The sequence below is a fragment of the Clostridium sp. genome, from assembly GCF_018372875.1.
Lineage (GTDB): Bacteria > Bacillota > Clostridia > Clostridiales > Clostridiaceae > Clostridium.
Genome location: NZ_JAHAIF010000008.1, coordinates 1 through 89,670 on the forward strand (window position 1 = coordinate 1; position 89,670 = coordinate 89,670).

Sequence of the window (89,670 nt, forward strand, 5' to 3'; positions counted from 1 at the left end):
TAGAAATTAAGCATAGGATTTTGAGAATCCTATGCTTTTGGGGTTTTACTTACAATTAAGTTTCCCGAAGGGAGCGTGGCGCAGCCACTTTTTTTATTTAGGAAATTATATTTATGATGAAGATAGAAGGAGACGGTTATGGAAAAGTTAAAAACTAATGGGGAAAATCAGTATAGTTCATTAATTTTTAATGTACTAAAATGGATTGCACTAAGCATAGCAATGGCTGTGCCCATAGGAGTTATAGTTGGTTTATTTAATATCCTATTAAACTGGGGAAATAACTTCAGAAAAGATCATGAATTTATGATTTACCTATTACCCTTCGCTGGATTGATTATAACATTTTTATATTTACATACAAGAAGAAATGCATACTCCGGGGAAAACTTGCTAAAATCTGAAGTTCAGTCAGCTGCAAAAGATATTCCTTTTTTTATGTCTATTGTAGTATTTATAGGTTCATTTTTAACAACTTTATGTGGAGGCTCTGCTGGAAAAGAAGGATCAGCTGTTGCAATGGGTGGAACATTAGGAGATTTTATGGCAAGAATCTTTAATTTATCTGATGGCGAGCAAAGAACCTTAGTAATTTGTGGGGTAGGAAGTGCCTTTGGAGTTATATATGATGTACCTTTTGCAGGAGCAATTTTGGGGATGGAATTAGTATTGAAAGGAAAGTTTCATTATCAAGCCTTAATACCTACATTTTTAACAACTGTATTTTCAAATGAGATAGCTAATCTTATAGGTAATAAGGAAGTAGTATATCCTCAGTTAAACTTGGGAGAAATAAGTATTTTACTGCTTTTAAAGCTGGTTTTACTTGGGATAATATGTGGTATTGCTGGGTTTGTATTTAATTTAGTATTAGATAATAGCAGTAAGTTATATGATCTAGTTACTAAAAATCCATATATAAAGGCAATTTTGGGAGGGGTAATAACAATAGTGTTATTCTTAATCATTGGAGATAATTATAATGGATTAGGTCAATCTTTCATAAATGATTCCTTTAATAATAGGGTAAGTATAATGGATAGCACATGGAAGATCTTATTTACAGCAGTTGCTTTAGGGTCAGTTTTCCAAGGAGGAAGAGGAAATCCAACATTCTTTGTAGGAGCAACACTTGGTAGTTCAGTTTCAGGGTTAATAAATCTTCCGTTAGAGTCTTCTACAGCATTAGGGATGATTGGAGTTTTTTGTAGTGCAACATCACTTCCAATTACATCAATGGCCATGTCTCTTGAATATTTTGGTGGAGGAGAAATGGTAGCCATTATTATAGTTATGACTATAAGCTATATAATATCAGGATTTTATGATATTTTAGTTGAAAATAAGCTTCCTAAAGAGAAAGAAAAACTATTTGAAGGAAGTGTTCATAAGAATTAGTAAATAAAAGGTGTGTGATATTTATTCTTAGCCTTCCAGCGCAAGCTCCAAGTCACAGAAAATAAATATATATTTTCTTCATACTAAAAGTAAGGAAATTATAAAATTATTATCCTTGATTTTATATTTTCATATACATTCAAAAAGAGAATCTTTAAAATAGATTCTCTTTTTAAAATAGAATATTTAGGCTAAAAGGTGATTCTTTAAAAATTATATCCATAAAGGAAGATATTTAAACTTTCATTTACATTTTAGAGATAAAAAAGAAGGAAGCAGAAGAAAAAATTGAATTTAATACAAATAACTATAGCTGTCAAATTCATATATTATAGATAAGAATCATACATAGTTTGATTATTTTTAGAGGATATTAAGAAATAGTTAAGGTTCTCTTAAGATAATTTCTTTAACATATAAACCATACTTTATAAACGAAGGGGATAAATATGAAGAAAAAACTAAATAAGAAAATAGTGCAAATGATTCAAATTCCAATTATAGTAGTAATATTATTTTTTGCATTAAGGGAATTATATAATATTTTTCTTGATATAGATGTTAATCTATTCAATATGTATTCTGACAGGTTAACAGTTAAGAATATAATGATAATTATAGTATTAGGGATAATATCATATTTACCATTATCATTTTACGATTTAATAATAAAAAATAAGGTACAAATAAACCTAAGTACAAGAAAAGTGTACAAGTATTCTTGGATTGCAAGTTCAATATCTAACTTAGTTGGATTTGGTGGAAGTTCAGCTATATTCCTAAAAAATCATTTTTATAAAAAATACGTGGATGATTCATCAAAACTCATAAAAGAAACATCTAAGGTTGTTGGATTAAACCTATCAGGATTTTCTTTGGTATGCTTAATATATTCTTTATGGAGCTTAGTAAATGGAAGAAGTATTGATTATATATTCTTCATATCAGCTTTAATAGGCTTATATATTCCAATTATTTTTATAGGGGCTACCTACAAGGTATTTAAAAATAGAAATAAAGAAAATTACTATATTACATTAAAAATAATGTTTACTTCAATTTTAGAATGGGCAACAACTATACTCTTAATATATGGATTGATTGTAATTTTAGGAATAAGGGTGACTTTATCACAATTCTTCCCTATATATGTTATGGCTATAATAGTAGCTATGATAAGTATGGTACCTAGTGGTGTTGGTACTTTTGATTTAACACTACTAGTAGGACTTAAAGATTTTAATGTACCTTCAGAGCAAGTTCTATTACTTATAATCTTATATAGACTAAGTTACTATATAATTCCTGTGTTAATAGGATTAGTTTTATATTTATCAGATTTGTATATGAAGATAAATGAAGAAGCAAGAGAAGTTATATCAAGGTTAAATTCGAAATTAGCTCATTGTGTTTTGAAAATCATGTTATTTATTACGGGAATATATTTAATATTTGGTAATAATATATACTTAAAACGTTATTTTCCTCATAAAAGTGAAATCTTAAATATGGATATAGTAGAGTTATCTATATCTTTAAGTATAATAATAGGATTTATTCTTATAGTATTATCAACTATACTTCATACAAAAACTAAAGAAGTTTATTATTTTATGGTTTTTGTATTTGCTTTTATAACTATGGGAGGATTTTTTAGCAAGTATAATATTCATGAATGTATATTTATAGGACTTGTTTGGATATTAATATTATTTAGTAGAAAAATATTCTATAGAATAGGTTTTATTTATACATGGAAAAATGCAATTAAAGATATAGCAATTATTTTATTAACCTTATCAGTATATTTGATATCAAGTTATTCAAAGGTAGTACATTATATACATAGAAAGATACCTATTTTAAATTTAGAGGAAATAGTAAAAAGCTTTTATAAAGATAATTTAGTAAGTTCCGTTTTTATTGGAGCAACAATAGCTTTATTATTAGTTATGCTTTTAATATTACTCAATAGATTAAATAAATTTCCAAAGAAAGAATTAGATAAAGAAAAGGTTAAAAAAATTATTGAAAATTATGGTGGCTCTAGACTTATTCACTATGTATTTTTAGGAGATAAGTATATATACATAAATAAAAATGAAGATGTGCTTTTTCAGTATGATATATCTGGAGATAAAGTTATAGTTTTAGGTAATCCAGTAGGTAATAAGGAGAACTTTTTTGAGGGGATACAGGAATTCTTAGAGTTTGCTGATTTATATGGATATACTTTAGTTTTTAGTGGAATTGATGTTGAAGTAATGGGGGAACTTCACGATCTAGGTTATGAGTTTATGAAGCTTGGTCAGGATGCATGGATCGAATTGGATAAGTTTTCTTTAGTAGGTAATAAGAATAAAAGTAATAGACAAGCTATAGGAAGAATAACCAAGGCTGGCTATGAATTCTCAATTGTTAGTCCACCTTATAATGATGAGCTATTTAATGAAATGAAAGAGGTTTCAGAAGAATGGCTTAATGGACAAAAAGAAAAAGGATTTTGTGTAGGGTTTTTAGATAGAGATTATATAGAAATGGATAAAATTGCTGTTGTAAGGAATTCTGAAGGCGAACTTAAGGGGTTTGCTACAATAATGCCAATGTATGATGGTGAGACCTTATCTGTTGATCTTATGAGGTTTAAGAAAATTGAGCTTAATGGAATTATGGACTATATGTTTGCAAATATTTTTGAGTATGCAAAGGAAAATGGGTTTAAATATTTTAATTTAGGACTTGCACCATTAGCAGATGTAGGAAGAACTAAGCATGCTTTTTTAAGAGAAAAGATAGCCTACCAAATATTTGTATATGGTAATTTTGTATATTCATTTAAAGGTCTTAAAAAATTTAAGGAGAAATATGCTACAAGATGGGAAGATAGATATATAGCATACAAGAAAGGAAGTTCTGTTATAATAACTGTTATTCAATTAATGCTTGTACTTACAAAAGAAAAAGATGAGTTTTGTAAGTAGGGTTAAATTGTAGTTTGGTATAGTTTTTAGATGGTCTCATTTGGCTTTGAGAAATAGTAGTGAACCTTTATCATTAGAAAAGTATAAAATATATATATACCAATATTTTTAGAGGTAATATGAAAAATAAGTATTCGGATTTTAATAATATATTTGGAAATGAATCAGAATATAGTTCTTTTAGTGAACGTGATATTGAAGAATTAAACTTGTTAAGTTATCAGCATATAGCAGATATTATTTCAATTATAGGAGATTTACTTTCATATATATCTACTATTGAAAGTATTAATCTAATTCATAGTAGGTATACTAATGAAACTGAAAATCTTCCGAATCCTGATATACCTGCTGTTCAATCTCTTGAATTATTGGTGATTTCAAGATTTATATATACTCAACTTGGATTTATTCGTTTTGACCACTTTAAAGAGAGAAAGGCGAAAGGAGAAGTGGACTTTTCTCTTGAACCAGATATATATGTTAATATTTCAAATATACTTAGAACATCAGGCACCTTATATGCGTTGTTAGCTGCATATGGTATTTACGAAAGGGATTTATCTCAACCTATCATAGGAATATAATTTGTTAATTAATAAAGAAGCTGAATTTTTAGCTTCTTTATTTTTTTGTAACTTGGAGCTTGCGATGGAACGAGAAAAATAAATATCTGCTCCAAATTTTTTACAATTAAAAGATTATGTAACTCTTTTAGTATTTTTGAATAGTATATATTAAGTGCAATAAGTAAATAAATTTAGGGGTGTTAATAATGAAATGTATTAGAGAAAGATCATATATGGGTCACAATTATTATAGAGGATGGAGTAAATCATCTTCTAAATCAGAAAGAGAATGTAAAAGATCAAGAAAGTCATTTAGTAAATCAAGAAGCAGATCATTTAGTAGGTCTAAGAGTAGATCCTTCAGTAGATTTTTTAGTTGGTCAGCAAGTAGATCATTTAGTAGATCATTTAGCAGATCATTTAGAAAATCAAATTGTAGATCTAGATGGTCATGTAGAAAATCATGCAGAAGAAGCTATTAGTAGTAAATAGTTTTAAATAAGTATATTGCTATGGATAAGTTATATGAATTTGGAGAAAAAGTAAATGGGTATTCTGTAATTAAACTATTAGGCGAAGGTAGATATGGAATTGTATATCTAGGAGAAAATGAGAATCATGAAAAGGTCATAGTAAAACAATTAAAGTTGGATATGATTAAAAAAACAAAAAGAAAACTCATCTATGAAAAGAAAACATTAAAAATGTTAGATGATCCTAGATTTCCAAAGTTTATATCTAATTTTAAAGATGAATATAGAGAAGGATATATCCTTGAATATATTGAAGGAAAGGTAATTGAAGATCTATTACTTGAGGATAACCATAGGTTTTCAAAGGAAGAAATATATGAATATTGCAGTAAAATTATAGATATGATGGAAACTTTGCATAAGAATCATATAGTTCACCGAGATATTAGACCTCCTAATTTAATATTAAAGGATAACAATGAATTAGCTCTAATAGATTTTGGTCTTGCTAGGCTAATAGACAATAGAAACTATGAAAAAGAATTAGACTATTGGTATTTAGGTGATTTTCTACTTCATCTTTACTATTCATCATATGAGCCTGAAAGTGAAAAAGAACTCCCATGGTATAAAGAGCTTGATTTAAATAAGGAAGAGCTTATATTCTTAAAAAGGCTTATGGGTATTAAAAAGTGCTATAGTAATATTAGAGAAATTAGAGAGCAACTTGATAAAATTAAAAGCTTAAGTATGTAATAAAAAAAGGCCATGTGATTCATATATCACATGGCTGTTTTTAATTTATAATGAAGGTGAGGCTATGAATAATTCTATAGAAATTTTAGGTGTATATGAAGATAGTTTTAGAATTAATATCTATTCAATTAACTATTTTAGAATGATTGGACTTATAGATATAGATATAAGATATGATTATGGAATTGAGAGAGTAACATTGGCATTTTATAGGTCATCAGGTACAAATAGTGGAAAGATTAATGGACTATGGTACCCAATAGTAGGTATAAAAATAGAGTCGGGAAGATTTACAGAGTTTACAGAGTTGATTAATTATGTTTTAACTAAAACTACCAATGGGGATGAAGTTAAGAAAGGATGGTTAGCAAAGTCACCATTCTTTTACTATCACCAGAAAGAAGATAAAATAATAAAAGGCTTCTCTAGTGGAAAGCATTATGAAAGTCTTTTAAGGATTGGAGAAACATTAAGAGATCTTTATGAAGAGTGGGAGTTTGAGGATATGGAGTCTTTAACACCAAAGTCCTTGAATGATGCAATAACTTCTTTAGAAATTTATCCTAATAATAAATATAGTCAAAGGGATAATTTCGAAAGATTTATATGGGATATATGTAATGGGAGATAATTAAGAAATAATAAAAAAGGTGTAGAGGATATTTATTTTGCTTGTTCCGTCGCAAGCTCCAAGTCATATCAAAACAAATATCCACCCCACCCGTACTAATGGTAAGGAAATTATAAAATTACTATCCTTTATTTTATATTTTTTAATATGAAAATGTAATAATACCTTTGATTTATAGCTAATTGAAATTTTATAACTGGTCTATGCATTAAAAATGAAGAAACACTACTAGAGCTGGTGTTTCTTTGTTTTTGTTTACCAAAGTACGTGAAATTAATTTTAATCTTGTCTTTACATTTTATTACATTTACTTAATATACATATAATAAAAGTTTTATATTCTTAAATTGTCCAATTAAATTATAAGAGGAGAGTTTAAGATGAAAAGTAAGAAGTTGAAAAAGATAATATCAATGTCATTGGTTTCTGCACTAGTTGTTGGAGTAGGAATAACTGCAAGAGCTGAAAATGGACAAGCCGTTGATAATTCTATTGCACATGTTAAGACAATTGAGAGTGATAAGACAGTAATAAATAATGATACAAGCTGGAGATATTTAGATGATGGAACAGATCCAGCAGTAGGAACGTATTTATTCGATAATTTTAAAATTAAATCCGCCTGGACCCTTCCTAAAGATATTGAATATGAAGGACAAAACATTGGATTTGATGATACTTCATGGAAGATATCAAAAGGACCTTACGGAGCAAAAAATGGTGAAATAATAGACGGAGCAAATACAGTGTTACAGCACTATAATGGAAAAACTTCTTCTGGTAAGGACAGAGCAATTGAAACATATTTCTTTAGAACTGAATTTAATGTAGACAACTTAGAAGATGTAAATAAAATAAAAGCTAGTTTTACTTTTGATGATTCAATAGTTGTATACATTAATGGTAGTGAAGTTAAAAGATATTTAGTGCCAGAAGAAAAGCAAGAAAATAATATGTTTTATGCTGGAAATGGGAATGGAAGTCCAATAACAGAAGAATTTGAGTTGACAGATTTATCAATGCTTAAGGAAGGTAACAATGTTATAGCTGTTGAGGTTCATCAAGATAGAGAGACAAGCTCTGATATATATTTTGGATGTAATTCACTTATTTTAAGCTCAGAAGAGATTGAAAAGGAAGAACCAAAAGTAAGTGATATTTCGCTAACTGTAGGAGCAGATGAGTCAGAAGTAAATTTTACTTGGTATACAAACTTTGATGGAGAAACTGAGCTTCAAGTTGCTAAAAAATCAGATATGAATGGCGATATTTTCCCAGTAGAAAAAGCTAAAAGCTATAAGGGAGAAATTACTAAGATAGATGATATAAATAGAAGTAATAAGGCATCTGCAATAAACTTAGAAGAAAATACAGATTATGTTTATAGAATAGGAAAAGAAGGGGTATGGTCTGAAGTTAATAATTTATCGACTAAAGATACAAATAAGTTTAATTTCTTATTAGCAGGTGACCCACAAATAGGCTCTGGTAGCATAGAATCTGATATTAATGGATGGACAGATACCTTAAACAAGGCTATCTCAAAGTTCCCTGATGCAAGTTTTCTTATTAGTGCTGGAGATCAAGTTAACAAAGCAGGAAATGAAGCTGAATATGATGGATATTTAAGTCCTGAAGTATTAGAGTCATTACCAGTTGCAACTAATGTAGGTAATCATGATGTTGGAATTAACTATACACAACATTTTAATGTACCGAATTTAAGTACTTTAGGAAGTAATGCAGCTGGAGGAGATTATTACTTTAGATATGGAAATGCATTATTTATCTCATTAAACTCAAATAATACAAGTTCTGCTGAACATGAACAATTTATTCAAGAGACAATTGAAAAAAATAAGGATGCAAAGTGGAGGATAGTAACCTTCCATCACTCTATTTATAGTGTTGCTAGTCATTCTTTAGAGGACTCAATTTTAAGTAGAAGAGAAACTTTAGTGCCAATCTTTGATAAGAATGATATAGATGTTGTTTTAATGGGGCATGATCATGTATATACAAGATCTTATCAAATGGAAGGTTTTAAAGAATTAAAGAATCAAACTTTAGACAATGAAGGTAATGTAGTAGACCCAGAAGGAACACTTTATTTAACAGCTAACTCTGCAAGTGGTAGTAAATACTATAATATTTTAGAAAATGAAGATTTTACTTATGCAGCGGTAAAAGACCAAAGTAAGGTTCCTACAATTTCAAATATTGAAATTACAGACAACTCATTTAAAGTTGTAACCTATAGAACTGATAATATGGAAGTTATTGATGAATATTCAATAGTAAAAGATGTCGAGGAAGATAAAGAAGATAATGGATCAACAGGAGAAGAAAATGGAGAAGTACAAAATCCAGGAGATAGTGGATCTATTAAACCAGAGGTAGATAAAAATGATGGGGATAAAAATGAAAGTTCTAATCCAGTGAAAACTGGTGATACAGTAGGAAATCCATTTGTATATATACCGTTAATGGTGCTGGCTTCAGGTTCAATTCTATATTTAGTACTAAAGAAAAAGAAGTTACAAGAAAGTAAGAATTAGAATATAAATTATTAGTTTAGCTTTGCTTAAATGCAAAGCTAAACTTTCTATTTAGGAGAAAGAGATGTTAAAAAGGTTAAGCAGAACTGATATTGTAATAACATGGTTAATAGGTGTATTTATACTTTGTACAACATTATTAAATAATACCTTTAAAGATGATTTTAAGAAGTATGATAATAGTACTTTAAGTTATGAAAAGGCAAGGGTAATAAGTGTTATAAAAGAAAATTTAGAGAAAGAACAAATATCCAATAGGAGATATTCTGGTATTCAAGAATTAGAAGTAGAACTTTTAACTGGGGAACTTAAAGGAGAAAAAGTAGAGGTAACAAATTATATAACTCAAAAGCATAATGTAGTTGCTAAAGAAGGAAAAGAAATTATGGTATGTGTAGATAGACCAAGTGAAGATTTTTATAAGGTAAATATATATAATTACAGTAGAAATAATTATATATATATTATAGTTATTATTTTCTTTGTAATTATGGTTTTAATAGGTAGGGGGAAGGGATTTAGGTCTATGATAGGTCTATTATTTACTTTCTATTCAATTATATTCTTTATGATTCCTTTTATATACAGAGGATATTCACCAATTGCTTTATCAATAATAGTATCAATAATTTCTACAATTGTAACATTGTTTTTATTAAATGGATGGAGTAAAAAGACTATAGTAGCTACACTGGCCACCTGTGTAGGGGTAATAATTTCAGGTGTGATATTCTATTTTATATCAAATTTTTTGAACATATCTGGCTTTAATTTAGATGAGGCTGAATCTTTAATTCTTATAGCTCAAAATACAGGACTAAAGATTAGGGATATACTATTTTCTGGAATATTAATTTCATCATTAGGAGCTGTAATGGATGTAGCAATGTCTATAGCATCTTCAATTTATGAAATAAATGAATTAAATAGGGAGTTAGATATGAAAACTATTTTTAAGTCTGGAATTAATATAGGAAGAGATATGATTGGGACAATGTCTAATACTCTAATTCTTGCATTTGCAGGCACTTCATTAAGTACTATGCTTGCTCTGTATTCATATAATACTCAATTTAATCAATTAATGAGTTCTGATTTTATTGCAATAGAGTTTGCACAGAGTATATCAGGAAGTATTGGAATAATATTAGCGGTGCCAATTACATCATTTATTTCAGCTTATGTTTACAAGAGGAAAATAAGATAATAAAGATAAAATTGATGGAAATGAAAATGTATTAAATTTTTATAGAAGTAAAATAATTTAGAAGAGAAATAATAAGTTAGAGATACTGCATTGTTCATATATAGACATGCAGTATTTTTGTTAAGAAATTATTTGGAATAATATGTTATAATTTATATATATCAGTACTCTGGTAATATTTAAGTAGTTTAGATATTCTTTAAAAAGGGGGAAAATGAATGTTAGAGAAACTAAAAAAGAATTTGTCTAAGATTTTGTTATTATAGACACTGATATATCTAGTATTTTAGTAGATATATCTAATAGCTTGGATGATAAGGAAGCTATAAAGAAAGCAATTAATTTAGTTAAATAGTTCTTAAAGTATTGCATAGTCTAATTGGGGATATGCAGTATTTTTGAGTTAAGATGTAATATGTTATAGTATTCCATATAAAAAATTGTTTTATATTGATGTTGATTTAAATAAGATTTAGAAGATAGTGAGAGGAAAAATGGCAAAAATACAAACCTTAAAGGAAATCTATAAAATAATTATAATTTATTTTATTACAACCGTCCTTAGTATGATATCAGCAAAATTAATAGAGAAATATGAATATGTACAGGAAAATTTGAAAAGGTATATATGGGTTTTATATTTTTGTAATAATTAATTTAGAGGGATTTTTTAGTCCTTGGAGTACTTCGTCAAAAGTAATATTACCTTTTATAAGTTATATTGCTCTTTACACAACAATTCCATTTCAAATTATAATTAATATTTTATTAGGGATTAGAGTGGAGAGGTTTTCCTATATAGCTGTACCTGTATATATGCTTATTGTGGCTTTACTTAGCAACTTTATTTTAAAAGATAAATAGTTTTAATGAGGAGAAGTTATATGGAGATTATTACTGTTAATAAAGAAAATTTAGAGGAAGAGCATATTTGTTGTGCAATTTCTAGCAATAAGGATTGTCAAGTAGCTTCAAAGAAAGCTTGGCTTTTAGAAAGGTTTGATGATGGACTTGTTTTTAAGAAAGGTAATGTTAGAGGAAAGTGTTTTATAGAATATATTCCTGCTGAAAAGGCATGGTGTCCAATTGAAGCTGTGGAATATATGTTTATTAATTGTTTTTGGGTGTCTGGAAGATACAAAGGGGAAGGAAATTCAAATCTACTATTAGAAGAGTGTATTAAAGATAGTAAGGAAAAAGGTAAAAAAGGACTTGTAGTTTTATCTTCAAAGAAAAAGAAACCATACCTTTCTGATCCAGAATTTTTAAGGTATAAAGGTTTTAAATTGGCAGATAGTTTAGAATCATATTTTGAACTTTTGTATCTACCTTTTTATGAAGATTCAATTAAACCTTCTTTTAAAGATAGTGTAAAGAAACCTACTATTGAAAATGAAGGATTTGTACTTTATTATACTCACCAATGCCCATTTACTGCAAAGTATGTACCTATAATTGAAGAGGTAGCTTATAGTAAAGGAATTCAGTTTAAAAGTGTATTGCTTGAAACATATGAAGAGGCACAGAATTCTCCATGTCCTTTTACAACATATGCTTTATTTTATAATGGAGAATTTATAACACATGAAATTTTAAATAAAAATAGATTTGAGAAGATAATTACTAATAGGTGAGGTAGAGAATGAGAAAAAAGTTTTTTAGTATAGTTTTGATAATATTATCTTTTTGTTTTATAGGTTGCACCAAATCAAACTCAGATATAAACCAATACCTAAATAGTGGTGAAGTTATTGATAATTTTGCAAAAAGTTTTATGCCAAAGATAGAAGAGTTACCTGAAAGTGAAACTATTGAATACAGATATACTAATAATTCCATTATAATTTTTCAGTCAGATTCAATAGCTTTGGTTGTAAGCTATGATGATTCAACCTATGAAAAAGAAAAAGAAAAATTAAAGGAACAGTATACTTATTTAGATAAGCCTGTCTATGATTATAATATAGATAGTTTTCTTATTCCTGAAAATGAGTTTAAGGTAAATAGTTATACATTTAAAGTAGCTTCAGGAAATGAGAGTTACACAGCTGAATTTCCAAAGTCTTTTGGTATGATTGGTACATCGGATGATAAAAAAAGTATAGCTTATTTATATTTCTATGATTCTGATTTAGATTATATAAGTAAAAAAGATAGAGGAACTTCTATGGAAGGGTTTGTAAAAGAATATTTTGATTATGACTTTTAGTTATATTTAATTTAGAAAAAACATATCCTACGCTTTAAACATGAGTGGATAAAATAACAATGAATTTATAATATATGATATAATTACATATAATGGCAAACTGAGTGTAAAAATGATGAAAAAAGTAACTTTAATAATAAATATAAACTTAATTATATAATTTACAATGAAAGAAAAGTAAAAAAGGGGATAGGGGATAATGAGTGGCAATGATTTTAAATTAGATAATCTGAATGAGGGAAGTATTATCAATACACCTACAGATTCATATAGTAAATATGATAATGATATATGGCGTAATGCAATAAAAAATATAGCATTGGGATTTGCGCTTACTTTAGTTACATTTAGTATATTTAAATTACAGTATATATTACCAACAATAGGAGTAGGACTTTTATATATCGGTTTACGTGATATACATAAGGAAAATAAAGCTCTTAATATAGCCTGGATTTTTTCTATAATAAATATTATAGTTGATATTTTTAATTTAATATGTACCAATACACCCTTAGGTGAAAGATTCAATAATATTTCAATTGAAGTATTATTTCAAACTATATTTCAAATAAGCTTTCTTTTTATATTTCGTAAAGGTTTAAAGCAAGTTTTTGAGAGAGCAGATATTAAACCAAGAAAAGATCCTATTTTAGGAATAATTATTTGGAGGGTTATTATTGTAATTTGCATAGTATCTGGTTTAGGTAGCCTTTGGTGGATATTTATTATTTTAAATTTAAGTTATCTGTATTATTTCTGTTCTTTTTATAAATTAAGTAATTATTTTAATACAATAAACTATAAGCCATCAAAAGTGCATAAAAAGATAAGTAATAGGAAATTTCTTTGTATATATTATATTGGATGTGTAGTAGCAGTTTTTATTTGTTGTTTATTATCTAATCATATTAAATTAAATTCTATAGAGTTTGTTACTCCTCAAAATTCAGAAACTAGAGAAATACTTATAGATAAGGGATTTCCCAGGGATATCATTAATGATATATCAGATGAGGAAATAGCTTTGTTAAAGAATGCAATAGTTATAGAATCATCTAATGAAGTGTTAATGTTTGATTATGAAGAGGAAACTATTGAAAATGATTTAGGCGTTCGTACATATAACAAGATACCAGGTAAATATAATTTGGAGGCAACTACTATTTATGCTGAATTAAAGAATAATGAAATGTATGTCATTGAATATTTTAAGTGGAAAGACGGAAGAGCATACTGGCATGACGGATTTTCAATTAGTAATACTCAGAAATTTGAGTTAATTAGTGGCAGATTATTATTTGAAAAAAAGGGTTTAAACTATTCTGCTGAAATACCAAGACTAAAGAACAAAAATGTTATAGAGAATGATTGGTTTGGTGATGAAATTGCCTATGATAAAATTAGTGGAGCTGTAAACTATCCTTTCGGCTCTGATAAACAAAGAGGATATGTATTTTATAGACTAGATATTGATGAAGGTATGTTTTCTGGGGCAAATATATTTAATTATATACACTACCAAAGTCCATTTAGAATCCCTTATGTTGAAACAGAGCAACAAAATTTAATGTTCAGTGATAAACTAAGACAACATTGTACAGACTTTAAAACTCACTTTTTTAGATAATTGTTTAATCTTGATTATAGTTTATAGTTATAAATTTTAAGAATTATTTGTTAAACTTATAGGAGAGTAATATTGAATACATGGGAAACGAAAGTTATTGGGATGAAAAGGTTGAAAATAGGGGAGGGAATCCTTTAAAACCAGAAGAGGCTTTAGTTAAGAGCATAAGGTATCTTAAAAGTGGAACTGTTCTTGACTTAGCTTGTGGAGATGGTAGGAATAGTTTGTTTTTATTAAAGGAAGGATTAAATGTTACTGGAGTAGATTTTAGTATTAAAGCACTTGAAAGACTACATACCTTTGCAGCAATGAATAATTATAGAGTTAATACTAAGAAAGTAGATTTAAGTAAAGCTGATGCTTTAGATAACATAGAGAAATTTGATAATATAATTATAAATCATTATAGATTAAGTAAGGAGCAATTAAGTAGTATACATAAACATCTTAGAATAGAAGGTATTTTATTCATTAATGGTTTTGGACAGAAACATGTACCAGATTCAAAGATAAGAGAAGAAGACTTAATACGTCCATCAGATTTTGATGGGTTAAATGAAAACTTAGAATTGGTTAAGTATAATGAGACGATAGATGAGAGAGGATCCTTTGTTACCTATATTTATAGAAAGCAAGGAGACTTAAATAATTAGAAATTGAATAGGTGATAGAAGTGAAAAAGAAGTTAATTATTATAAATGGAGTTATGGGAGTTGGAAAAACTTCAGTTTGTAGAATGCTTTATAAAGAATTAGATAATTCATTTTGGCTAGATGGAGATGATTGCTGGATGATGAACCCATTTACAGTAAATGAAGAAAATAAGACTATGGTTTTAGATAATATAATTCATATTCTAAATAATTATATAAGAAATTCTAGTAGCAAATATATAATATTTAACTGGGTCATTCATACAGATGAAATAATGGAGGAAATATTAAAAGGCCTTAATACTTCAAATGTAGAAATTTATAAAATCACTTTAATGTGTTCTGCGGAATCATTAGTATCAAGAATTAGAGGAGATATTAGTGAAGGTTTAAGAGATGAAGATAATATAAGAAGAAGTCTTGAAAGGCTAGCATTATATGAGAAAATGAATACAATTAAGATTGATACAACATATAAAGAATTAAAGGAAGTTGTTAGCGAAATAAATAAAGTTATAAAAAAGGTGTAGCGGATATTTATTTTGCTTGTTCAGTCCCAAGCTCCAAGTCACATCAAAACAAATATCCACCCCACGCGTACTAAAGGTAAGGAAATTATATAATAAATTAATAAAAGAAGGGCAGAAAGTAAAGGCAGTTAAGCTATATAGAATGACAACAGGCGCTGGTCTTAAGGGGTCGAAGGAATATATTGATGCTTTAGCAGATAAGTTATTTAATGAACAGTAAAATGGTTCTAAATGCAGAGGAAGAAGTTTATGCTATTGAATATAAAAATAAAACTAAGAATAGAATACGATATTATTTAAAATAATTATATTATCAAAAAAAGAATAGTGTTTAGCTATTCTTTTTCCATTTAAATTCTAATTTTGTAATTGGCTTTTGAACTTCATCCTTAAAAACCCTATGAACTGTAATTAATTCATCTTCACCATTTCTTAAAATGTCTGTGCTAAAGTGTAGAGTTGAATCCTCACTAGCTTCTTTCTTAAATAGAACTTTTATACCTGATAGTTCATATTGCTCTAAAAGCTCCTTAGGTAAAGTATCAATTGCCATTTCAACATACTTAACATTATTAACGTGATTGTTTGAATCAATGTAACTATGTCTAACAGTATAATCTCTTGTAATGCTAGGAACTTCAAGTTTTATAAAATCATCTAATGGTGTGATTTCATCCAATTCTTTTTGAATTCCGTAAATCTCTAATTGTTCAGGAGAAATCTTTGCTGGGCGTCTCTTTTCAATGTCAATTAGCATTGCAGTAGAAATCCCAGATAAAATTATATTGCCTTCTGAGTTTTTTATTGTGCAACGTCTATAACCATATAACTTTTTAATACCTATGGCTTCAGTTTCAACAGTTATTCTATCTCTAAACTTAGGGTATTCTAGGATTTTCAAATCATATTTTAATAGAACCCACACACAATTATGTACAAGTCCATGGTCAGTTTCGCCTAAAGAATCAGTTTGAGATATTACAACATCCCATAAGTAATTCATTAAAGATGAATATTTACAATTCATATTAGAATCTACATCATATATGTTTATATCATAATCTTTGGTAAATGTATTGCTCACGTTTAATACTCCTTTTCTAATAATTAGCATAAGTTAATTATATGTAAAGTTATTCCATAAAGCAAATGGCATTGAAGTGCTAATTTTAAATGCTATTTTAATAAAATTAATGTTTTTGTTATCCAATAGTATTTTTAATAGTATATAATCACTGCTTTAGGATAAGTATAATTCTTACTATATTTCTTATAAAATGTAAAAGATAAATATGGTATAATCGAATAAGAAATTAGGTTAAATAGGAGAGAGTAATGTTTAAAGTAGCAATTTTTGATTTGGATGGTACATTATTAAATACAATTGACGATTTAGCAAATGCATGTAACTATGCTCTTAGTAAATTCTCATTTCCAATTCATGAGTCAGAGAAGTATAAAACTTTTATTGGTAATGGATTGTACAAGCTGGTGGAAAGAGCTGTTCCAGTTGGATGTAGGGATAGTGAAACAGTTAATAAGGTATTAGAAGTGTTTAATAAATACTATAATGAACATATGATGGATATGACTAGGCCTTATAATGGAATAATGGATCTTTTAGAGCAACTAATAGATGAAGAAATTGGACTAGCTGTTGTATCTAATAAGAAACATGATTTTACATTAGAGATAATACATAAATATTTTTGTGATAGGTTTAAAATAGTTTTAGGATTAAGAGAAAACTATAAAGCTAAGCCTGATCCAACATCAGTTTTAGAAGTAATTGATGAATTTGGCATAAGTAAAGAGGAATGTATATATATTGGTGATTCAAATGTCGATATAATAACTGCAAGAAATGCTGGAGTTAAATCTATAGGTGTTTCATGGGGATTTAGAGGAGGGGAAGAGTTACTTAAAGAAGGTGCAGATTATATAGTAAATAATGTAGAGGAACTAAAAGAAATAATAATTAGTTAAAAGAAAGTAGGAATAAATATGGCAAAACTAAGGAAGATGTTAGGTAGCTTGGAGGATCCCCACATAGTATCATTAATGAGTTTAATAGAAACACAAAGCAAAACTACATTAGCAAATTGGGCAATTACATATGCAGAGGATAATTTTCTTAACATATATGAAAAAAACTATAGTGATTATTTAAGACTTCGCAATATATTATCAGCTTCTAAGGAATATTTAAATGGAACTAAAAAATTAAATGAGGTTAAACCACTTATAAAGGAAGGAAATGTAATTGCAAGAAGTATAGAAGAAAACCCTATTGCTCAGGCAGCTTGTCGTGCTATAGTAACAGCTTGTGGCACAATTAATACACCAACAAATGCTCTTGGTTTCACTTTTTATGGAGCAGCAGCAATTGTTTATGATAAGTGTGGTTTATCAGAAAGTTCAAAAATATATGATGAATTAGCTAGTAAAGAATTAGAAAAAATGTTAGTGTCACTTGAAAAGGTTGCTATACCTAACGAAGAAAACCCTGCGAAAATTAAGTGGAATTGCTAAATTCAATGATAATCTATAAAAATATTAAAATAGTATTTATATATAGCTAATTTCATAATTCTTTTTAAAACTCATTATAATATAATTTATATTTTTTCAAATCATAAGTTAAATTATTAATACTTTATAATTAGAAGTTAAAGGTAATACAAATTATGGTTTGTATTGTTAAAAAAAACATGATAATATTTATCATGTTTTTTTATTTTATCAGACTAAAGCGATAAAAGATAAAATATGAGATAATTATTATATTAGGAAAAATGGATATACTATATATAAATTTATAAATAAACAAAAGAAAAGGGGACAAAAGATGAAAAAGAAATTACCTAAAGAGGCCTATGGTGGTGTTCATGGTAAGGATTATGTTCCATACATAACTGATAAGTCTAAAAGTGGAACAAATCTTGCAGTAATCATAATAGGTTCAATTTTAGCTGCTGTGTTTGCAGCATCTACAGCTTATTCTGGAATGAAATCTGGATTAACTGTTGCAGCAGGGATTCCTGGTGCTATTATAGGATCAATGCTTATTGGAGTTTTTGCCAAAAGTAAAGGTATCCTTGGGAAAAATATAACTCAAGGTATGTCAAGTGGTGGAGAATCTATAGCAAGCGGTATGATTTATGTTTTACCTGCAATTATTCTTATAGGAAGTGATATTACTCTTATAGAAGGAATTACTGTTGGAGTAGGAGGAACACTATTTGGTATTGGATGTCTTTCATTAGTTTATAAGTTCTTAATAGTAGAGGAACATGGAACTCTTATGTATCCAGAATCAATGGCTATATCTGAAACTTTAGTTGCATCTGAAGCAGGTGGAGATGCTATAAAATACATGGGTATAGGATTTGGAATAAGTGGTATTATTAATGTATTAACAGGATCGTTTTTAAATCTAATTAACAATACTATTACTTTTGTAGGAAGTAAGTTTTATAAATGGAAGTTCTCAACTGAAGTAAATCCACTTTTATTAGGTATTGGATTTATAGTTGGTCTTGAAGTATCTTTAATGATGTTTGCAGGTTCAGTTTTAGCTAACTTTGGTATTACTCCATTAATAGGTTACTTTACTGATTTTGCAGAACATGGTGCTCAATCATGGAATGATGCTTCTGTGTTACTGCATCAAATGGATGTAAATACAATAGCAGGAAGCTATGTTAAGTATATTGGTGCTGGAATGATGCTTTGTGGTGGTATTATTGGTGCAGTTAAGCTTATACCAACAATTATTGTTTCTCTTAAAGAAACATTTAAAGCAAAATCAAGCAATGATGGAAGCAATGAAAAGAATTCAGGTGGAATTCTTATGCTATTTGGCGGAATTATAGTAGCCTTTGTTGCAGCCTTTATAATTTCTCAAAATATAAAGATGGCAATAATAGGTGCAATAGTTTCTATGATATTATCATTATTATTTGTTATAGTAGCAGGACGTTTAACCGGTACAATTGGTACATCAAACCTACCAGTATCAGGTATGACAATTGCATCTTTAGTAATATTAACTTTAGTTTTCGTTATAATGGGATGGACTTCTCCAGCTGATAATAAATCATTACTTTTATTTGCAGCCTTTATGGTAGTTGCAATAGCAGTAGCTGGTGGATATAGCCAATCTCAAAAGGTAAGTTACATAATAGGTGGAAGCAGAAGTGAAATGAGAAATTCATTTGCTATATCAAGTGTTATTGGTGTTATAGTAGTAACAGGAACAATCTTAGTTCTATCAAGCCAGTTAAGAATTACTGGAGCAGAAGCACCATTTGCTCTTCCACAAGCTAACTTAATGTCAACTTTAACATCAGGTATAATGTCTGGTGATTTACCATGGCCAATGATTATAGTTGGTATTGTAATGGCATTGTTCTTATTCTTATTAGATTTACCTATAATGACTATTGCTATAGGATTTTATTTACCTATATCAACAACTTCTATAATATTAGTAGGTGCTTTAATAAGAGTATTTGTAGAAAAAATAAGTAAAGATGAAGAGGAAAAGGAAGTAAAAGTTTCAAATGGAATAAGCCTTTCTTCAGGGCTTGTTGCTGGTGGCTCTATAATTGGCTTATTAGGAATAATACTTCAGGTTACAGGAGTAATAACCCCAAAAACTCCTATTGGATTTGCAGCAAGTAATGGTATGGGGATAATACTTTTAATAGCCTTAGTAGTAGCAACAACCATTCCTATAATGATGTCTAAAATTAAACTAAAAAATGAATAGCTTATGAAGAGAAATCATAAATTATGGTTTCTCTTCTTTTTATATATATTTTGTCTTACAAGATATGTATAAAAGTGTAATTATAGATTTCTAAGAAGAGTTAATCGTTTATGGATAGGCAAAGGGGATGAAAAAAATGAAAGAAATAATTACATGTTTTAAAGGAAGAAAATAAGGTGATTGGTGAGATAGGATTACATAAAAGTATTCCAGATACTTCAAAGGTCTTAGATGATAAAGAGGTTACAACTTTGTACTATAATATTTCAAAAAAGGAGTATGATGTGCAAGCATTATTAGATTATGAGTAAGCTTGAGTGGTTATGAAAAAGTTGAGAGTATAAACTCTCAACTTTTTTACATAATGCTATCATAGTAAAAACAGATAGCATTATCGATTATAGTGCTAATATAAATATTAAAGTCTGGACTATTAGCTTTAAGTTTATTTAGCTTGATTAAAGTAGATTTTCTAAAACAATAAGTTCTAACAAATTCGAAATTTTCTCCATCTACAGGTGGAGTTATACCATTAGGATGTACTTTACCTTTTTTATTTTTATGAGATTGGGGAGTAAACTTTGTTTCAGTAAAAGGTTTAGCTTCAGCTTTTCTTTTATCAAAAGATAATTTTTCTTCTGTAGCTTCATGGGTAAAACAAAAACTAGCAACAGCATCCTTAGATGGTGGTACATAATCTGTAAAACAAATTTCATCCATTGGTTCTTCGTAACATAAATCATCTTTAGACATTACAAATTCTTTTTTTCTTCTAGCCATATCAAACCTCCAATTATATTTTCAACAGTAATATATGCAAAAGTAAAAAAATAAATATTGTTTTGAATATATAAATACATAAATATATAAATATGCATAATTGTGGATACGTGTAAATGTGTTACAATAAATTTAGGACTATAATTAAGACTAGGTATTAAAGAGAATGGAGCATTATATGATTTATAAGCTAAGAGATACAGAAAAGGCTAAGGATTTATTTGGAAATTGGGAAGAAACAATTATATGGTCATGTCTTCAAAACATAATGGGAAGTATTTATGTAGATGATAAAGAAGATCCAAAATCTGCAATGGCTGTACTTGGAGACTTTTGTTTTTTTGGGGGCGTAGCTAATAAAGAGCTTGTACAATATAAACCAGATTACTATAAAGAGAATTTTATAATAATGGTACCTCAAAGTAATGAGTGGTCAGTACTAATTAAAGAGTGTTACGGAAATAATGCAAAAAAAATTACTAGATATGCTATTAAAAAAGAAGAGCATATTTTTCATAGGGATAAATTGATTGCTATTGTAAATTCTTTACCAAGTGAGTATGAACTAAGAATGATAGATGAAGAGATTTTTAATTTCTGCAGGTTAAATGATTGGAGTAAGAGTTTTGTAGCTCAATATTCTGATTATGAAATGTTTAAGAATCTAGGGTTAGGAGTTGTTGTTATGAAAGATAATGAACCTATTTCAGGTGCAGCTGCTTATTCAAGGTATAGAGGTGGAATTGAAGTGGAAATTGATACTAAAGAGGAGTACAGAAGAAAAGGGTTTGCACTATGTTGTGGAGCAAAATTAATTTTAGAATGCCTTAATAGAGGGTTATATCCAAGTTGGGATGCTCATAATAAAGCCTCTGTTTCATTAGCTGAAAAATTAGGTTATAACTATCATTATGATTATTTGGCTTTTGAAGTATGGGATTACTAATATTATTCTTGAACCAGAAGGCTTACAGGCAGAGATAAGTAATAGCAAAACTACAAATGAAACAATTAAAAATTTAAAATACGATATTGATAAAAGGAACGTAGACCTTCAAAGTATAGATAAGTTCAGTAAATGTTAATGCACTTCAGTTAAAGTTAGGAGGTTCCCTTGGATTAGGCGCTGATATTGACGTGTCTATACCTATATTAACATTTGATATGCCATGGGAAGATTAAAAGATGAGGAGTGATTTATTGGTTTCATTAATGTAACTGAATTATTTATATTATTTTGTTTCTGGATTAATATTTTAGTAAGAGAAAGAGTAGTAAGAAAGCATCCAGAAAATAAACCTACAAAGATAGCACTTAAATCATTAGGAATTGCTATATATATGATTGCAGTTATGTTTTTTATATCAAAAACATTTGCAGCTGTGGTGTTATTTAAATTATCATATGGTAGCAATAGGATAATGGCTCCTTATGAAATTTGGAGCAATCCAAATGAAATGAGTATAGTTTTTTTTATAATAGAAATGTTATTTAATATATTACTATTTGCATCACTTATATGTAAGGGGACTGATATAAGGAGAGGTTGTGACGAATAGATGAAAAAATCAACTTAAATAAATATTAGAAGTAGTAAGGGGGATTTTTGGGGGGATTTTTATAGTAAAAGATTTTAATATTATCATAAAAGCTATTTTAGTTGGCTATGCTGCAATAAATTCACTAAATAACATGGATAAGCCATGGGTAAATGTTTCTATCATTTTATCTATAATTATATTATCAATGTTAAGCTATTTACTTCCAAAAAGATTAAGAAGGAATATATACTTTATAAATATAATCTTTTCAGCAGTAGTAACAATATATATAAATAAAATTATTATAATTCTATTTGCTTTTACATTAGCAGAGTATTTATCTATAGAAAAAAAGGTTTATTATAATTGCCTATTTATTATTCCAACAAGTATTCTGTTTACATATAAAAATAATCTATGTGTAGAGTTAACCTCAATCATTGCACTTTCAGTATATGCATTAATTTATGGAAAAAAACAAGAAGAAAGATTAGAATTCTTAGAAAAAGAGTGGGATCAAAATAGAAGAATTAATTCAGAATTAAGTTTAAAAATGAAATCTAGGGAGAAGTTTATAGAGCAAGAAAAAATATCTGCAAAGTTACAAGAAAGAAATGAAATTTCTGGTGCTATGCATGATAAGATAGGACATACTTTAGCAGGAGCGTTACTTCAACTTGAAGCTTTAGGTATTATTTTGAAAAAAGATGGAAATGAAAAAGCAGTAGGTATTATAAATAATTTAACCAATTTACTTAGAAATGGAATGGATGATATAAGAGCAACATTAAGAAGTATAAAACCTCCAATAGAAGAGCTTGGAATTAATAAAATTAAGCAGTTACTTCAAAATAAGTTAAAGGACACTTCATTTAAATACATACTAACAAGTGAAGGAAATCTAGATTTAATATCCAGGAGACAGTGGGAAATAATTATTGAAGGAATAAGAGAATTATCAACTAATTCTCTAAAATATTCTAAAGGTAATAAAATTAAGGTTAATATAGAGGTGTTAAATAAATATATAAAAGTAGAAGTTATCGATGATGGTATTGGTTCAAACAAAATTATAAAAGGAATGGGATTACAAGCGTTAGAAGAAAGACTGCTAAATTTACAAGGAAATTTAATTCTAGATGGAAGTAGAGGGTTTAGGGCAATTATGATATTTAAAGAAGAGGGAGAATTATAATGTGCATTAAAATTGCTATAGTAGATGATGATGATTTAATTAGGGAGAGTTTGAAAATAATTATTGGATCTAATGAGGAGATTGATGTTAAGGGAACATTTAAAAATGGACAAGAACTATTAAAATATTTAGAAGGAAGCTACTTGGATGTAGTTCTTATGGATATAAGAATGCCAATTTTAAATGGTGTAGAAACATTGGCAGAAATGGGAAGAAGAGATTTGAAGACAAAAGTTATTGTGTTAACAACCTTTGATGAGGATGAATATATAGAAAAATCATTAAATCAAGGAGCGATTGGGTATTTATTAAAGAATACTACGCCAGATAAAATTATAGATACTATAAAAATGGCTTACAATGGTATATCAGTAATTCAGGAAGATATATTAAAGAGATATAAGGAGATTGGACAAGATACTCCTAAGGGAAAAATAGATAAATCACTTTTTACGGATAGAGAATATGAGGTGATTGTAGGGATTTCTCAAGGGTTAAGTAATAAGGAAATAAGCAAAAAACTATTTATCTCAGAAGGAACAGTGAAAAACTATATTACATCCATACTAAATAAAACAGGTTTAAAGCATAGAACACAAATAGCTGTTTATTATTATACAGGAGAGAGGATATGACTTTTGTCATATAGAGAATATGACCTTTTCTACAGTTTGTAGAAGGTCTTTTTTTATATACTAAAGTTAGAAAGTGAAGGAGGAAATAATAATGAAGGTAATAGAAATTGATAAGTTGGTTAAAAAATTTGATGACTTTGTTGCCATTGATAATATTTCATTATCCATAGATGAAGGAGAGATATATGGACTTCTTGGCCCAAATGGAGCAGGTAAAAGTACAACTATTAGTACTATATGTGGCTTAGTAAGACCTTCTTCAGGTGATATAAAAATAATGGGAACTAGCATTGAGAAAAATGATGTTAATATAAAAAGAAAAATTGGACTAGTTCCGCAAAAAATAGCTATATATGAGGAATTTACTGCTAAAGAAAATATTAGCTTTTTTGGTGAACTATATGGACTTAGGGGAAAAGAATTGAAAGAGGCAGTAGAGAGAGCGTTAGAGTTTGTAGGTCTTAAAGATGTTAAGAATAAAAAGGCTAAAGAATATTCTGGTGGAATGCTTAGAAGGTTAAATATAGCTTGTGCTATTGTTCATAATCCTAAGATAATTATTATGGATGAACCAACTGTTGGAATAGATGCTCAATCTAGAAATCATATTTTAGATTCCATTAAGAAATTAAACGAAGAAGGTACAACAATAATTTATACTTCTCATTATATGGAGGAGGTAGAGTCCATATGTACTCAAATAGCTATTATAGACCATGGTAAAGTTATAGTAGAGGGAACAAAGGATGAACTAAAAAGTATAGTAGATGATAAGAAAACCCTATCTCTTACACTTAATTCTTATGAAGAAATTAATATTGAAGAAATTAAATCTATTAAGGGAGTTTTATCAGTATATCAAGATGATAATTTAGTAACTATAAACACTTCTAAGAATGTAAATAACCTAGATAAAATAATTAATTATTTTACAAGAAATGAAATTGGTATTGGTGATATTGGATATAGAGAAGTTACCTTAGAAACAGTTTTTCTGACATTAACCGGCAGAAGCTTGAGGGAGTAGGTGAGATTTTATGTTTCATGTTATTGTTGATGGACTTAAATTTAATCTTAGGCAAAGAAAATGGGTGATATTTAATACATTATTTCCAATTTTTCTTATGGTACTTCTTGGCGTAATGTTATCTAATACTAACTCTATAAATAGTGAAAATGAAGTTATTAATATATGTTATTACAATGAATCAGGAAAAGATGAAATTATAAATGAAATAAAAGATAATGTATTCAATTATGAGGATTTTAGTATAAAAGAAGTATCATCTGTTGAAGAAGGAAAGGCTAATGTTGAAAATGAAAGAGCAATATTTATTTTGCTTAAGGAAGGCTCTATAGAAACTTATTATTCGGAGAAAAGAGTCTCAGAAGGTGCAACTGTCCTATCTTATTTAAAGTCCTTTAGTGATACCTATGCAAGTATAAATGAATTATATATGGTAGATGTAGATAGGGCATCTGAAATTATTAGTAGTGAAGAATTTCTCAATGATAGTATAGACGTAAGGTTTATTAAAGAGGAGGATGCTCCTAATTCTTATCAGTACTATGGAATAGTTGAAGTAACTATGATGATGCTTTATGTAACATTATTTCCCATAGGATTACTTGGATTAGAAAAATCATCTGGAATAAAGGATAGAATAATTTTAACAGGATTATCTGATTTTAAATATTTTGTTGGAAGAATTATTTCAAGTTTAATTCTAAGCATAATTATAATTACACCAGGATTTTTATTTTCTCTCTTTAAATTAAAGTCAAATTGGGGAGACAATCCACTCATAACTTTTATGTATGTAATAGCTGCTGCTTTAATGATGGTTACCTTAGGAACTTTTGTTGGTTACGCAATAAAGCAAAGAGATAGGGCAGCATTGTTCTTACAAGGACTTATTATTCCAGTCTTTTCTTTCCTAGGGGGATCTTATATATCACTACCTCTTGAAATGAATGGAATATTCAATTTAGTAACAAATATTTCTCCTTTAAGATGGTTAAATAAGGGCATATTTAAAGCTGCCTATGAAGGAAATTTTTATTGCCTAAATGTAAGCTTAGTAATAAGTATTACAGTAACTATAATTTTATTTTGTTGTCTTTATATATGTATTAGAAGGGAGAAGAGAGAAGTATGAGAAGTGTATATGCCTTAGTAAAGAATAATTTAAAGATAATGATATTAAAGAAACCTGCGTATACAATACTAACAGTAGTTTTTCCTTTAATTATATTTCTATTTGCCCCAAAGATTATAGATGGATCTATCACTGAAATAAATGTAGGAATATATGATGAAAGTAAATCTTTTTCTTCTAATAAATTAGATGAGTATTTGTCTGATATTGATATGATTAATCTAGTTAAAGTTAATAGTGAAGATGATCTAAAACAAAAATTTAATACTAGAGATATTTATTTAGGTATAATGATTGAGAAAAATATGGAGGAAAAAATATTAAAGGGCGATAATTCAGGTGTGATTTTATATGGGATAGAAGGGGAAAATATTCATGAAATTTTAGATAAAGGACTATCTATTGAATTATCCAATATGATAAATTTAGCAAAAGTAAATGAGGGTGACTTTGAAAAATATAAATTGTCAGTTGAAAGAAAAGAAAAAGAAAAAATTCAAGTTTCATATAAAGGTTTAAATGATGTAAAAAAGAATCATAGTATAAGTCAAAGCTTAATAGGGTTTATAATTATGTTTGCTTTTTATAGAGCAATGAGTGGTTCTGGATTAATTAGCGAAGATAAGGAACAAAATATGTATACACGAATTCTTACAACTAGTGTAAAACCATGGCAATATTATTTAAGTAATATTATAAGTACAACTATTTTACTATCAATTTTATTTTCAATAAGTGTTATAGAAATAAACTTTGTTTCAACCATAGAAATTGGAGTTAGTAACCTTATGCTTATAGTGATATTATTAATATTAGGAATAGTTGCAGTATCTGTAGGAACATTTTGTATGACCATAACTAATGATAGAGATTTTTCAAGCATAATAAGTAACTTTGTTACAATATCATTTCTAGCATTAGGTGGGTGTTTTGTGCCTTTATCCTATTTAAGTAATACAATAAATAAAATTTCATATTTTACGCCTATAAGATGGGCAATGGAAGCTATTAATAATGCACAGCAAGGAGCAGATATAAGTGTAATTGTAATGAACTTATTAGTGTTAAGTTTATTTGGAATGGTATTTTTTATTATTTCAGTTTATTGTATAAATAAGCGTGATAAGGTTGACAATGTAAGATAGATATTTAGTTGTAGTTTTAGAAAACAATATGGTTAATCAGATACTAGTCTATATGTCTTATTTTAATCCACACTATGCCAGTAAACAATCAGGAAAAATTTCATAATTAAATATATTTATGATGTATATAAAAAATTATAATTGTAAACAGTCGTTAGGTTTTATACCTAGCGGCTTTCTTCTTAACTTAATAAGAACCGTAATTATAGCATTTCATATATTAATAGTAGTAAGTTTTTTTACGAAAGATAAAAAATATGTTTAAATTATAGGAGGAAATATGAATATTACAGGAAGTGTAATTTTTAATATAAATAGTCAACCTAATGAAGCTTCTGGAAATCAACCAATAAAAGGTGTGCCAGTAGCAATACAAGTTAGAGGAGATACAAATATAGAAGGAACATTTGTAGGTAAGGGTATTGTAGTTTTAACAAATAGTGATGGTAATTTTGCTTTTAGAGACGTTCCAAAAGGAAGTTATCGTATAGTAGAGGCAGCTGGATACACAGGTGAAATTTCAAATAGTGGAAACTGGAATTCTAGTAAAAGTATATCAGTAACCCCAAGTGATCCAGATATAGGCTTAATAACATCTCCACCAAGGGAAACAAATCGTGTAAATTCTTTATCACCGAATACAGTATACGTTAATGTTTCTAATTCTAATATTTCCAATGTAAGATTTGTAGATGCACCAGTTGAAGATATATATCTTGAATTAAACAATTATGTAACTATAGGTAATAATCTAATTACAGCTGGAAATGATGGAGATTTTGGGATATTACCAAATGGAACTCCTGTTGATACAAGCCCTACAACAGTTCCATACTCAGATTTTATAACAACTTTTAAATATGTACGTTACGTCTATTTTAAGCCTAATGATGGTGAGTATTCTATTAGTAACACTATAACTAATACTAATTTTGGAACATGGTTTAATGTTTCAGATCATACAACAGGTGATGAAAGCGGACGTATGATGATAGTAAATGGAAGCAATCCAAACCAATCTATTTTTACTACAACAGTTACTGTAGAACCAAATACAAATTATGTATTTTCAACATGGGTTATGAATATAGACTCAGAACTAAATTCAGTACTTCCAGAATTACGTGTAATTGTAAGAAGTAATACAGAGTTTCTTTTTAATCAACCATTAAGTAGTACTCTTAGGGTAACTAGGATTCCAACTTGGAGACAAGTAGGAGCAACTTTTAATAGTGGAAACAATACAAGATTAACAGTTAGTTTTATAAGTGAAGGCGGTCCAGCAGGAGGAAATGATTATTTAATTGATGATATTAGGTTATTGCAACTTCAAGGTGCTCCAGTTACAAATATTCAAAAGAGTGTAGATAGGATTATAGCAAGCACTGGTGATACTATAAGATATACAATAACATTTATAAATTCAAGTAATCAACAATTAACAAATGTAATTTTTAGAGATATAGTACCTGAAGGAGTAACTATAGTTCCAAACACTTTAATGATTAACAATGTACAATTAGATGAAAGTAATATAAATTCAGGTATATCCTTAAGAGATATTAATGCTAGAGAAACCATAACTATATCATTTGAGGTAAGAGTTAATAGCAATGTTAGGAATGGTTATACAGTAATCAATAATGCTGGAATAACCTATACTTTTAGAGATTCAACTGGAAGTAACAGAACAATAACTACTACTAGTAATACAGTTCATACAATAATAATAAATACAAATTGTCCAGTTTGCCCAGCAGGACCACAAGGTGAAAGAGGACCTCAAGGGCCCCAAGGACCAATGGGTCCACAGGGAGAAATTGGACCAAGAGGCCCACAAGGAATTCCAGGAGAAAAATGTATTCATGACTATTTATTTGTAAACACGCCTTATTGTAAGTGCATAGAAGGTAAGGAGCTAATTCCTTTAATGAATAATATACAAGTAAAAGGTACAGCTATTATTCATAGAGAAGGACGCTCAATTATAATTTTATCTCCAGGAAAATCATATTTAATTAGTTGTAATCTTACTGCTTCTATATGTGATTTAAGTTGTACAAATGAAATAAATGTAATTTTCTTACTAAATGGAAGACCCTATCCTGGAATGAGTTCACAAAGTATATATAGGAAAAATCAATGGGTAACTATCACTGGTAATTCTATTATTAAAGCCAATAAAGATGTCATTGGAATTGCTTTAGTTAATGCATCAAGCTGTTGCATAAAATTAAGAGATGTTAATATAACAATCATAGAAATATAAAATTAGAGCTGTTGAAAAAATTTTTCGACAGCTTTTAATATATGTGGATAGTTGCTGGATTATGAAACGATATACTAAATGTACTAATAAATACTTGCAGTTAGAAGGAGTAAACAGAATAGAGATAAATGAGGGAAATTAAATTTTCTCTTTACTTATTTACTTTAATAGACATATTAAAGTTAAACATGCAAAAACTAATAATGTATAATTTTAATAAAACAATTTATTTAGTATTCTACTATAAATAAAATAAACAAAGGAGAAAAGATGGATAGAATTTTAAAAGATAAGACTATAAAACTAGAAAATACCTATGCTAAATTACCAAGTAGACTTTTCACAGCTAAATATCCTGAAAAGGTAAAAGAACCAAAGATTGTTGCGCTAAACAAAACCTTAGCTAAAAATCTAGGAATAGATGTAAGCTTCTTAGAAAGTGAGGAAGGAGCAAATTTTTTAAGCGGTAATAAAATTTTAGATGGTACAACACCAATTGCACAAGCTTATGCTGGACATCAGTTTGGATACTTTACTATTTTAGGTGATGGAAGAGCAGTACTTCTTGGGGAATACTTAACAAAGGATGGAGAAAGAGTAGATATCCAGCTTAAAGGGTCAGGTAGAACTCCTTATTCTAGAGGTGGGGATGGTAAGGCATCATTAGGCCCGATGCTTAGAGAATACATTATAAGTGAAGGAATGTATGCTTTAGGTATACCAACTACCAGAAGTTTGGCCGTATTAAAAACAGGAGAAGATATTTTTAGAGAGGATTTCTTACCTGGTGCAATACTAACAAGAATTGCAAAAAGTCATATACGTGTAGGAACATTTGAGTATGCTGCAAGACTTGGAGATAAAAAATATTTAAAGGAATTGGCAGATTATACTTTAGAGAGACATTTTGATGGAAATTATAATGGGAATCCTTATGAATACTTACTAAATCAAGTTGTAAAAAGGCAAGCTGAATTAATTTCAAAGTGGCAACTTGTAGGGTTTATTCATGGAGTTATGAATACAGACAATATGTCTATAGCAGGAGAAACTATTGACTATGGTCCTTGTGCTTTTATGGATATATATGATCCAAGTACTGTATTTAGTTCAATAGATCTAAATGGTAGATATGCCTATGAAAAACAGCCTAGAATTGGTGGGTGGAATCTAGCAAGATTTGCTGAAGCTATATTATCATTATTAGATGATGATAAGGATAAAGCAATTGAGATAGCAAATGGAGCTTTAGATAGATATAACCAATTATATTTAAATAATTGGTATTCAGGAATGAGAAAAAAGCTTGGTTTATTTAATGAAGAGGAAGGAGATAAAGATTTAATAGAAGGGCTTCTAAGTATAATGCTAAAATATAAAGCAGACTATACAAATACTTTCTATAACTTAACTATTGGAAAGTTTACAAGCATGGATATTTTCTATATGGATGAGTTTAAAACATGGTATACTTTATGGAATGAAAGATTGAGTAGACAAGAAGAAGGCAAGGATGAAGTAAAAAAACTTATGGAAGAAAATAATCCAACTGTAATACCAAGAAATCATAGAGTAGAGGAAGCACTAGAAGCAGCAGTAAATAGAAATGATTATAGTGTAATGGAAAATCTTATAGCAGTTTTAAAAAATCCATATGATTACTTAAGTGTTAATGAAGAATATACAAAGTTACCTAAAAATATAGAGAAAGGATATAAAACCTACTGTGGTACATAAGATAGTATAGAATATTGATAAATAAAGTATAGAAATAGTTAAAGAGATACCTGTTAAATTACAGGTGTCTTATTATTTTGCTCAAAAAATACTTATTTTTCATTATTGATAAATTTTATCAGTAACATTATTGAATAGAATTTTTTTTTTCAGTATATACCAATTAATAAAAAGACACTGAGAATTATATTCAACTGAAATAGGGGGATTATTTTAGTTAAAGGGGTAAAAATTGCTTTGAATCGTGGACTTGATTCACTTATAGTGGTTAATTAAGTTTTGAAAGGAGTTTTTGATTATGACTTTAAAAGAATTAAAACCAGGTGAATCAGGTACAGTTAAGTCAATTGGGGAAAAGGGAGTTATGATTACAAGGTATGTAAAATGATATTATCATCACTGTTCCACTAATTACAGTAGATAATTAGTGGAACAAAAATAATATTGTTAGATTATAAACTTTGACCTAAACAGTTTGTATCATCAGCTATATCTCTAACATCGTCTTGTAAGTCACAAATATCGCTTTGAATAGATCTTAAGATATTCTTTATTCTGTTACTTACGCAGCAACGACTTTCAAATAAAGTATCATCTAGATTATTAAAGCATTGATTTAGGCAGTTAATAGCATTATTAGTATTTCTTAATTGATTTTCAAAAGCTCTTAATGCTCTTTCTGTTCTCTCATCCATTGGACTATTATCAAATCTTCTTCCACAGCAAAGACGTCTGTCATCACGATCCCTATCTCTATCTCTATTACAATCTCTGTCTCTATCTCTATTGCAATCTCTATCCCTATCACGATCTCTATTACATTCACATTCGCTACTTAAGAAAGAAGTATTGTTATAAAAATTATCTCTATAGTTACGGTAAGCTTCTGCTATTTCAGAATAATTATTATTATTTTCACACATAGTAAATCCACCTTTTCATCTTTTTGTTATTTATTTTTTATCCATTCGTATAATTTATCTTATGTAGATAATAGGTAAATGGTGATAAAAAAATAAAAAGTGTATAATATTATTTTTTTGTAGATATCCTTTTACTTTAAAGACAGTCTTTATTATGTATTTAAAGTATATTTATAGACAAATATTATAAAAATTAGGTATACTAAGGAAGAAGCAATAAAGATGAATAGGGGGAGCACTAATGAGTATAGGAAAGGTGCAAGAAAAAATAAGAAGTTTAAATAATGTAAGAAATAATCCGAAGGAATATCTTGATAAATGTGATGAAATAATTAAACTATTAATAGGTTCTAATGAAATATATACTTTAGTTAGTAAGGATTCCAGTGAAGAGTTCATAAAAAGCGGTAGGGGTGATATAAGATATGGTATACATGAAAATATACCTACAATGTGGCTCTTTTCTGAAGAGAAGATAGCTAAGGAATATGCTGATTATTATAATTTAAAGCTTAAAGGAGAATATTTAATAAAAAAAATACCATTTGAAGAACTATCATTAGAGTCTTATAGAGCTATGTTTTCAGGGGTTGGGAAGCTTATTGTAGACGAAGGAAGAGAATATTTAGCATGTAGTTTGTATGATTTGGTAAATCAATGTTTAATAAAAAATGGACAAGATCCTATACTAGAAAGAAAAGAGTATCTTGTTATGAACATACTAAATAGCATTAAGTATGGTAATGCAAAGTTATGGGTAGTTCCAAAGGCAGGGACAACATTTAATGATATAATATTTAATAATTTTGATCCTGCAATAGAAGGGGGCTATGTAAGATTTTTTATAAACAAGAACGAAAGTAGTACTTATTCAAAGAGATTAGGACATACTAATGGTATTTCTATAGATTTAGATATGAGCAGTTTTAATACTACCATAGAGAGCTTATTAAAAAGTGAAGCTAAGGGAGTAAAATTTATTATAAATAATATAGAATCAGATATAACAGTAGAAAAGTTAAATTCTTTATTAAGTAAGATGAATTAGAAAGTATTGACAAAGCATTGTCAATGGAATATAATTCAAGAAAAACAAAATAGTATAAGCTACGATAGGGAAAAGTATTATAGAATACAGTTTTAAGAGAGAAAATGTCACCGGCTGCAAGCATTTTTAAACATGACTATAAGAAAAACTACCCAGGAGCTATGATTTAGTAACTTATTTAAAGCGAAATGTCATCGGTGAAAATCGATAAAATTTAAGAGAAGAATTGAATTTTTTAATTCAATTTGGGTGGAACCACGGATAATTAGCATTCGTCCCAAGTAGGGATGAGTGCTTTTTTTATATATTATTAAGAGGAGGTAGAAAAATGAGTATTAAAGTAAAGTTGAATGATGGGTCAATAAGAGAAGTAGAAGAAAACTTAACTCTTTTAGACCTAGCAAAAAGCATTAACAGAAATCTTGCTAAAAAGGCAATTGTAGGTGAAGTAAATAACACCTTAGTAGATTTAAATTATATGCTAAAAGACAATGATGAGGTAAACATTCTAACAGCTGATAATGATAAAGCAATTGAGGTTATTAGACATTCTACCTCCCATATAATGGCACAAGCAGTAAAAAGGTTGTATAAGGATGCAAAACTAGCAATAGGGCCATCAATAGAAAATGGGTTTTACTATGATTTTGATATTGAGAAGCATTTAACTATTGAAGACTTACAAAAGATAGAAAAGGAAATGAATAATATAATTAATGAAAATTTACAATTTGAAAGGTTTGAGGTTTCAAGAGAAGAAGCTCTTAAAATTATGGAGGAAAACAATGAATCCTATAAAATAGAACTTATTAATGACTTACCTCAAGGAGAAAAAATATCTCTTTATAGACAAGGAGAATATGTAGACCTTTGCAGGGGACCACATATACCTTCAACTAAATATGTAAAAGCTTATAAATTAACAAGTGTTAATGGTGCATATTGGAAGGGGGATGAAAAGAATAAAATGCTTCAAAGAATTTATGGTGTAGCATTCAAAAATAAGGAATTATTAGAGAAGCATTTAGCCAATATTGAAGAAGCTAAGAAAAGAGATCATAGAAAACTAGGTAAGGAACTGAAGTTGTTTACTTTTGTTCAAGAAGGCCCAGGATTCCCATTTTTTCTTCCAAAGGGTGTATTTTTAAAAAATAATCTTATAGAATTTTGGAGAGAGCTTCACAAATTGGCAGGATATGTGGAAGTTGAAACACCTATTATGTTAAATAAGCAGTTATGGGAAACTTCAGGACATTGGTATCATTATAAAGAAAATATGTATACTTCAATGATAGATGAAGAAGAGTTTGCACTTAAGCCAATGAATTGTCCAGGTGGGATGTTAATTTATAAATCTGAAGCACATTCTTATAGAGATTTTCCAGTTAGGGTGGGTGAACTTGGAAGAGTTCACAGACATGAACTTTCAGGAGCATTACATGGTCTTATGAGAGTAAGAGCCTTTACACAGGATGATGCTCATATATTTATGTTACCTAATCAAATAAAGTCTGAAATCATGGGGGTAGTAAAGCTTATAGATGAAGTATACTCTAAATTTGGTTTTAGCTATAAGGTTGAGTTATCTACAAGACCAGAGGATTCCATGGGTAGTGATGAAGATTGGAATTTAGCAGAAGGTTCATTAAAGGGGGCATTAGAAGAGTTAAACCTAGACTATATAATAAACGAAGGTGATGGTGCTTTTTATGGGCCTAAGATTGACTTTCATTTAGAAGATAGCCTAGGAAGAACATGGCAATGTGGAACAATTCAATTAGATTTCCAACTTCCTCAAAGATTTAATTTAGATTATATAGGTCAAGATGGTGAAAAGCATAGACCTATTGTAATCCATAGAGTTATTTTTGGAAGTATTGAAAGATTTATAGGAATTTTAATTGAACATTTTGCAGGAAAATTCCCAACTTGGCTTGCTCCAGTTCAAGTTAAAGTACTACCTATATCAAATAAGTTTGAAGACTATTCAAATAAAGTAAGGGATATATTAAATGAAGCTGGAATAAGAGTTGAGTTAGATGATAGAGATGAAAAGATAGGTTATAAAATAAGGGAAGCAAGAAATGAAAGAGTACCATACATGGTTGTTATAGGTGAAAAGGAAGAATGCTTAAATAAGATATCACTTCGTAGTAGAAAAAATGGTGATGAGGGAGTTGTTAATTTATATGAATTAATTTCAAGGATAAATGAGGAAGTAGAAAATAAATCTTTATAGGTTGAAAATTAAGAAATATTTTTTGTGAAATTGCAAATGCTATTCTTGAGGTGATATATATGGCAAATAGAATAGTTGAAACAATTAAAAAAAGTGGCGAAATTTCAGATTATGTTTTAAGCAATGGTGAAACTATTTCAAAAGAAGTAGGGGTAGAAAGAGCTAAAAATGGAGAAATTGAAGGAGTTATTATAGCTCATTCAAGAAAAGGTGAAGAATATTTAAGAACTAAGCCTGATGGAGAAGAAGGCAACAATCTTTCTTCAATGAATAAATAATAAAAGAAATGCTCTGCAAATAATTGCAGAGTATTTTTTAATTATCTATTTAAGTTATTAATTAAATTTACTACTGAACCTGTTAAACCGTAAACTAAAGTTCTCATAAATTTACCTTCTACATATAGTTATATTTTACCACAAAGCAATTAGTGGTCAAACATTCAATTGTTATAATATGGCTTATAGTGTAAAATTAAATTATAATTTAATTTTAGGTGAAGATTATGATTAATAGAAAGTATTTTTCAATAAATAGCAAGAGAGATATAGAAATATTAATGGAGGAATACAATTATTTTCATGATAGTTGTATAAGTGAAATTAATTATGAAAGTGGGGCATATGTTAATGAGGATTTAAGTATGCAACCCATTAATGATAAAAGAATACTAAAGGTAGTTTTTCAAAGGCAAGGAAATCCAAGAAATTTAGAGATTAAGTTTAATAAATTAATTAGATTAAACCTTGTTCCAGAATCAGAAGATTATGATTGTACAATATTTGGAGTAACATTAGAAATTAAAGATGGAAATATATATTGGATAAATGGGGAAGATATTTCTTTTGATAGAATAGATAGCTATAGGCATTATACTTGGGTTATAGCTAAAGAGGGTGAGTATAGCTTTTATTAATATAAAAGAAAAGGTTTAGAGGTGTGGAAATGGTTAAGAAACCATGGAGTATAAATGAAAGAATTTTGAAGAATATGATAAAAGGAGATAAGAATTATGACAGAAAGAGAAAAAATGATTGCAGGAGAAGCTTATAATCCTGCTGATAAGGAACTAGAATATTTAAGATATAATGCAAGAATACTAACAGAGGAGTATAACAAAACCTCTATTAGAGACAAGGAAAAAAGAAGTGAACTATTAAAAAAGTTGTTTGGATCAACAGGTGAAAATATTTATATTGAACCTAATTTTAATTGCGATTATGGATGTAATATACATGTAGGAGAGAATTTTTATGCAAATTATAACTGCGTATTTTTAGATGTTTGTGAAATAAGAATTGGGGATAATTGCTTTGTAGCTCCACAGGTTGGAATATATACAGCAACCCATCCTCTAGATCATCAGGAAAGAATTAGTGGAACAGAGTTTGGGAAACCTATAACAATAGGAGACAATTGTTGGATAGGAGGTAGCGCTACAATAGTTCCTGGAGTTACTTTAGGAAATAATGTTGTAGTTGCTGCTGGTGCTGTAGTCACTAAGAGCTTTGGAGACAATGTTGTAATTGGTGGGAATCCTGCTAAAATCATAAAGGAATTATAAAAGCTATGGAAAGTTTAATCTTTCCATAGCTTTTTAATATTTGAAAGATAATTTTAGAAGATAGAATCTATTAAGGATTATAAAAGTAAAATATTTAGAATTTAAATCAACAAAATTACTTTTAATCATGTATATGGAAAAATATATGGTATAATTATACATATGAATATTTATATATTTTTATATTTATATGTTTATTTCTTTATTTGTTTATTGGTAGGTGAATAATTATGGTTGGAGTATATTTTAGTGGAACAGGTAATACAAGATACTGTCTTGAGAAATTTTTAAGTGAATACCAGGGGGATGGGAAGAGTTTCTCCGTTGAAGATCCAAATATAATAAATGTCATTAGAGAAAATAAAGATATTGTATTTGCGTATCCAATATATTTTAGCAATTTGCCTAAAATAGTTAGAGATTTTATAGAAATAAACCAGAAAGAGTTTAATGGAAAAAATATTTTTATTATATCAACCATGGGATTATTTAGTGGTGATGGAGCAGGATGTTCAGCTCGTTTATTAAAAAAATATGGAGCCAATATATTAGGTGGGTTACATTTAAAGATGCCTGATTGTATTGGTGATAAAAAGGTATTGAAAAAATCCTTAGAAGAAAATAAAGCTATAGTAAAAGAGGCTGAAGAAAAGATAAAAGAATGTGCTAATAAATTTAAAGCTGGAGTGCCTTTAAAGGAAGGATTAGGTTTTAGATATCATATAGTTGGTTTATTTGGTCAGAGATTATGGTTTTATAATAAGACTAAGAGTTATACTGACAAGTTTAAAATTATAAGTGAAAAATGTGTTGGATGTGGTAAATGTGTTGCAGTATGTCCAATGAATAATATTGAATTAGATAATGATAAGGCTAAAGGGAAAGGCAAGTGTACAATGTGTTACCGTTGCTTTAGTAATTGTCCAAAGCAAGCAATTACAATTTTAGGAAAAGAAGTTCAAGAGCAATGTAAGATTGAGAAGTATATATAATAAGAAATCATGTTATTATATACAATAACTATTATGCTTGGTATAAGATATGTAGTTGTGATTTTTTCACTAATGAAAGAAGGGATTTAGCTTATTTTTGTGCTAAATCCCCTCTTTTATTACTTTTAGTAAAGTCCTGTTAGAATTATAAAGCATAGAATACTAAGAATTACTGTTATAGTAATAAAACAATTCTTTATGATATTTATATTATAGGCATTCTTAGCTTTTAAATATAAATTAATATCTTCTATATCTAAATTAGTGTCATCTATTTTAATATATGAATTAAATAATTCATCATATAAAACATCATCAGCCTTTAAAGTTTCAGAGTCAGCATCCTTTGGTAGCTTTTCCCCCTTAAGATACTCTAATTTCCATAGGTAAAAAGTAGCTTTTCTCATAAATATCCCCCATATGTTTTTCTTTCATTATAGAATTAATAATATTACTTGTAAATAGCTTTCACTAAGCCTATTCTAATTCAAAAGCTCCAGTATAGAGTTGATAATATTTTCCTTTTTCCTTGATTAAAGATTCATGACTACCACGTTCAATAATTCTTCCTTTTTCAAGAACCATAATAACATCTGAATTCTTAACAGTTGAAAGTCTGTGAGCAATAACAAAAACAGTTCTACCTTCCATAAGTGAATCCATTCCCCTTTGAACTATAGCCTCTGTATGAGTATCAATAGAAGAAGTAGCTTCATCTAGAATCATAACAGGTGGATCAGCAACAGCAGCACGTGCAATTGAAATAAGTTGTCTTTGACCTTGAGATAGATCACTTCCATCTCCAGAGATGATAGTATTATAGCCATTAGGTAACATTCTTATAAATCCATCTGCATTAGCTAATTTAGCAGCTTGTATACATTCTTCATCAGAAGCATCAAGTCTACCATAACGAATATTTTCCATAACTGTTCCTGTAAATAGGTTAACATCTTGAAGAACAATACCTAAGGATCTTCTTAAGTCATCCTTCTTAATCTTATTTATATTAATTCCATCATATCTAATCTTACCATCAGCAATATCATAAAATCTATTAATTAAATTAGTTATTGTTGTCTTACCAGCACCTGTTGCACCAACAAAGGCTATTTTTTGTCCAGGTTCTGCATATAGGGATATATTGTGAAGAACTATCTTTTCTTCATTATACCCAAAGTCTACATCAAAGAATCTAACTTCACCTTTAAGTTCTGTATAAGTAACAGTTCCATCACTATGAGGATGTTTCCAAGCCCAATGATGACTATGATCCTTAGTTTCTATAAGCTCACCATTTACCTTGTTTACATTTACTAAAGTAACGTATCCTTCATCTTCTTCCCACTTTTCATCTATTAGTTCAAATATTCTTCCGGCACCTGCAATGGCCATTACAATTGAACTTAATTGCTGAGAAACTTGGCTAAGAGGCATAATAAAGCTTCTTGAAAGTTGTAAGAAGGAAGCAATCATACCTAAGGTTAAAGTTCCAACTCCACTTAGACTTACATTAGTAACACCTAGAATGGCAAGTCCACCTCCTACAATAGCCATGGAAACATAAAGAATATATCCCATATTATTCATTAAAGGTCCAAGCATATTTGCAAATCTGTTAGCTTCAGTAGCATTTTTACATAGCTCTTCATTCTTTTGGTTAAACACTTCTTTTGCTTTATCTTCATGGCAAAATACCTTAACAACCTTTTGACCATTTATCATTTCTTCAATATAACCATTAACATCCCCAAGAGATTTTTGTTGGCTTACAAAGTATTTACTAGATTTACTTGTAATATTTCCAACAACCTTAAGAATAATAAAGGTAAATAGAACAACAAAAATAGTTAACCAAAGGCTTAATGTAAGCATTGAGACAAATACAGCTATAATAGTTACCACAGAGGAGAATAGCTGAGGAATAGATTGTGTAAGCATTTGTCTTAAGGTATCAGTATCATTTGTGTAGTGACTCATAATATCACCATGAGAGTGAGTATCAAAATATCTTATAGGAAGTTTCTGCATTTTCTCAAACATTTCATCCCTTATTTCTTTAAGTACTCCCTGTGCAATAACAACCATAACTCTGTTATAAAATAGGGTAGCAATAACACCTATTAAATAAATTCCAGCCATTATAAGAATTAATCTAGCTAGTCCTGAAAAGTCAGGCACAGCCTCAAGTAAAAGGGGAGTGATATAGTCATCTATAAGTGTCTTTAGGAATAAAGTAGATACAACACTTGCTACAGCGCTTAGTAATATACTAACTAAAACAAAAATAAATTGTATTCTATACTTACTTATATATGAAAGAAGCCTTTTCAGTGTTTTTGAGTCTGCTTTTTTACTCATTGTCACTTCCTCCCTTCATTTGTGATTCATAAACTTCTTTGTAAATTTCGCTTGTTTTTAATAGTTCTTCATGGGTACCAATTGCAGCAACATTACCATCATCCATTACAATAATCTTATCTGAATCTTGTATAGAAGAAACTCTTTGAGCAATTATAACCTTAGTTGTATTTGGTATTTCTTCTTTAAAGGCTTTCCTAATTAAAGCATCTGTCTTAGTATCAACAGCAGAAGTAGAGTCATCTAAAATTAATATTTTAGGCTTCTTTAACAGAGCACGTGCAATACATAGACGTTGTTTTTGACCACCTGACACATTAGTACCACCTTGTTCAATATAAGTATCATATCCCTTAGGGAATGTTTCAATAAAGGAATGAGCTTCTGCTAATTTACAAGCACGAATAAGCTCTTCATCTGTAGCATTTTCATTACCCCAACGTAGATTTTCTTTAATGGTTCCAGAGAATAACACATTTTTTTGAAGTACAACTGCAACTTCATTTCTAAGTGTTTCAATATCATAATCTCTAACATCAATTCCGCCAACCTTAACTGAACCACCAGTTACATCATAAAGTCTTGGTATAAGTTGAATTAGAGAAGATTTAGAGGAACCTGTTCCCCCTAAAATACCAACTGTATCACCAGAATTTATCTTAATGTTGATATTATTTAAGCAAAGCTTGTCTGCATTTTTTGAATAAGAGAAATTAACGTTTTTAAATTCTATATCACCATTATTTACTGTCATAACAGGTGAAGTTGGGTTCTTTAAATCTATCTCTTCATCTAATACTTCTACAATTCTTTCTGCAGATGCCCTTGATATTGTAATCATAACTATAACCATTGAAAGCATCATAAGGCTTGAAAGAATTTGGGTAGCATAGCTTAATAAGCTCATAAGTTCACCAGTACTTAAACCTAAATTAGCATCACCACCAGAAGCTACAATAGCTCTTGCTCCAAACCATGAAATAAATATGGTAGTAGCATACATACAAAGCTGCATAAGTGGAGCATTATAAGATACAGTTTTTTCTGCCTTAGAGAAATCTTTGTAAATTTCATTAGATACATCTTCAAACTTATCTATTTCAAAATCTTCACGTACAAAGGATTTAACAACTCTTATTCCATGTAGATTTTCTTGTACAATACTGTTTAACTTATCATAAGTTTTAAAAACTCTTTTAAAAATAGGATGAACCCTTGTCATAACAAACCATAATCCTACACCTAAAACTGGTACAGTTACTAAGAATATTAGTGATAACTTTATATCGATAGTAAATGCAGCAAAAAGTGAAAATATGAGCATTATTGGTGCTCTAACTGCCATACGTATTATCATTTGATATGAATTTTGGACATTAGTTACATCTGTTGTAAGTCTTGTTACAATGCTTGCAGTAGAGAATTTATCAATATTTGAGAAGGAATAATCCTGTACCTTGTAGTACATATCCTTTCTAAGGTTCTTTGCAAATCCAGCTGAAGCAATGGCAGCCTTTTGACCAGACATTATCCCAAAAAATAATGAAATAGCTGCAGAAATAAGTAATGCTATGCCCATCTTTAGAATAAAAGGCATATTTCCTTGATCTATTCCATAATCAATTAGATTAGCCATAAGGATAGGAATAACAACTTCCATAGTTACTTCAAAGCACATAAAAATTGCAGATAAAATAGAATCTTTTTTAAATTCTCTAATGCTTTGTGCTAACTTTTTTATCATATGATTACCTCCTGTGTTAATTAGTTGTTGCATATAGTTTATAATGGAAACAATGTTTGATATCCAACATTATCTACAAATAAAAAAGTCGATAATTACGACTTTTATTGAAGGTTGTTTTTCATTCTTTCAATATAAGATTGTAGAGTTTCTAGTTCTTCATCTGAAAATCCCTTAGTTAAAAGTTTTTCTATTGTTTCCTTATCTTCATTGATAAGCTCTGATATTTTACTAGCCTTAGGAGTTAATACCAACTTTTTTAATCTACCATCATAAGGAACAGAATGTCTTTCTACAAGTCCTTTTTGAACCATTAAGTTTACAACCTTAGAAGCAGTAGAACGAGTAACACCAAATTCTTCTTCTAGGTCTTTTTGAAACACATCTCTATCTAAATTGTGAGATAAATAAGTTATAATCCAGCCATTAGTACCAGTTATTTGATCCACAATTTTTTTATTTAAATGTTTATCTATATACCTTTTAATCATGTTGTTTAAGCCCCTAAGTTCAATTCCAATCTTACTATATTTCACTAAAAAACCTTCTTTCTAAACTGTAGCATATACAACTGTTTGATATACAACAATTATAGTGAAAAAACTTTTAATAATCAATAAAAATTATATATTATTATATAGAATATTGTTAACACCTTTATGTTATAATTTACCTAAATAGTTAATTAAAGTGGGGTAAAATATTTTGGCTTTCAGTAGTAATAACTGCAGTGGGGATGGTTGCTGCTTTTCTTCTTAGTTCTTCATTAAAAAGGATTTTTCCTAATGTTAATGATGGAATGATTGGGCTTACAAGAAACAATCTGTTTCGGTTAATACTCTTTGCTATGTCAACAATTATATTTCCTCCTATAGCAGAGGAAGTCTTTTATAGAAAAGCAATGATAAAATTTGATACAAAAGGAATTTTGATTTTGACATCATTTGTGGGAATGATTTTGTATGCCTTAGAGCATTCACTATCATGGCTAGGAATTTTAGAAACATGAAATTATGCTACTAAAGAATCCGATATATGTTGATTTTTCAAGTGAAATATTAAATTTTGGTTATAATTTAGAAGCTACTAGTATCTATATTGAATTAGAGGATAGTAGCATGTATTCAGTTCAATATTTTAATTGGAAAGATGGTAAAGCTTATTGGAGAGATAATTTTTCTGTAAGCTGTAGCGAAGTATTAAAATTAATAAGTGGAAGGTTGTTATATGAGGAAAAAGGGATAGAAAAAATAGCTTTAATACCTAAACTAAAAAATGAATTATTTACATCAAATGATTGGTTTGGTAACCTACTTGAAAGTTGGACAATTACTGGAAGTGTAAATTATCCTTTTGGTTCAACTAAACAACGTGGATATGTTTTTTATAAATTGGATTTAAAAGAAGATGTTTGTTTTGGTGGAAATATATTTAATTATGAACATTATATTCTACCATTTAGAGTTCCCTATTCTGAGACAGAGGCAACTAACAATTTATTTAATGAAAACTTAAGACAACACTATACAAATTTTAAAACTAAAGTCTATAGAGAAACTAATGAGTAAAGGCTAAGTGATAATATATGAAAATATGCTATTAGCCTATGAAGATAAATTAATTTGGATTAAAAATGTTAAGGAGTTGAAGGTGATATTATAATGACAGAGGAAATCTTTAATAGAATACAATCAAAACTTAGTAAATTTAAATTTTCTTCTATGAATTATATAGATTATGAGGATATATGTAATTATGAAGTTAAGGTGGAAAATGACAATATAATTTTAATATATGGATTTAATTATGAAGGTAAAGTAAATGAATATCACTGGGCAACAAATTCAGTAGAGTATCTAATAGATCGTTTAAAACATAAGAAAGAGTTTTTAGTAACTTTTATACCTCATGAATGGGTTTCAAAGCTAGAGGAGGGAGGGCTAATAATTAGAAATGCTTGGCATGACTACTTTAAGTATAGTCTTAATGAAATAGAGCCTTCAGATGATTTTGAATTTTTAACCATAGAAGAGTGTGAAGAAGCTTCAAAAGTAACTATGATGTGCAAAAATCAAAGTAGGGGTTTTACTGGTCAAACATCTAAATGGATGAAGGAATGGATTAGTAATACTGAGGACTCTGGGAGTAATTCAGGAACAAGAAATAATGGAATAATAATTGAGAGAGATATTAATAATGAAATAATAGGTCTTATATGTGTTGCTACATATGGACATGAAAGCAAAAAAGGATCAATACTTTGGATTAGAGAGGTTGCAGTTATTCCTAAGTTTCAAAATATGGGAATAGGTAGAAAGCTTATACTTAAAGCTCTTGCATATGGTAAGAAGTATAATGCTGCTAGAGCCTTCCTTGCTGCTGATGAATGTAATTATCCTGGAATTCATTTGTATACAGACATTGGTTTTGTACCTAGTGAAGAAAAAAGTCAAATAGATATGATTAAGAGGGAAAATTAATAAAAAAGATTGGAAAGAGCATAAATAGGATTTATATAGCAAAAAAATAAAATTTATGAGATAGTACAATTATAAAAAGAGGATCCAATTATTATATTGAATCCTCTTTTATAATACTATTTATTAAATATATTTACTTAGGAATTTAGATATACCATTCCAATACATATCAGGGTTCACTTTACTAGATTTAGCATGTCCTGCCCCTTCAACTACTAGCTTCTCTTTTGGTGCTGAACAAGCATTATACACTTGCTCTAGCATTGAAAACGGCACAAAATCATCCTTATCTCCATGAATAAAAAGTGTAGGAGTTTTAGATTTTTTTACTTGTTCTAATGGAGAAGCATCCTTTAACCAATAGCCGGCTCTAAACTTTCCAATTAAACTAGCTGTATGCATCATTGGAAAAGGTGGTAATCCAAAAAGTTCATCTAATTGATAAGAGAATTGATCCCAAGCTGATGTATATCCACAATCTTCAATTATAGCTTTAACATTAGAAGGTAAATTCTCACCAGAAACATTCATTACAGTTGCAGCCCCCATAGATACTCCAAATAAAACTATTTCCGAATCTTTGTCAACATCTATTATATAGTTAATTAGGTCAATTATATCTAACCTTTCATCCCAACCCATTCCAATGTAGTCACCTTCGCTCATTCCATGTCCTCTTAAATCTGGTATAAGAACATTATATCCTATGTCATAAAACTTTTTTCCATAGTTAGACATAAGCTTTCCTTCAGAAGTATAACCATGCACTGTGATAACCCATTTGTTTGAGTTATTCTTTAATAAATAATTATGTAGTTTAAGCCCATCCTTAGATGTTCTATAAAGAGATTCATAACCACTGTCATTAAGTAACCAAGTTTCAGCGTCAATATTAACTTCACCACTTGTTTCATTTTGAGATATGGCTTCTGTACTTTCTTCGTCTGATCCAAAAACTATTGATTTATCTGTTGTAGGATCTAAGGCTAAATTATATAAGTAGGTTCCTCCCAAACCTAGGGCTAGTCCAATTATTACTGTAATTATTATTGCAATACTAATTATTATCTTTTTTATTTTACTCATTACATTTCTCCTTATTTAAATTTATTAAATTATAGCATATTTATTTTGATAGTCAAAGTAAATATTTGCATATATAGGAGGTGAATTGCAGAACAATAAAAATAATAATTAAGAATAAATTAAGTTATGTACTGTAAATTTAATGGTAAAATATATATGTAATATGCAATTTGTGGGGTGTTAAAATTGAAAGATGCTTTAACGATTATAGCAATATTAATAGCTATAGTTGTAATAGTGGAATTTATAAAATTATATTTAATTCATATGAAAATTAATAAGACTACAATGGGGGAAAGTGGACTTTATAGAAGGTTTATAAAAAATTTTAAACTATTAGTTTTATTTACAATAGTAGGAGCTTTAGTGTTTGTCATCAATTTAATCTCAGAGGGAATCCTCTGAGATTTTAATCTTTTATAGGAAAATTTTATAAGAGGTGTTGACATATATCCAAATATATTATATATTATAATCACAGAATGAAAATCATTCTCAACAAGGTGTAAATTATTAATTAGCTTCATAGTTAAATTATTTCACACATGAATCAAGAATATTTATGATTACACCAATAGCATAAATAGAAGCTATAATAAATTTATACATACAAACAAAATTTTTCATCGCGAATCTTTTCTCTACAAAAAGAGTACCTTTAAAAGAGGGTACTCTTTTTAACTGTCTAGTAAAGTATAAAATTTCAATTAGCTATAAATCAAAGGTATTATTAAAGTTTAATATTAAAAAATATAAAATAAAGGATAGTAATTTTATATTTTCCTTACCTTAAGTAAGAAGGGAATAGATATTTATTTTTCTGTGACTTGGAGCTTGCGACGGAACAAGCAAAATAAATATCCTCTACACCTTTTTAACATTCCTATATTTAGTATAGCCAATTGTATGACTTCTATGGTAGCATATGGTTATCATAGATAAAAGGGAGAATGTTATGAATATAAAACTTAGACTTATAGAAAAAAATGATAAAGAAGAGTATTGGAAGGCAGGTTTTGAAAATCCAGATGAAGAAATGCTTCATTATACAGCTACTACAGAAAAAGTTGACTTTAAAATAATTGATAAATTTGTAGATAAGCTTGTTGATGATGAGGAAAGGAGACATTTCTTAATTATAGGAGATGGTAAAATTATTGGAGAAACTTCATTAATGGACATAGATTTTGAGAGTAGAATCTGTGGCTTTAGAATAGCTCTATTTAATAAAAAGTATTTTGGTATGGGGATAGGGTATAGGGCAGTATATGAAACTATAAAATATGCTTTTGAAGAATTAAAGCTTCATAGAGTTGAATTAGAGGTATTTGATTATAATAAAAGAGCTAAGAGGACTTATGAGAAGGTTGGTTTTAAAGAGGAAGGACGTCAAAGAGATGGATTATTCTTTAAAAATGAATACCACGATGTTATTTTAATGTCTATTTTAGAGGGAGAATTCATAGCTTAAGGAATAAGTAAGAAATAAAATATTAAAAAGTAATTTTTTCATCCTAAAATAGTAATAAATAAATTGATATAAGGGGCAATAAGGGTGAAAATTAAGTTTATTTTACCTGCACTTGAAGAAGCTAAAAGTCCATACTGGAGGCCAATAAAGTATTCTTTATTTCCTCCACTTGGATTAGCTACGCTTGCTTCTTTTTGCGGTGAAGAAGATGAAATAGAAATAGTAGATGAACATATTGAAATTCTAAAGTTAGATGATTTTCCAGATTTAGTTTGCATTGAAACATATATTACTAACTCATATAGGGCATATGAAATAGCAGACCATTATAGAAATAAAGGGGTAACTGTGGCATTAGGAGGACTACATGCAACTTCATTGCCATATGAAGCTAAAAAGCATTGTGATGTGGTTTTAATAGGACTTATGAAATAGGAATAATGATAAATGGAAGCTTTATATTTGGACTTGATGATGATAAAAATGACGTTTTTGCTAGAACAACAGAATGGGCAATAGATAATGGAATAACAACAGTAACAAATCATATTCTAACTCCATATCCAGGAACTCCAATTTTTGAAGAAATGAAAAAATCTAATAGGATAATTACAGAAGATTGGAGAAAGTATGATACAAGACATTTAACGTTTAATCATCCCAATATAACAAAAGAGGAAATGGAAAAAGGATATAAGGAAGCTTATAAAGAATTCTATAAATGGAGTAACATATTTAAGGACTCAAAAAATCATGAAGAATTAAAAATGAAACTAAAGCATTTTACATATGCAGGAGCATGGAAGAAGTTTGAGCCAGTATGGAACTTTTTGATAAAAACAGATATGTTACCAAAGGCTAGAAGAGTACTTGTTAACACTTTAAAATAAATTTAAATATGAAGGATGAAGTTTATGAAGAGATACAAATGTGTAATATTTGATTTAGATGGTACAGTGTTAAATACAGAACGAATGAATATGATACCTTTACAAAGGTTAGTAAAAGAAGAGTTAAATATTTTTATTCCTTATAATGACCTACTTAAATATATGGCTTATCCAGGAATAAAGACAATAGAAGAATTAGGATTTAAGGATATTGAAAAATCCTATGCTAAATGGGTAGAATATGTAAATAGCTTTGAAGAAGGAGCAACACTTTATGAAGGTTTTAATAAACTTATTCCTAGATTAAACGAATTAGGAATTAAATGTGCAATTGCAAGTTCAAAAATGAAAAAACAGTATGAAATAGATTTTTCTCCAACAGGTCTTGAAGAATATATTTCGTGTACAGTACTTGCGGAAGATACAGAACGACATAAACCTTATCCAGATCCACTGCTTAAGGTTTGTGATACATTAGATCTAAATGGTGAAGAATGCATATATATGGGGGATACATTATCAGATTATAAAGCAACTAAAGCAGCAAATATGGATTTTGCCCTAGCTAAATGGGGAGCAGCATCAATTGATGGAATTCAAGGAGATTATCTTTTAGATACCCCATTAGATTTATTAAAATACATATTAATATAAAAAGATTGAATAATATAGTTGACTATGCCCTTAGGGAGTACTCTATTATGTATCTTAAGAGGTGAGTATATGTTAATTAATGAGGTATGTAAAAGCACTGGTTTAACTAAAAAAGCTATTTTATATTATGAAAAGGAAAAGTTTATAACCCCAAGTAAGCTTAGCAATGGATATAGGGATTATAGCAATGAAGATATAAAGATATTACAAGAGATATCATTATATAGAAAGCTAGATATTTCAGTAAAGGACATTATGACTATATTAAAGTCTAATGACAAAAAAGATATACTAAATAAAATAGTACTAGAGAAAGAGCAAAAAGAGATCAGGCTAAAAATAGATAAGATTTATCTGGAAAGATTAATAGAGGGAGATATGTCAATTAATGAAATATCCAAGTTAAATGATGAAATAATTCAAGAGGAAAAAAAGAGTGGGGAATTTATAAAGCGTGAGCTAAAAAGAGCTTTCCCAAAGGAATTTGGAGAATATATGGCATATCATTTTTCACCATACTTAAACGAACCATTAGATACTATAGAAAAAATTAAAGCATGGCATAATATAGTTGATTTTCTAGATAATATACCACAATTTAAAATACCTAAGTTCATACAAATGGGGCTAGAAAATTCCAGTGATGAAATTAGAAAGAAAACATACGAAGCTACAAAAAGTAAGATGGAGGCATTATTAGAAGCCCAAGGAGAAGAACTAGAAGAGTATAAGAAAGAGCTATTAGGATACGTAGATAAACAAAAAGAATGGTCACTTTTACCATCTTTGAATCCATTTTTTAATTTCAAGAAAAAACTTATGAACTTCTACAAAGAAAGTGGATATTATGAAGTATTTATTCCTAATATGAAGGTGTTAAGTAAGGAATATAGAGAATATAGCGAAAAGCTTAACCTTATAAATGATAAGTTATCTAAAGAACTAGGAATAAAATATGATGAAAACTATAAAATAATTAGAGTTGATGAATAAAAGGAGTAAACACTGATGATAACAGTGTTTACTCCTTCTAAAATTCTCTTTCAAATAATTGAATTTTATCTTTATCTTCAAAGTCCTTTAAAGACTCTATTCCTAATCTACCTAACACATCATCCAAGGTATCAGAGTGAACAGGCACTTGAATTGCAGATTCCTTAGCAAAATTATCTACAGATTCCTTTCCTCTAGCAATAGGAACATTAGCTTTAGGGCCACCAACACATCCACCAACACAACCCATTCCTTCAAGGAAGCTAGCATTTATTTCTCCATTTAAGGCAGAATTTAAAATCTTCTTACATTCAACTACACCATTTGCTTGAATAGCTTTAAAATTCTTTATTTGGTCAGGATATAGTTCCTTTAGTACATCATGTACAGCTATTGATACCCCACCAGTCCTTGCATATAATCTACCACCCTTAGATGCATATTCCTTAGTTGGTACTCCTTCTAAATCTCTTGGCCTTATGTCCATAGCATTAAAAATCTCATCAACCTCTTGGAAAGTAAGTACAAAATCTATAGCACCAGCCACATCCTTTTCTTTAGCTTCAGCTTTTTTAGCAATACAAGGACCAACAAAAACAACCTTGGCCTCAGGATTTAATTTCTTAATAATTCTACCTGCTGCAACCATTGGGGAAACAGAAGGAGAAAGATCATCAATTAATTCATTATATACTTTTTTAAGCATTCCAACCCACATAGGGCAACAACAGGATGTAATCATTAAATCATTAGGACTCTTTACATGTTTATTAAATTCAACAGCTTCTTTGATACTTAGAATATCTGCTGCAAAAGCTACCTCTACCATATCCGTAAAGCCCATTTGAATAAAGGCAGCTCTTAGTTGATCCATTGTTACATCGTCACCAAATTGACCACTTATAGCAGGGGCAACAGCTGCAATAACAGTTTTATTATTTTTTATTAAGTCTATTATTGGGATATACTGAACCTTATCTAATATTCTTCCAGATTTACATGAATCTACACATATGCCACAACCTAAACACTTATCCCCATCTATTTCTGTACTTCCTTTTTCATTATCAAAATATATTGCATCAAAAGGACAGGCTCTTTGACAGTTATATTTATTATCATCACCCTTGCAAGAATCGTCACTACAACATTGAAGTTTTTCTACAACCTTTTTTTGAACTGTATAATGGGTAATAGCTTTCTTTAAGTTATATAAATAGTTGTTGTCAAATTCTATTTTTACTCCACAAAGAGAAGTTATAATTTCAAATGTTTCCTGTGGAGATGATTCATGACAAGTAATAATTCTGTTTAAAGTTTTGTCAAAATCACCTTCATAATAAGATTTAACTAATGTATCAAATAAATCATTATATTTATTATGCATAATACCCTCCTACTGGAAATTTATAAATTAGTATATGTAAAAATACAATATTTATTCAAAAAAAGAAAACCCCTATTGGAGTTTCTTTTATAGAATGATTTAATTATTCAATTACTTCTTCAAAACTTTCTTTTGTAGCATTACAAATTGGGCATGTCCATTCATAAGGTAAATCTTCAAATGGTGTTCCAGCTTCAATTCCATTATCTTCATCACCTATTTCAGGGTCATAAATATAGCCACAAATGGAACAAACATATTGTTTCATTTCATTTTCTCCTTTTTCGTTATAAACTTAATAAAAGTATATGCATTTATATTGATTATGTACTATTACTTTCATAAATATATATAAATTATTGAAATATTACTGGACTTGAGAAAAATGGTATATTATGATAAAGTTGTTTTAGATAATAGAAACACAGGGGGGCTTAAATTGGTAAGCTGAGAGTGAAAGCCGTATACTTTCTAACCCTAGGAACCTGTTTGGTTAATACCAGCGTAGGAAGTTGTTAATGTAATTTGATTTTAATGTACAAGCATCTTTCTGCTTGTACATTTTTTACTTTAAGGAGGAATTTATGATGAAACATTGTTTAACAATTGCAGGGTCTGATAGCTGTGGTGGAGCAGGGATTCAAGCAGATTTAAAAGCTTTTAGTGCAAATTATGTTTATGGGATGAGTGTGATTACTGCAGTAACTGCTCAAAATACTCAAGGAGTATTTAGTGTACAAGATATTGATGATGAAATAATAAAGAATCAAATTGACGCAATATTTACTGATATTAGGGTAGATGGAGTAAAGATTGGGATGGTTTCCAAGATAGAAACTATAAATGCTATTGCAGAAAAACTTAGACAATATAAACCAACTAATTTGGTAATAGATCCAGTTATGATTTCTAAAAGTGGGTTTTCTTTACTAAAACCTGAGTCTAAGAAGACTCTAATTCAAAATCTACTGCCACTAGCAGATTTAATAACACCCAATATTCCTGAAGCTGAAGAAATTCTTAAAGAAATAGGATCATCAATTATAAATATAAAAACAAAAGAAGATATGTGTGAAGCTTGTAAGGAACTAATTAAATTGGGATGTAAGAATGTTCTACTAAAAGGTGGACACCTAGATGGTGAAGCTATAGATGTGCTTTTTAATGGAGAAGAATTTCATTATTATACTTCTGAAAGAATTCACACAAAGAATACCCATGGAACAGGTTGTACTTTATCCTCAACAATAACTGCAAATCTTGCAGGAGGATTATCTATGGAAGAAGCAATAAGTGAAGCAAAGAGATATATTACAGTTGCAATTAAGCATTCTTTAGATATAGGTAAGGGTGTTGGACCTACAAACCATTTTTATGAACTATATAATAAAAGTGGTGTGATAGAATAATGGATATAAAAGTTTCTATAGGTGATTTATTAGAAAAGGTGAGAGATGGGGCACCTTTAGTACATCATATTACTAACTATGTAACTGTGAATGACTGTGCTAATATAACCTTAAGCATTGGTGGGTCACCTGTTATGGCAGATGATATAAATGAGGTTGAGGCTATGACTTCTATAGCATCTTCTCTTGTAATAAATATAGGTACCTTAAATTCTAGAAAGGTAGAATGTATGCTTAAGGCTGGAAAGAAGGCTAATGAAGTTGGAATTCCTGTTATTTTGGACCCAGTTGGGGCAGGGGCTACACCATATAGGACAAAAGTAGCAAAAACTATAATTGATAATATTAAATTAGCAGTAATAAGGGGAAATTTATCTGAGATAAAGACTTTATATGGAATTAATACAAAAACTAAAGGAGTAGATTCCTTAGATGATACTTCTATAAAGGATGAATTAGAGAAAGGTAAACTTTTAGCAAAGGATTTCTCTAAAAGTGTAGGTTCAATAATAGTTATAACAGGAGCAATTGATATTGTTACGGATGGAAAGATGATTTATACAGTGGAAAATGGACATAAAATAATGTCTAAGATTACAGGAACAGGGTGTATGTGTTCCTCTCTTATTGGGTCGTATTTAGGAACTCATGAGGACAACCTTATAGCAGCTTTAAGTGGAGTTGTTTCTATGGGTATCTCTGGAGAATTAGCTTATGAAAGTCTAAAAGAAGGTGATGGAACAGGTACTTTTAAGGTTAAACTTATGGATAATATTTACAATTTATCAAAGGAAGTAATTGAGAAAAGAGGTAAAATAAATGAAGAGTGTTGATTATACACTTTATCTTGTAACAGATAGAGATGTTTTAAGCGGAAGAGATTTAATAAAATGCATAGAGGATAGTATTTTGGGTGGAGTAACTTTAGTTCAATTAAGAGAAAAGAATGTTACATCTAGAGAATTCTATGAAATAGCTATTAAGGTTAAAGAAGTAACTTCAAGGTATAATGTACCTCTAATAATTAATGATAGATTAGATATTGCACTAGCCATTGATGCTGATGGCCTTCATATAGGTCAAAAGGATTTACCTGCTTTGGTGGCTAGAAAGATCCTAGGTAAAGACAAAATACTAGGGGTATCTGCTGCTACTTTACAAGAAGCTTTAAAAGCTGAGAAGGATGGTGCAGATTACTTAGGTGTTGGAGCTGTTTTTAGCACATCAACTAAAAAAGATACAAGAGATGTATCTTATGAAACTTTATCTAGCATTACTGCATCAGTTAATATCCCTGTTGTAGCCATAGGAGGTATAAATGAAAATAATGTTACTAAACTTAAGGGAAGTAATATTCATGGAATTGCAGTTGTATCTTGTATACTAGGTAAGGAAGATGTTAAAGGAGCTGCAGAAAAAATGTTATATAGGTTCAAAGAATAAATAAGCTTTTAGTTACATATTTTAAGCACTGCATAGCAGTGTTTTTTCTTTATATATTTAAGAAACCATTATATAATATTTTTGTAAAGGTTATCGATAAAAAAGAGTGTTTTATAGATGTTAAAGTGTGTTGTTAAATTTGAAAAATGATACACTATGGTTATTTAACAAATGAAAGAACTATTAAATGTATTGAAAAATTGATACAGATTGTTTTGTGAGTTGAAAAAATACCTTAAAAATTGAATATTAGATGTTGGCATAATTCTTGCTTTATTAAAGAGCATAAGAATTACATTTAAATGTAAAAAGAAAGAGAGGTTATACAAATGAAAAAAATATTTTTATTCTGCGAAGCAGGAATGTCAACTAGTTTAATGGTTTCAAAAATGCAAGAAGTTGCAAATAAGCACAATCTTGATATTCATATTGAAGCTTTTCCAGCTGGAAAGTCACATGTGTTAATCAATGAAAAGAGACCAGATTGTGTTTTGCTTGGACCGCAAGTTAGATTCTTATTCAATAAGATTGAAGAGGATTGTATACCATTAAATATTCCAATAGCTCCAATTGAACCGGCATCTTATGGTGCAATGGACGGAGAAAAGGTGCTAAAGCAAGCAATAAGATTAATCAAAGGTAATTCAAAGTAAAATTTAATAGTATCTAAAGAACTGGAGGGTAAATCAATGAATACTATAATGAAAAAGATGGAAAAAGTATTAATGCCACTTGCAGAAGTTATCGGTAAGAATAAATACCTAATAGCAATTAGAGATGGTTTCTTAATTTCTACACCTTTATTAATAGTAGGTTCGCTATTCCTACTTATTGCTAACTTCCCAATACCAGGATGGGATGAAATGATTGCAAGATTTTTAGGTGAAGGTTGGGCAGCGAAGCTTTCAGTTCCTGTTTCAGCAACTTTTGATTTAATGACTATACTTGCAGTTGTTGGTATTGGTTATAGTTTAGGTAGAGAGTTAGATATTGATGCTATACAAGCTTCAGTAACAGGTCTTGTAGCATTCTTTATAGTTACTCCATTTTCAAGAACCTTTACGCCAAAGGGAAGCGATATAACATATGATGTTTCTTGTGTGCCACTAGATTGGGTAGGCTCAAAAGGATTATTCCTTGGTATGATAGTAGCACTTGTTGCGGTAACTATATTTGCTAAGATACTTAAAAAAGGTTGGGTTATAAAACTTCCAGCAGGAGTTCCACCAACAGTTGCTAAGTCTTTTGAAGCTTTAATTCCAGCTGCTATAGTTATGACAGTATTCTTCTTAATTAACTGGGTGTTTACATTAACAAGTTATAGCAATTTACACAATTTCATATTTAAGATTTTACAAGTTCCATTATTAAAATTAGGTAATACTTTACCTGCAATGGTAATAGCATATCTATTCTTACATGGATTCTGGTTCTTTGGTATAAATGGTTCAAGTGTGGTTGGTGCAGTATTTAATCCAATTTTAAAGGCATTATCTGTAGAAAATCTTGATGCATTCAAAGCTGGCCAAGAAATACCAAATATAATTACAGGACAATTCCAAGATATGTTTGCAACATTTGGTGGTGCAGGGTCAACTTTATCTTTAATAATAGCTATTTTCATAGTTTGTAGAAGCCAAAGAATTAAACAAATGGGTAAATTATCATTTTTACCAGGTGTCTTTGGTATAAATGAACCTATTATATTTGGTCTTCCAATTATGTTAAATCCGTTAATGTTAATTCCATTTGCTTTAATACCAACAATCAATATAATTATTACTTATTTCTGTATGACAGCTGGTTTAGTTCCACTTACAAATGGTGTACAAATTCCATGGACAACTCCACCAGTAATTTCAGGTTTCTTAGTATCAGGATGGCAAGGTTCAGTGTTACAATTAATATTAATAATTTTAGGTGTTGTACTTTATATTCCATTTATTAAGATGCTTGATAAGCAATACTTAAAAGAAGAAGCAGTAAATGCAGCAAATGACGAAGATGATGATATAGATTTTGATGATCTAACTTTATAAACTTAGGAGATGTTATAGATGAAGAAAGTATTATTAATTTTAAATCATGTACAAGCAGGTATGGGAAGCGATGAAAATGCTCATATACCACCAGCAGGAAAGAAGACAGCTATTGGACCTGGTAAAATGATGGAACCATTCCTAACTGATTTAGGTGGGGAAATAATTTCAACATTGTACTGTGGTGATTTATATTATAGAGATAATGAAGAAGAAGTTAAAAAGAAATTTGTAGCAATGGTTAAAAAGCTTAGTCCTGATGTAGTTGTATGTGGACCAGCTCTACATTATCCAAACTTTGGAGAAATGGCAGGAGGATTAGCTGAGGAAATTAATAATAATAGTGGGATTCCTGCATTTGCAGCTATGTCTGTAGAAAATCCAGGAACTGAAAAGTATAAAGATAGAGTAATAGTTGTTAAAACTCCTAAAAAGGGTGGAATCGGCTTAAATGAATCTATTGAAAATATATGTAAAATGGCTATTAAGTTAGCTAACAATGAAAATGTAGATGAATTAAAAAATAAGGTTTGCTTCTAGTAGACCTAGTATAGAGGGGATATTTATGAACAAGATTGATGAAAAAATCCTTCAATATAAGGAGGATATGATAAAATCCATTGAGAGACTTGTAAATATTCCTAGCATTGAAGGAGCATCTTGTATAGATGCTCCTTTTGGAGAATTTAGCAAAAAAGCCTTATTTGAAGCCTTAGATATATCAAAGGAGATGGGCTTTAAGACTAAAAATATCCAAAATGCTATAGGGTATGCAGAGTATGGAGATGGAGAAGATTACGTAGGTATAATTGGACATGTAGATGTTGTACCTGCTAATGAAGAAGGTTGGATAACACCACCTTTTAAAATGGATATAAGAGATGGAAAGCTTTATGGTAGAGGCGTATTAGATAATAAAGGTCCTATAATATCTTGTCTATATGCATTAAAAATAGTAAAAGATCTTAATATTCCACTTTCTAAAAGAGTAAGAATTATATTTGGTTCAAATGAAGAGACAGGTTTTAAAGATATTCCATATTATCTTATTAATGAAAAACCACCAATTTCAGGTTTTACTCCTGATTGTAAGTTTCCTGCTGTTTATGGCGAAAGGGGAATTTTAGATATAACTATATGCAGTAAAAAACTAAGTGATTCTGGTATTAAATCAATTAATGGTGGATTTAGAAGTAATGTGGTTCCAGATTTTATTCAAGTTGATTTTAAAGATGGTAAATCTATTACTAATAGGGGGAAAACAGCTCCAGGAAATGCACCTGAAAGTGGTATTAATGCTATTACAAGTTTATGTGAAAGCTTAAGATATGAAACCTCTTTATGCAAAGAAGAAAGAGAGTTTTTTAATTTTATATATAAAGTATTTCACAAGAATTATGATTTAAGCAACATAGGTATAGAATGTAGGGATGAAATATCAGGCAGTCTAGTAACTAACCCTTACTCTTTAAAGCTTGAGGATGGCATGCTTAAGTTATCTGTTGTGTTTAGATATCCAATGTCATATAGCTACAAAAGCATAATGGAAATAATAGGTGTATTATCAGAGTATTCTATTATAGAAAATAGAAGAATGGATTCTGTATTCTTTGATAAGAATGCTCAAATGCTAAATGTTATGAAGGATGCTTATGAAGAGGTAACAGGAGAAGATGGTACCCCTGTTACTACTACAGGTGGAACTTATGCTAAGGTAATGCCTAATATAGTAGCTTTTGGTCCTTCTTTTCCTGGTCAAAAAGGAATTGCTCATAATTCTAATGAATATATGATAATTGAAGATCTTATAAATATTACAAAGATATATGTTAGAGCTATAATAGGACTAGCAAACTAAGAATTAAAGCGCCATCACAGAACACAAAAAACAAGTTTTAGGACCTATGGTATGGATGAAAAAAGTGTATTATTTTAATGACTAGTGTGTTTTTATAAAGGCTGAAGTAGAAGTTTTTGACACACTTCTTTATATTACTACAGAAAGTACTTAGAAAATAGGATAAATAGGTATATACAGTGTTTTGGCACAGGTTTTGCTATTTAAATCTTCAGAAAGAAAAATCTTTATTTTCTTAGGAGGAATAGTTATGGAATTTAGAAAAGAGAGAGATTCTATTGGAGAAAAACAAGTACCTAGTAAGGCTTATTATGGAGTACAAAGCTTAAGAGGGCATGAAAACTTTAGAATTAGTGGTCAAACAATCAATAAGCAACTTATAAAAAATCTTTCTGTTGTTAAGAAAGCTTGTGCTATTACAAATTGTAATGTGGGAGAACTTAAAGAAGAATATAAAGAGGCTATAGTTAAGGCCTGTGAAGAAGTATATAGTGGTAAGTTTGATAATGAATTTATTATAGATCCAATTCAAGGTGGGGCTGGAACATCTTTAAATATGAATATAAATGAGGTTATTGCAAATAGGGCCAATGAGATTCTTGGATTTAGCAAAGGGGAGTATTATCCAATACATCCAAATGACCATGTAAATATGGGACAGTCTACAAATGATGTAATTCCTACTGCTGCAAGCCTTACAGCTTATGAACTTTTAAATGGCTGTATTGAAAAACTAATAAAGCTATCCTATGAATTTAATATAAAAGCAGAAGAATTTACAGATGTTATAAAAATGGGTAGAACTGAAATGCAAGATGCAGTACCTATAAGTTTAGGTTCAGAATTTAAGGCTTTTTCAATGGCAATAGGAAGAGATGTAAAAAGATTAGAAAGTGTTAAGGATTCATTATTAGAAGTGAATTTAGGTGGTACAGCTGTTGGTACTGGAATTACAGCAAATGAAAAGTATATAGATTCTGTAGTTTTAGAATTAAGCAATATATTTGATGAACATATAATACAATCATCAAACCTTGTTGATGGAACACAAAATTTAGATAAATATGCTGAGGTATCATCACAATTAAAGGTTTGTGCAGTTAATATAAGTAAGATTGCTGGAGATTTAATTTTAATGTCATCAGGACCAAGAGCAGGCTTTGGAGAAATAAGATTACCTGCAAGGCAAAATGGTTCCTCAATAATGCCAGGTAAGGTTAATCCAGTAATGCCAGAAGTAATGAAAGAAATATCATTCCAGATCATGGGCAATGATTTAACAATTACTATGGCTACACAAAGTGGTCAATTAGAATTAAATGCGTTCTATCCAATAGTAATTCATAATCTATATGAATCTCTTGTTATTTTAACTAATGGTGTAGAAACATTTATAGAGAACTGTGTTAAAGGCATTGAAGCTAATGAAAAGAGATGCAACAACTTAGTTGATGGAAGTATAGGAATAGTTACAGCTTTAGCACCAATATTAGGTTATGAAAAGTCAGCTGCTATAGCAAAGAAAGCTTTGAAAACAGGAAAGTATGTTAAAGAAGTTGTTCTTGAAGAGTGTGATATAAATGAAACTGAGGTTTCTAAGATACTAAATACAAGAGAAATGGCTAAAATATCTATAAATCATTAATTAAAAAAAGGAGTTATCGCTAGCAAATTTTTATCTGCTAATGCCACAGCTCCTTTTGTTTTTAGCAACACATTATAAATATGATTAAGAAAAGTAGTTCTGTTTCTGATAAATTAACATTATAGTATTTTTCAATTAGTCCCTTTATATTATTTGCAATTGAATAATATTCAGGATAATTCATCTTTAGCTTACTTATAGAACTAGTAGGGGAGTATTGAATGAAATCAATTCTGTCATAAATCATATCTACATGAATACTAAAGAAATTCTTTATAATATCATCTGTAAAGGAAAACTTTAGTTCAGGATTTTCTTTAAAAATACCATTAGTTAAATCTTCATATGCAGATGGATGAAAGTAGAAGTTATAGCTTGTACCATTATCTATAACTGCTTTGAAGTATTTAGTGAAATCTTCACGTATTTGATGAATATCAAGCTCCTTATTATTAGCTATTTTTATGGATATAGCTGTCATAAATTCTTTGTAGCTAAGTAAAATGGTTTGTTTTTGTTTTAAGAATGAATGACTTGTAATTTGTGAGTTCTTATCATATATAAAATAACCATCTGTATCTGCCATTAAATCCACAAGTCTTAGTGCATCTTCTTTTGGTGAAAGAAGGGAGGATTTAATATCATTTTGAAAGTCTGGACTATTTATTTTTATTTGCTTTTTGTGATGTATAAAATAGTCTGAATAAGCATTAGCTACAGCAAGTTTAATATCGCTTTTTAATTGACCTACATTATAGGGACAATTATATGATAATAAGGCTATCATGGAGTTTTTTGATACTAATACGGGCTTGTCTAATCTCAAACTTTCATCTTTAATAAACCTTTCAATTAAGGTTAGTCTTTCCTCAATAAATCTATCTTCTAGACTTGGCAGATAAATTTTAACTGGAATTCTTCTAATAAAAGTATCTAAAAGTGAGGCGTTTATATCCTTATTAGTAGCACATATAATTCTTGCAGAAGACTTTATTTTCTTAGAAACCTCTCCAAATCTTCTGAAATACCCTGTATCCATGTATACAAAAAGCATTTCTTGACCTTCTTTTGGCAAGTTATGTATTTCATCCAGAAATAGTATTCCACCGTCAGCTTCTTCAATTACGCCTTTTCTATCCTCAGTTGCTCCAGTATATGTACCTTTTTTAACACCAAATAATTGTGAACTTAAAAGCTGAGGGTTATTAGAATAGTCTGAACAGTTAAAATGCACAAATGGAATATCCTTTGTATTATCTAAGGAGTTAAAATACTCATGCATAAGTTTAGCTAACATTGACTTACCTACACCAGTATCACCAATTATAAGGGAATCCATTCCGTTAGGTGGATAAAGTATAGCAGTTTTAGCCAGCTTTACAGCCTCTGAAAGGGAAGGGGATAAATAGCATAAATTGTCCAAAGAGGATTTGTGAGTAATATCATTAGTATTTGGATTATTAAAAAAGTATCTTACAGGTCTTGAATTATTTTTAAATACCATTCCATTTTTAACTAGGTTATTTAAGTCTTTAGATACATTAGAACGTTCTAAATTAAGGTATTCACTTAGTTCTATAGTAGAAACACCTTCACCTTTATCTAAATCTTTTAAAGAATTGTAGACTAAATCTATTCTCTTCATAAATTCTTCCCCCTTTAATTCTTGTGTTTGTATAATTTATAATAGATATGTATTATAAATTATATGAAAACCAATACAAACTGTATTAAAAAAATAACACACTATAATTTGTAACATAATTATACAATACACTAATTTATGTTATCAATGAAAATATGAATTTAACTAGTATTTATATGCTTTATAATAGTTGGCATGTTAATTGCTATAAAAATAGACATCAAAATAATATTTGGGAGGATGAGGTTTATGAAATATGCAATGATAGCTACATGGAGAATGGCAGTAGAAGGAATAACAAGCTCTAAGGAAATATTAGAAAAGGGCGGTACAGCAGGTGATGCTATTGAAAATGCAATAAAGATGGTTGAAGATTATCCTTTTTATAAATCAGTAGGTTATGGTGGATTACCTAACGAAGATTGTGAAGTTGAATTAGATGCAGCATATATGGATGGAGATACTTTAGATATTGGTGCAGTTGCTGGTATAAAGGATTATAAAAATCCTATTTCAATTGCAAGAAAGTTAAGCAAAGAGAGATTTAATTGCTTCTTAGTTGGTGCAGGTGCAGAAGCTTATGCTCATAAAGAAGGGTTTGAAAGAGTTAACATGTTGACAGATAGAGCTAAGATGCACTATCAAAAAAGAAGAAAAGAAACAATAGAAAAAGGTTTAAGCCCTTATGATGGACATGACACTGTAGGTATGATAGCCTTAGATAGTGAAAAGAAAATGGTGGCTGGAACATCTACAAGTGGTTTATTTATGAAGAAAAGAGGAAGAGTTGGAGATTCTCCACTTTCAGGTTCTGGTTTCTATGTTGACAGTGAAGTTGGAGGAGCATCAGCTACAGGCCTTGGAGAGGATTTAATGAAGGGATGCATATCTTATGAAATAGTAAGATTAATGAAGGAAGGATATCATCCACAAGAAGCAGCAGATAAGGCAGTGGAAGACTTAAATGCAGAATTAAAGAGAAGAAGAGGTAAAGCTGGAGATTTATCTGTTGTTTGTTTAAATAACAAAGGGGAATTTGGTGTTGCAACTAATATTGATGGCTTCTCATTTTCAGTGATGACAGATGATATGGAACCAACAGTTTACGTATGTAAAAATGTTAATGGAAAAACTACTTATGAGGTGGCAAGTGAGGAGTGGTTAGATGCATATCTAAAGAGAATAAAGTCACCAATAACATTTGATTAAAAGAGGTAGAAAAGTATGTATGAAGCTTGTGTAGGAAATTATAATGAGGCAATTAGTGCTTTTAAAAGAGGTGCTAATAGAATTGAACTTTGTGACAATTTAATGGAGGATGGAACAACTCCAAGTGTTGGAACTATTAAAAAGACAATAAAGGATGTAAATATACCTGTTATGGTAATTATAAGACCTAGAGGAGGAAGCTTTGAGTATTCAGAAGATGAGGAAGAAATAATGCTTGAAGATATTCAGGTATGTAAAGAAAATGGTGCTTATGGAGTTGTAATAGGAGCGTTAAATGGAAAAGAAATTAATATGAATGTTACTAAAAAGTTAGTGGAAAGAGCTAAGCCTTTAAGCATAACCTTCCATATGGCTTTTGATGAAATAGAAGATAAGTTTAAGGCCATAGACCAATTAGTAGAATTGGGTGTAGATAGAATTCTAACTAAAGGTGGATGTGAAAATGCATTAGCAGGTAAGGATTCACTTAAAAAGCTAGTAGAATATGCAGATGATAGAATTACTATAATGCCAGGTAAAGGTGTTAATAAAGAAAATAGAGACTATATCTTAGAGTATACAGGCGCAAAAGAAATACATGGCACAAAAGTAGTATAAGTTTTGAGGTGGTATTTTGAATATATATGAAGAAGCTTTAAAGTTTCATGAAGAAAAGAGAGGTAAGCTAGAAGTAACTTCAAGGGTAAAGATTCAAAACGAAAAGGATCTTAGCTTAGCGTATACTCCAGGGGTAGCTGAGCCTTGTAGAGAAATACATAAGGATGTAACTAAGGCCAATATCTATACAAGAAAATGGAATACAGTTGCAGTTATATCAGATGGTACAGCAGTATTAGGGCTAGGAGATATTGGTCCTTTAGCAAGCTTACCAGTTATGGAAGGTAAGTGCGTACTATTTAAAGAGTTTGGAGATGTAGATGCAGTACCAATAGTACTGGATACAAAGGATCCTAATGAAATAGTAGAAACAGTTAAAAGAATAGCACCTTCCTTTGGTGGAATTAATCTAGAAGATATATCTGCACCAAGATGTTTTGAAGTTGAAAAAAGATTAATTGATGAGTTAGATATTCCAGTATTTCATGATGATCAACATGGTACAGCTATAGTTGTTTTAGCAGGACTTATAAATGCTCTAAAAATAGTTAACAAGAATCTAGAAGATTTAAAGATTGTAATTAATGGCTCTGGCTCAGCTGGAATTGCTATAGGAAAGCTTTTATTACATTCTGGTGTGAAAAATATTGTTATGTGTAATATAAATGGAGCAATTTATAGATGGATGGATTATGAAAACTCTTCTATAGAAGAAATAGCTAACATAACTAACCCTAACAATGAAAAGGGAAACCTTTCTAATGTTATTAAAGGAGCAGATGTATTTATTGGTGTTTCTGTAGGAAATATTGTTTCAAAGGATATGATAAAATCTATGAACAATGATGCTATAGTTTTTGCTATGGCAAATCCTGAACCTGAAATAAATCCAAATGATGCAAAAGAAGCTGGAGCAAGAATAGTAGGTACAGGAAGAAGTGATTATCCTAATCAAATTAATAACGTCCTTGCTTTCCCTGGAATTTTTAGAGGAGCTTTGGACGCAGGAGCTAAGAAGATTACTACTGAAATGAAGCTTGCAGCAGCTTATGCAATTGCAAATGAGATTTCTGATGATGAGTTAAATGAAGAAAATATTATTCCAAAGCCATTTAAAGAAGGCGTAGCTATGAAGGTAGCTGAAGCTGTGTTAAAAGAAGTAAAATAGATACTAGGGATTATGAGGAGAAATTGCTTGCAATTTCTCTTTTTTAATTATAAAAATACTGACTTATCATCAAAAAAATTATATACTTAATACATTAGTAATATGTAAATGATGTACCTAAAAAAGATCTAATATCTAAATCTAATGATTCTTTGTTTATGAAGATTAATAAGGAGTATTTAAAAGATACTTTTAATCATGAGCAGAATTTAATTATAAATGATGATGGTAAAAATATATTAGTAGCAGGATGTGCCCATAAGGGTATAACTAATATTCTTAGTGTTGGAGAAAATATCTGCAATGAATTTTTTGATTATGTTATTGGAGGGTTCCACCTTTTTAATCCAGTATCTAAAAAGTATGAAGATAATGAATTAATAACCTCAATAGGTTTTGAACTTAATAAGAGAAAAACTAAGTATTATACATGCCATTGTACTGGAACAAATGCTTTTAAAATCTTAAAAGAAACACTAAAAGATAAGATTAATTATCTATCTGCAGGAACAACTATAGAGCTGTAGATTATAGAGTGTTGAAAGGAGGTATTTAAGTATGACTAATGACTTTATTTTCCCAGAGTATAATGGGAAAAACTTCATAAATATAATTAATTCAATTAAACATAATTTTGGTATTAATGATGGGATAACTTTAGAAAATAAGAAGATAAAAAAAATACTTTTAAATAAGGAAAAGGTTGTTTTTATTTTAGTTGATGCCTTTGGATGGAAGTTTTATAAGAGTGTAAGAGAGGACTCTAAGTTCTTTAAGGAAATAAGGAAGAGAGGAATAGAAGAAAAGATAACATCCCAGTTTCCTTCAACTACTACTGCTCATGTAACATCAGTAATTACAGGTAAGGATGTTTCTACGCATGGATTTTTTGAATGGTTTACATATGATTCTAAGATAAATGAGGTTTTTACACCATTTCTATTTGACTATGAGGGTAAAGAAGAAATTTTGCCAAAGGATAACCTTTTTAAAGAGCTTAAAGAAAATGGGGTATGTAGCACAATTATTACACCAAATTATATTAATAATAGCTATTATTCTAGGGAGCTTTTTAAGGATGGAAAGGTAAAAGGCTATGATTCAGTAGAAGAGATGTTTGATATACTTCTTCAAGGGATTAAAAAGGATAAGGGTAAAAACTTTTATTATATTTATTATCCCCAAATAGATTCAATTGGTCATGAGTATGGCATGAGTTCTTATAAGGCTTATTTTGAGATAAATAATTTTATTAAAGCTTTAGATAATTTTTATAATAATGTCTTAGATAAAGGTGTAAATGAAGGGATTTTTATTTTATCAGCTGATCATGGACAAATGGAGATTAAAGATAGAATTTATTTAAATGAATTAATCCCTAACATAGAAGAATATATGCTTAAGGATTCTAAAGGGAGAAGTATTGTTCCTGTTGGGTATAATAGAGATATGTTCCTTTATATAAAGAAGGAATTTGAAACATATGTATATGAGTTGTTAAAGGAAAAGTTTAAAGATAAAGGGGAAATATATTTAGTTAAGGACTTAATAGATAAAGGAGTATTTATAAATCCATCAGAAACATTCTTAAGTAGGATGGGGAATATTGTTATTATTCCTTATGATGGATATGGAGTATGGTGGTTTGAGAAGGGCAAGTACGAGATATCCTTAAAGGGATCCCATGGTGGACTTACAAAAGATGAGATGGAAATACCATTATTAATTTATAATTTCGAAAACTTAGGATGTGATAAGTAATGAATTATGTTAAATATTTAAGAGAATATATTGGGCATAAGCCTGTAATATTAAACGGTACTTCTGTAATAGTTCTTGATGAAGAAAATAGGGTTTTACTACAAAAAAGAACATATCCTCAAAATAACTGGGGCCTTCCAGGGGGAATAATGGATATGGGAGAAACTATAGAGGAAACAGGAATAAGAGAAGTTTTTGAAGAGACAGGATTAAAGGTTTCTAATTTAAAATTAGTAAATGTATATTCTGGAGAAGATTTTTATATGAAACTTCCAAATGAAGATGAGTTTTATCTTGTTAATGCAGTTTATGTTACAAGGGATTATGAAGGAGAGTTACAAGTAGATAATGAAGAAGGAACTGAATTAAAATTCTTTCCTCTTGATGATTTACCTAAATATATGGTTAAAAGTCATAGAAGATTTATTGAAGAGTTGGTGGAGGAGAAGAAAATATAAAGTATAACAAATTGGGGTGAGGGGCAATGAAAAAGAGTATTACACCACTAGAATTCAAATATTCATTTGGAGGTATAATAACAGGATGAATTTTGCTATCAATAATGTCTATTTCATGACTATAGTTAGCATAATTTCTAAATCTGATTTAGATTGTAATTCACCTGTTGCATTTATACTTATTACTTTTGTTTCAGCTGTTATTTGTTTATTAATAGGAATAAAGAAAAACCTTTATATAAGAAAGATGAGAGTATGGAGAAATTATATGCTTAATATGCCTTCTGTAGATGGAAAAATTATTATCCATATGCTGGTGAAATATATACAAAAAATAAAAAAACTTTGCTATTTTGCAAAGTTTTTTTATTTTTCATCAACTAGTTTTTTTATTCCATAGAATACGAAAGCACCAACGCCTAAGTATAAAACTATTTTTATTACAGTAGCCACTGTTCCTATAAGTGCGCCTAAAACAATACCTATAATTTTAAGTGCTATAAGACCTAGTAAAATAAGTCCCGCAATTTTTAAAATATTTGACACCTTATTTCCCTCACCTTCTAGTTTATAATTTTATTATAATAGCTTGTACATTCAATCTCAATAAAAAAGAATGTATTATTGTAACTTTTGTTACAGACACTTATAGTAATATTGTTTATAATAAAAACAAAAACGGAGGAAAAAAGATATGAGTTTATTTTTAGGAAAAATACATTATTGGTTATTTAATAAAATTAAATGGTTTGAGGAAATAGAAGGTGAACTTTTAAAGCTTGATTCTACATTAAATTTAGAAGAATTAGACAAAATTTATGGAGAAAGAACTCCTAATAAACCTTTAGAAGAGATAATAGATACAAGCAATATTCATGGATGGTTACAGGAAAGAATTATAATAGCTGAAGGAAGAAATGCTTATATTACAAAGTGCTTAATAGATAAAGGGTATTTAAATTCAATTGAAAAAGTATATGAAACCCAAGGGGAAATGGCTGGAAAGGAAGTAAAATCTAATACTTCTATAAATGATGCTAGAGAGATATTCACTGAAATGAATAATTATATTCTTGATGGAATGCCTTGTGATAGAGTAAATAAAATTGTAGAAAACTCTGAAAATAAGGTAGTATGGAAAAGGAGAGTATGTGTTCATAAGGATATTTTTAATAAAGTTGGATTGGATGTAGGAGTGTTTTATTCATTAAGAGAGAAATGGATTAAAAATTTTGTAAGTGAAATAAACTCTAATTTTGAATATATCCATCATGAAGATGATACTATGGAAATCAAAAGGAGAGGATAAAATGACAGCAATAGAAATTATGATGGAAGAGCATGAAAACATATGTAGAATGCTAAAGGTAATAAGAAAAGAGTGCATGGGTATTTTAAAGGGTGATGATATAAACTATGAGCATTTTAATATGATTATAGGATTTATAAGAAATTATGCAGATGGACATCATCACAATAAGGAAGAAATAATACTTTTTAATAGAATGGTTGAACATTTAGGAGCTTTAGGAGAAAAAACTATTAAGAATGGAATGCTTGTAGAGCATGACTTAGGAAGATTATATGTTAGTTCTCTTGAAGAGGCTTTAATGAAGGTAAAGTCAGGTGATGAAGAGGCTAAGCTAGATATTATTGCAAATGCTATAGGATATTCAAATTTATTAGAAAGACATAAGACAAAGGAAGATAACGTGATTTATAAATTTGCTGAAAGACAATTATCTAAAGAAATAATGGAGCAAATTGATAAAGAAGCTTTAGAGTATGAAGAGAAGAATAAAAAAGTAAAAGAAGAGAATTTATTAATATTAGAAAAATTAGAATGCCTAGTGTAGGCATTCTAATTTTTCTACTAATGGTATTTTATATATCATCTACATCAGTTTCTTCCCCATATCTTACAGTTCCTTCTGAAGAAAAAGTATCTCTTGGATCCTTTTCAATGAAATATCCATCATTGGGTTCTCTTGATGGTTTTGAATACTTGGTAGAAGATTCTATTTGAACATTAGTCAAATCTTTTATTTTTTTCATTTTAGACATAACAATACCTCCTTTTAATATAAGGTAACCATTTGTAAAAACATATATTAAATAGAATTTAATAATATTTAACAAGTTATTTTGTAAGCTATTATTGTAGGATTCTACAAAAAATGCTATAATTCTATACGTAAACGCAAAAATTAATGCAATTTAAAATATACTAGAGGTGAAAATTCGAATGAAAAAATTAATCTTAGTAACGTCTCCACCAGCATGTGGAAAAACGTTTGTATCAAGAGAAATAGCAAAGGCACTACATAACATTGTTTATTTAGATAAGGATACAGTAATACCTTTATCTAAGCAAATATTTAGAGTAGCTAATGAAGAAATTAATAGAAGTTCAGACTTTTTTGAAGAGCATATTAGAAATTATGAATATGAAGTTACTATAGACTTTGCTTTAGAAGCATTAGAATATAATGATACAGTTCTAATTAATGCACCTTTTACAAGAGAAGTAAGAGATGCTGAATACATTCAAAATTTAAGAGACATGCTTGCAAAAAAAGATGCTAAACTAGTAATAGTTTGGGTTGAAACTGATAAGGAAGTTTGTCACCAAAGAATGATTGAAAGAAATTCAAGCAGAGATACTTGGAAGCTTGCAAACTGGGATGAATACATTGCGGGATGTAACTTTACAAGACCTGATATTGATGATTTAGTAATATTCAAGAACTCTTCTACAGAAGAATTTAATGAATCAATAAAAACTATAGTTGAAACTTTAGGGTAATATAAAAAAGGTTGTACCGATATCAAATAAAGGTACAACCTTTTTATGCTTATTTTTTACTCCAATAAGCTTTCGCCTCATCTTCTAACTTTTGCAGTCTTACATAATAATCAGGAAACTCATATAAATGAGCTAATGCAATTTTACCTGTTAAAACTGGATCATTATTAGTTACATTTGTATTAGAAAATCTTGTTCCATGTTCTAACTCAACATTTATCCCTTTAAAAAAGTCATTTAAAGTAAATTTTTCCTTTGAAAAATCAATATTAAGTTTTTGTGCAATTTTTTCTGCTTCTTCTAAAGTAAATGATGTTTTTTCTTTTTCGCCTCTAATAGACATAAGAACCCATTCTGTATGTTTCATAAGAAAAACTCCTATATTATTTTAAATTATTATATGATTCATTTAAGTTTAAGTGATGTATTTAATAGAAAAAACTGGGCAATATATTATGGAAATACTTATGAAAGGGTGAGAAAATTTCCATGAAAAAGAAGAAGAATGAAGTAAATCCTTTAATCGTTTTTGGTAGTTTAGCTGGTGCTACAGTTTTTGCATATTATATCGCTAAGAAATTTGGAGAGAAATCTTCACTGTGTAGTGTACAAGATTATAAGAATCATTATGGAAAAGAAGTTTATTTTGTAGGTGGAGGGCTAGCATCCTTAGCTGGTGCTGCTTATTTAATAAGAGACTGCAACATGCCAGGTGAAAATATTCATATACTAGAAGGTATGCATATTTTAGGTGGAAGCAATGATGGAGGTGGAGATGTAAGAAATGGCTTTATAGCACGTGGTGGTAGAATGTTGAATGAAGAAACTTATGAAAACTTCTGGGAACTATTTTCTAATATTCCATCATTAGAATTCCCAGATAAAAGTGTAACTGAGGAAATACTTAACTTTGATCATCTTCATCCAACCCATGCTCAAGCTAGACTTGTTGATAAAGAGGGTAATATATTAGATGTTAGTTCAATGGGATTTAGCACTAAGGATAGATTATTGCTTGGTAAGCTTATGATTACGCCAGAAAATACCTTAGATGATTTAACTATAGAGGATTGGTTTAATGATTCTCCTCATTTCTTTACAACAAACTTCTGGTATATGTGGCAGACTACCTTTGCATTCCAAAAGTGGTCTAGTTTATTTGAATTTAAGAGATATATGGAGAGAATGATATTCGAGTTCTCAAGAATAGAAACTCTAGAAGGGGTAACTCGTACACCATATAATCAATACGAGTCTCTAATTGTACCTTTAAAAGATTATTTATCTAAAAATGGAGTAGACTTTTCGATTAATGCAAGAGTTTATGATTTAGATTTTAAAGAAGGTAAGGGTATTACTGTTACTGCTATTTATATAGAAAATGAAAAAGGTAAGGGTAAAATTCAGTTAAACCCTGGAGATGTATGCATTGTAACAAATGGTTCTATGACAGATAATGCTACCTTAGGTGACCTTAATACTCCAGCTTTATATAAACCTAATAACCCAATGTCAGGTGAACTGTGGAAAAATATAGCTAAAAAGAAAAAAGGCCTTGGAAATCCTTCGCCATTTTTTGATTATCCAGAGGAAACTAATTGGGAAAGCTTTACTGTAACTATGAGAGGCAATAAGCTTTTAAAAATGATAGAACAATTCTCTGGTAATGTACCTGGTAGTGGTGCATTAATGACTTTTAAAGATTCAAACTGGTTAATGAGCATAGTTGTTGCAGCTCAACCTCACTTTAAAAATCAGCCACTAGACACTACAATTTTCTGGGGATATGGTTTATTTACTGATGTGGAAGGTGACTATGTAAAGAAAAAGATGAGAGACTGCACTGGTAAAGAAATATTAACAGAACTTCTTCATCATTTACATTTTGAGAATAAAATAGATGAAATAATGGAAACAGTAGTTAATGTAATTCCTTGTATGATGCCATATATAGATGCGCAATTCCAACCAAGAAAGATGAGTGATAGACCAAAGGTTGTACCTAAAGGCTCAACAAACTTTGCTATGATTAGTCAATTTGTTGAAATTCCTGAAGATATGGTTTTTACAGAGGAGTATTCTGTAAGAGCTGCAAGAATTGCTATTTATAAATTATTTGGTATTAAGAATAAAAAGATAATTCCAGTTACTCCATATAAGAGAAATTTTAAGGTGCTAAAGAAAGCCTTTGTAAAAGCATATAAATAAGAAGGATAATAAAGATTAGAAGGAAACACTGCTTAGGCTAGTGTTTCTTTTTATGTGAAAAATAAAGGAATGAAATTATGCTTGTTATTAGGGTTATTGTTAGATTAGGAATTTTATATTTTAAAATACAATAAATAATACTATAAATATATAGACATTTATCTATATGTAGAATAATATATAAAGCATATAGATGATTTTCTATATGTTTTTCTTTTTAAATATAGGAGGGATATAGTGAATAATAATTATGGGGAATATGCTTTGATTTTTAAGGCCTTAAGTGATGCAACTCGTCTTGAAATATTAGAAATGATTAAAACTAAGGAGTTATGCGCATGTCATATATTAAAAAAGTTTAACATAACTCAACCAACTCTTTCTTATCATATGAAAATATTAAAGGATGGTGAACTTATTAATTGTACTAAGAAAGGCTCTTGGATACATTATTCATTAAACCAGGAGAAAATCATTGAATTAGAAACTTTTTTTAGGTCTTTAAAGAAATAAAAAGGAGTGTGTATGCAAAAAATAGATTTAACTAAGGGTAAAGTAACAAAAGTACTAATAGCTACAGCAATACCTATTATGGGAAGTTCTCTTCTACAGTTTACTTACAACCTTATAGATATGCTTTTTGTTGGAAGGCTAGGAAGTGATGCAGTGGCAAGTGTTGGATCTTCAAGCTTTTTCATAGGTCTTGGATATTCTATAAATGCTATTGTTGTTATTGGTACAGGGATTAAGGTTGCTCATTCAATAGGAAATAGTGATGAAATTAAAACAAAAGGATATATTAATTCTGGACTCATATTAAATTTTATAATTGGATTAATATATTCCTTGTTTTTAGTCTTATTTGGTAAGGAGCTAATATCCTTTTTAGATTTAGGAAATCTAAGGGTTGAAAGAGATGGATATATATATTTAGCTCTTAGTGCACCAATGCTTTTCTTTGCATTTTTTAATTTGCTGTATACTAGAATATTATCTAGTTATGGTAATAATAAAATTCCACTTAAAATTAGCGCTGTTGGAGTTCTAACAAACATTATTTTAGATCCAATTTTAATATATACTTTGGGTTTAGGGGTAAAGGGAGCTGCTATTGCAACTTTAATATCAAATGTATTAATGTTTGCACTTTATAATATAAAATCAAATAAAATTTTATATTATGATTTTAAAATAAAATATAGTTTACAAAAGATAATAGATATAATAAAGCTTGGTTTTCCTATGTCCTTTCAAAGAGTGCTTTTCACTCTAGTAAATATTTCTCTTGCGAAGATAATAAGTAACTTTGGTTCAGATGCTATAGCGGCACAGAAGATTGGACTTCAAATAGAATCCATTACCTTCATGGTTATAGGTGGACTAAATGGTGCTATTTCAAGTTTTGCAGGTCAGAATTTTGGAGCGAAAAAATATAAAAGAATCTTAGATGGATATAATAGTGCATTAAGAATAGGATTAATATATTCATTGTTTATGGCATTAATTTTTATATTTATCCCAGGTTCTCTAGTTAGTTTATTTATTAAGGAAGATAATACTGCAAGGATTGCATGTGGTTATCTACAGATAGTTGGATTATCTCAGCTATTTAGCACTATTGAAATGGTATCAAATGGTTTGTTTACAGGAGTTGGTAATCCTAAGATACCAGCTACAATAAGCATTTTATTTACAGTTTTAAGAATACCAATGGCACTAATATTAATAAGAAGTATTGGTGTTAACGGAATATGGTTAAGTATTGCACTATCAAGTGTTTTAAAAGGATTAACAGCTTATTTATTATATATAGTTACAGTTAGAAAGGAGTATATAAATGCTTAATACATTTAAAGCTCTTTTCACTTCAGATGAAATCTTAAGAGGAAACTTTGGAGTTGAAAGAGAAGGTCTTAGAGTTGGTATAAAAGGAGAATTATCAAGAAATAAACACCCAAAGGTGTTTGGAAATAAAATTATGAATCCATATATTACAACGGATTTTTCAGAAAGTCAATTAGAGTTAATAACCCCTGTATTTAATACATCAAAGGAGGTATATGACTTTTTAAATGCTCTTTATGATATAGTTGCCCTTGAAATAGGAGATGAATATATTTGGCCAGAATCTATGCCTTGTATAATACCAGATGATAGGGAGATTCCTATAGCAACTTTTTGCAAATGTAAGCAAGGTGAAGAGGCTAGAGCATACAGAGAGGAACTATTAAGAAAGTATGGTGGAAAAATTCAATTAATATCTGGAATTCACTATAATTTCTCATTAAATGATGATGTTTTAAATAAACTTTATGAAAACTCATCTAAAAATGAAGATTTTAAAACTTTTAAGGATAACCTTTATCTAAAAATAGTTAGAAATTACTTAAGATATAGATGGCTTATTATTTATCTTTTAGGTAGTACAGGGGTAGTTCACTCTAGCTATAAGGGAGAATGTTTAAAGAAGTTAGACAATATTGCATATGAGGCATATTCCTGTGAAGGTATAGTTTCTTATAGAAATAGTGATTGTGGATATGGTAATAGGATAACTTTATTTGCAGATTATACTTCAACAAGAGAGTATGTAAATAGTGTAAAGAGGTTTATTAATGATGGCTTAATTCAAAGTCCTAAAGAATTCTATAATTCAGTTAGACCTAAGGGTAAAAACCCAAATAAAATATTGGATTCCTTATTAGAGGAAGGTATCCAATATCTTGAATACAGAAGTATTGATATTAATCCTTTTAGTAAGGGTGGTATTTCCTTAGAGGATTTAGAGTTTTTAGAATTATTTAACCTTTATCTTTTATTTAAGGAAGAAAGTGATTATAAGGATTGGCAAATAGATGGGCTTGAGAATCAAAAAAATATAGCTAGAAACGGTGGCTTAGATATAGAACTTGTACGTGATGGTGAAAAAGTTTCTAAGGTTCAATGGGGATTAGAGATATTAAACGAAATTAGAGATATTAATCATATTCTTAATTTAGGTAAGGGTGAGTTAATTGATGCTCAAATTGAGAAAATAAAGGATTATAAAAAGACAAACACTTATAGATTTATTGAATTAGTTAAGGAAAAGGGATATATTGATTCTCACTTAGATTTATCTAAAAAGTATAAGAAAGAAGCTTATGCTAAAAGATTTAATTTAAAGGGTTTCGAAGATATGGAGCTTTCAACTCAAATATTAATGAAGGAAGCAATAAAGAGAGGCATTAAATTTGATGTTTTAGATAGAGAAGATAATTTTATATCTTTAGAGAAGAATGGGAAGCTTGAATATATAAAACAAGCTACTAAAACTTCCTTAGATAACTATGCAACAGTACTAGCTATGAATAATAAGGTAGTAACAAAGAAAATTCTAGATAAAAAGGGTGTAAGAGTTCCAAAGGGAGAGGAATTTACAAACATTAATGAAGGTATTAGAAGAATAGAGAAGTATGTAGGTCTTCCAGTTGTAATTAAACCTAAATCAACAAACTTTGGCCTTGGAATATCAATATTCCCTGATGGTGGAAGCACGGAAGACTTAACTAAAGCCTTAGATTTTGCCTTTTCAAAGGACAATACAGTTCTTATAGAGGAATTTATTAAAGGAAAGGAATTTAGATTCTTAGTAATTGGAGATAAGGTCTCAGGTATTCTTCATAGAGTTCCTGCAAATGTTAAGGGGGATGGAAAACATACAATTGAGGAGCTTATAGAAATAAAAAATAAGGACTCTTTAAGAGGAAAAGGGTATAAAACTCCACTTGAGAAAATAGAAATTGATACCTCTGCACTTTTATATCTTAAAAACCACAATAGAGATATATATACTGTTTTAAAGGAAAATGAAGTGGTGTTTTTAAGAGAAAATTCTAATATAAGTACTGGTGGCGATAGTATAGATTTCACAGATATAATTCCAAATAGATTTAAGGAAATAGCAATAAAGTCCTCAAAGGCTATAGGAGCAAAAATTTGTGGTGTAGATATGGTAATAGAAGATTATACTGATGAAAGATCTAATTATGGAATTATAGAACTAAACTTTAATCCTGCTATACATATTCATTCTTATCCATATGAAGGAAAGGAAAGAAATGTAGCAAAGGATATACTTAATCTTTTAGGATTTAAGGAAAGCCAATGTGATTAAAATTAATTAATAGCATTAGATGGTAAAATATAAGCTAAAGGAAAGTTTTTTAAAAGAACTTCTCTTTAGCTTGTTTCATTATTTAACAATAATGACTTGAAGTACATATATAATAGGTAAAGCATATGAATACTAAGAAAGAACTTTATAATATTTATATATAACACAACAAATATTATGTAAAGTTAATTATGGAAATATGAAGAAAACACATTCTACAGTGTTTTCTTTTTGTTTTGTATTTCTTTCTTATATTATTAAAGATATTCCATTTCAATAAGCTCTAAATCTTCATCCATATATGTGGTTATAGTGGTAAAACCAACATTTCTATAGCAATTTATTGCTCTTTGATTCCAACTAGCTACTTGAAGTTTAATAGGTTTATCTCCATACTTCATTTTACACATATCTATTGCCATCTTAAGTATTTCTTCTCCTATGCCTTTACCACATTTATTTGGTTTAACTCCAATTCCTACTACAATATCTGTAGGAAAATTATCTATCCTTGTAAATCCAATTAATTCACCATTAGAATTTAGATATGCATTATAAAGCTCTTTTCTTAAACTATCATCACATAATGCATAGTTATTAATTTTCATCTGTTCCCAACTAGGAAGATTATAAATACTACATTCATCTTCATATTTCCAAGAAGTAATCTCCTTAGCTAAATTTTTACTCATTTGTTCTCTTCTAATCATAATTATATCACCCAACCATAAATGTAATATTATGATTATAACTCCATCTAAAATATAAAACAAATCTTAATATTGATAAACTGTTATAGTAGTAGTAGAATAGAAGTAACAGATTTAGGAGGTGTTATGATGTCTTTTTTGTTAAATGAAAAGTTACAAAGTAAAATAAATTATGGAATAATTGCACTTACTATAATTATTAATATTATAGCCTTATTTTATCTACCTAAAGAGATGGGAATACATATAAATACTCAAGGAGAAATAGATTCTTCTATTAGTAAATATATAGGAATATTAATAGTACCAATAGGAATGGCTTTACTATCTTTCTTACATAAAAATAAAGCTATAGAATCATCTAAGAAGCTTATGTATTTAATTACAAATATTATATTATTTTTTATAAATGGATATATGCTACTTTTTAATTTAACTTTATAATTTAAATCCATTAAAATCATAGGTTATATATAAACTTTTGGTACAAACTATTATTGTAAATAAATTTGCAAAAATAATTTGTAGGAGGTCTTAGTTATGAAAGCAAAAAGAAATATGAGAACTATGATGAAAAAGGCTGCTAGAAAAGCAAATCTTCTTATGGAAATGGGAGAAGATATGATGGATTTAATGATGAAAGCAAGAAAGTATAAAAGAATGACAAAAAAATAGATATTGTGAAGAAACTCAAGTTTTAACTTGAGTTTCTTTTTATGATTTAGGTTATACTATATCTTAGTGGAGGTAGCATTATGATTATTTTAAATGAAAAATTTTATGGAAGAAAAACCTTAGATGTGGCTGTAGATTTACTAGGAAAATATCTAATACATAATATAAATGGTCAATTAATAGGGGGTAAAATAGTTGAAACAGAAGCTTATACTGGGGTTACTGATAAAGCAGCTCATGTATATGGTGGAAGAAAGACTGAAAGGGTATTACCTATGTATGGAAGAGCAGGTACTTCCTATGTCTATAGAATATATGGAATGTATAATTGTTTAAATGCAATAACAGAGAGGGAAGGTGAACCTCAAGGTGTATTAATACGTGCTATTGAGCCTCTAATAGGATTAGATTACATAGCTAATATGAGATATAAAAAGAATTTTAATGAATTGGATAAAAAGCAAAAATTAAATTTAACCTCAGGACCTTCAAAGCTTTGCATGGCTCTTAATATAGATAAAAGGTTAAATAATATATTATTATTTGAAGGAGATTTATTTATTTGTGACATTGATGATGAGTTAAAATCTTTATTTGAAATAGAAGAAGAAAAAACAGGAGATATAATAAAAAGTAAAAGAATAGGAATTGATTATGCAGAAGAAGCTAAAGATTTTTTATATAGATTTTATTATAATGATAATCCATATGTTTCTAAAAAGGAGAAGAATGGCATAAAATTATATTAGTATTAATAGACTAATATGAAACAATCCTTTGAGGACGTGAATGAATGGAAGATTTATTAGATTTAGCACTTTTAATGTATTTAGATGAGGACCTTGTTCGTAACATGTCCTCATTTGTACTTAATGGATATATAGAAATTAGAACATCAAGAATTATTCAGGATTTAACTTTATCAGGAAAAGCAGGAATTGATTTAAGAGATCATTGCTTTGATGAAGACAGAAGAAGCGATGATGAAAGAGAGGGATATAAGGGAAGTAATATAACTTCTGCGGAACATTGTGAAAACACTCGTACTAATAACGCGGGAATTGAAAATAGAGAGTTTATTAGAAGAGAAGAAGAATTAAAACGTGTATTTACTACTTTTAATCTTCATGGAGAACTTATAACTCAATTAAAATCTTCAAATAGATTAAAATCATTTTATGATACAACAATAAATGAAGGTGATGTTTTTCCGGGAGATTATATACAAATTCATGGTAATTTAACCTCGGAATCAATTAATTCTTATCTTGATTCTGTATTAACTATTTTTGATTGTTTTGGTAGTGATACTCTTGATAAAATGATACCTAAGGACCTTAATGGAAACTTAAATTTTAAAAATATGAATCATCTACTTAGTCATTTAAGTGAAATTCTAAATAAAAATTCAACTCAAGATTTAATACTGCAGTGTGGGGATACTCCAGTTGTTCTTAATGTCAATAATAATTTCTTTATGAACAATAGTTCCTATATTTTTGATAAGGTTGATTGTCCTTGCACAGTATACGGTAAAGTTATAAATGTTGCTCCTAATGGTAAATGCATAAGCCTTTTAAGAAAAACTGCACAACATGATTATTATGAGAATTTTTTAAATAACTGTTGTCCTTTTTGTGATCAATTAACTAGCAATGGTATATTAGTGCCTAAAATGCCAAGATTAAAATGTGAAGGGGTTTCTATAATTGTAGTCCCAATAAGTATATGTTTATAAAAGAGAAATTGAAAATCATTCAATTTCTCTTTTAAAATTTGTAAAACTTTACATTTATATATTTATTAAATTCAACATTTTATTTACCAAATGATTTATAATAACCTTAAATTATGGTAAAATAAGCATAAATAAACATTATTTTAAAGGGGCTGTTAAAGTGGAAAACAAAATAAGAGTAGGAATAGTTGGCTACGGAAACTTAGGAAAGGGCGTTAGAAAGGCTATAAATCAAAATACAGATATAGAACTTAAAGCAGTTTTTACAAGAAGAGAAGTGAGTAAAGTATCGGAAAATGATAATTTAATGGTTCATATCTCTAAAATTGGTGACTTTAAAGATAAGATTGATGTAATGATTCTTTGTGGTGGTTCTGCAACAGATTTAGTAGAACAAGGACCAATGGTTGCTGAGATGTTCAATACTGTAGATAGCTTTGATACACACGCTAAAATACCAGCTTATTTTGACAAGATGAATGAAGTTAGTACTGCTTCAGGAAATTTAAGCATAATATCTGTAGGTTGGGATCCAGGGTTATTCTCATTAAATAGACTTCTAGGTAATGCTGTTTTACCTAATGGTAAAGATTATACCTTCTGGGGAAAAGGTGTAAGTCAAGGTCATTCAGATGCAATTAGAAGAATCCAAGGTGTTAAAAATGGGATACAATATACAATTCCAATAGAAGCTGCCCTAGAAAGGGTAAGAAGTGGCGAAAATCCAGACCTTACAACTAGAGAAAAACATTTAAGAGAATGTTTTGTTGTTGCAGAAGAAGGAGCAGATCAAACAAAAATTGAGGAAGAAATAAAGAATATGCCAAATTACTTCTCTGATTATGATACAACTGTTCACTTTATAACTGAAGAAGAACTTAAAAGAGACCATTCAGGTATGCCACATGGTGGATTTGTTATAAGAACAGGGGAAACTGGAGAAGGAACTAAGCAAAGAATTGAATTTTCACTAGAACTAGGAAGTAATCCAGAATTTACTTCAAGTGTTTTAGTTGCATATGCTAGAGCTATATCTAAGTTGGCTAAAGAAGGTAAAAAAGGTGCTTTAACAGTCTTTGATGTTCCATTTGGATATCTTTCATCAAAGACACCTGCAGAACTTAGAAAAGAATTATTATAGAATTTAGGAGCTGATTATATGAAATCAATATTAACAGTAATAGGCAAAGACCAGGTAGGAATTATAGCAGGAATAAGCTGTGAATTACAAAAGTGTAATATAAATATTTTAAATGTTACTCAAACAATAATGGATGGGTATTTTACAATGATTATGATTTTAGATGGAGCTAATGCAAATGCTTCCTTTGATGAAGTAAGAAAAAGCCTTCTTAAAAAGGGTGAAGAATTAAAGGTTGATGTAAAGATACAAAGAGAAGAGATCTTTAATTCAATGCATACACTATAATTAGGGGGCTACATAATGAATACAAATATTAATTCTCAAAATATTTTAGAAACAATAAAGATGATAGATGAGGAAAAATTAGATATTAGAACAATAACTATGGGAATATCTTTATTGGACTGTATCCATCCAGATGGGAATAAAGCTAGAGAAAAGATATATAACAAAATAGTCTCTTCTGCCAAGGATTTAGTAAAGGTTGCAAAGCAAATAGAAGAAGAGTTTGGTATTCCAATAGTTAATAAAAGAGTTTCAGTTACTCCTATTTCAATAATTGCAGGAGCTACTGATGAGGAGAACTATGTTGAGTTTGCAAAAACTTTAGACAAAGCTGCAGAAACTTTAGGTATAGACTTTATAGGTGGATTCTCTGCACTTGTTCAAAAGGGATATACTAAAGGTGATAGAATTTTAATTAAGTCTATTCCAAAAGCTTTAGCCGTTACAAAGAAGGTATGTTCTTCTGTTAATGTTGGTTCATCAAAATGTGGTATTAACATGGATGCAGTAAGGGATATGGGAGATGTAATAAAAGAAACAGCAGAGCTTACTAAGGAAACTAAGGGATTTGGATGTGCTAAATTAGTTGTATTTGCTAATGCAGTTGAGGATAATCCATTTATGGCTGGTGCTTTCCATGGTGTTGGAGAAGCAGATAAGGTTATAAATGTTGGTGTGAGTGGGCCTGGAGTTGTTCAAAGAGCAATTGAAAAGGTTAGAGGAGAATCTTTTGATGTACTTGCAGAAACAATTAAGAAAACGGCATTTAAAATAACAAGAATGGGAGAGTTAGTAGCACAGGAAGCTTCTAAGAGATTAAATGTTCCTTTTGGAATAGTTGACCTTTCTTTAGCACCTACTCCAGCTATTGGTGACTCTGTTGCTCATATATTAGAAGAGATGGGACTTGAAACTGTAGGTACTCATGGTACTACAGCTGCCCTTGCAATGCTTAATGATGCAGTTAAAAAGGGAGGAGTTATGGCATGTAGTCACGTTGGTGGATTAAGTGGTGCTTTCATACCAGTATCTGAGGATGCAGGTATGATAGATGCAGTTGTTAATGGTTCACTAAACTTAGAAAAGCTTGAAGCTATGACATGTGTATGTTCAGTTGGATTAGATATGATTGCAGTTCCTGGATATACTCCATCATCTACAATAGCTGCCATGATAGCTGATGAAGCAGCCATTGGTGTTATTAATAATAAAACAACAGCTGTTAGAATAATTCCTGCTCCAGGATGTGAAGTTGGAGACATGATTGAGTTTGGAGGACTTTTAGGTACTGCACCAGTAATGAAGGTAAACTCCAATTCATCAGAAGACTTCATTAAAAGAGGTGGAAGAATACCTGCTCCAATACATTCATTTAAAAACTAAAAGGGATAATAAGGATTAGAAGGAAACGCTGCTTTTTGTTGGTGTTTCTTTTTTTGTTTTGCTTTAGGAAATTGGACAATGGATTGACTTAATTTATATGAGAAAATATAATAGCATAAATATATATTTATATAAATATATATTTAAACCTTGATATCCTTATATATTTATTTAAATACTCATAAAAATTATTTGTGAGTTGGCTGCTAGAGTTTTCTATTTTAGAAAGTTGAACAAGAATTTTATTTTAAAATCTCACCTGTGGGTGTAGGATGAAATTAAGTTTAATAGTCAATATTATAAAAGAATATTAATGTTTTTAATATTAACCATTAACAATCTTTATGTTATACTCTTTTTAGAATATAAAACCAATGGAGGTAGACAAATGAAAAAAATGATTTCATGGAACGTTAACGGTTTAAGAGCTGTTGTTGGTAAAGGGTTCCTAGATATATTTAATGAATTATATGCAGATATATTCTGTCTTCAAGAAACTAAGTTACAAGCAGGCCAAATAGATTTAGATTTACCTGGATATCATCAATATTGGAACTATGCAGAAAAGAAAGGTTATTCAGGTACTGCAATATTTACTAAAGAAGAACCTTTAAGTGTAACTTATGGAATTGGTATAGAAGAGCATGATAAAGAAGGAAGAGTTATAACTCTAGAATTCCCTGATTACTATGTAATTACAGTATATACTCCTAATTCACAAACTGAATTAGCAAGACTTGATTATAGAATGACTTGGGAGGATGCATTTAGAGCATACTTAAAAGGTTTAGAAGAAAATAAACCAGTAATAGTTTGTGGTGACTTAAATGTTGCGCATAAAGAAATCGACTTAAAAAATCCTAAAACTAATAGAAAAAATGCTGGATTTACTGATGAAGAAAGAAATAAGTTTACTGAGTTGTTAAGTTCAGGATTTATAGATACATTTAGATTCTTCTATCCAGATCAAGAAGGAATATATTCTTGGTGGTCATACAGATTTAAGGCAAGAGAAAAGAATGCAGGATGGAGAATTGACTACTTTGTAACATCAGAATCCTTAAAGGATAGATTAGCCGGTGCTAAGATTCATACAGATATCTTTGGATCAGATCACTGTCCAGTTGAATTAGAAATTAATTAATCTTAATAAGATTAATAAGGGAAACTATAGTTGAAAATAAATATATAAACCAATAAGGAAGAGAAATTGCAAAAGCAACTTTTCTTCCTCATCCATATTATCCTTCTTATCTCTATTATCTTTTTTATATTAAACCTTTCTTTTCTTACTTTTAATGCTAGTTCTAAACAATAAATGCATTAGAGCTCTTCCGTTAAAAGGTATAAGTGGATAAAGATATGGTTCACCTGTAAATGTTCTAGTTGTCGCAAGTAATATAATACCAAGGATTAATCCACCAATAAGTCCCTTTAATCCAAATAGTGAAGTTAATATTAATAGCAATATCCTAAAGAACTTTATTGCAAATCCTAGTTCAACAGATTGCTGAGTAAAGGTAGCTAAAGCAACTATTGCCATATAAAGTATAGTTTGAGGTAAAAACCACCCAGTCTTTATTGTAAAATCACCTAAAATTAATGCACCAACAACAGATAAGGACATACCTAAAGAGTTTGGAGTGTTTAATGATGCAAGCCTTAACCCATCAATTGCAAACTCCAGTAATAAGAATTGCCAAAATATCGGTATATAGTATGGGTCAGTTGGAAGTAAAAATCTATGATATTCTGGTAAGGTTTCAGGATATTCTGTAATTAATAAATATATTGGAGTAATAAATAAAGTCATAAGTAAAATAGCATTTCTAAGAAACCTTAAATAATTTCCTGTTAATATAGGTGAATAATAATCATCAACATCCTCTAAGAAATCAAATACACTAGTAGGAAGAAGCATAGCTGAAGGATTGTTATCAACTAGAAGAGCAATTTTACCTTCTAATATATGAGCTGCAGTAACATCAGGTCTTTCTGTATATCTAACTTTAGGAAGTGGATTATACCAAGTCTTTTTACTAATGCATTCTATTAAGCTCTGATCTCCTAATGTTAATGCATCAACTTCAATTTCAGATAATTGTTTTTTTACAGTTTCTAATGCTTCTGGTTTAGTTCTATCTTCTATAAAGACAATTGCTACATCTGTTTTAGACTCTCTTCCAACAGAAACCATCTCAAATCTTAGTTTTGGATCTCTTATCCTTCTTCTTATTAATGCACTATTAAATACTATAGTTTCAACAAAACCATCTCTTGCTCCTCTTAAAACTTTCTCTTTATCTGGTTCTTCAGGACCTCTAGAAGGATAAGTTCTAAGGTCAATCATTATGCACTTATCTAAATTCTCTACAAACATTGCAGTTTGACCAGAAAGAAGGGCTTTAATTATATTTCCAAAATCCTCTTCCTCTGAAACTTCTATGGCACTAATACAATTTGTAATAATTTCTTCTGCAGTTTTTGCTTTTGCTATATTATCTTCTTTGTATACACAAAAGCTTTGTATCAATGATTGAAGGGATTCATCTTTAACAAATCCATCTAAAAAGAATAAGCTAATATGTCTACCTTTAAGATTTAATTCCCTATATAATACATCAAAAGACTTACCAAAACCTATTTCTTCTTTAAAATATGTTACATTTTCTTTATAATCATTACTTATTTTCATATTCCCACCTCATAACCTTAGGATACTCATCTTGTAAAATAATATACTTTCTTGTAAAATGCATAGTATGACTTTAAATAGAAGGTGGCACAAATGATAGCAATAAAATTAGAAAAGAATAAAAGAAATGAACCAATTTTAAAACTAAAGGTTACAGAAGAAGATTTAAAGGATAAGTCATTTCTTAAGAGAGCTTTAATGGAAGGTACATCTCTAAAGGGAGAGTATAACTATAAGGTTCCAATAAGATTTTTTCTTCCAATTATAAATAAATTAGATACTAAGGAATATGAAATACATAAGGATTCACTAGACTTTTTCCTAGAATTTTCTGATGATTATGACGAAAAGTATTATTACAGAACTGAAGCTGATGCAAGATATATGAAGCGCTGGAGAGAGGAAGGATGTCCTAATATTTATAAAACTATTATAGATATTAATAATAAGAAAATATATAAAGAAATTGCTTTTAAAAGAATAGGAAATACTTTTTCTTCAGCATTTGAGTAATAGTTCATATTCCTGTATAATTATAGTTGTTTAAAAGGGATGGGAGGATATAATTTTGGAAAGTAATACATATAAGCTAAAATTACAAAAGGTAAAGGGAACATGGACTACTTATCTTTTTGTATTAGGTATAGGTACCTTCTTCTTAGATTGGAGGCTTGGAATAGCAATAGTATTAGTTGGAGTTGCCTTTACAATTAAATTTAAGAATGACCCTGACAATAATTCAGCTTTGTTTTATAACTACGCTTTAACCCTTTACTCAAAAGGGGATGCAAAAAAGGCAAAAGATGCCTTAAACAATGCTATATACTATAGAAAAGATAATAAAGAGGCATACTTTTTCTTAGGGTGCTTATATTTTGATGAAAAGGACTATACTAACGCCTTAACATATTTAAAAAGAGGTGGAGTAAATAAGGTAAAAGATCCAAGCTTAACCTATGTTTTAGGAAGATGCTATTATCATACTGAAAACTATAAAGAAGCTATTAAGTATTTAACTATGATTACATATGAAGGTAATGAGTATCTTGAAAATGAAAGATTAAGCACTTTAGGCTATGCTGCCTGTGAAGCTGAGGAATATGAACTTGCATATGATTCACTAAGTAAGGTGAAAATTGACCTAGATGAAATTAAAGGAGATGCTTTAGAGTATTGTTACTACTATGGAGAAGCATGTTATTATACAGATAGGGATGAGGAAGCAAAGGAATATCTAGGTAAGGTATATGAAAAAGATCATTATTATAAGTATATAGATGTATTTTCAAAGGAAATAGAATTTAATTAAGTAGAAAGCACTGCTATTACAGTAGTGCTTCTTTTTAATTCTTCATTATTTTTGAAACTTATGCTAGTATATGAATATATAAAGGTTACATAAAGAGGAGAATATATATGAATTTAATTACACTAGAAAATATAAGCAAAAGTTATAGTGAAAAAACATTATTAAACAATGTTTCACTTGGTATAAATGACGGGGATAAAATAGGTATTATAGGTATAAATGGTGCTGGTAAGTCAACCCTTTTAAAAATAGTAACAGGAAAAGATGAATTCTTTGATGGAAGTGTTACAAAGGGGAAAAATGTTAGGATAGAGTTTCTTTCTCAAAGTCAAGATTTTCAAGATGATGCAACTGTATTAGAGCAAATCTTTAAGGGTGATAGTAAAGAAATGAAGCTTTTAAGAGATTATGAAGAAACTCTTGAAAGCCTAAATTCTTCACATTCTAATTTTGATGAGCTTAATGAAAGGCTAATAAAGCTTCAAGGTGAAATTGATGGATTAAATCTATGGGAACTTGAAAGTGAAGCTAAAAGCATATTAAATAAACTTGGAATAACTAAATATGAGGAAAAGATAAAAAATCTATCTGGAGGACAAAAGAAGAGAGTTGCACTTGCTTCTGCTCTTATTACTCCTTGTGATTTGTTGGTATTAGATGAGCCTACAAACCACTTAGATTCAGATTCTATAGAGTGGCTAGAAGAATATTTAAATTCTAGAAAGGGTGCATTAATTATGATTACTCATGATAGGTACTTCCTTGATAGAGTAAGTAATAGAATAGTAGAGCTTGATAGAGGAAAGCTATATACATATGAAGGTAACTACACTGCTTTCCTAGAGAAAAAGATGGAAAGAATTGAAATAGAAGAGGCTCAAGAGGAAAAGAGACAATCTCTAATTAAAAAAGAGTTAAAATGGGTAAAAAGAGGTGCTAAGGCTAGAACTACAAAACAAAAAGCAAGATTACAAAGGTTTGATGAATTAGTTAATCATGAATATGTAAAAAGAGAAACAGATGTGGAAATGTCTTTTATAGGAACTAGATTAGGTAAGAAGATAATTGAAATTAACCATATAAATAAAAGCTTTGATAATAAAGAATTAATACATGATTTTAGCTATATCTTCACTAAGGAGGATAGGGTAGGTATTATAGGTAATAACGGAGCTGGAAAAACAACGCTAATTAATATGCTTAAGGGAGCTTTAAATCCTGATAGTGGAGAAATAGAAGTTGGAGAAACAGTAAAGATAGGATGCTTCTCGCAGGATGACTCTCATATGGACCCTAACTTAAGAGTAATAGATTATGTTAAAGAAGGGGGAGAATATATCCCTGTAGCAGATGGAACAAAAATAACTGCATCTACAATGTGTGAAAGATTCCTATTTGATGGAACTATGCAGTATACAAAAATAGAAAAGCTATCTGGTGGAGAAAGAAGAAGACTTCATCTTTTAAGAGTTTTAATGGAAGCTCCAAATGTTCTTCTACTAGATGAGCCTACAAATGATCTGGATATTAATACACTTAATATATTAGAAGACTTTTTAGATAGCTATATTGGTGTAGTAGTTGTTGTTTCCCATGATAGATACTTCTTAGATAGAGTGTGTAATAAGATATTTGCATATGAAGGAAATGGGGAGATTGAGACTTATAACGGTAACTATAGCGATTATAGTATTAAAGTAGAATTAAAGAAAGCTAATAAGGAAAAAGAAGTTAAAAAAGAAAAGAAAGAAAATGCTCAAAGAGTAAGAGAAAGAGATTCAAGGCCAAAATTTAGCTTTAAAGAACAAAAGGAATATGAAGAAATTTCTTCTGTAATTGAAAATCTAGAAAATGAAATAGCAAATATAGATAAATTAATGCAAGAAAATTCAGCAAGTTACTCAAAACTACAAGAACTTATGACTGAAAAGGAGAAATTAGAAGAAGAACTTCTATATAAATATGAAAGATACGAGTATTTGGAAGATTTAGCCCAAAGAATTGAGGAATATAAGAATAATAATAAGTTATAATTATTTGGGAAAACAATTGGAAATTAATTCTAGATGGTTTATAATTAAAGTAGGAGTTTGGGAATAATAGTTTATTTATGGGGTGTATAGGGACTATGAAAGAGAATAATGGTATAAATGAGAATATGCAGAGTAGTTCTGAGCTTGTTGCAGTAACTACTAATAATAATGTTACAAAGGAATACCTGGATAAAAGCAAGAAGTTATTAGAAGACTTTAAAAACATGCAAAATGTAATAATGGAAGCTCAAGGACCTGATATTTCTATACTTATTAAGGTTGCTCAAAACAATCTTACTAAAACTGCCATGGAGCAAGCAAGTGATATGATTAAAGAGTTTCAAGGGAATTTTAATGAAGATTCTGTTGAAGACTTTATAGAGCATTCAATATCTTTAATTACTTCTATAGAAACTGCAAATTATTTATATGGAAGTATTATCGATGTTCAAGATATAAGGAAATATATATCTGCTAAAGTTACCAAGCAAATAGTTATAAGAAGTCGTAAATTATTAGAACTACTAAAGGTTACTAATTTTGAAGATAAGGTAAAGCTATCAATACTAGTAGAGCAGCTTAATCTTTGTATTAAAGTATTTGACTATTGCTGGGATATCTATCCTAAGAATATAAGATCCTTAAAAGAAACTAATAATATAATTGAAGTTATGATAACTAATAGAATAAAACTAGGTTTAGATAACTACAATATTGAAGTTTTAAGAATGATGATAGATAGAAACACCTCAAAAATTGAAGCTTCAAAGGTCAAGAAAGTAAATAATGATACTATAGTTGGACAAGCGATGAATAATAATTCAAATGTTACTTCAAAAGATACAGAGGGAGATAACATCATTGTTGCCAATGATAATTCATTCTTTGCAAACTTTGACATAGAGGAAGATAATTCAACTACAGCTTTAGTACAAACAAATAATACTATAACTGATAGATTTATAGATATTACCAATAAGGTTATTAAAGAGGTAACAGAAAGTTCATCCAATGATTTTATGAACATAGCATTACAGAAGTTTTATTCTATCATAGGTGCTATAGAAACAATGAATTATCTTAAAGGTGATATAGTTGATAAACATGCCGTTTCATTAAATATATCTAATCTTTTAACAGAGATGATTTTCTCTAACTATACAGCTATAAAGCATAGTTGGGATGAAATGGTTGATAAGAGTCCAGAGGACTACACAGCTTATGCTAAAGAAGTTAAGAAGTATTGTGAGATATTAGTTGAAGCTTATGAAATGAGTAGAGATAACATAAATGCACTAAAAAAATGCGTTACTATAGAAAATGATTTATATAATATGAAGAGTGAATTCAGCTTTAGGAAATTTGAGGTTGAAAAACTTAATAAATCAATAGACAAGCATTTAGAAATAATTAAGAAAAAAGATACTTCATTTACACTTGAAAGAAAGAATCCAGAGAAGGAAACAAAGAAGAAAAAGGGAATATGGGCTAAGATATTTAGTTAGTTATTAAAAGGTGGTGTTGCAGGAATAATAGGTTCTTTATTTTACTCATGGCATATGAAAAGAAGAAACAAAGCTAAAAAGTCAATTAATATAGATTAAAATCCCCTG

At 29.2% G+C, this 89,670-nt stretch carries 91 protein-coding genes, 1 riboswitch and 1 other annotated feature; of the genes, 75 read left to right on the forward strand and 16 right to left on the reverse strand.

Annotated features, from left to right (window positions below; all coding sequences use genetic code 11):
• Nucleotides 1-138: 138 nt before the first annotated feature.
• The 13 genes from KIB46_RS04275 to KIB46_RS04335 all read left to right on the forward strand — a co-directional run bounded on the left by KIB46_RS04275 (nt 139) and on the right by KIB46_RS04335 (nt 15,595).
• Nucleotides 139-1,398, forward strand: coding sequence for a chloride channel protein (locus tag KIB46_RS04275; RefSeq protein WP_156562928.1), 1,260 nt, complete (start codon nt 139-141; stop codon nt 1,396-1,398).
• Nucleotides 1,399-1,847: 449 nt separating this feature from the next.
• Nucleotides 1,848-4,379 (forward strand): bifunctional lysylphosphatidylglycerol flippase/synthetase MprF, encoded by a 2,532-nt coding sequence (mprF, locus tag KIB46_RS04280; protein ID WP_291670966.1) that lies wholly within the window; start codon nt 1,848-1,850, stop codon nt 4,377-4,379.
• Nucleotides 4,380-4,498: 119 nt separating this feature from the next.
• Nucleotides 4,499-4,966: a hypothetical protein gene (locus KIB46_RS04285; RefSeq protein WP_156562923.1), complete on the forward strand. Its 468-nt coding sequence runs from the start codon at nt 4,499-4,501 to the stop codon at nt 4,964-4,966.
• A gap of 188 nt (nt 4,967-5,154) precedes the next feature.
• Nucleotides 5,155-5,430, forward strand: coding sequence for a hypothetical protein (locus KIB46_RS04290; protein ID WP_156562921.1), 276 nt, complete (start codon nt 5,155-5,157; stop codon nt 5,428-5,430).
• Nucleotides 5,431-5,460: 30 nt separating this feature from the next.
• On the forward strand, nt 5,461-6,177 hold the full coding sequence (locus KIB46_RS04295) for a protein kinase family protein (RefSeq protein WP_156562919.1): 717 nt from the start codon (nt 5,461-5,463) through the stop codon (nt 6,175-6,177).
• A gap of 64 nt (nt 6,178-6,241) precedes the next feature.
• The gene (locus tag KIB46_RS04300) at nt 6,242-6,808 is read left to right on the forward strand and encodes a hypothetical protein (RefSeq protein ID WP_291670967.1); all 567 of its coding nucleotides are present in this window, start codon (nt 6,242-6,244) and stop codon (nt 6,806-6,808) included.
• A gap of 380 nt (nt 6,809-7,188) precedes the next feature.
• Nucleotides 7,189-9,366: a metallophosphoesterase family protein gene (locus KIB46_RS04305; protein ID WP_156562914.1), complete on the forward strand. Its 2,178-nt coding sequence runs from the start codon at nt 7,189-7,191 to the stop codon at nt 9,364-9,366.
• Between the two features lie 64 nt (nt 9,367-9,430).
• Nucleotides 9,431-10,573: a YibE/F family protein gene (locus KIB46_RS04310; RefSeq protein WP_156562912.1), complete on the forward strand. Its 1,143-nt coding sequence runs from the start codon at nt 9,431-9,433 to the stop codon at nt 10,571-10,573.
• An 884-nt stretch (nt 10,574-11,457) separates the two neighbouring features.
• A complete protein-coding gene (locus tag KIB46_RS04315; RefSeq protein ID WP_291670968.1) occupies nt 11,458-12,207 on the forward strand; it encodes an N-acetyltransferase in 750 nt (249 codons plus the stop codon).
• Nucleotides 12,208-12,215: 8 nt separating this feature from the next.
• Complete coding sequence (locus KIB46_RS04320; protein WP_156562907.1) at nt 12,216-12,782, forward strand: hypothetical protein; 567 nt, start codon at nt 12,216-12,218, stop codon at nt 12,780-12,782.
• Between the two features lie 199 nt (nt 12,783-12,981).
• Entirely contained in the window at nt 12,982-14,412 is a 1,431-nt protein-coding gene (locus KIB46_RS04325) for a hypothetical protein (RefSeq protein ID WP_291670969.1), read from the forward strand.
• A gap of 80 nt (nt 14,413-14,492) precedes the next feature.
• On the forward strand, nt 14,493-15,065 hold the full coding sequence (locus tag KIB46_RS04330; protein WP_291670970.1) for a class I SAM-dependent methyltransferase: 573 nt from the start codon (nt 14,493-14,495) through the stop codon (nt 15,063-15,065).
• A gap of 20 nt (nt 15,066-15,085) precedes the next feature.
• Nucleotides 15,086-15,595, forward strand: a complete 510-nt coding sequence (locus tag KIB46_RS04335) for an AAA family ATPase (RefSeq protein WP_156562903.1) — start codon at nt 15,086-15,088, stop codon at nt 15,593-15,595.
• A gap of 331 nt (nt 15,596-15,926) precedes the next feature.
• Here KIB46_RS04335 and KIB46_RS04340 read toward each other — a convergent pair whose 3' ends face one another.
• Nucleotides 15,927-16,679 carry an acyl-ACP thioesterase domain-containing protein gene (locus KIB46_RS04340; protein ID WP_291670971.1) on the reverse strand — a complete coding sequence of 251 codons (753 nt, stop codon included), beginning with the start codon at nt 16,677-16,679 and terminating at the stop codon, nt 15,927-15,929.
• Between the two features lie 251 nt (nt 16,680-16,930).
• Here KIB46_RS04340 and KIB46_RS04345 point away from each other — a divergent pair, with 251 nt between their 5' ends.
• From KIB46_RS04345 to KIB46_RS04360, 4 genes are all read left to right on the forward strand, one after another.
• A complete protein-coding gene (locus KIB46_RS04345) occupies nt 16,931-17,581 on the forward strand; it encodes an HAD family hydrolase (protein WP_156562899.1) in 651 nt (216 codons plus the stop codon).
• An 18-nt stretch (nt 17,582-17,599) separates the two neighbouring features.
• A complete protein-coding gene (locus KIB46_RS04350) occupies nt 17,600-18,127 on the forward strand; it encodes a putative immunity protein (protein ID WP_291670972.1) in 528 nt (175 codons plus the stop codon).
• Between the two features lie 316 nt (nt 18,128-18,443).
• The gene (locus tag KIB46_RS04355; RefSeq protein WP_291670973.1) at nt 18,444-20,369 is read left to right on the forward strand and encodes an oligopeptide transporter, OPT family; all 1,926 of its coding nucleotides are present in this window, start codon (nt 18,444-18,446) and stop codon (nt 20,367-20,369) included.
• A 176-nt stretch (nt 20,370-20,545) separates the two neighbouring features.
• Nucleotides 20,546-20,680: a hypothetical protein gene (locus KIB46_RS04360; protein ID WP_291670974.1), complete on the forward strand. Its 135-nt coding sequence runs from the start codon at nt 20,546-20,548 to the stop codon at nt 20,678-20,680.
• A 46-nt stretch (nt 20,681-20,726) separates the two neighbouring features.
• Here KIB46_RS04360 and KIB46_RS04365 read toward each other — a convergent pair whose 3' ends face one another.
• On the reverse strand, nt 20,727-21,149 hold the full coding sequence (locus KIB46_RS04365) for a hypothetical protein (RefSeq protein ID WP_156562892.1): 423 nt from the start codon (nt 21,147-21,149) through the stop codon (nt 20,727-20,729).
• A 178-nt stretch (nt 21,150-21,327) separates the two neighbouring features.
• On the opposite strand from KIB46_RS04365, the gene KIB46_RS04370 reads away from it, so the two are divergent.
• The 9 genes from KIB46_RS04370 (at nt 21,328) to KIB46_RS04410 (ending at nt 31,830) form a co-directional block, all read left to right on the forward strand.
• Complete coding sequence (locus KIB46_RS04370) at nt 21,328-22,095, forward strand: GNAT family N-acetyltransferase (protein WP_291670975.1); 768 nt, start codon at nt 21,328-21,330, stop codon at nt 22,093-22,095.
• 394 nt (nt 22,096-22,489) lie between these two features.
• Nucleotides 22,490-22,708 (forward strand): hypothetical protein, encoded by a 219-nt coding sequence (locus KIB46_RS04375; RefSeq protein ID WP_291670976.1) that lies wholly within the window; start codon nt 22,490-22,492, stop codon nt 22,706-22,708.
• 133 nt (nt 22,709-22,841) lie between these two features.
• Complete coding sequence (locus KIB46_RS04380) at nt 22,842-23,885, forward strand: histidine kinase (protein WP_291670977.1); 1,044 nt, start codon at nt 22,842-22,844, stop codon at nt 23,883-23,885.
• Nucleotides 23,885-24,520, forward strand: coding sequence for a response regulator transcription factor (locus tag KIB46_RS04385; RefSeq protein ID WP_156562880.1), 636 nt, complete (start codon nt 23,885-23,887; stop codon nt 24,518-24,520). The genes KIB46_RS04380 and KIB46_RS04385 overlap by 1 nt, the downstream gene beginning before the upstream one ends.
• A 91-nt stretch (nt 24,521-24,611) precedes the next feature.
• The gene (locus KIB46_RS04390) at nt 24,612-25,547 is read left to right on the forward strand and encodes an ABC transporter ATP-binding protein (protein ID WP_291670978.1); all 936 of its coding nucleotides are present in this window, start codon (nt 24,612-24,614) and stop codon (nt 25,545-25,547) included.
• A gap of 10 nt (nt 25,548-25,557) precedes the next feature.
• A complete protein-coding gene (locus KIB46_RS04395) occupies nt 25,558-26,679 on the forward strand; it encodes an ABC transporter permease (protein ID WP_291670979.1) in 1,122 nt (373 codons plus the stop codon).
• Complete coding sequence (locus tag KIB46_RS04400; protein WP_291670980.1) at nt 26,676-27,824, forward strand: ABC transporter permease; 1,149 nt, start codon at nt 26,676-26,678, stop codon at nt 27,822-27,824. The genes KIB46_RS04395 and KIB46_RS04400 overlap by 4 nt, the downstream gene beginning before the upstream one ends.
• A 280-nt stretch (nt 27,825-28,104) precedes the next feature.
• Entirely contained in the window at nt 28,105-30,093 is a 1,989-nt protein-coding gene (locus tag KIB46_RS04405) for a hypothetical protein (protein ID WP_291670981.1), read from the forward strand.
• Between the two features lie 270 nt (nt 30,094-30,363).
• Entirely contained in the window at nt 30,364-31,830 is a 1,467-nt protein-coding gene (locus KIB46_RS04410; protein WP_291670982.1) for a protein adenylyltransferase SelO, read from the forward strand.
• A 452-nt stretch (nt 31,831-32,282) separates the two neighbouring features.
• Here the strand turns inward: KIB46_RS04410 and KIB46_RS04415 are convergent, their stop codons facing one another.
• Complete coding sequence (locus KIB46_RS04415; RefSeq protein WP_156562866.1) at nt 32,283-32,753, reverse strand: hypothetical protein; 471 nt, start codon at nt 32,751-32,753, stop codon at nt 32,283-32,285.
• 241 nt (nt 32,754-32,994) lie between these two features.
• Between KIB46_RS04415 and KIB46_RS04420 the strand changes: the two genes are divergently transcribed.
• The 6 genes from KIB46_RS04420 (at nt 32,995) to KIB46_RS04445 (ending at nt 38,596) form a co-directional block, all read left to right on the forward strand.
• Nucleotides 32,995-33,801, forward strand: coding sequence for a hypothetical protein (locus tag KIB46_RS04420; protein WP_291670983.1), 807 nt, complete (start codon nt 32,995-32,997; stop codon nt 33,799-33,801).
• 52 nt (nt 33,802-33,853) lie between these two features.
• Nucleotides 33,854-34,084: a binding site (T-box leader), on the forward strand.
• A gap of 45 nt (nt 34,085-34,129) precedes the next feature.
• Nucleotides 34,130-36,040 (forward strand): threonine--tRNA ligase, encoded by a 1,911-nt coding sequence (gene thrS / locus KIB46_RS04425; protein WP_291670984.1) that lies wholly within the window; start codon nt 34,130-34,132, stop codon nt 36,038-36,040.
• Nucleotides 36,041-36,099: 59 nt separating this feature from the next.
• Nucleotides 36,100-36,318, forward strand: coding sequence for a DUF3892 domain-containing protein (locus tag KIB46_RS04430; RefSeq protein ID WP_156562858.1), 219 nt, complete (start codon nt 36,100-36,102; stop codon nt 36,316-36,318).
• Between the two features lie 227 nt (nt 36,319-36,545).
• Entirely contained in the window at nt 36,546-36,956 is a 411-nt protein-coding gene (locus KIB46_RS04435) for a hypothetical protein (RefSeq protein WP_156561134.1), read from the forward strand.
• A 96-nt stretch (nt 36,957-37,052) separates the two neighbouring features.
• Nucleotides 37,053-37,604: a sugar O-acetyltransferase gene (locus KIB46_RS04440; protein WP_291670985.1), complete on the forward strand. Its 552-nt coding sequence runs from the start codon at nt 37,053-37,055 to the stop codon at nt 37,602-37,604.
• A 230-nt stretch (nt 37,605-37,834) separates the two neighbouring features.
• Complete coding sequence (locus tag KIB46_RS04445; protein WP_156561132.1) at nt 37,835-38,596, forward strand: EFR1 family ferrodoxin; 762 nt, start codon at nt 37,835-37,837, stop codon at nt 38,594-38,596.
• 125 nt (nt 38,597-38,721) lie between these two features.
• Here the strand turns inward: KIB46_RS04445 and KIB46_RS04450 are convergent, their stop codons facing one another.
• From KIB46_RS04450 to KIB46_RS04465, 4 genes are all read right to left on the reverse strand, one after another.
• Nucleotides 38,722-39,003, reverse strand: coding sequence for a hypothetical protein (locus KIB46_RS04450; protein ID WP_291670986.1), 282 nt, complete (start codon nt 39,001-39,003; stop codon nt 38,722-38,724).
• A gap of 70 nt (nt 39,004-39,073) precedes the next feature.
• Complete coding sequence (locus tag KIB46_RS04455) at nt 39,074-40,957, reverse strand: ABC transporter ATP-binding protein (RefSeq protein WP_291670987.1); 1,884 nt, start codon at nt 40,955-40,957, stop codon at nt 39,074-39,076.
• On the reverse strand, nt 40,950-42,701 hold the full coding sequence (locus KIB46_RS04460; RefSeq protein WP_291670988.1) for an ABC transporter ATP-binding protein: 1,752 nt from the start codon (nt 42,699-42,701) through the stop codon (nt 40,950-40,952). The genes KIB46_RS04455 and KIB46_RS04460 overlap by 8 nt, the downstream gene beginning before the upstream one ends.
• Before the next feature lie 104 nt (nt 42,702-42,805).
• Nucleotides 42,806-43,237, reverse strand: coding sequence for a MarR family transcriptional regulator (locus tag KIB46_RS04465; protein ID WP_291670989.1), 432 nt, complete (start codon nt 43,235-43,237; stop codon nt 42,806-42,808).
• 200 nt (nt 43,238-43,437) lie between these two features.
• Here KIB46_RS04465 and KIB46_RS04470 point away from each other — a divergent pair, with 200 nt between their 5' ends.
• The 3 genes from KIB46_RS04470 to KIB46_RS04480 all read left to right on the forward strand — a co-directional run bounded on the left by KIB46_RS04470 (nt 43,438) and on the right by KIB46_RS04480 (nt 45,181).
• On the forward strand, nt 43,438-43,710 hold the full coding sequence (locus KIB46_RS04470) for a hypothetical protein (RefSeq protein ID WP_291670990.1): 273 nt from the start codon (nt 43,438-43,440) through the stop codon (nt 43,708-43,710).
• Between the two features lie 4 nt (nt 43,711-43,714).
• The gene (locus tag KIB46_RS04475; RefSeq protein ID WP_291670991.1) at nt 43,715-44,269 is read left to right on the forward strand and encodes a hypothetical protein; all 555 of its coding nucleotides are present in this window, start codon (nt 43,715-43,717) and stop codon (nt 44,267-44,269) included.
• Nucleotides 44,270-44,362: 93 nt separating this feature from the next.
• Entirely contained in the window at nt 44,363-45,181 is an 819-nt protein-coding gene (locus KIB46_RS04480; RefSeq protein ID WP_291670992.1) for a GNAT family N-acetyltransferase, read from the forward strand.
• 123 nt (nt 45,182-45,304) lie between these two features.
• Here the strand turns inward: KIB46_RS04480 and KIB46_RS04485 are convergent, their stop codons facing one another.
• Nucleotides 45,305-46,267 (reverse strand): alpha/beta hydrolase, encoded by a 963-nt coding sequence (locus KIB46_RS04485; RefSeq protein WP_291670993.1) that lies wholly within the window; start codon nt 46,265-46,267, stop codon nt 45,305-45,307.
• A 186-nt stretch (nt 46,268-46,453) separates the two neighbouring features.
• Here KIB46_RS04485 and KIB46_RS04490 point away from each other — a divergent pair, with 186 nt between their 5' ends.
• The 6 genes from KIB46_RS04490 (at nt 46,454) to KIB46_RS04515 (ending at nt 50,275) form a co-directional block, all read left to right on the forward strand.
• The gene (locus KIB46_RS04490; protein WP_156561124.1) at nt 46,454-46,672 is read left to right on the forward strand and encodes a hypothetical protein; all 219 of its coding nucleotides are present in this window, start codon (nt 46,454-46,456) and stop codon (nt 46,670-46,672) included.
• Nucleotides 46,673-47,222: 550 nt separating this feature from the next.
• Nucleotides 47,223-47,738 (forward strand): GNAT family protein, encoded by a 516-nt coding sequence (locus KIB46_RS04495; RefSeq protein ID WP_291670994.1) that lies wholly within the window; start codon nt 47,223-47,225, stop codon nt 47,736-47,738.
• Nucleotides 47,739-47,822: 84 nt separating this feature from the next.
• A complete protein-coding gene (locus tag KIB46_RS04500; RefSeq protein ID WP_291670995.1) occupies nt 47,823-48,173 on the forward strand; it encodes a hypothetical protein in 351 nt (116 codons plus the stop codon).
• 5 nt (nt 48,174-48,178) lie between these two features.
• Nucleotides 48,179-48,628 (forward strand): hypothetical protein, encoded by a 450-nt coding sequence (locus KIB46_RS04505; RefSeq protein WP_291670996.1) that lies wholly within the window; start codon nt 48,179-48,181, stop codon nt 48,626-48,628.
• Between the two features lie 24 nt (nt 48,629-48,652).
• Nucleotides 48,653-49,282: an HAD-IA family hydrolase gene (locus KIB46_RS04510; RefSeq protein WP_156561122.1), complete on the forward strand. Its 630-nt coding sequence runs from the start codon at nt 48,653-48,655 to the stop codon at nt 49,280-49,282.
• 69 nt (nt 49,283-49,351) lie between these two features.
• Nucleotides 49,352-50,275 (forward strand): MerR family transcriptional regulator, encoded by a 924-nt coding sequence (locus KIB46_RS04515; RefSeq protein WP_291670997.1) that lies wholly within the window; start codon nt 49,352-49,354, stop codon nt 50,273-50,275.
• A gap of 37 nt (nt 50,276-50,312) precedes the next feature.
• Here the strand turns inward: KIB46_RS04515 and KIB46_RS04520 are convergent, their stop codons facing one another.
• Together KIB46_RS04520 and KIB46_RS04525 are read right to left on the reverse strand one after the other, a co-directional pair.
• A complete protein-coding gene (locus tag KIB46_RS04520) occupies nt 50,313-51,662 on the reverse strand; it encodes a [Fe-Fe] hydrogenase large subunit C-terminal domain-containing protein (protein WP_291670998.1) in 1,350 nt (449 codons plus the stop codon).
• Nucleotides 51,663-51,765: 103 nt separating this feature from the next.
• On the reverse strand, nt 51,766-51,930 hold the full coding sequence (locus tag KIB46_RS04525; RefSeq protein ID WP_156561119.1) for a rubredoxin: 165 nt from the start codon (nt 51,928-51,930) through the stop codon (nt 51,766-51,768).
• 148 nt (nt 51,931-52,078) lie between these two features.
• Nucleotides 52,079-52,191, forward strand: a riboswitch (TPP riboswitch).
• Nucleotides 52,192-52,249: 58 nt separating this feature from the next.
• Between KIB46_RS04525 and thiD the strand changes: the two genes are divergently transcribed.
• From thiD to KIB46_RS04565, 8 genes are all read left to right on the forward strand, one after another.
• Nucleotides 52,250-53,071: a bifunctional hydroxymethylpyrimidine kinase/phosphomethylpyrimidine kinase gene (gene thiD / locus KIB46_RS04530; RefSeq protein WP_156561137.1), complete on the forward strand. Its 822-nt coding sequence runs from the start codon at nt 52,250-52,252 to the stop codon at nt 53,069-53,071.
• Nucleotides 53,071-53,904 carry a hydroxyethylthiazole kinase gene (thiM, locus tag KIB46_RS04535; RefSeq protein WP_291670999.1) on the forward strand — a complete coding sequence of 278 codons (834 nt, stop codon included), beginning with the start codon at nt 53,071-53,073 and terminating at the stop codon, nt 53,902-53,904. Before thiD ends, thiM begins: the two co-directional genes overlap by 1 nt.
• Nucleotides 53,891-54,514, forward strand: a complete 624-nt coding sequence (gene thiE / locus KIB46_RS04540; RefSeq protein WP_291671000.1) for a thiamine phosphate synthase — start codon at nt 53,891-53,893, stop codon at nt 54,512-54,514. Before thiM ends, thiE begins: the two co-directional genes overlap by 14 nt.
• 329 nt (nt 54,515-54,843) lie before the next feature.
• Complete coding sequence (locus KIB46_RS04545; RefSeq protein WP_027098449.1) at nt 54,844-55,167, forward strand: PTS sugar transporter subunit IIB; 324 nt, start codon at nt 54,844-54,846, stop codon at nt 55,165-55,167.
• Between the two features lie 36 nt (nt 55,168-55,203).
• Entirely contained in the window at nt 55,204-56,553 is a 1,350-nt protein-coding gene (gene celB / locus KIB46_RS04550; RefSeq protein WP_363290178.1) for a PTS cellobiose transporter subunit IIC, read from the forward strand.
• 18 nt (nt 56,554-56,571) lie between these two features.
• Nucleotides 56,572-57,093, forward strand: coding sequence for a GrdB-related putative oxidoreductase (locus KIB46_RS04555; RefSeq protein ID WP_291671001.1), 522 nt, complete (start codon nt 56,572-56,574; stop codon nt 57,091-57,093).
• Nucleotides 57,094-57,118: 25 nt separating this feature from the next.
• Entirely contained in the window at nt 57,119-58,411 is a 1,293-nt protein-coding gene (locus tag KIB46_RS04560; protein ID WP_291671002.1) for a Sapep family Mn(2+)-dependent dipeptidase, read from the forward strand.
• Nucleotides 58,412-58,661: 250 nt separating this feature from the next.
• Nucleotides 58,662-60,056: an aspartate ammonia-lyase gene (locus KIB46_RS04565; protein WP_156561114.1), complete on the forward strand. Its 1,395-nt coding sequence runs from the start codon at nt 58,662-58,664 to the stop codon at nt 60,054-60,056.
• A gap of 61 nt (nt 60,057-60,117) precedes the next feature.
• Here KIB46_RS04565 and KIB46_RS04570 read toward each other — a convergent pair whose 3' ends face one another.
• Entirely contained in the window at nt 60,118-61,701 is a 1,584-nt protein-coding gene (locus tag KIB46_RS04570) for a sigma 54-interacting transcriptional regulator (RefSeq protein ID WP_291671003.1), read from the reverse strand.
• 249 nt (nt 61,702-61,950) lie between these two features.
• Between KIB46_RS04570 and KIB46_RS04575 the strand changes: the two genes are divergently transcribed.
• The 7 genes from KIB46_RS04575 to KIB46_RS04605 all read left to right on the forward strand — a co-directional run bounded on the left by KIB46_RS04575 (nt 61,951) and on the right by KIB46_RS04605 (nt 67,315).
• A complete protein-coding gene (locus KIB46_RS04575) occupies nt 61,951-62,910 on the forward strand; it encodes a N(4)-(beta-N-acetylglucosaminyl)-L-asparaginase (RefSeq protein ID WP_291671004.1) in 960 nt (319 codons plus the stop codon).
• A gap of 15 nt (nt 62,911-62,925) precedes the next feature.
• Nucleotides 62,926-63,528 carry a copper homeostasis protein CutC gene (locus tag KIB46_RS04580; RefSeq protein WP_291671005.1) on the forward strand — a complete coding sequence of 201 codons (603 nt, stop codon included), beginning with the start codon at nt 62,926-62,928 and terminating at the stop codon, nt 63,526-63,528.
• Nucleotides 63,529-63,544: 16 nt separating this feature from the next.
• Nucleotides 63,545-64,696 (forward strand): malic enzyme-like NAD(P)-binding protein, encoded by a 1,152-nt coding sequence (locus tag KIB46_RS04585; protein ID WP_291671006.1) that lies wholly within the window; start codon nt 63,545-63,547, stop codon nt 64,694-64,696.
• Nucleotides 64,697-64,854: 158 nt separating this feature from the next.
• Complete coding sequence (locus tag KIB46_RS04590) at nt 64,855-65,223, forward strand: hypothetical protein (RefSeq protein WP_291671007.1); 369 nt, start codon at nt 64,855-64,857, stop codon at nt 65,221-65,223.
• Between the two features lie 31 nt (nt 65,224-65,254).
• The gene (locus KIB46_RS04595; protein WP_291671008.1) at nt 65,255-66,457 is read left to right on the forward strand and encodes an alkaline phosphatase family protein; all 1,203 of its coding nucleotides are present in this window, start codon (nt 65,255-65,257) and stop codon (nt 66,455-66,457) included.
• Nucleotides 66,457-66,915, forward strand: a complete 459-nt coding sequence (locus KIB46_RS04600) for an NUDIX hydrolase (protein WP_291671009.1) — start codon at nt 66,457-66,459, stop codon at nt 66,913-66,915. Before KIB46_RS04595 ends, KIB46_RS04600 begins: the two co-directional genes overlap by 1 nt.
• A gap of 85 nt (nt 66,916-67,000) precedes the next feature.
• Nucleotides 67,001-67,315, forward strand: a complete 315-nt coding sequence (locus tag KIB46_RS04605; RefSeq protein WP_291671010.1) for a hypothetical protein — start codon at nt 67,001-67,003, stop codon at nt 67,313-67,315.
• Here the strand turns inward: KIB46_RS04605 and KIB46_RS04610 are convergent.
• Nucleotides 67,282-67,461 (reverse strand): hypothetical protein, encoded by a 180-nt coding sequence (locus tag KIB46_RS04610; RefSeq protein WP_291671011.1) that lies wholly within the window; start codon nt 67,459-67,461, stop codon nt 67,282-67,284. The two genes, KIB46_RS04605 and KIB46_RS04610, sit on opposite strands and share 34 nt — an antisense overlap.
• Before the next feature lie 148 nt (nt 67,462-67,609).
• On the opposite strand from KIB46_RS04610, the gene KIB46_RS04615 reads away from it, so the two are divergent.
• Together KIB46_RS04615 and KIB46_RS04620 are read left to right on the forward strand one after the other, a co-directional pair.
• On the forward strand, nt 67,610-68,224 hold the full coding sequence (locus KIB46_RS04615; RefSeq protein WP_291671012.1) for a hypothetical protein: 615 nt from the start codon (nt 67,610-67,612) through the stop codon (nt 68,222-68,224).
• Between the two features lies 1 nt (nt 68,225).
• On the forward strand, nt 68,226-68,771 hold the full coding sequence (locus tag KIB46_RS04620) for a hemerythrin domain-containing protein (RefSeq protein WP_156561103.1): 546 nt from the start codon (nt 68,226-68,228) through the stop codon (nt 68,769-68,771).
• A 28-nt stretch (nt 68,772-68,799) separates the two neighbouring features.
• On the opposite strand, the gene KIB46_RS04625 is transcribed toward KIB46_RS04620, so the two are convergent.
• Complete coding sequence (locus KIB46_RS04625; RefSeq protein WP_291671013.1) at nt 68,800-68,979, reverse strand: hypothetical protein; 180 nt, start codon at nt 68,977-68,979, stop codon at nt 68,800-68,802.
• 181 nt (nt 68,980-69,160) lie between these two features.
• On the opposite strand from KIB46_RS04625, the gene KIB46_RS04630 reads away from it, so the two are divergent.
• Entirely contained in the window at nt 69,161-69,721 is a 561-nt protein-coding gene (locus tag KIB46_RS04630; protein ID WP_049179352.1) for an ATP-binding protein, read from the forward strand.
• Between the two features lie 49 nt (nt 69,722-69,770).
• On the opposite strand, the gene KIB46_RS04635 is transcribed toward KIB46_RS04630, so the two are convergent.
• Entirely contained in the window at nt 69,771-70,088 is a 318-nt protein-coding gene (locus KIB46_RS04635) for a DUF5661 family protein (protein ID WP_156561101.1), read from the reverse strand.
• 122 nt (nt 70,089-70,210) lie between these two features.
• On the opposite strand from KIB46_RS04635, the gene KIB46_RS04640 reads away from it, so the two are divergent.
• From KIB46_RS04640 to gshAB, 4 genes are all read left to right on the forward strand, one after another.
• A complete protein-coding gene (locus KIB46_RS04640; protein ID WP_291671014.1) occupies nt 70,211-71,929 on the forward strand; it encodes an oleate hydratase in 1,719 nt (572 codons plus the stop codon).
• Nucleotides 71,930-72,166: 237 nt separating this feature from the next.
• Nucleotides 72,167-72,442 carry a metalloregulator ArsR/SmtB family transcription factor gene (locus KIB46_RS04645; RefSeq protein WP_156561099.1) on the forward strand — a complete coding sequence of 92 codons (276 nt, stop codon included), beginning with the start codon at nt 72,167-72,169 and terminating at the stop codon, nt 72,440-72,442.
• A gap of 12 nt (nt 72,443-72,454) precedes the next feature.
• Nucleotides 72,455-73,774 (forward strand): MATE family efflux transporter, encoded by a 1,320-nt coding sequence (locus tag KIB46_RS04650; protein ID WP_291671015.1) that lies wholly within the window; start codon nt 72,455-72,457, stop codon nt 73,772-73,774.
• Nucleotides 73,767-76,085 carry a bifunctional glutamate--cysteine ligase GshA/glutathione synthetase GshB gene (gene gshAB / locus KIB46_RS04655; protein WP_291671016.1) on the forward strand — a complete coding sequence of 773 codons (2,319 nt, stop codon included), beginning with the start codon at nt 73,767-73,769 and terminating at the stop codon, nt 76,083-76,085. The genes KIB46_RS04650 and gshAB overlap by 8 nt, the downstream gene beginning before the upstream one ends.
• A 257-nt stretch (nt 76,086-76,342) precedes the next feature.
• On the opposite strand, the gene KIB46_RS04660 is transcribed toward gshAB, so the two are convergent.
• The gene (locus tag KIB46_RS04660; RefSeq protein ID WP_156561096.1) at nt 76,343-76,795 is read right to left on the reverse strand and encodes a GNAT family N-acetyltransferase; all 453 of its coding nucleotides are present in this window, start codon (nt 76,793-76,795) and stop codon (nt 76,343-76,345) included.
• 129 nt (nt 76,796-76,924) lie between these two features.
• On the opposite strand from KIB46_RS04660, the gene KIB46_RS04665 reads away from it, so the two are divergent.
• The 8 genes from KIB46_RS04665 to KIB46_RS04700 all read left to right on the forward strand — a co-directional run bounded on the left by KIB46_RS04665 (nt 76,925) and on the right by KIB46_RS04700 (nt 83,164).
• Nucleotides 76,925-77,239, forward strand: coding sequence for a DUF1648 domain-containing protein (locus tag KIB46_RS04665; protein ID WP_291671017.1), 315 nt, complete (start codon nt 76,925-76,927; stop codon nt 77,237-77,239).
• Nucleotides 77,240-77,335: 96 nt separating this feature from the next.
• Complete coding sequence (locus KIB46_RS04670; RefSeq protein ID WP_291671018.1) at nt 77,336-77,470, forward strand: hypothetical protein; 135 nt, start codon at nt 77,336-77,338, stop codon at nt 77,468-77,470.
• 80 nt (nt 77,471-77,550) lie between these two features.
• Nucleotides 77,551-78,219 (forward strand): DNA-3-methyladenine glycosylase, encoded by a 669-nt coding sequence (locus tag KIB46_RS04675; protein ID WP_291671019.1) that lies wholly within the window; start codon nt 77,551-77,553, stop codon nt 78,217-78,219.
• Nucleotides 78,220-78,263: 44 nt separating this feature from the next.
• On the forward strand, nt 78,264-79,208 hold the full coding sequence (locus KIB46_RS04680) for a hypothetical protein (RefSeq protein ID WP_156561093.1): 945 nt from the start codon (nt 78,264-78,266) through the stop codon (nt 79,206-79,208).
• Between the two features lie 160 nt (nt 79,209-79,368).
• Complete coding sequence (locus tag KIB46_RS04685) at nt 79,369-80,349, forward strand: diaminopimelate dehydrogenase (protein WP_291671020.1); 981 nt, start codon at nt 79,369-79,371, stop codon at nt 80,347-80,349.
• An 18-nt stretch (nt 80,350-80,367) separates the two neighbouring features.
• Nucleotides 80,368-80,637: an ACT domain-containing protein gene (locus KIB46_RS04690; protein WP_156561091.1), complete on the forward strand. Its 270-nt coding sequence runs from the start codon at nt 80,368-80,370 to the stop codon at nt 80,635-80,637.
• A gap of 27 nt (nt 80,638-80,664) precedes the next feature.
• Nucleotides 80,665-82,020 (forward strand): PFL family protein, encoded by a 1,356-nt coding sequence (locus KIB46_RS04695; protein WP_291671027.1) that lies wholly within the window; start codon nt 80,665-80,667, stop codon nt 82,018-82,020.
• A gap of 388 nt (nt 82,021-82,408) precedes the next feature.
• A complete protein-coding gene (locus KIB46_RS04700) occupies nt 82,409-83,164 on the forward strand; it encodes an exodeoxyribonuclease III (protein WP_291671021.1) in 756 nt (251 codons plus the stop codon).
• A gap of 129 nt (nt 83,165-83,293) precedes the next feature.
• On the opposite strand, the gene KIB46_RS04705 is transcribed toward KIB46_RS04700, so the two are convergent.
• Nucleotides 83,294-84,715, reverse strand: coding sequence for a spore germination protein (locus KIB46_RS04705; protein ID WP_291671022.1), 1,422 nt, complete (start codon nt 84,713-84,715; stop codon nt 83,294-83,296).
• Nucleotides 84,716-84,808: 93 nt separating this feature from the next.
• Here KIB46_RS04705 and KIB46_RS04710 point away from each other — a divergent pair, with 93 nt between their 5' ends.
• The 4 genes from KIB46_RS04710 (at nt 84,809) to KIB46_RS04725 (ending at nt 89,562) form a co-directional block, all read left to right on the forward strand.
• Nucleotides 84,809-85,228, forward strand: a complete 420-nt coding sequence (locus tag KIB46_RS04710; RefSeq protein WP_156561085.1) for a hypothetical protein — start codon at nt 84,809-84,811, stop codon at nt 85,226-85,228.
• Nucleotides 85,229-85,283: 55 nt separating this feature from the next.
• Entirely contained in the window at nt 85,284-86,024 is a 741-nt protein-coding gene (locus KIB46_RS04715) for a CDC27 family protein (protein ID WP_291671023.1), read from the forward strand.
• 107 nt (nt 86,025-86,131) lie between these two features.
• Nucleotides 86,132-88,057 (forward strand): ABC-F family ATP-binding cassette domain-containing protein, encoded by a 1,926-nt coding sequence (locus KIB46_RS04720; RefSeq protein WP_291671024.1) that lies wholly within the window; start codon nt 86,132-86,134, stop codon nt 88,055-88,057.
• A 95-nt stretch (nt 88,058-88,152) separates the two neighbouring features.
• Nucleotides 88,153-89,562, forward strand: coding sequence for a hypothetical protein (locus KIB46_RS04725; RefSeq protein WP_291671025.1), 1,410 nt, complete (start codon nt 88,153-88,155; stop codon nt 89,560-89,562).
• The last annotated feature ends 108 nt before the right edge of the window (nt 89,563-89,670 follow it).

Bases quoted from the DNA above. Each gene is read 5' to 3' on its own strand.
- KIB46_RS04510 (WP_156561122.1), top strand. From the start codon at position 48,653: ATGAAGAGATACAAATGTGTAATATTTGATTTAGATGGTACAGTGTTA.
- KIB46_RS04400 (WP_291670980.1), top strand. From the start codon at position 26,676: ATGAGAAGTGTATATGCCTTAGTAAAGAATAATTTAAAGATAATGATA.
- thrS (WP_291670984.1), top strand. From the start codon at position 34,130: ATGAGTATTAAAGTAAAGTTGAATGATGGGTCAATAAGAGAAGTAGAA.
- thiM (WP_291670999.1), top strand. From the start codon at position 53,071: ATGGATATAAAAGTTTCTATAGGTGATTTATTAGAAAAGGTGAGAGAT.
- KIB46_RS04630 (WP_049179352.1), top strand. From the start codon at position 69,161: ATGAAAAAATTAATCTTAGTAACGTCTCCACCAGCATGTGGAAAAACG.
- KIB46_RS04595 (WP_291671008.1), top strand. From the start codon at position 65,255: ATGACTAATGACTTTATTTTCCCAGAGTATAATGGGAAAAACTTCATA.
- KIB46_RS04555 (WP_291671001.1), top strand. From the start codon at position 56,572: ATGAAGAAAGTATTATTAATTTTAAATCATGTACAAGCAGGTATGGGA.
- KIB46_RS04670 (WP_291671018.1), top strand. From the start codon at position 77,336: ATGAAAGCAAAAAGAAATATGAGAACTATGATGAAAAAGGCTGCTAGA.
- KIB46_RS04385 (WP_156562880.1), top strand. From the start codon at position 23,885: ATGTGCATTAAAATTGCTATAGTAGATGATGATGATTTAATTAGGGAG.
- KIB46_RS04705 (WP_291671022.1), bottom strand. From the start codon at position 84,715: ATGAAAATAAGTAATGATTATAAAGAAAATGTAACATATTTTAAAGAA.
- KIB46_RS04520 (WP_291670998.1), bottom strand. From the start codon at position 51,662: ATGCATAATAAATATAATGATTTATTTGATACATTAGTTAAATCTTAT.
- KIB46_RS04515 (WP_291670997.1), top strand. From the start codon at position 49,352: ATGTTAATTAATGAGGTATGTAAAAGCACTGGTTTAACTAAAAAAGCT.
- KIB46_RS04475 (WP_291670991.1), top strand. From the start codon at position 43,715: ATGCTACTAAAGAATCCGATATATGTTGATTTTTCAAGTGAAATATTA.
- KIB46_RS04430 (WP_156562858.1), top strand. From the start codon at position 36,100: ATGGCAAATAGAATAGTTGAAACAATTAAAAAAAGTGGCGAAATTTCA.
- KIB46_RS04640 (WP_291671014.1), top strand. From the start codon at position 70,211: ATGAAAAAGAAGAAGAATGAAGTAAATCCTTTAATCGTTTTTGGTAGT.
- KIB46_RS04485 (WP_291670993.1), bottom strand. From the start codon at position 46,267: ATGAGTAAAATAAAAAAGATAATAATTAGTATTGCAATAATAATTACA.
- KIB46_RS04345 (WP_156562899.1), top strand. From the start codon at position 16,931: ATGTTTAAAGTAGCAATTTTTGATTTGGATGGTACATTATTAAATACA.
- KIB46_RS04395 (WP_291670979.1), top strand. From the start codon at position 25,558: ATGTTTCATGTTATTGTTGATGGACTTAAATTTAATCTTAGGCAAAGA.
- KIB46_RS04325 (WP_291670969.1), top strand. From the start codon at position 12,982: ATGAGTGGCAATGATTTTAAATTAGATAATCTGAATGAGGGAAGTATT.
- KIB46_RS04615 (WP_291671012.1), top strand. From the start codon at position 67,610: ATGAGTTTATTTTTAGGAAAAATACATTATTGGTTATTTAATAAAATT.
- KIB46_RS04525 (WP_156561119.1), bottom strand. From the start codon at position 51,930: ATGAAACAATATGTTTGTTCCATTTGTGGCTATATTTATGACCCTGAA.
- KIB46_RS04460 (WP_291670988.1), bottom strand. From the start codon at position 42,701: ATGATAAAAAAGTTAGCACAAAGCATTAGAGAATTTAAAAAAGATTCT.
- KIB46_RS04720 (WP_291671024.1), top strand. From the start codon at position 86,132: ATGAATTTAATTACACTAGAAAATATAAGCAAAAGTTATAGTGAAAAA.
- KIB46_RS04310 (WP_156562912.1), top strand. From the start codon at position 9,431: ATGTTAAAAAGGTTAAGCAGAACTGATATTGTAATAACATGGTTAATA.
- KIB46_RS04505 (WP_291670996.1), top strand. From the start codon at position 48,179: ATGATAAATGGAAGCTTTATATTTGGACTTGATGATGATAAAAATGAC.
- KIB46_RS04450 (WP_291670986.1), bottom strand. From the start codon at position 39,003: ATGAGAAAAGCTACTTTTTACCTATGGAAATTAGAGTATCTTAAGGGG.
- KIB46_RS04370 (WP_291670975.1), top strand. From the start codon at position 21,328: ATGATTTATAAGCTAAGAGATACAGAAAAGGCTAAGGATTTATTTGGA.
- KIB46_RS04350 (WP_291670972.1), top strand. From the start codon at position 17,600: ATGGCAAAACTAAGGAAGATGTTAGGTAGCTTGGAGGATCCCCACATA.
- KIB46_RS04605 (WP_291671010.1), top strand. From the start codon at position 67,001: ATGAATTTTGCTATCAATAATGTCTATTTCATGACTATAGTTAGCATA.
- KIB46_RS04290 (WP_156562921.1), top strand. From the start codon at position 5,155: ATGAAATGTATTAGAGAAAGATCATATATGGGTCACAATTATTATAGA.
- KIB46_RS04620 (WP_156561103.1), top strand. From the start codon at position 68,226: ATGACAGCAATAGAAATTATGATGGAAGAGCATGAAAACATATGTAGA.
- KIB46_RS04575 (WP_291671004.1), top strand. From the start codon at position 61,951: ATGAAATATGCAATGATAGCTACATGGAGAATGGCAGTAGAAGGAATA.
- KIB46_RS04295 (WP_156562919.1), top strand. From the start codon at position 5,461: ATGGATAAGTTATATGAATTTGGAGAAAAAGTAAATGGGTATTCTGTA.
- KIB46_RS04710 (WP_156561085.1), top strand. From the start codon at position 84,809: ATGATAGCAATAAAATTAGAAAAGAATAAAAGAAATGAACCAATTTTA.
- KIB46_RS04495 (WP_291670994.1), top strand. From the start codon at position 47,223: ATGAATATAAAACTTAGACTTATAGAAAAAAATGATAAAGAAGAGTAT.
- KIB46_RS04625 (WP_291671013.1), bottom strand. From the start codon at position 68,979: ATGTCTAAAATGAAAAAAATAAAAGATTTGACTAATGTTCAAATAGAA.
- KIB46_RS04415 (WP_156562866.1), bottom strand. From the start codon at position 32,753: ATGTGTGAAAATAATAATAATTATTCTGAAATAGCAGAAGCTTACCGT.
- KIB46_RS04355 (WP_291670973.1), top strand. From the start codon at position 18,444: ATGAAAAAGAAATTACCTAAAGAGGCCTATGGTGGTGTTCATGGTAAG.
- KIB46_RS04570 (WP_291671003.1), bottom strand. From the start codon at position 61,701: ATGAAGAGAATAGATTTAGTCTACAATTCTTTAAAAGATTTAGATAAA.
- KIB46_RS04300 (WP_291670967.1), top strand. From the start codon at position 6,242: ATGAATAATTCTATAGAAATTTTAGGTGTATATGAAGATAGTTTTAGA.
- KIB46_RS04560 (WP_291671002.1), top strand. From the start codon at position 57,119: ATGAACAAGATTGATGAAAAAATCCTTCAATATAAGGAGGATATGATA.
- KIB46_RS04675 (WP_291671019.1), top strand. From the start codon at position 77,551: ATGATTATTTTAAATGAAAAATTTTATGGAAGAAAAACCTTAGATGTG.
- thiD (WP_156561137.1), top strand. From the start codon at position 52,250: ATGAAACATTGTTTAACAATTGCAGGGTCTGATAGCTGTGGTGGAGCA.
- KIB46_RS04725 (WP_291671025.1), top strand. From the start codon at position 88,153: ATGAAAGAGAATAATGGTATAAATGAGAATATGCAGAGTAGTTCTGAG.
- KIB46_RS04690 (WP_156561091.1), top strand. From the start codon at position 80,368: ATGAAATCAATATTAACAGTAATAGGCAAAGACCAGGTAGGAATTATA.
- celB (WP_363290178.1), top strand. From the start codon at position 55,204: ATGAATACTATAATGAAAAAGATGGAAAAAGTATTAATGCCACTTGCA.
- KIB46_RS04315 (WP_291670968.1), top strand. From the start codon at position 11,458: ATGGAGATTATTACTGTTAATAAAGAAAATTTAGAGGAAGAGCATATT.
- KIB46_RS04410 (WP_291670982.1), top strand. From the start codon at position 30,364: ATGGATAGAATTTTAAAAGATAAGACTATAAAACTAGAAAATACCTAT.
- KIB46_RS04365 (WP_156562892.1), bottom strand. From the start codon at position 21,149: ATGGCTAGAAGAAAAAAAGAATTTGTAATGTCTAAAGATGATTTATGT.
- KIB46_RS04480 (WP_291670992.1), top strand. From the start codon at position 44,363: ATGACAGAGGAAATCTTTAATAGAATACAATCAAAACTTAGTAAATTT.
- KIB46_RS04275 (WP_156562928.1), top strand. From the start codon at position 139: ATGGAAAAGTTAAAAACTAATGGGGAAAATCAGTATAGTTCATTAATT.
- KIB46_RS04700 (WP_291671021.1), top strand. From the start codon at position 82,409: ATGAAAAAAATGATTTCATGGAACGTTAACGGTTTAAGAGCTGTTGTT.
- KIB46_RS04305 (WP_156562914.1), top strand. From the start codon at position 7,189: ATGAAAAGTAAGAAGTTGAAAAAGATAATATCAATGTCATTGGTTTCT.
- KIB46_RS04565 (WP_156561114.1), top strand. From the start codon at position 58,662: ATGGAATTTAGAAAAGAGAGAGATTCTATTGGAGAAAAACAAGTACCT.
- KIB46_RS04440 (WP_291670985.1), top strand. From the start codon at position 37,053: ATGACAGAAAGAGAAAAAATGATTGCAGGAGAAGCTTATAATCCTGCT.
- KIB46_RS04590 (WP_291671007.1), top strand. From the start codon at position 64,855: ATGAAGATTAATAAGGAGTATTTAAAAGATACTTTTAATCATGAGCAG.
- KIB46_RS04435 (WP_156561134.1), top strand. From the start codon at position 36,546: ATGATTAATAGAAAGTATTTTTCAATAAATAGCAAGAGAGATATAGAA.
- KIB46_RS04545 (WP_027098449.1), top strand. From the start codon at position 54,844: ATGAAAAAAATATTTTTATTCTGCGAAGCAGGAATGTCAACTAGTTTA.
- KIB46_RS04680 (WP_156561093.1), top strand. From the start codon at position 78,264: ATGGAAGATTTATTAGATTTAGCACTTTTAATGTATTTAGATGAGGAC.
- KIB46_RS04600 (WP_291671009.1), top strand. From the start codon at position 66,457: ATGAATTATGTTAAATATTTAAGAGAATATATTGGGCATAAGCCTGTA.
- KIB46_RS04380 (WP_291670977.1), top strand. From the start codon at position 22,842: ATGGATAAGCCATGGGTAAATGTTTCTATCATTTTATCTATAATTATA.
- KIB46_RS04455 (WP_291670987.1), bottom strand. From the start codon at position 40,957: ATGAGTAAAAAAGCAGACTCAAAAACACTGAAAAGGCTTCTTTCATAT.
- KIB46_RS04375 (WP_291670976.1), top strand. From the start codon at position 22,490: ATGATTGCAGTTATGTTTTTTATATCAAAAACATTTGCAGCTGTGGTG.
- thiE (WP_291671000.1), top strand. From the start codon at position 53,891: ATGAAGAGTGTTGATTATACACTTTATCTTGTAACAGATAGAGATGTT.
- KIB46_RS04320 (WP_156562907.1), top strand. From the start codon at position 12,216: ATGAGAAAAAAGTTTTTTAGTATAGTTTTGATAATATTATCTTTTTGT.
- KIB46_RS04405 (WP_291670981.1), top strand. From the start codon at position 28,105: ATGAATATTACAGGAAGTGTAATTTTTAATATAAATAGTCAACCTAAT.
- KIB46_RS04390 (WP_291670978.1), top strand. From the start codon at position 24,612: ATGAAGGTAATAGAAATTGATAAGTTGGTTAAAAAATTTGATGACTTT.
- KIB46_RS04635 (WP_156561101.1), bottom strand. From the start codon at position 70,088: ATGAAACATACAGAATGGGTTCTTATGTCTATTAGAGGCGAAAAAGAA.
- gshAB (WP_291671016.1), top strand. From the start codon at position 73,767: ATGCTTAATACATTTAAAGCTCTTTTCACTTCAGATGAAATCTTAAGA.
- KIB46_RS04420 (WP_291670983.1), top strand. From the start codon at position 32,995: ATGAGTATAGGAAAGGTGCAAGAAAAAATAAGAAGTTTAAATAATGTA.
- mprF (WP_291670966.1), top strand. From the start codon at position 1,848: ATGAAGAAAAAACTAAATAAGAAAATAGTGCAAATGATTCAAATTCCA.
- KIB46_RS04580 (WP_291671005.1), top strand. From the start codon at position 62,926: ATGTATGAAGCTTGTGTAGGAAATTATAATGAGGCAATTAGTGCTTTT.
- KIB46_RS04660 (WP_156561096.1), bottom strand. From the start codon at position 76,795: ATGATTAGAAGAGAACAAATGAGTAAAAATTTAGCTAAGGAGATTACT.
- KIB46_RS04470 (WP_291670990.1), top strand. From the start codon at position 43,438: ATGGTTGCTGCTTTTCTTCTTAGTTCTTCATTAAAAAGGATTTTTCCT.
- KIB46_RS04445 (WP_156561132.1), top strand. From the start codon at position 37,835: ATGGTTGGAGTATATTTTAGTGGAACAGGTAATACAAGATACTGTCTT.
- KIB46_RS04330 (WP_291670970.1), top strand. From the start codon at position 14,493: ATGGGAAACGAAAGTTATTGGGATGAAAAGGTTGAAAATAGGGGAGGG.
- KIB46_RS04285 (WP_156562923.1), top strand. From the start codon at position 4,499: ATGAAAAATAAGTATTCGGATTTTAATAATATATTTGGAAATGAATCA.
- KIB46_RS04650 (WP_291671015.1), top strand. From the start codon at position 72,455: ATGCAAAAAATAGATTTAACTAAGGGTAAAGTAACAAAAGTACTAATA.
- KIB46_RS04665 (WP_291671017.1), top strand. From the start codon at position 76,925: ATGTCTTTTTTGTTAAATGAAAAGTTACAAAGTAAAATAAATTATGGA.